The following is a 115,343-nucleotide window of genomic DNA, read 5'->3' as shown; positions in this document are numbered from 1 at the left end:
AAACGATTGAAAGCAACATCAAAGAAAATATTACTCGTATGCAAATAGAAGGAAAAACTGTTATGGTTTTAGGAACTGAGAAAGAAATACTTTCATTGATCGCCGTAGCAGATGAAATGAGAGAAACATCAAGAGATGTTATTAATAAATTGAATCATATTGGAATCGAAACAGTAATGCTTACAGGTGATAATGAGAGAACGGCACAAGCAATAGGAAAACAAGTCGGTGTTTCAGATATTAAAGCCGATTTACTTCCAGAAGATAAATTAAACTTTGTTAAAAAGCTTCGTGAAAAACATCAAAGTGTTGCAATGGTCGGGGATGGCGTAAACGATGCACCAGCACTTGCAGCGGCATCAGTTGGGGTTGCAATGGGTGGTGCTGGAACAGATACGGCACTTGAAACGGCTGATATTGCGTTAATGTCAGATGATTTAAGTAAGTTACCTTACACCATTAAATTAAGTCGCAAGGCTTTAGTCATCATTAAACAAAATATTACCTTCTCTTTAGCTATTAAATTAGTAGCATTACTATTAGTGATGCCTGGATGGTTAACACTATGGATCGCCATCTTCGCAGACATGGGAGCAACACTACTTGTAACGTTAAATAGTTTGAGGTTATTAAGAGTTAAAGAATAAAGATTTATAAAATATACAGAATAAATCCAATAAATGTTCCCAAATGTAAGTTTGGGAATACACCAAAATGCGGGAAACGTTGACTTAATAGCGTTTCTCGCTTTTCTTATGGAACATTGTTTATAAGTGATTTTATGCAAGTCAATGAAACGTTGCTAAAGCAGCTTTTATACTTGCTGGGCATGATCTTTAATTTGCATAAAAACTTGTATAGCCATTCTTTTATCGGTATAAATTTGCATCTTCTCTAAGACTTCCCCAAGAAAAAATGTTGCTATAGTGATAGGTAAGCTTTTGACGTTATCTCCAGCTTTTCCCCCACTTCACACCGTACGTGCGACTTTCATCGCATACGGCGTTCCAACTAATCCAATTCATTCAATGTTTTTTATGTGTATGCAAGATGAAATGTAGAATCAGATAGGTTCGTTCAGACATTGCTCACGCAATTCATTTACCTTTTTAAGTTGCTTTTTATCTAACTTGAGTGCGTTTAATAACACTTGTATTTTCTCATTATTTCTCATATGAATGAGACGGTGAACAGATTCGTGCAGTATCAACAGATTCCCGTATGAATCATCTTTTGAAAGATGATACGGTGTTTTATGATGACAGTGCCAATCGTCCAGTCCTAATTCGATTCCTGTAACAGCGCATTTTCCATATTGTGCGATAAACCGGCTAATCCGATTATCGTTGTATTCGATGGAACGGTTTGGAATAAAGTGTTTCATTACATGAGCAATTACTTGTTTATTAATAGTTCTCAAGTTTTGATGAATCTTATCCCTACCTACGGTAGTATAGTTACAGATTGTTTGAGAGAAATTTAGATTCACCTTACAACGTTGGGCATGAATGGGTACAAGTACCATTTCTTTTATTTTAAAGAGCTTGCATTCATAACCCTTATACCGTTTTTGTAAGGACTTTGTGAAGTTCTTAAACGTTGCTTCTTTTCTCATTTCTTTTAAACGATTATATAATGCTTTATGAAGACGAGTGTTCAGCTTATTTAAATCATCCGTGATGTGTGACGCAGCGGAATAATAATTTTGAATTCCCATAATAACTGTATTAAAGCGCCAAACGTTCTCGGCTGATGGATATTTCTGAATCGTTTTAATTGCTTGTTTTACCTTTAACTGTGCATTATCGAGTGCTTTCTTTGTCATATGTGAGCGAGCAACATAGAGAGTCCTTTTATTCGTTCTTTTCGGATGTGCTTTTAGACGAAAACCTAAAAACTCTGATGAGTTTTTCTTTAAGTTGACCACTTTCGATTTTTCTTCACTAATTTGAAGGTGTAGCCTTGTTTCAAGAAAATCTTTGACGGCATAAAACATTTTAATCGCCTGAGAACGAGTGCGGCACAAGATCTTAAAGTCGTCTGCGTACCTCACAATATAGCAGTGTTTTAAATTGGAATGTTTCATTGCGTTATATCTGCCACTATATGTTTTATATAGCTTTTGTGTTTTGAAGCTTTCCCATTGATGGCTGACCCACCAATCCAGTTCATTTAGTACGATGTTAGATAAAAGTGGCGATAATATACCACCTTGCGGTGTACCTTTCGTTGGGAAACCTTCGCCAATAATTTCAGCTTTTAGAAGACGTGAAATAATGGAAAGCAACGCTTTGTCTCGGATGCCAAATGACCACATTTGTTTTAATAGTTTCGCATGGTTTACATTGTCGAAGAACCCTTTTATATCAACATCTACACAATGATATAAGCACGCCCGATTGATGAGCGTTTCAAACCTGGCTTTCGTATGATGTGTATTGCGATTTGGTCTAAATCCATAACTATGTTTATAAAACTTCGCTTCGCAAATCGGTTCCAGCACTTGTAAGATGCACTGTTGGAACAGTCGCTCCCAAATCGTTGGGATTCCTAGAGGACGTGTTTTCCCATTTGCCTTCGGAATGAAGACTCGCCTAACAGCTTGGGGGGAATAGTTTACAAACATTCGTTGTATCTTTGATACAACTTCTGAAACAGATAGTTTCTTTAAATCTTCAATTGTTAATCCGTCATGTCCAGCCGTTTTACTGCCGGTATTGCGTTTAATATGGCGATAGGCTAATCGAACATTTTCATTGGATTGCATTAAATCGAGTAAACCATAAAAATTTTGACCATTGGCACTTTGAGCATATAAAGAATCAAATTGAGATTGCATATCATAATACTCGTTGTGCCTCAGCTTCTTTCGTTTTAACAAGTCGGTGGCTCCTTTTGGAGCTGAACCTCTATTAGTCTCACAAGAACCTTATTAATCGTTGAAGAGCTGTCTTGCATGGTGAATGAATCTTTTATTAGTCTAGTGGCTATCCCTCGACGTTCATTACACGCTTCAACGGTACTGTGCCACCACTTTCACTGATATAAAGGAAAGTTATATATCCGCTAATCTCACGAATATTTTCCTTTCCAACGCTTCATCGAGAGTAAGCTCTCCACGTTATCAGCTTACAACGTTGAGTTATATCTATTATGGAACAGACTTAGGTGCTTCCTATGAGCCTGTTAGCATTGCATGTGCCTATAACACAAGATGGACTTTTATATTGCGGATTCTTACTCATCCATAGCTAACCTCACATTTAGTGATATACACATTTCTATGTATTGCCAGTCAAGACCCGTACATTCAGAAGTTCGTCAGCAACTTAGTTTATTATTCTAATTCATTGCATTCTCACCATATCTGTTCAACCCAAGCACCATGACTTACGCCACCCCATCGGGTAGGATTTCGTCAGCCGGACTGTTACGGTAAATTCTTGCGCCTATTAGCCGAGCTTATAACACGCTTTTCCTTACTAAGCAGCGTGCTACTCGACGCAGAGGGAGCCTTTCAGAGCGTTACCTCGTCATTCGACTCCTCGATATAACCCTTCAGTTTTGGAACCTAAAATTGCCTGACCTTTACCGAAATTGTGTAACCACATTTCATTTGAGTCAGGAACATTTCGCACCCACAATATGGCCCTTTCGTATTATAAGGTCAGTCAGAGAAATCTGATTGACTATTTTTTATTCTATTTATAGATTGATAGTAGCCGGGGCAGAACGTAATGGCCCTTGGGACTTGATCCCGTTCGTTAAACTGTTCGCCCTCTACTTGTTAACACATGATTAGGCTGGTTGGGACATGGAGATCCCGTATAACAAGCGAAGATATGAATAACAAGGTAGATAGAGGTTACCGGTTCAATCCACTACAGAGGAGGAGATAATTTATGAATCCAGTTGTTGGTCTGGATGTGGCAAAAGGTGAAAGTCAGATTCAAATGTTCTTGGATAAAAAAATACCTTATAAAAACAGTGTGAAAGTTGAACATACGGCGGAAGGATTAAAAGAGTTACACTCTTATTTACTAGATTTAGAGCGTCAAACAGCGATGAAACCACCTATAGTTTTAGAAGCAACAGGTCACTATCATGCCCCAGTTGTACAGTTCTTAGAAGCAAGAGAGTACATTGTCATCATTGTAAATCCACTCGTATCTTATCGAGCAAAAAGCTCTAATTTACGAAAAACAAAAACAGATGCCATTGATGCTTATCACTTAGGTGAGATGTATTACAAAGAGGATTTAGAGCCTCAGAAAAAGCGAGGTATTCAATTATTAAACCTTCGGCATCTAACAAGACAACATGAAAATATGACAGGAGTTATGGTTCAAACTAAGCTCCAATTCCAAGCCGTACTTGATCAAGTATTCCCTGAATACAAAGGGGTTTTTGGGAGTTTATATGCCGAGATTTCATTAAAAACATTACAAAGCTTCCCTACCTCCGAGTCTGTCTTAGAAGGAGGTATGGAAGAAATTACTCAGTTTATTAACATGCATTGTAAAGCACGTTCATTAGAATGGGCGCATCAAAAAGCAGAAGAATTGATCGCAGCTGCAAAACGCAACCCATTTCAATCAACACTTTATCATAGTCTTCTTGTCAGTCTGAATATGTATATAGATTTACTTCAAGCGTACCACTACCAGCTTTCCACGTTGGAGCGTGAGATTGATGAGTTAGCGGTACAACTTGAAGAATATGAACTACTCCAAACAATTCCCGGTGTAGGTGAAAAAATCGCTGCAACGATTATTTCTGAAGTCGGAGAGATTGATCGGTTTAGTCATCCTAAAAAGTTAGTTGCCTTTGCAGGACTTGATCCAAGTGTGTTTGAATCAGGACGTTTTAAAGGTACAAAAAATCATATTACCAAACGTGGTTCAGCTAGGCTTCGCCGTATGCTTTTTACAGCCGTTCGCTGCTCTATTCGTGATAGCCGTAAAAAGAAAATAACTGATGAAACGATAGCTCGGAATAAGAGATTACGAGCCTTTTACGACTTAAAACGTGAAGAGGGCAAACCATACAGAGTAGCAATAATCGCTTGCGCTAATAAGCTTTTTACACTGGATTTATGCGATGTTAAAAACCAAAACATCATTCCAAGAAACCATTTAGTATCATTATTTTCAAACAAAGTAAAAACCTTCCAATTTATATTTGGAGGGCTATTTGAGTTATGCATTTTTAGTATAGCATGAAGTGATTTTTAATTTAAAAGATTGACAAACTATTAGCTGGTTTTATGGAATAACTTTATTATCACTTAACAGGTTCTTAAATCCACAAGAAAAACCGAAACCCCTTCTCTTTATAGAGATAGGAAATTCCGGTTCATCTTTTATATAAACGGTTAAACTTTTTTCAAAACGGTACAACTTTTTATAAACAGTTCAACTTTATTTCAAAGCCACACGAAGAAAGGGTTCAATTCGACCAACATAATTGTTATTAAATCCTTACCAATCTGTGCTTTTACCGCGCTAGGTTTCCCAAAGCTTAGTCTTAACAAAAAGCCGATAATTTCTCTTAAAGAGAAGCTACCGGCTTTTTTATGGAGAATATTAGGTTTGGTATACTAATTTAATTCTAACATTTCTTAGCATTACTACTAAACCATGCTTGAGCAATATCAGCTGTTACTGTTGTTTTACCTTCAAGACATTTAAGGAATTCTTTATCGCAGCAAGCGTCGCCGTTACCAAACATTTTCCAGCAAGCGTCATGACCTCTACAGCATGTATCTGTCGAATTTATTGGTGTGCCTCCACCATAAGTAAGACCGATACCACACCCAGGACCACAATGTTCATAGTGGGGAATACCTGGTGCACAGCCAGAGAAACTCCATTGTGCTTTGATTGGTTCTTCAAATGCAGCAAAATTGATATCTTCTTCTACATGTGTCTCTTCAAACAGTTGGTTGTAGTTTTCTGTATCGAAAAGAAGTTCTTTTTCAATAACTTCCTTATCTCTTAATACATTTTGAGCAACAACAATATTACCATTTTGTTTTTCCTCTTTTTTAAGGTTACTGATTAGGGTATATTCTTTTTGCCCCTTTATTGGTTCTGTAACAGAGAAAACAATTTGAGCCGTATTTTGATTGTTGTGTAATTGAACATACCGAGTATATTTGACTTCTTCTTGCTCAGGGAATGTATTGAACTGATACCCAAGTGCTACATTCAAATCTTCCGGGTTTACTCCATTTCGTTTAAAATCATTCTTTACCTTAGCAAAAGCAGGAAGATTATAGAGATCTTCTAATGTTTTAGTAATTAATGCACTTTTCATTTTAGCTCCGTTATAATTCATTAAATTGCCACTCCTTTTCTTTTTCAGTTTCGACTTAGACATTTTTCCTTACATACATATACTGCAAATACTTTTTCGATCAGCTGTAATAACCATCACATTACACTTAATGTTGTGATAACAACATTCTCTACTAATATCACAAATGTACATTGGCTTGATTTCCTCAGACTGGCGATTTTCAGTAGATTTTTCATCCATCATTTGGCTCACCCCTTTTTTTGTTACTATTACATAAAGAGAGGTAAGCTAATTAAAAGTAAAAAACGATAAAAATAATTTGATTACTTAAGTTTTATTTCCAACTTCCTTTTTAAAATATTGGCATATGTAAGGTAGGCAGAACAAAATGTCCTATTGCTAAAAAGCTGGACCATCAAGCTGCTTTCAGTCTTTCACGTCAAAAGGGAGCATTACTCTTTAGGTAATATGTAAATATCATTGAAAGTAATAATGGGTAAATAACAGCTAATTTCAGTTGATAAAAAATTTTTTTATAAAAAAAAAAATTAAAAGTAACTTTTACGATTTTCAAACCGTCTCACTTGTGACGGTAAATTGATTCAGGGAGATTAAAAAATGTCTAATATGAATCCATTAGTTCTAATTGAAGAAATATACAATGAGCATTATGTCTATTTACGAAACTTTTTAATTGGTTTAACTAAAAGTGACGTAATCGCTGATGATATTATTCAAGATTTTTTCACAAAAATCTTGGTTTCACCTTCAGTTGTTACAGAAGTTACATATATAAGGAGTTGGTTAATTACAGGAGTTAAAAATACGATGCTAGATTATTATAAAAAAAAGCGCCCTGAGTTGCTTCACGATGAGAATATTATTGAAACATTGTTGGTTGATAGTTATACACCGGAATTAAGTACAACGATCAGCCGGTCTACTGTGTGATGCAGCAATGTTATTTGTGCTGCTAGGATCCATTGGGGGCATTCTGACACGTATTGATATAGCTGGTCACTTATACCTTCCATCATTAATAATATTAGCGTTTTCATTTATAATAGGCACCATAGCAAGTGACTATTTAATTTGTAAAAAGCCTCGCCAATTTTGGTTTAAAAATGCAGTCATTACGACCGGTTTTTTAATTGGCTTAGTTGTAGTAGTGATCATTAACCTTTAATAAGAGCTGACAGCTGACAGGCTTTCAAACAATAGGAGCTTTTTTGTTGGATTTGTGATTTAGTTGTACGATTATCGTAAATCCTTATGAAAGAGGTCTAAATATAATGAATAAGCGAATCGATAAAAAGAAACAAAAACGATTAGCACTTAACAACAACAATAAAATTCTTTTAACGAAAAAGCTTTCAATGAGTAAGCTTGGCACAACTCCAGACCCTTCTAGAAATAGTGAATTAAATGAAAGTGTTAAACGGTTAATGGAGATTTTCTTGGAAAATGAACGTAAATTACGTGTGAAAAGGGCTGGTGACACTCTTGAAAAATCTCAATGAAATATTAAATAACCTTGTGTGCGCGGTGGTCGTAAATATAATGGTAGGGTGGCAATCATAAATGAAAATTTAAAAGATATGCCTCTGACTGATTATCTAGAATTCCGCAAACTTGTACAACTGACAAATAAGGCAGTTGAAATAAACCCTACTAACCAAACCATCCAAAAATTCAATCCATTAGAAATAGGAGATACAACCCCTATAGAAGAACATGCTGTAAACGTCTGTAACTTGCTTCTACAAGTCGCTAGTATAGATAATACTATTATTAGTCACGACGACCTTGAAACGGTTAAAATCTTGATAATCGATGGCAATTCTAAGAATAATCCGCATACAATCAAGTCCTTATTCGAGGCGTTAAGTATCGACCAAGAGAAGAATCTAAACGTATTGAATGTATTGAATCAACTTGTATGATCTATTAAGAATGCTTATAAGAAATAAAGTATGCATTAAATAAAATTGTAAGTTAGAAGGAGTGAAATATGTTGAGTATAGGAAGTTGGTTCACGCTATTAATAGGTGCAATAGCGGTTGTAATAGGATATCTAACAGATGGGCTATATTCGGCAAAAACGTTATTAGATATAAGTATTACTTCCTTTTTTCAAGGTTTTTTTGTCGCTTATATCTCTTTATATATGATTTACACATTTATATATAAATTCTTTTTTAAAGTCTATTAAAGGTTTCGAGTAGAGAATTATGAAATAAAGAGCATAAATAAAACAACAAGGTCATGGAACTTTTAGATGCTATACTAGAAGGGCTTGAAACAAAAATTAATGGAGTGGTTCTTTTGAAACGGTATGTATTAAAAGTAAATGAAACTACATTTGTTACTGCGATAAACTGGATCATCATTACAATTCCAGTAATAACAACAGGGCCGTTTGAAGATGTGCTCGTTCTGGAAGAATCCTATTTGAATGAGCCTATTGGACACAATCGGTATGATAAATCCACTACTCGTAAAGAATTAATAAAAACACATTATCCAACAATCCAATTTGAGAAAGTTAAGATTGTTTTAGATAAATAGACGCAATTTATTTTTTTTCTTCAGGAATTAAAGCTAAATGGCCAATAGCTGCATTGGCTATTTTCGTATGATTAGTCTATCCGTTAGCGGGTAGGCTTTTTTATTTTAACTGGGTTCCATACCATATAATTAAATATAACTTTTTAAGTAAAATTTTATCAGAAACAAAGAATCGTGCGAGCTTGTTTTAAAAACCTGTGATATGTTTTGATAATAACGTTATGGAGGTTAAATATATATGACAGCATTTAATGAAGCATTAGCTGAAAAAGAAAGAATCCTTAATTGGAACTTTGAAAAGGAAGATGAAAACAAATTCGCAGAGGTAAAAAAAGAGTACGATAGTCTTTATGCAGGTGACGCCACATTAGAGTACCTAAGCGGCTTAATTGAAAGAGTTAGGGAAACGGAAGATAACAATGAGAAAGTAGCGATATTCCATTACCTTTATACGAGTGATATTACAAGATATGATGTAGATGATTATGTAAAAAAAAATGGACCCCAATGAATTTCCTGCTTTTTGTTCATTGATCATTCTTATCGTAAAACATGATGAAATCGACAGCCAATACTATTTGGGGTCCTACCAACAAAACGCGGAAAACATACGCTAAGCAAATTTCGACATAAAGAAAGCCGATTTTTCCTACGCTAAGGAATCATCGGCTTTTAGTATTATTGAATAAGAGGGCGTAGTGAATGTAGACTTGCTACTTTACTTGCATCAAAGTTGTATTCACCAAGAAAATTAATGTGTTCCCATCCTAACGGAGAAACATGTTTAAGTAAATCTTCTCTCAAATTCCCCTTTTCCTTCAATAATTTTGTTGCTTCTGTAAGATAAACGGTATTCCATACGCTAATAGCATTTATTAGAATATTTAAAGCACTTGCACGTTGTAGTTGGTCTTGTATTCCTCGTTCTCGTAACTCACCTCGTTTTCCAAAGAATAAGGCTCTTGCTAACCCATTCATGGCTTCCCCTTTATTTAGTCCTCGCTGAATTCGACGGCGTAGTGTTTCGTTAGATATGTAATCCAAAATAAAAATGGTCTTTTCGATTCTCCCCATTTCTCGCAAAGTAGTTGCAAGTTTATTTTGTCTCGCATATGACCCTAATTTCCCCATAATAAGTGAACCAGACACTTTTCCTTCTCGAATAGAATGAGCTACACGTAATACGTCATCAAAATTCTCTTGAATAATTTTAGTATTAATACGACCACGGAGTATATTTTCTAGTTTTGGGAATTCATTCGGCGTTTGGATGGTGAATAGCTTAGAGTCAGCTAAATCACGTAGCCTTGGTGCAAAACGAAATCCTAGTAAATGACTCAATCCAAATACTGAGTCGGCGTAGCCAGCTGTATCTGTAAAATGCTCTTCAATATTTAAATCTGTCTCATGATGAAGTAATCCATCGATAACGTGTACAGCATCACGAGCATTGGTATTAATGACTTTCGTATAAAAACTTGAAAATTGATCACTGGTAAATCGATAAATGGTTGCCCCTTTTCCAGACCCATAGTGTGGATTGGCATCGGCATGTAACGATGAAACACCAACCTGTACGCGCATTCCATCAGAGGAAGAGGTACTTCCATCTCCCCAATAGGAAGCTAGTTTAAGCTTATGTTGAAAATTTACTAATGTCGCTTGTGCACGACTTATAGCATCATCGAATAAACGCCATTGCGCTGCATTAGCCATTTGATGATAGGTAACTCCTGGTGTCGCTTCTGCCATTTTAGTAAGACCTATGTTAGTTCCCATCGCCATGAGAGCAGCCATGAGAACTACTTTTTCCTCTCCCTTTGGTGGGCGATTGGTTGAGGCATGTATCAACATTTCATCAAATCCTGTCCAGTGTGCTACCTCCATTAAAAGATCAGTGAGCTTTATTCTTGGCAACATATTATATAAAGACAGGCTAAAAGCTCTCGCTTCTTCGGGTGTATTCTTCTCCAAACGGTCCACTCGGATCTTAGCCTTTTCGATATTTACTCCTTCTAGAGAATCAAGATTATTTGAAACCCATGTAAGGCGTTGAGCTAGTGACTTTCTTCTTTCCTCAATATATTCATCTGCCGATGAACGAACGGCTAGTTTAGTTTCCGTAAGACGAGTTGTTGTCCAATCTTTTTTAGGAACAAGATACTCTTCAAAATCTTTATGAAGTCTACTACCGACTACGGATATGTCGCCTGAACGAATATGATTTTTCAACTCTGTTAGTGCAGCCATCTCATAATAGTGCCGGTTAATTATTCCATCATCACCATAAACATGCTTCTTCCAACGTTTAGGAATAAAATCTACCGGGGCATCATTTGGAATTTTTCTTTTACCAGATTCATTTATTTCATTTAGCGTTTTTAGGGCTTGCAATAATGGCTCTGTACCTTGTGTAGAACGAAATTCAAGAGATTTAAGAAAAGTAGGAGTATATTTTCTTAGATAAGAAAACCGATTTTCTAACAAATCTAGATAATCGTAATCCATCGGTCGGGCTAATTTTTGGGCTTCTTCAACGGAAGAAACAATTTTATCCCACGGCATAATCATTTCAATAGCATTAAATGGATCAAGCCCTTCATTTCGTGCTTGAATAAGTGCAGCACCAATATCTGCAAAATGCACGACTTTTTCATTCACTGCTTTTCCATTTTCTTTTTGCATTTCCTCTTGTGTTTTACGACCCTTTGATTGTAAAATCATCATTTGTCTATCATGAATTTCAATTGCTTGGTCAATTAGATCTTGGCTTAGTGTTACTAGATAGGCAACAAGAATTGCATATTTCTTCATTTCTTTAAATCTTCGAAATGAGTGTGGTTCATACCGTGCTCCAATACGAGATAATTGAAGTAACCGATTGGGATGGATTTGTTCTGTATTTATTTCTAATTTTAATTCTCGAATATATTCTAAGCGCTTTATGACTTTTAAAAAGGCTTCAGGTGAAGATTGGCCGGGAAGCTCCCTCAGCCATGCTAAAGGGGTTTTTCTATTGTCTACAAATGGATCTATAAGTTTATCTAACTTTTGTTTTTGCCATTTGGAAAGAGTACAAGTTAATGATTTAAAAATCCTTTCCTCTGCTCGTTGACGAGTTTCCCAAACAAGCCTTTCTATAGTAGTCATGCCAGGGAGAATAATTTTCTGATTACGTAGTTCTTCTTGTGCTGTACGAAGAAGATACATTGAATTTCCATTTTGAAGGGCATGATTCAAAAGAAACTGAGCTGCCTTGCGATAGTTCCCTAAGGAAAAATTTTGATAACCATAAACTTGACGGATTTCTTCCATATGCTCATGTTTAGTTGGCTCTCGTTGGGCATATAAAGAAAATGAATTAGGATTAACATCTATTTGGCTAGCTATGTATTCGATTATGTAATCTGGAATAGGTCCAACATCTGAAAGGGACCATCCAGGATAGCGTAGAACACATAATTGAACAGCAAAGCCTAATCGATTATGATCTCTTCTGTGTCGTTTAATAATTTCAAGGTCATATTGTGAAAAAGTATAATAAGTTTCTAGTTCACTTTCGCTCATATCAGCTGGAATTCGTACAAATTCCGTTCTTTGATCTTCTGTTAGTAATTCTTTCCCTCTCATGCTACAACTCCTTGCTAGATATCTTTTTTCTTTTCTAGATAACGATATAAGGTTGTCGCTCCAATGCCTGTTGCCGTCTTAATTTGAGATAAAGAGTAATCTTTGCTTTCATACATTTTTATAGCAAGTTCTATTTTCTTTAAATCAACCTTCGGTCTGCCTCCGTTTCTTCCCCTAGCTCTAGCAGCCGTCAATCCATCCTTCGTTCGTTCACTAATAATATCTCGTTCTAATTCTGCTATGCTGGCTAACATTCTGAAAAAGAACCGTCCCATAGCAGTTGTGGTATCGATCTTGTCTTGTATGGAAACAAAATGAATTTCCTTTGATTCGAAATATTCCATAAGCTCAATTAAATGTTTGGTACTACGACTGATACGATCTAATTTATAAACAATGACCGTGTCATCTTTACGTAAAACTTTAAGTAGTTCATCTAATTGAGGTCGATTTTTCATTTTTCCTGATTCTTTTTCTTCAAAAATCTGATCCACTCCGTAGTGAGCTAATGCATCGAGTTGTAATGATAATGATTGATCTTGTGTACTTACGCGTGCATATCCAAATTTCAACACAAATCTCCCCTTTTCTAATATGTTAACTATACCAAAAAGGGGTTTTAAATAGATATATTGGTCTTTTGATTTTGGTTATATTTTTGGTTATGTATTTAAGTAGTTTTTAAGGTTTTTAGAGAAGTTCTCTATTCATAACCAAAAACGGTCGTTTATGGTGATTTGTCCATGAACTAATGAATTAAATGGCTTTTTTAATTTTGTTCAATAATCGGGCCAGATTGTGGGTGCGAAATGTTCTTGACTCAAATGAAATGTGGACACACAATTTCGGTAAAGGTCAGGCAGTTTTAGAGTTCTGAAACTGAAGGGTTATGTCGAGGAGTCGAATGAGGAGGTAACGCTCCGAAAGGCTCCCCCTGCGTCGAATAGCACACTGTTTAGTAAGAAAAAGTGTGTTATAAGCTCGGCTAATAGGCGTGAGAATTTACCGTAACAGTATAGCTGACGAAAGCCTACCCGATGGGGTGGTGTAAATCATGGTGCTTGGGTTGAACAGATATGGTGAGAATGCGACGAAATAAAATAAGAAAGTATATTGCTGACGAACTTCTGAATGTACGGGTCTAGACTGGCATTATACAGAAATGTATTTACTACTAAATGTAGGGTTAGCTGTGGGTGAGTAAGAATCCATAATATAAAAATCCATCTTGTGTTACAGGCACATGCGATTGCTAACAGGCTCATAGGAAGCACCTAAGTTTGTTCCATAATAGACATAATTCAACGTTGTAAGCTGATAACGTGGAGAGCTTACTCTCTATGAAGCGTTGAAAAGGAAACTAGTCGTGAGATTAGCGACCATATAACTTTTCTTTATATCAGTGAAAGTAGTGGCACAGTACCATTGAAACGTGTAATGAACGTTGAGGGATAGCCACCAGACTAATAAAAGATTCATTCAGCCATGCAAGGCAGTTCTTCAACGATTAATAAGGTTCTTGTAAGACTAATAGAGGTTCAGCTCCTAAAGGAGTCACCAACTTGTTAAAACGAAAGAAACTGAGACACAATGAGTATTATGATATGCAGTACAATTTTGATTCTTTATATGCTCAAAGTGCCAATGGACAGAATTTTTATGGATTACTAGACTTAATGCAATCCGATGATAATATACGGTTAGCTTATCGGAATATTAAACGAAACACTGGCAGTAAAACTGCTGGAGATGACGGATTAACGATTGAAGATATAAACCGATTATCTGTATCTGAGGTTGTATCGACGATACAAAGAATGTTTGAATACTATACACCCCAAGCCGTCCGGAGAGTATTCATTCCTAAGGCAAATGGGAAAACTCGGCCCTTAGGGATTCCGACTATCTGGGATAGATTGTTCCAACAGTGTATCTTGCAAGTACTTGAGCCGATTTGTGAAGCGAAATTCTATAAACATAGTTATGGTTTTAGGCCAAACCGCAATACACATCATGCGAAAGCTAGGTTTGAAACGCTCATTAATCGCGCATGCCTATATCACTGTGTTGACGTTGATATAAAAGGATTTTTTGACAATGTAAATCATGCCAAATTAATAAAACAAATGTGGTCTTTAGGCATTCGAGACAAGGCATTGCTTTCCATTATTTCACGTCTTTTAAAGGCTGAAATTATTGGGGAAGGTTTCCCAAAGAAAGGTACACCCCAAGGGGGGATCTTATCACCACTTTTATCTAATATCGTATTAAATGAACTAGACTGGTGGGTTAGTAATCAATGGGAAAGCTTTGAAACACATAAGTTATATAAATCAAATCTTGGCAGATATAATGCGTTGAAACAATCTAATTTAAAACATTGCTACATCGTGAGATATGCAGATGACTTTAAAATTCTTTGTCGCACTCGTTCACAAGCAATTAAAATGTATTATGCAGTGAATGATTTTCTTCATACAAGGCTTCGCCTTGAAATTAGCGAACAAAAATCAAAGGTGGTCAACCTAAAGAAAAACTCATCAGAGTTTTTAGGTTTTCGTTTCAAAGCCCATCTGAAAAAGACAAAGAAAAGGACTCTTTATGTCGCTCGCTCACACATGACAAAGAATGCGCTCAAAAATGCACAGATAAAAGTAAAACAAACAATCAAAGAGATTCAGAAACACCAATCGGTTGAGAATGTTTGGCACTTTAATACAGTTATAATGGGAATCCAAAATTATTATTCAGCAGCCTCACACATCACTGATGATTTAACTGAGCTGAACTATCGTCTTCATAAAGCGTTATTTAATCGTTTAAAAGAATTGAGAAAAGAAGCTACGTTTCAGGACTTTCCAAAATCCTTACAGAAACGGTACAAGGGATATGAGTGTAAGTACTTCAAAATAAAAGAAATGGTACTTATCCCAATTCATGCCCAACGTTGTAAGATAAATCTGAACTTCTCTCAAATTATTTGTAACTACACTACCGTAGGTAGGGACAAAATTCATCAAAACTTGCGAGCAATCAATAAACAAACGCTTACTCGTGTGATGAAACAGTTCATACCGAGCCGTTCCATCGAATACAACGATAACCGGATAAGTAGATTTATTGCACAATATGGGAAATGTGCTGTTACAGGGGTTGAATTAGGACTGGATGAATGGCATTGTCACCATAAGACACCGTACCATCTCACCAAAGATGATTCATACGGAAACTTAATGATATTGCATAAATCTGTCCATCTCCTTATACATTTGAGAGATTTAGAGAAAATACAAGTGCTTTTAAACTCACTCAAGTTAAATGAAAAGCAACTTACAGAAGTCAATAAATTGCGTAAGCAATGTCTGAACGAAGCTATCTGATTCTCCACAAAAACTTTGCATAATCATAAAAATCTTGAATGAATTGAATTAGTTGGAACGCCGTATGCTGGGAAACTCGCCTGTACGGTGTGAAGTGGGGGAAAAGCTGGAGATAACTTCAAAAGCTTACCTATCACTATAACAACACTTTTAAAGAAAATTGGATATCTATGTTAAATTTCAGAATAGATGGTAAGGTTATACTTAACTAATGGGATAGTTTAGTTTTAGAAGATAAAATAATAAATCATACTTGACCCTGTACTATGGTACAGGGTTTATTCTGTACTAGGAAGAAAAATTCCTGTAAATAATTGCAGATCAAATAGAGGAGGCAGCAACATGAATCAAAATCATTTGAATACTTCGTTAAAGGACAAGGTGTTACAATCACTTGGTTTGCCAGAAGAAGGATTTGAGGGAAAAATCCGTTTATTGTCTCCTTCAGAAAATAGTATCCGTTTAGACATTCTTCTTTTCATGGCTGAGGGAAAAATCGTCAACATCAATGATTTAACTGCAACAGAGGAACAAATTGATGTCCAATCTGCTCTTCAACGTTTAAGGGAATTGGATTTAATTCACTGGGACCAAAACTCTGGGGATGTGAACGTGGCGTATCCTTTTTCAGGAGTTCCGACTCCACACCGTGTTACATTGGCTGGAATGTTGCCAGCTTATTCCATGTGTGCGATTGATGCCCTTGGCATTCCATCGATGTTTACAGATGCCGTTATTGAATCGGAATGTGCATTTTGCGGTGAAAAGATTACCATCGATGTGAAAAACAACATGCCCGTTGCCAATCCTGATACCGTGGTTGTAGGCTTGGGAACAACGGATGCTGCCGATACCAACGCATGCTGCGATTCTTCTTGCGAATCGAATGAGCCAACGTCCATTTCTACCAGCTGTTGCCCAGCCATTCAATTTTATTGTTCTGAGGAACATTGGCAAAAAGCGAATGAAAAGAATTCAACAACGGCGAAGGACAAGCTGACTCTTGCGGAAGCCTTTGAGGTTGGGGCTGCTGTTTTTGGCGGCACGTTATCTGGCTCTAAGGGTAAGTAAAATCTCATGAATGAAGTAAACTATATATTTACCCTGTACTAAGGTACGTGGTTTATGCTGTAAGTGAGGTGAGACGTATGAAATTTCGTATCGGAGAACTGGCTGACAAGTGCGGTGTTAACAAGGAGACCATTCGATATTATGAGCGTTTAGGCTTAATTCCAGAGCCTGAACGTACGGAAAAAGGATACCGAATGTATTCCCAACAAACGGTCGATCGATTGCATTTCATAAAACGAATGCAGGAATTAGGATTTACCTTAAATGAAATTGATAAATTGCTAGGGGTTGTCGATCGCGATGAAGCGAAGTGTCGTGATATGTATGATTTCACTATTTTGAAGATAGAGGACATTCAACGTAAAATTGAAGATCTTAAAAGGATTGAACGAATGCTGATGGATCTTAAAGAAAGATGTCCCGAAAACAAAGATATTTACGAATGCCCCATTATTGAAACACTGATGAAGAAATAAGAGGTGAAACAGAAATGAAAAACATAATAAAAAGTTCAGGTTGGTTTCTTGTCGCACTCATCACATGCCCGTGTCATCTGTTTTTACTACTTCCGTTGATTGCAGGAACAGCACTGGGATCATACTTCACGGAATTTAAAAATGTTATTTTCATCATGATGGGTCTGTTATTCGTTTTCGCTCTTTTCAAGGGCTGGAGAAAACTTGATCCAGAAACAAAAGAGGAAACAAAGAAAGATACAACCACACATGATTGTTGCAGCATGGAGAAGTTCAAGTCATGAAAGAAAAAGTTTCACAAGTAGCCACTGTATTTTCAGCTTTTGTTATGGCGGGTTGTTGCCTGGGTCCACTAATCTTGATTCCCCTTGGACTCACTGGGTTTGCAGGCGCAATCGCATTCTACTCGTTGAAGTATCGGTTATTGTTCAGCATCGTTACCATTGTCCTTCTTGCGTACTCCTTTTATATGGTTTATGGAAGAAAGGGTAAAAGGAAAAGTTCTGTCATTGGCTTATGGATTACAACGTTCCTTGTTTTTACCATGTTTCTTTTCTTATTTTCAGTTGAAAGTTGACTATAAAAAATGGGGTGTATTATGTGAAAGTACAAATAATCAGGATTATGATGTTGCTATCCCTTATGCTAGTGGTTAGTGCATGCAGTAACGAACAAGAAGTCCAAAAAACTGAAGTATCTAAGAGTGAAGTGAAAACAACTGCTATGAATTCAGAGAAGGATGTAAAAGCTATTACTGAAGCTGAGAAGACGGGGACATTCATGGTTATAGCAGGGATGGATTGCTGCCCGCCATCAGTTGTGGAAGATGCCATTGCACAGGTTGAAGGTGCTGGCAAAACAGCCATTAAAGTTAATGGAAGCACCGCGGAAGTAACGGTTTCTTTTGATGATACGAAAACCAATTTAGATGCAATTAAGACGGAGGTTTCAGACTTGGGTCTCCCCGTCGAATAAAAGGAGGATATTTTTACCATGAAAAAATATCGAGTGAACGTGCAAGGAATGACATGTTCGGGTTGTGAACAGCATGTAGCTGTCGCTCTTGAAAACATGGGTGCAAAAGCGATTGAAGTAGATTTTCGCCGTGGAGAAGCTGTATTTGAGCTTCCTGATGACGTGAAAGTTGAAGACGCGAAAAATGCGATTGCTGACGCAAACTATCACCCGGGCGAAGCAGAAGAATTTCAATCGGAACAAAAGACGAATTTATTGAAAAAATATCGGCTAAACGTTGAAGGAATGACCTGCACTGGTTGTGAAGAACATATTGCGGTTGCTCTTGAAAATGCAGGTGCAAAAGGGATTGAAGTAGACTTTCGTCGCGGAGAAGCACTGTTTGAACTACCGTATGATGTAGACATTGATATCGCGAAAACAGCGATTACTGACGCACAATATCAACCGGGCGAAGCAGAAGAAATACAAGTGCAATCGGAAAAAAGGACAGATGTAAGTTTAAATGATGAAGGTAACTATGATTATGATTACATCATCATCGGTTCTGGTGGAGCTGCCTTTTCATCTGCCATTGAAGCCGTTGCTTTGAACGCAAAAGTGGCTATGATTGAGCGTGGAACGGTGGGTGGAACTTGCGTTAATGTCGGATGCGTTCCTTCTAAGACCTTATTAAGAGCAGGGGAAATCAATCATCTAGCAAAAAATAATCCATTTGTGGGATTACACACTTCGGCTTCAAATGTTGATTTAGCGCCATTAGTAAAACAAAAGAATGATTTAGTAACCGAGATGCGAAATGAAAAATATGTGAATTTAATTGATGATTATGGTTTTGAATTAATAAAAGGTGTAGCAAAATTCGTAAATGAAAATACAGTTGAAGTAAATGGCAATCAAATCACAGCCAAAAGATTTTTAATAGCTACAGGTGCTTCTTCAACTGCACCTAATATTCCCGGATTAGATGAAGTAGATTATTTAACAAGCACTAGCTTATTGGAATTAAAGAAGGTTCCAAATCGTCTTACCGTAATTGGTTCAGGATATATCGGCATGGAATTAGGACAACTATTTCATAACCTCGGGTCAGAAGTCACTTTGATTCAAAGAAGCGAGCGTCTATTAAAAGAATACGATCCTGAAATTTCAGAAGCCATTACTAAGGCCTTAACAGAACAGGGAATTAATTTAGTAACAGGTGCAACCTATGAACGAGTTGAGCAAGATGGAGACATTAAAAAAGTTCATGTTGAGATAAATGGTAAAAAGCGAATTATTGAAGCAGAACAATTGCTAATTGCCACTGGAAGAAAACCAAATACAGAATCATTAAACTTACATGCAGCAGGCGTTGAAGTTGGTTCCCGTGGTGAAATTGTCATTGATGATTATCTTAAAACGACCAATTCCCGAATTTATTCAGCTGGAGATGTCACTCTCGGTCCCCAATTTGTTTATGTAGCTGCTTATGAAGGTGGACTTGCTGCTCGTAATGCAATCGGAGGACTAAATCAAAAGGTCAATTTAGAAGTGGTTCCAGGCGTTACGTTTACTTCTCCATCGATTGCAACGGTTGGTTTAACGGAGCAACAGGCAAAAGAAAAAGGATATGAAGTGAAAACATCGGTATTGCCGTTGGATGCTGTTCCAAGAGCGCTCGTTAATCGGGAAACAACAGGTGTTTTCAAATTAGTGGCAGACGCGAAAACATTGAAAGTGTTAGGGGCGCATGTAGTGGCAGAAAACGCAGGAGACGTAATTTATGCAGCAACATTAGCTGTGAAATTCGGTTTAACTGTTGGAGATCTGAGAGAAACGATGGCTCCATATCTAACAATGGCAGAAGGATTGAAGCTGGCTGTCCTAACTTTTGATAAAGATGTTTCGAAATTATCTTGCTGTGCTGGATAAGTTAGAAAAAAGATTCCTGATTATTGCTCAGGAATCTTTTTTCTGTTTTATGAATAAGGTTTTCCGTACTTTGCCAAATTAACTTTAAACTGTTTAAGGAAATGAAATATTTATATAGCATATTTGTTTTACACGGTTTATTATGTCAACAATCTGTGCACTTTGGTTAAGTCTTCTTGCTATTGAAATCTATAAAACTTACTTAATAAAAAGGATTGAGTTTCTCTACAAATTATCGAGGAATGACTAATGGTGGCAGAGGAATAAATCCCTTTTTAACAGCCATTGAGTCAGTGGCTAGGTGCAACGATTTGCACGATGATAATTACGAATAAATGCATCACTTACGTCTGCTCGATGGCTCGAAATTGCCCCAGTATTCCAAAGTCCATAAATCCCTGTACGGCGAAATAATGTCCAATGAGTATCTTCTGGTCATCTATAAACAGGCGTTTGAATATCTCCTAGTTCCTTAACTGTTTTTGATTCCGAAATAGCATTATATGGAGCTGGAACAGTGTAACCAAGACGAATTAAAATTTGATATAACTCTGTTAGATTGGGTTCGCATACATCCCGACGATAGATTTCCATAAGTTGTTTTAATTGAAGATTCTTTAAAATCTGAATGTATAAATTACATTACCCCAAGCAAACCCATTCGCGAAGGTAGCCTTGGGTTACCATATAATACTCGCTAGTATCAAGGAAACGGTTTTCATGTCGAGTTTATTATAGAAATGTTGCAATAACACCATTTTAAAGATGATGTTACTTCTATCTCCTGATTAAACTTTGTATTTAAATTATAAAATTGCACTTGACCTTCCCCTAAGGTGAACGTTGTAAACTCTAGTTAATTCAGTGATGGTCTTCCAGTTAACGAAAAGGGGGGAGATAATGGAGGATTTAACGATTGGTCAACTAGCCCAACAAACAGGAGTCAGTCGAAAAGCCATTCGACTGTATGAAGAAAAGGAATTGATACTGCCTTCTATAAAGCGTAGCGAAGGTAATTACCGCGTTTATAACCAAGAGCATGTGTTTTGTATCAATGGTATTAAACAACTCCGATCATTAGGCGTATCACTGGAGGAAATGAAAGATTTAATAGTGATTTTCGAAAAAAATACGGTGGAGATAGAACCGCATCTACAACATTTGTTAAAAGATAAACTGACCAAGATAGACGAACAAATCAACGAACTACAAAAGTTGCGTAAACACATTGAATCGTACCTTGATTCCCCGAAAGAGGCATTCAATCAAATGGAGGGATTTAAACAATGAAGAATAAAACAGAACTCAAAAAATTTTATGAACTATTGTTAGCTAAGCTGCCTAAAGAATCAGTGCCTATTCTTCGGACAATTTTTTTCTCCATTCGTGATGGGCAGGCAGTTACAGAAAGTTCTTTAATAAATCAAACGGGAATTAATACAAAAACAGTTCAGTCAGTAGTGAAGATATTAGCCCAACGGCAGATGATCGTTCGGGAGGCGGATCAAAAAATAGTAGGGGCATTGGGCTTATCGATTATACCGACTACTAACCAGATTCATTTAGGAGGACGAACTTTATTTGCCTGGTGTGCAATATCGACATTGGAGCTGTCAACTGCTCTGGTTGCTGATGTCGATATACATTCCCGTTGTGCGTACACAGGTGAACCGATTGAGGTAACTGTCCGAAATGGAAAATTAGCAAAAACAACTCCTGATTCAACAGTAATCTGGACAGTGCCGTTTGATTCTGAGGCTCCATGGGCCGGAGGAACATGTAAACAAATTCACTATTTTAGCTCAGTTGAGCATGCAAACAAGTGGAAAGAAGAACATCCAAAATTGCAAGGGGAAATTATGACTTTGGAACAAGCTCTCTCTTTTGGAAACGAATTGAAAAAATTTTTATCATAGGGTAGAGCCCATGAAGTTTCAAAAATCAGACAAGCTATGAAAAGGATGCTTTTATCGGTCAATTAGTCCAACAAATGGAGTTTTTAGGTAATGAAAAGTAATATCGAAAATAATAATAGGAACAAAAAATAACAAAGGAGGAAAAAGACATGAAAACTGAAATTCAGGAAATCGTAACCCGACTTGACCAACAGTCGAACAAGGGAGAGGGAGGAGAATCCATGAAGTGGCTGTTTCGCCCGTTGTTACAAATGCTAGCAGGGGGGGAGTCTGTCACCATTGAAGATATGGCGACAACGACCGGAAAACCTGTTGAAGAGGTGAAGAAAGTTCTCCAGTCTCTGCCAAGCGTGGAAATCGACGAACAAGGCCGTGTCGTTGGTTTAGGTCTTACCCTTATCCCTACCCCTCACCACTTTACGGTTGATGGGAAGCAACTATATGCCTGGTGCGCCCTTGACACACTTATATTTCCAGCACTCATCGGTCGTTCGGTCAACATCGAGTCACCCTGTCACAGCACCGGAGAACCTATACGGTTGAATGTGGAACCGGACCACATTGTAAGCGTGGAACCTTCCACTGCCGTTGTCTCAATCGTGACGCCAGATGATATGTCCTCGATTCGTACGGCATTCTGCAACGAAGTCCATTTCTTCAGCTCACCGAATGCAGCCGAAGACTGGCTTGACCAACATCCAGGGGGAAAAGTGTTATCTGTAGAAGATGCCTTTGAACTGGGTCGCCTAATGGGGACGCGTTACGAGGAATCTAGACCTGCCAATGGGTCATGCTGTGACATTTAGTCGCAAGTAACCACGATACCAGAAGGAGCCACAGGTCTGAAAGATGAAACCCAGGGCCAGCTCAGGACAGGTTTCCCTCTTTTATACCTGATTTCTTATATCTCTGACCGCTAACTACGCGAAGTATGCAAAGGTGGTAAAACCTACAAAAATACCCGGTATTTCTGTACTAAGGAGCCGATCCGTATATGCCATGGTACCGGAGTATTTATTCGATGCTACGATTGAAGGCTTTAAAGACGGAAAAACAGTACAAAAATACAGTTAAAATCCATAAATCATGGAGGTATTGAATAAAAAAATTCATCATTCTAGGAGGGAAAAATATGCAAACATTAATCTGTCCTGCTTGCGGATGTTCCCTCGTACGACTAGGGATTGAAAAAGATAGGGCAGCTGTGTACAAATATAAGTTTACGAGAAGACCTGCTAAAACATATTTCTCCATTGGGATGGGAACATATTAATTTTCTTGGCGAATACACATTTGATATGAAGAAAGTAGCAAGTTTATATTCACTACGCCCTCTTATTCAATAATACTAAAGGCCGATGATTCCTTAGGTAGGGAAAATCGGCTTTTTTCCTCCCAAAATTCTCTTAGCGTATGTTTTCCGCGTTTTGTTGGTAAGACCCCTATTTAAGCAATTTAACTCTTGCAGAGAAATTAATATTTGAAGAATTACAGTTTAAAGGAAGTCATTGTCACCCAATTAAATATTTGTTAGGTGAAGAAGTATCAACTGTTTTTGAAGCAGAAAATATGTTTGAAATCCCGCCAGTCTACCTAAAGTATGCAAATGAAAAAGAATCCTATGTTGCAGCTAAAGTTAAACGAACATTAGAAGCGGAGAAGTACGATGAAAGCTTAGAAATTGTTGCTGGTGCTGGATTTGAAGAATATTATCGTTTATTTAATGTTTACGATAGAACATTTATTTTCCCAAGTGATCTTGCCGGTTACTTTAGAAAAATGACGACAATTATGAAAGAAGCAAGCGAGAGAAATTTAATTACGCCTGAAGAAATTATTGAACGCATATCAAGTTTCATTATCGACCGAGTAGACCCATGTTGGGGAGCAGATCACGAATTAACTGAAGAACTTATGGAGTCTATGAAAAATTCTGTACTACATATGCTAACAAATACTAAATAACCCTCTCTTACAAAATGGCTCTCAGACGATTCGAGTAAGACCTAGTATCGCAAAACTTAATTTCGATTCGTCTGAGCGTCCTTCTAAATAATTCCATAAAACGGAATTTCACATCACTTCACCAAAAATAAAACCATAAATACCCATGTTAAAAATAGGGATTACAAAAGCAAGAAAATGGAAAATTAAAGAGTTTAAAATTTTATCCAATTTCTTACTAATTTAATGAAGAAAAAATCAGTCGTTTTTAAACACCAACAAAACCAAAAAGTCAATACTAAAAAAGAGTTTTAGAATAAAAATTTTCAAGCGAAGAAATATATAACCATATTTTTCTAATCAAGAAAACGTTGCTTGTCTGGATTTGATAATTCAGGACTTTCATAGGTATAATAAAAGGGGGAGAATTGAATTGTGTCTAAAATGTGAACAGATGTAACGTTAGTGAAATATCGTATAAAATTCAAACAATTCAAAATCCTATTCGTGAAATTTTATGGGAGGAGGATGTTATATTATATGGAAGAAAAAGTGTTGTCTTTTGGTAATTACAAATTAAATGCCGAAAAGGACGAAACTATAAAAAGTATCAAAATAAAAAAAGCGGATGTGTACAAACCCGACTTTCAATTATTTGAGCGATTCTGTTCCAAACATTACTTAGGTGTAGATTTTGAAAGCTTGATCGTTTATTTACATGATTCAGTAACAAAAGCAAAAGTACGCTTATCGACATTCAACCGTAGAGCTGCAGGTGTGAAGTATTGGTTAAAAAATGTTCATGGCATTAGTCCGACTGGGGAACAAGAGCTTGAAATTACAATGCTTCGTAAATTGTATTCAACAGAGGATTATCTACGATTGAAGTCGATGCATGGGGTACAGGTGGAAAAGCAATCCGATGTACTGCGCCTTATAGATCGGTACGATACAGCAGAGGATAAAGATATACGGATTCGTGCTATTTGTTTAGTAAATCTTTATACGGCTAACCGTCCATCAGAAATGGTTCGATTAAAGGTCAGTGACTTCGAACTAGATAAAAGAACTGTGCATGTGCAATTGATCAAACAGGGGGAAATGGCAAGAAAACGATTAACACTAGAAGCGGTGCAAGCTGTGAAAAAGTACATAATTCGATTTAACTTGCAACCAGACGACTTTTTCGTAGGAAAGATTGATAAATGGGGCAATTATACAAGTGCTCAAATTAAAGAGGATAGCTACAACTCCATGATTAAAAAATGGCTAGACTTCCCGCCTTATACATTTAGAAAAACTCAGATCACAACCATGTACAAAAATGGTGCTGATATTCCAACGATAGCAAAACAGTCAGGCCATAAATCTGCTCAAACGATTATGCAGCATTATATTAAGTTACACGCAGAAGATGTTGACGAATTCCTATAAGGAGAACAAATGCTAGAATACTGTTTCTAAAATATTTTAAGCAAATTAAATCGCCTTTGAAATGTAACTATATTTTTCCCTATATAATAGAAGAAACTCATAATTTTTGTGTATATTTTAGTCCGAAAAGAGCCTACAGTTAAAGAAACAGTTCCTTACGTAATTACCAATATATCAAACAAATGTTAAAATTAAATCATGTTAATTTAACATTTGTTTGATATTTTTTATTTATAGTCATACAGCAAGGAGAATCGGCAACATGAACACAAAATTAGTAAAATCAGTCGCTTTCGGTTGGATCGTTACGATATTCGGCATAATATGGCCTATCTTAGCTTTCCTTTATCCAGACCAGATGGCGCCGCAATTCATGTGGCAACACATACCAAACCTATTTTTCATCAGTATTTTACTGCTAGTATTACGTTATTCAGTATATGGACCAATCTTAAATACCGCGAAAAACGCTGCAAAAATAACCATGCTTGCAATTATTTTTGATTTTTTTGCAACTGGACGAATGACCGAACGATTCAATCCATTCATAATCGGATTAGTATTAGGTTGCGTTATCATCATGGCGTTTCAAATTATGTACCTGGTCATTGTATGTTGGTACTACCTCATTCGAGAAACAATAGCGCTAATAAAAACATCAAAAAACAGCCAAGCAACGATTAGTTAGTCATTGCTTGGCTGTTTTTTAATATTACTTTTCTTATGTAATTAAAAGTCCTGAAATCCAGGCTAATGCAGCAATATTGAGGCAAAGTACAAAAATAATAAATTCATATGACCATGACTTATCCTTTTCATAATTCCTTTGCCATTGTATTAAAAGTCCCATGTTCACTATTAACAAGGCTTCACTCATTAATATTATAGGCAGCAGCCAGTCAGCTTGGATTTTTTCACTAGAATCAATATTCCAATAAAGAACCACTAGTAAAAAACAAATAATATATGTTATACCCTTCGTCCATTTTGATTTTTTTATTATTCTCACTCCAGTGTAAATTTTAATGTTTCCTATACTTTCAATTATTTTAACATAATAATCCATTTATATTCGAAATTTCCTTTATAAAACTACATAGAAGCTATTAGGTGTTTTCTTTAGAAATAAATATTATAAATATAACTCAAAAAATGGAATAACTTATACGGCAACGGTGTATAAGTTATTATGAAATACATTTGAAAGGGGGGCGATACATATTATTTTTATAGCATTAACTCCAATATTTATTCTTTTGGGAATTGGTTTATTGGTAGTATCAGCTTTAATTGGAAATAGGAAGATGATATCAGAAGCATTAGTTTTTGCTTGTTGCGGGTTCTACGTTCTATTCCTTACAGCATTTATAAATATTATTTTAACGGCATAGAAAACTAAGAGGCCGGACTTTTCAAGTGGTGAAATTACTTCAGGTGTTGCAATGGATAGATTGTTAAAAGGACAGGATTTGCTATTTATTATAGCGATTCCTGTCCTTTTTTAATTGCTTTGTGGGTTATAAGAATTTTCATTTTGAAAAATAGCTCGTTTTTTGTTCAAAAGTTAATATTGCGATAATCTGTTTTTAGGTTACCAAAAATAAATAAATATCCTTAAAGGAGAACAATATACCATGATACAAATTGAGAAGAAATCATTTTGGTTAGACGATACCCCTTCATTTGAAGGATACACATTTAAGGGCAACACTTGGAATGGTTGGCAATGTCCTTTGTTCACAAAAGATGTAGGAAAAGAGATTTTAAAAGCCCTTGCTGACAACGATACAAGTACATATTACGACGAGAACATCGACGCTTTTATTGTGATTTTCAATTCATTGACTGAAGACCGCGAAACAGAGGTTTATGCCTCAAAAATAATTGAATATGAGGGTGAAGAAATTACGGTTTATCCTATCGGCTATGGCTCTTGGTGTTGGAGCGTATCCCAATAACGCAAACGGCAAACAGATTATCCTGTTTGCCGTTTTTAATGCCTTTTTAAGCGCGGTTACTACGGTCGATTATGTGCTTCAACGTTTTTTCATTAGTTATAGCAATAGTGGAATTATCTTTAAATCATGCAGGAGAAAATACCATTACACTAAAAAGTAACGACATTTAATAGGATTTCAATTAAGATATACTATAGATTAAACGTTACACATTACGGATAATGGCAGTTGCAGTACCGCGCCCTGGGGGTATGCTCAAAGCGGTTTGAAGTATAAATAAAACGTTACGAGGTTCCAAGTACATTTTTAAGGGAGTGAAACATGTGGTACTTTATTGGATAACAATTGCAATCCTATTTATATCAATTGCAGTATTCATGATCGGCGTATATGGCATGTATGGATGGATAGAGGAATTTTGGGGAACTTTGAAGCTCGAAAAAGAAAAAGCAAAGAAACCTGTTATTATATCGGCGCTCGGACTAGCTGGTATATTACTAACTAATGGCATTAATCACTTTTTCCTTTAAAATAAATAAGTGAAATAGCAGCTCGTAAATGTAGTTTGAAACCATTGTTACTATGTAAAGGAGGGAATCAGTAATGAGAGACGATGTAAGTGTAGTTGAAAAACGCGTTCTTAAAATATGCAACACTTGTGAATTTAATTTTGGTGAAAGATGTGTAGCACATGGTAGTCTATTTGGTTACGGTGGACAAATTACAAATGATGATGCTACATGCGATGAGTGGGGAATATCGTTACATGCTTACTTAGATGAAGTTTCAGAAGATTAAACTACAGTTCATTTCATTTGGATAAAGGAAATATTCGATTTAGCAAGTGCCAACGCGCAAAAATACGCGGGGGCTTTGCTATGCTCTCGATTAATCGACAATACCTAGATCAACGTTAGCACTCGTTAAATCTAATTTTCCTGTACTTAATGGCACAACCTTATATTCTTCATATCCATTTTCTTTAGCAAAAGTGTTAGCTGCTTCAATGCTACTAAATTCTTGTTCTACAGCTTGTGGTTGTTTTCCTTCTATATATATAAGTCCAAACATCATAATGGCCTCCTTTAATTTATCTGATACATACATTACTACAATCAATTCGTTACTAGAAGGGCGTATAGAGGACATTTTAAGTTAAATTTCTCAAAATAATTATTTTTGTTCCGGATTTATTGAATGAGAACGCCGGATCGCCTGATTAATTAACCAGCCATTTAACCATACTTAATGAAGATGATAGAGGTGATAATGTATGTTTGTTGAACCCATGCTCTTAGAAAAAGTGGATAAGCCCTTCAATGACAGCCGTTTTTGCGCGGAGCTAAAGATGGATGGTTGGAGAATGTTAATTAGCAAGTGGGACGGTAAAATTCGGTTATATTCAAGACACAAGAATGAATTTACTTCTGTATTTAAAGAATTTCAAAGTGTAGAGATTCCTGATAATACGATACTAGATTGTGAATTAATCGCAGTAGATGAAGAAGGGAAAAGCAATTTTGAACTGTTGCAGAATCAGTACCGCGCGAAACACCGCACAGCCCCGCTTCAATTAGTCGCTTTTGACATCCTATTCTACAAAGGGGAAGATTTACGGAAGAAGCCTTTAATGGAGCGAAAACAAATACTCGCAGATGTAATTGAGCCGTCAGATAAGTTAGTCCTTATTCAATATGTAGATGGTACGGATGCTGTTCAATATTTTGAGTTAATTAAACAGCATGGACTTGAGGGATTGATTTTAAAGGGTAAAGATTCCATTTACGATTCTCGGGGGAGACGCTCTAGTGCATGGTTAAAGGTCATTGCGTACAATTTTGAGTCTGTAGCTGTTCATGGCATAAGGAAGAAGAAATTCGGTGTTTATCTATCTTATCTGAATGGCGAATACGCAGGTATGATTGAGTTCATGACAAAAGAGGACCGAAAGAAATTATACAGCTTTGTTAGCAAACATAAGGTGAGGGAAGATGAAAATAAAATTACGTTGGATAATAAATTGATCATCGAAGTAAAATTCCGAAATAAATTTAAAAGTGGGTTATTGCGGCTGCCTTTATTATCTTCTTGGGAAACGGACAACAGTGATTGAGACGTTCAAATGATTTGCTGTTACATGAAATTGCCGGCGTTTAGTATATGTACTGAATTAGAATTATATTGTAGAGGTAAAAAAAATTACCTCTATTTTTTATTGGCGCGAAACGAGTCCTTCATTGCAAATTTTGCGGGATTAAAAGAAATACACTAGAAGTAATAATGTAAATTTGAAATAAAGTTTGATAATTATCTACTTGCATTGCTCCACAAACGCGCCCAGATTATTGAATAGGGAATAGGAGGGATTTCCTCCTGCTTTTTTCATGTTATGGTATGATAATCATGTATTACTTAACATTACTGATATTTTTATCAAGGAAATAGTAATCTTACATATGAATTGGTTAAGACAGTAGTTTGCAAGATTTAAGTATGAGAGAGGGTTAGAGATGTTGAAAAAAATATTAAACCTGTTTAAAGGTTGGCATGAAAAAAAGATTGTTTTATTGTTACTTGGAACAGGTTCAACTCTGGTCTTAGGTGGTATTGCTAAGGAATGGTGGTTGCCTATACTTATCCCTTTAATAAATAATCAGTTCAATCAAGACATACCTCTTCCAGATGATTCTATTGATTATGTAGTGTTTGCGATTGGTTTAGTATTAATTGGTCTTGGTATTTGGTTTTATTTTAAAACAAAAGAAAAAAGAAAACTACAAACCATGTTGCAGATTCGCCATTCTTCTATTGAAGCAGGGGATTATTCGAAAGTTGATGTTGATTTATCGAATTATAACATTGAACCCTTTTCGATAATTCAAACAGAAGAATTAAAAAACATTAATGAACAAAATTTACAACATGCTTTAAGGGAACAGGATAAGATTGTACAAAAAATACTTCAACATCTGGATGGACATACAGATATAGAAGTATCTTATTGGGGATTAGCTCATATTCCACTTCTCGTTTTACTCGGTTATCAAATTGCTGATAAGTCTAATAGTTCTTACTTTGAATGGAATCAGAATTTTTTAAAATGGGAAAAAGTGAAGGAAAAAAGTGAAGTATGTCCTCCTTTGATGCTTGAAGAAGACATTTCGAAACAAACGGTAGATGAAACAAAGGAAGTAATAGTGAGAATAGGGGTTACTTATCCTATACATGAAACGGACTTAAACGGATTGGATTTAGATAAATTTAATTCCTTTTATCTTCATTTAAAGCCACCTCACAGAAATGCAATTAAATGTATGGAACAACTTAATGAATATCAGAAGCAGTTTCGTCAGCTATTGGATAAAATCAATCAAACATATCCTCATTTAGAAAAAATTCATTTGTTCTATTCAGGTCAACCTTCTTTAGCTTATCGTTTGGGAAGTACCATTTCTCCAAGAATGGATAAAGAAATTTGGGTGTATAACCATTTAGGAATAGCTTCTCCAAAATACAATTGGGCTATAAACCTTCAAAAAGCAGGAAATCCAGTAAAAATAAAAATCACAGGGGCGAATCAAATTGGGAATGAAGAATCTTAACGGTAAGTTTAACACGTTTTACGGTAAGCATGTCGTGTTGCCGAAAAAAGAAAAGGATTCACTTTTCGAGAAAAAGAATCTAAACATTAACAGATTGAAGGAAGGTTTAAAAGAATACAATCAGGAAAAAGGAACAAGTTACAAATTATCTGAAGAAGCGATTGTTCAAGGTAGTATGGCGATGGCTACTGTTACCCAAAACGAAAGTAATGATTACGATATAGATGTGGCTATTGTGTTTGAAAAAGACCAACTTCCTCCTGGGACAACTGCAACAAAGAATATGATTGTTAATGCTTTAAAAAGAAAATGTAAGAATTTCAAGAAAGAACCTACTGCGAAGACAAATTGTGTTCGTATCGAGTATCAGGAAGGGTATCACATTGATTTTGCAATCTACCGAAGATATAAAAAGAATGAATCGGATGATACTTACACATATGAACATTGTGGCAGCGAGTGGAGAGAAAGAAATCCAAGAGCAATAACAAAGTGGTTTTTGGATGCAAATACAGAAAAAAATTATCAATTAAGAGAAGTTGTTCGATTGTTAAAAATGTTTTCTAAGTCAAGAGATGGTTGGGTGAATATGCCTGGTGGACTCATTCAAAGTGTTTTAGCAGACGAAAAATTTCAATCCTATGAAAGAATGGATGAATGTTTCTATTATACAATAAAGGCGATAAGAGATAGATTGCTATGGAATAAAGAAGTAGTTAATCCAACCGATCCTACGAAAAGTCTCAAACTGGTCAGTAAAGATGATACGAAGATGGATAACTTATACAATCGACTGAACGAAAAATTGTCAAAATTAGAAATACTTTTTGATGATACTTGTACAGATTTGCAAGCTATTGAAGCGTGGGAAGCATTCTTTAATCATTCGTATTGGACAACTCAAAAAGAAGAAATTTCAAAGGCTCTGGAATCTTACAGTTCTTTTAATGAAGCAGAAGAAGAATTTGTACGTTTTAGAGAAACAGAAGAATTTATTCAGAATCTACTTCCAGTAAACTATCAATCTCAATATGAATTAAATTTAGATTGCAAAGTAGTAAAAAACGAAAAAACGCTTGGTTGGCTACAAATCATGAGGTTAAAAAGAGAGGTTTTATTACCAAAGTGTCAGTTGTACTTTCAAGCTAAAACAAACGTTCCAGCACCTTATAATGTGTATTGGAAAGTGAGAAATAGAGGCATAATCGCCAAACGAGAGGATAGTATTCGTGGAGAAATTCAACAAACGGATAAATTAACACATTACGAAGAAACACAATTTAAAGGGAATCATTATGTGGAATGTTATATTGTTAAGAATGGCGTATGTGTTGCTAAAAAAAGAATAGATGTAGAAATTAAATTATCTTAATTTCTATATAAAAAAGAATTAAGAAGATTGGAAAAAGAGGTGAGCTTATAAACTCTTCTCTTTATTTTTTTTAGTATTGAATATAGTCACCGAAATTCGCCTATTGCTCTAACTTGTTGAAAAAATTAACTTTACCAACGTCTTCATAATAACGATTCCATTTAAACATTTTAAAAAGATAGTAGCATTTCAGTTAATCTATTCGTTTAAATACCGCAATAATTGATTAATAAGAGAACAAAAAAGACTACCGAAAATGGTTCGGTAGTCATTATATTAATGAATCATAAAATACGCATAATCGTTTGGAATATCCATACTTTTAAGATTAATCGTAGCAATATGATACAGAATGTCAGGTGTAAATTTGTTTTCAGATAAAATTGTTCCTTCTAGGTATGTGCCTTCATTGTCTTTTTTAGGCGTTGTTTCAAAGTTACCGAAAAACTCCGCACTTTCCGGATCTTCTAATGAAACGAAGTATTCTTGTCCCTCTTTAAAATCACCGTACAGCTTAAATGCAATCATATCCGTTGCAATCTCTGTAATATCCAGCTCTTTTGTAAATACAGAAGCGTTTAAATCTGAATCATTTAAGAAAATACTCATTGTTTCCGTCAGATTAGAAAGACCAGACTTAGTTACTTCAAGGTTAGTAGGGGTGGGTTCTGCATAGGAATAACGTTGTTCCATATACGAATTTACAATGTTATCTCTTACATCCTCTTGGTTCCCTTCAAATTCAATTGAGATGAAACGAAGTTCTTGCTTGCCTTGCAGGATATACACGCAAATATGGTAATCTTCATCTGCCAACGTTTTTGAAATTATACTACCTTGCATTCCGTTAATTTCGATAGGAGAAACCTCAACGCCCTCGCCATTACCATTTAAATCATCAGCGATCTTTTTTGAAGCATTTTTTAAGGTGGCTGCCTTGCTATATAATTCAAAGGAAACAATCATTTTTTCATCGGGGGAAGCAAAAATAAATGTATCATCATTTCTGTTCGTAGCTGTTATAAAGTGCTTAAAGTCCTCCGGGATTTGCATATACCCGTAAGAATCGTTCCCAACAAATTGATAATCGATTAAAATGTCCGGCTCTGAAACGTCTTGTGCCGATGCAGACACTTGATCAAGCGCAGCCTCATGCTTCTTAGAGTCGCTACAAGCCGTCAGGAACATGAAACCTATGATTAGTGAAGCTAAAAAAGGGCTATATTTGAATTTCATCATCGTAACTCGCTCTCATAGTTGTTTTGTGCTAAAACTATTATAGCAAATAAACACGTAACAAAAGGGGCGGCTACTATGCAAATAAGTGTAGAAGAAACTTTATCCAATGGCGGTAACGTTCGTTATTCGATATCGTCGAAACAGTTTTATCATTTTTCTACTTGTGTTATTCCTTAAACGCGCCCAATTTTTTATTCAAGTCGAAGTGGTACGAATTTAGAAAAAAAAAAAGAAACTATTTAAATGCAGTTGGAGGAAAGTAATATGAAAAACAGCAACAAACTTTTATTATCTACATTTGCGTTAGCAATTGCTACACCGGCTTTCGTTATCCCTTATGACAGTTCATCAAATCAGGTAGAGGCAGCTACTACATACGCAAAAACATTTAGTGACGTATCGAAAAAGAACGTTTACTACGATATCACTCATGAAATGGCTCAAAGTGGAATTATTAGTGGATATGAGGATGGTACATTTAAACCTAACGAAACAATCTCTCGTAAACATGCTGCTGCATTAATCAGTCGTGCAATTGAAATATTACCAAGAACAACTACTTTTAAAGCACCGAAAGATTTATCGACAAATAATGCTTATTACAATGATATTAAAAAGCTGATGGAAGCGGGGTTATTAGCTGTCGATTCAAAAGGCAATATTAATCCCAACAAAGCTTTAACACGTGGCGAAATGGCGAAGATTTTGGCTATTGCGTATGACTTAGAGACAACTGGTACGAATCCATTAAAAGATGTAACGAAAGCAAATGCAAAGTATGTAAGTGCATTGTATAACACTGGTGTAACTACTGGATATGAGGATAAAACTTTCAGAGAAAATGAAACCTTAACTCGTGCTCACTATGCCGTATTCATTTATCGAGCAAAGGATATTAAAAGAGTATCTGCTGAAGATATTAAAAATATGAACGATGAAGAATTAAAAAAATTAACCAATGAACAGATTGCAAAGATTGTACTTCCATTCGAAATTGAATTATATAAGGACATTCCGCTCCCACAAGGTCAAACAGATGCTAACTATTTAAAAGAAAAGTTACAAAAAGAATATAATGCTTATTTTGTGAAGTATGGAATGAATTTAAATATTAAAGAAAAGTTTTTTAAAGAATCTAGTTATTCTGCCTATGCCTCGTTTACAGATTACTATAATGTCCTTATGAATATATCTTCTGTAGAAGCCGTTGAACTTGTAAATCGGGCATATACAACAGGAACACTTATTACAAATGAAAATTCAGGTGTTGTAACAGATGTTAAATTCGTTATGTTCTTCGACTATGTAGATGGTAAATTACACTTTGGATTATTAAACAAATAAAGCTTTTTAAATAATGTCGGTGCAATCCTTTTATTCCAGGAATGCGCCCTTTAATGGAACAAAAACAGACAACATAAATAATCGACCAGGAGTAGCAAGTCAGTGAAATTATTCGCTGATTTGTTTTTTATTTTGCTATTATTTAGAGGTGTTGCCGGAGTTCACCTAGCATTTTTGCCAACATGTCTAGCCATTTATATAATTCGTTACAAGTGAGTCATACACTACAGCAAACACAAAAACAGTTGTATGAACGGAATCGAGGAATATAAATGACACAAATAAAAAGAGAAGTATTTAACCAACTAATCAGCGTAACAGACAGCGTTGACGCCCCAGCCAAACTATTAGAAATCTTATATGACAGACCGCGCCGAGAACAGCTAATGAAGGATGTATTAGAAGCGACGAATTATCAAGTTGACGATGATACATTCCGCATGTATTTTGAAGATAATCACGCAGATCGTAAGTATTTGAAGCAGGATTTTACACCGCATTCAGTATCAAAGTTAGTTGCACAGCTTGTAGGTAATCAAGAACAGCAAGACAATCAGACATACTACGAGGCATGCGCAGGTACGGGAGGAATGATAATTTCAGCGTGGCACAACAATGTAATGAAGCATGAGTTATTTACTTATAGACCTTCTATGTACTTATACCATGTTGAAGAATTATCAAGTCGAGCAATCCCATTTTTACTTTTCAACTTAGCAATGCGTGGCATGAATGCCATCGTCGTACATTGCGATGTACTTTCACGACAGGCATATGGGGCGTTCTTCATTCAAAACGATACGGACGACCCGATGCAGTTTAGTTCGATTAACCGCTTACCATATAACGATGTAGTAGCAAACTCTTTTGGCTATCCAGTCGAGTTTGTAGCAGAGTATTATGAGCCTTTAATTGAGTCACCTGAGCACATTCCACACTTAGCCGAGGAAATGGACCGATTACAAGGAAAAACGTCAAATACGGGCATTTCTGAGCCGACAGTGGAACAAGTTGCTGAAGATTTAATGTTTGAGAGCGATTTATTGAGCAATCCATTTGAACAGCCGACGTACATTCAACAAAGTTTGTTCTAAATTTGCACGATTCTTTAGATCGATTTATCTTTTGTTTAGATTCAAGCAACACTAACATCTAACGGCTGGATAAGAGCCAACTATTATGACAATGACGGCTTCAGTGAAGGAGAAACGTTCTTAGGTAGATATTAATTGAAGTAATCGAGCTGCGCATTTGCGTGGCTTTTTTATATTCCGCTGCCTTTCTTGCAGTTAAACCGGCCATACTATATGTTGATAGTAGAAATAAACATTAATGTTATTAAAAGGGGAATATAGGATGACTGTATATAACAACACTGATACTTTAGAACACCATGAGGGATTAATTTGGGTTAGTAAATCGTTTCAAACAGAAAATCGAGGAAATATCTATGCTGATTGAAAGATAAATTTCAGGTACTAGCATATGTTTCACCAGTTCAACTCGAAAACAAAGACCTACATACATTGGTGCAAGAAGTGATTACAGCGAATGGAACGCCATACATGTTAGAGGAAACCACTATCATGTGTATGATTTGCAACAAGTCATTCCATGAAGCTGACGTAAATATCATTGATTATAAAGATGATGTTTGTATTCACTGTGAGCCAACATACAGCAAGCAATAGCAAGGCAAAATAAAAGACACACATTTACTCAGGTATTAAGAGTAAGCGTGTGTCTTTTAACTTGCCGCGTGGTGATAAGGAAATGTTTGCTGAATAGTAATCCTAATATTTGGGCGAGTATTTTAATATAGCATGCTGAATAATAAAAAAGGCTGTTTGGCTAAATAGATAAGCCAACAGCCTTTATTTATTTTTAGCTTTATTTTTCTTTTTAGGTTTAGTCGGTAATCCCATACGACGATTATGGTCAATAATCGCAATCGCTAATTTGTCTGCTTCTTCTCGTTTCATATAATCACCACCTTACTAGAATCATTGACGGAATACCCAATTTTTATACAACATTAAAATTTTTTTCTCTTTACAGAAACACTATGAAATAAGTTAAGGACAGTAGGACAGTTTCTATAAGATATCGCTTCAAGCTGTTTGAAGCGGGGGGCTTATGCCAGTAGTGCTAATTCACACAATTTGCCGTCATAGCATTAGAACACCGGGACACTTTCCAAGCAAAAAATCCGCGCCAAACTCGAAAAATACCGTAATAAATCCCTACTACTCGTACATACCTTAGTAGCAAATGAGCGAAAACCCTCTACCCCACCGAAAAAACCACAAATTTATCCTTGGGACACTAGGACTGTTTCTAAAAGAAAAATATGAATTTAGGAGGCATTATATTGAGTACAACAGTAGGGCACAGGAAGAAAAGAAGTGATGCTAAACGTGATGTAAAGCCAACTATTAAACTACCTTTAAGAGAAAGTGTTTGTCGGATGGCTGACATAACAGACAATCCCATTAAGGATGTTGGCGCAAACATGATTGAACACGCTGTCAAGAATAAGAAAATAATCGATAGCTTATCCATTCATTTCCGTCGAGATATTTTAATTGAAAATACGATTAAGCGCGGCAGCACCGACAATCCACGAATAGCGAAACGTGAGGACGGCATTCATGAACGGATCACTATTCGATTAAGGCAACATACTTATGAAATGGTATCAGCTCTTGCATTTGCATTAGACGTTTCCGTATCAAGAGCCTGTGCAATCCTCATTGAAAAGAGCATGCATGATTTTGATTTTGTAAATAATTACGTCAAAAAGCATTTAAAATCACACCTAACACCTAATGAAATGCGAAGTTTAGAAAGCTTGCTACACTATGTAAATCAAGGCATTGAATATGGGGAAAAGGTTACGCTTGCAGGGGTTGTATCGTACATAGTAGAAGAAACCAAAGCCCCAATAAGCAAAGCAAAAGAAGCTATCAGCAACTTTGTTATTAATCGCTGGAATGATAACTTCAAATGATGTGATATAGGGCCATTTCGAAAGCGTATGACGTTTTTTGCACTCCACTAACTTGTTACCTATACTTCAGCTAGAAATGAAAGTTATAGGAGGAACAAACATGTAATATGTAGTCCTCAATCAAAAGCGAGTTGGTATTGTACAAAATGAAACAGACTCACATTATATTATTCTAGTAAAAGATTCTAGCACTCCGTTAGAAGTTTCAAAGACTGATTGTGAGGAAGTAACGCTAACCAAATTTCAGCACTCGGCAATTAAAAAGAAGGGGGCATAAAGCATAAACACTGTAATTGAAGTCGAAACGGACGGGCGAGCAGTATTGCTGGCATTAGTAGTGCGTGGACACGGAGGTGCGTTAATTGAAAAAGATTTACGATCTATTAATGGAACAGTCGTATAAATCTATGCTAATAGAAATGGGCGCAACTGATAAGGTAATGTATCGCTTTATGCGAACCTTCAGACTCTAGCAACACTATTTATATTTTCGGCAACATATTTTATGGTTAAATCAATTTGGTTACTGGTAATAGCGGTAGGGTTGAGTGGTGTGATTTATTACAATGGTTTCAAACAAATGAAAAATAAATATATTCTATTCTCATTTGAACAGGAATTGCAATTTAGTAAATTTGCACGCCTTATTGGTCCATACTTAAAGAAAAATGGAGGCAATGCTCCGTTATATGCAATATTTAATAAAGTAATGCCTCGGTTAAAAGAGCCAATGCAGAAAGAATTATATCATTTAATGTCAGAAATGGTTGCCAATCCTACGGACATAGCACCGTTCATTGCTTTTGCTAAACGAATGGGCGATAGTGATTTTGCTATTTCTTTCATGACGTCGTTATACGATTATCAACACTCAACGAATGATATTTCAGTAATTGATGAGCTTGTACAGATTGCGAATGATGCATTAATGAAAAATATAGATGTAGTTATACAATACAAATTGCGTAAATTTAGGCATATCCCGACTCTATTTACTGCATCTATTCTTGTTGTCTTACTTGGGTTCTTTGTTGGTATGTTTATCGATATAGGTTCACAAATAGGAAATTTTTCTTCATTAGATAAATAAATAGATAAATAAAGAGGAGGGTTCTTAATGGAGTTACATCAGGCCATGTTAATGAAAATAAAAATTACAGTTCTAATGGTGATAATCATTGTAACTTTTTCAGTGGCATTAATCCAGATGGGTGAAAAAAACGACTTTCAACAGTATGCCAATTTGCAGATTGAACGCCATGGTGGACTTACCGCTGAAGCGATTACTCTTATCAATGAATACTCTTCTACTAATTACAATGGTAGATTTGTATTAACAACTGCGCCGACAGACAAAGTACAAATCTTTGAAAATGTCGTTTACACGTACACGATGAATATACAACCGTTATTTTTCGATTGGGATATTATTTCATTGAATTTTCAAGGGCAAGCTACCTCGCTTGTTCGGTAGAAAGGAGATAGATATCGTATGGCATCTGTAGAAAATGAGTCAATTGATTTAACCTATTTAATTATTGCTACTGTCATCTTAGCACTTATTATTGGTGTAATAATTAGTGAAAAAGATACGATACTCGGTCTTTTTGATAATAAAATAACAATGCGATTAATTCGCTATTAAAGAAAAGGTGGTGATTCATTATGCTACCTACGACTGAAGAAAGCGTATCTACTCTTGGAGATTGGTTAAAACTCAATCGAAAAATGAATAACGTATCACAAAAAGAGTTATCAAAAGCTAGCAAACTATCACAAAGTCTTATTTCACAAATTGAACAAGGTGTAGTTCATGATATATCTATAGTAACGTTATTTCGATTATTAAATTATTTTAGAGCAGATATAAACGATGTAGCTGCTTTTATTAATTCTTCAACAATTGAATATGAAGAATTAAATAATGTTTGATGTTTTTTGTCCTTTTATGTTAATTATTGTATAATTAGATGTAGGCCATTCTACATATTAATTGTAGAATGGCAATTTTTTTTAAGAAGGTGACAATCCATGCTAAATCGTTCTTTATTTAAAACATTATTGGAATATGATAGTACGAATGTACGTAATTGCCACGGCAAAAATGTAACTGACTATCCTGAAATTCAGTCGGAGTTGTATTATAGACAATTTATTCTTACTCAGCAATTTGCAAGTTGGAATGCCGAAAAGGGTATAAATTGGCTGATAGGATTCTCTAACTATATTAATCAAAATAGTGGTAAAAAAGCTAACCTTAGTTTGATTCATAGAACCTATCAGTTTGGAGAGATTATAAAAGTCGATTTTTTTGGGGGTTTTACAAATGAACTGACTTATGATCATCCAGCGGTGGTTTTAAAAGATACTAACACGGGGTTATTTATAGCTCCTATTACATCTAATCCGACTGTATACGCGAATGCTGGTACAGTAAAAACACACTATAAGTTACCTAAGAATGCCTTACCTTTAGGTTATATGGTTAAAAATTCAACTATTAAGTTAGAACAAACAAGGTATATTTCTAAAGCTCGTGTATTAAGTTTATACACTAGGAAAAAAACAAACCGTACTGGTGAGAGAATTGTAAACCAAAAAATAACGGACAACCATGCTCAAAAAGAAATGAAAGAATCACTCATTTATATCTTTGGTGCCTCAGTTATACAGGAAATGAAGAAAGATAAAGAAAAATTACAAATGGAATATGATACTTTACAAGTAGAATATGGTACTTTACTTTCAGAAAAAGAAGAATTAGAGGCTATTAACGTTAACTTACATTCTTTATATGAGGAAATACAAAATGAGAATGCTGCATTAAAAAAACAGCTTGAAGAAGTAAAATAAGTTAGTAATATTTTGAAACATATCTCCATGTAATTATTAAACCATTTTATTATGTAATTATTAAAACATTTTACTATGTAATAATTGAAATATGTAAATATGTGTGTTATTGTTTACTTGTAAACATTATTTAGGGGACTGGATCTCCATTACCATTAAGGTAAAAATTAGATTTATTTGCGATTTTAGTGTAAAAAACACACCTCTTTATCAATAAATACTTACTCTAATAATTTGTAATTGCATAGCTCAATAGAAGATAAAGAGTAGAAAGTAAAAGGAAAAACCTCATTTTTAATTAAATGAGGTTTTTCCTTTTATTATTTCTTTAGCTGTTCCTTTTCATCTTTCGATAAATATTTATTTATTGTTTGCGCAGATGGTAAATCAAAATCTTGTTGTTTACGGAAGTTTTCCCATTTACGTGGGGATAATGAAATCGGCATATACTTCTTTACAATACTGATTATATCTTCTTTAGAATACAAAGGTGGTCGATGATCCGGAGCTGTAGATAAACCAAGTTGTTCCTTTAAACGATTCCAAGTACCAAAGTATGTAATTAATGAAGCAGACGTTGGTAAGATTTCTTCACTCTCTCCTATATATGCATCCCACTGACTCCTAGTATGTGCTAAATAACTTGAATGAGGTTTCAAAATACCTAATAATTCAGTTTCATTATACTGTCGTATATCCGTATACGTAACTGGAGTAACTAACCCCATATTGCTTTTTACATTTTGCCAAGTTCCAAAATGTCGAATTAGCGTATGCGCAGAAGGAAGATCGTATTGTGGATTTTCTTTGCGGTACGTGTTCCAATGTGCGACTGTTGTTAAATGTTCTTTATGAGGTTCTAGTTTCTGAATCAAAAAACCCCTCCTTTACTGCTTACGACGGTATTAGAAGAATGGTTGTAGCACGATATACTATGCTTCCATTACAAACATCCTTAAAAACCACTATATCACCATCCACCTAATGATAAAAGCTATTCTTGTTTTGTAACTTCAAGTTGTACCTGGCGTATTACTTCTTGCATCTTCCATTGGCCAATATGATTAAGTGCTGCCTCGAATTGAGGTCCTTTAAACGTGTGATAATCAGTAAATTCATCTAGAGATGCAATACCTGTAACCTGCTGGCGGTTTGTATAGGAATGAGTCTTTAAATCAATCAGAATTTCATACGATTTGTTTTGTACCATCCATTCTGGCAAAAACAGCTGGTAAATTACTTCATTTTCACCTAAGCCATAATTTAGTTTCGTTAATATAGCCCATAAACGACGCTCTTTGTGAAATGCTACGACAAAATGTTCAGGAAGATGTGGTACAAAACTAGCATTACGGAAACGCTTTTCTACTTGTTCCAGCGTAAGTGCTTTAGATTGGTTACGCATAAATAAAATCATACCGTTTGGTTTATAAGTGTACTTGTCGTGTTTATTAAATTCAGTTTGTTCTGCTTTAGTTAATGTTTGATATTCATTATAGCGATGAGTGTCGATGTCTGCAGCTGACACTATTGGTAATGTAGGGTAAGTGTCTCCACTATAATTTAATGTACTTAGCATTTTACGCAATTGCATTTCAGATTCGCTATACTCTGGTACCGGTTTTTTCTTTAAGCCACTTACAGTTAATAAATAATTTATAATTAACCCAACAATGATCACTGGAGCAAAAATGATGATTTGAATAGGTTGAGGAAGCATTAAGAAAATTGTTTGTACTAATGGAACAAAGAATATAACAATGCAAAGTATATATAGGACAACAGCTAATAATAGATAACTGACAAAGAACGTCATAACAGCAGTCGGTTGAACTAAACCAATCGCGTGTGCAAAATCTGTTATGCCAGTGAAATCCATAATTGGTTTAAACCAATCTTCCCATACAACTAACAAGGCAAAAATTAAAACAAATGCTAAGATTCCCAACCCTTTAGATTTACGATGCGTTAAATATTGTTGTGCACCTGTTAAAAGAGAACCTAAATAATTCATCATATTTAATCACCACTTTCTCATAATAAGTTAATATATACCATTTATATAATGTTATCATAACATTAAAATATTATCAATTAATTTTAGCATATCCTAATGTAATATAAGAACATGAACTGTCTTAAATCTATTGTTCCCTTTATCATGGCGGAAACAAAAGTCTCAATATACAGTATGATTAGATAAAATTTAATCCTTTAAACAAGAGCTATCTCCCTTATAATTTTATTAAGATTTTGTAAATCAAATTATAATGGTTGCAAAAACGGTTAGTTAAACATAATATAAGTATATCGTTATGTAGCGATGTTTTATTTTCAAAAATATATAAGTATTCACTTATGTTTGGAGGTTATTTGTTTTGAGAAGGAAAGTAGTCATTTTAGGTACAGGACCAGCTGGAGCTACAGCTGCTATTTACTTAGCTCGTGCTAATATGGAGCCATTAATAATTGAAGGTATTCAACCTGGTGGGCAATTAACTCTCACTACAGAAATTGAAAACTTCCCTGGTTTCATTGAAGGAATTGATGGTGCAGAGTTAACAAATAATATGAAACAACAAGCACAGCGATTTGGTGCAGAATTTATGAACGGATGGGTCACTTCAGTTGATTTATCAAAAAAGCCATTTGTTTTACAAGTAGAGGGCTTTGGTGAAGTTGTCACGGATAGTTTAATCCTATCAACAGGCGCATCAGCGAAATTTTTAGGTATTCCTGGTGAAAAGGACAATGTAAGTCGTGGTGTTAGTACGTGTGCAACGTGTGATGGTTTCTTCTTTAGAGGGAAACGTGTCATCATCGTTGGTGGAGGCGATTCAGCGATGGAAGAAGCGATGTTTTTAAGCAAATTTGCAAGTGAAGTCATCGTTGTTAATCGTCGTAATGAATTACGTGCATCTAAAATTATGCAACAACGTGCAAAAGATAATGAAAAAATTTCATGGGCATTAAATAAAACGCCTCTAGAAGTTTTAGATAATGGCATGCATGTTACCGGTTTAAAAGTGCAAAATAATGAAACAGGTGAAGTTGAAATAGTTGAAACAGATGGGATTTTCCTAGCCATTGGTCATACACCGAATACAGGATTTTTAGAAGGTCAAATTGATACAGATGAACAAGGATATATTCAAGTGACACCTGGTTCAATGGCAACGAATGTTGAGGGTGTTTTTGCATGTGGTGATGTGCAGGATAACAAATACCGTCAAGCTATTACAGCAGCGGGTACAGGATGTATGGCAGCCTTAGATACAGAACGTTATTTAGAAGAATTAACTTTCAAAGAAAAGGAACGAGTATAATGGAAAAAAATTATCATGCATTAGTAGATGGACGTATTTATATTGGTGGTGCAGAGGATGTACCAAGTGTATTAGAAAATGAGAAAATTGATTTGGTGATTGATTTACGTGGTGAAGAAAACGTGTTACATGAAAAGGCAATTCATTTGCCAATTGTTGAAGGAATTGAAGGTCAACATGAATCTGTTTATCGTGCAATCGATCAAGTAGTGAGTGCGTATCATGAAGGACAAAATATTTATTTCCACTGTAAGAGTGGGAGCAATCGTACAGGTGCCGTTGCAACTGCTACATTACTTGAATTAGGAAAAGCAGCAAATTTAAAGGAAGCTGTGAAGATGACGAAAACAATTCGTGAAAAAATCAATGTACGTGATGAATTAATGAGTGTACTTGAAGAAAAGTATCAATAGGAACTTGAATCTGTTTTTGTTCCACTATAATATAAGTATATTGTTATATAGTGATAGGGGGAATAGAAATGGAGATTGAATTAATCGAAAAACAGTTGAAAGCTGTGGCGGATGCCAATCGTTTACGCATTTTAGCCTGTCTGAAAAAAGGGGAAGTTTGCGTATGTGATTTTACGGACGTGCTTAATATTTCTCAGCCGGCTGTGAGTCAGCATTTACGTAAATTAAAAGAAGCAGGCATCATTACAGAACGCAAAGTGGGTACATGGAAGCATTACCGAATTCAAGAAAATCAAACTTCGTTAATGCAGAGTGTACTTGCTTCAATTAATGAAGAGTGGACATGTGGTTGTAAAATTGACTGTGAATGTGTGGAGGGTTAAAAATTGAATATGTTTGTCATTGCGGCACTCATTTTTATCGTAACACTGATTTTTGTAATCTGGCAGCCAAAGGGACTGAATATTGGCTGGTCGGCAATGGCTGGAGCTGTCGTCGCATTACTTGTTGGTGTTGTTGATTTTAACGATGTCGGAGCAGTAATTGATATTACGTGGAATGCCACATTATCGTTTATTGCGATTATTTTAATTTCACTAGTATTAGATGAAATTGGTTTGTTCGAGTGGGCTGCACTACATATGGCACGTGCTGCAAAAGGCAACGGTGTTAAAATGTTTGTGTATGTCAGCTTACTTGGAGCTGTCGTTGCTGCATTATTTGCGAACGACGGAGCTGCACTGATTTTAACGCCGATCGTGTTAGCGATGGTGCGTAATTTACAGTTTAGCGAAAAAATGATTTTCCCGTTTATTATGGCAAGTGGCTTTATTGCGGACACGACGAGTTTACCGTTTGTCGTGAGTAACTTAGTAAACATCGTATCAGCAGATTTCTTTGACATTGGATTTGTGGAATATGCTTCGCGCATGGTTATTCCGAACTTGTTCTCACTTGTGGCAACGATTGTTGTACTACTAATTTACTTTAACAAGTCAATTCCACGTGAATACAATGAAGCAATGTTAAAGGAACCACGCCTTGCGATTAAAGATATGAAAATGTTCAAGTTATCCTGGTTTGTACTAGCAATTTTAGTTGTTGGCTATTTCTCAAGTGAATTTATTGGTGTACCGGTTTCTCTTATTGCTGGTATTGTCGCGATTTTCTTTTTATTCATGGCAAGACAAAGTGCAGTCGTTGATACAAAAGCCGTCGTGAAAGGCGCACCATGGAATATCGTATTCTTCTCAATTGGGATGTACGTTGTTGTTTACGGACTTGGAAATGCAGGTTTAACGCCAGCATTAGCGAGCGTGATTGAATGGACAGCCGAGCAAGGATTATTTGCTGCAACCGTAGGTATGGGTTTTATTGCGGCTTTCCTATCATCAATTATGAACAATATGCCAACGGTGATGGTCAATGCGTTAGCAATTGCTGAAACGACGACAGATGGTACGTTACGTGAAGCATTAATTTATGCAAACATCATCGGGTCAGACTTAGGACCAAAAATTACACCAATCGGATCTCTTGCAACATTGGTGTGGTTATATGTACTATCTCAAAAAGGTGTAAAGATTTCTTGGGGTACGTACTTTAAAACAGGGATTATATTAACAGTACCCATCTTAATCTTTACGTTAATCGGACTTTACATTTCATTACTAATTTTTTAATTAAAGGAGTTTATTCAAATGACAAAAAAAACACTATATTTCTTATGTACAGGAAACTCTTGCCGTTCACAAATGGCAGATGGGTGGGCACAAAAGCTATTACCGGAAGATTGGGAAGTGTATTCAGCCGGTATTGAAACACACGGTGTCAATCCAAATGCGATTAAGGCAATGAATGAAGTAGGTATCGATATTTCTCACCACACGTCAGATTTAATTAACCCAGATATTTTGAACAAAGCTACATTAGTCGTAACACTTTGTGGGGATGCAGCAGATAAATGTCCAATGACCCCTCCAGGCGTACGTCGTGAACATTGGGGATTTGAAGACCCAGCAAAAGCTACGGGTACAGAAGAAGAAAAATGGGCCGTGTTCCAACAAGTACGTGATGCAATCGGTGCACGTATCGAGCAGTTCGTAAACGAAGAATTAAAAAAATAAGTGTTCGGAGGGATCGACTTGAAGAAAATTGAAATTTTTGAACAGGCGATGTGTTGTCCAACAGGTGTATGTGGACCAGCAATCGATCCAGAGTTACTACGCATGTCTTTTATTATGAATAACTTAAAAAATACGAACGTGTCAGCTGAACGTTTCAATTTAACGAATCATCCGGATATGTTTATCGACAATAAAGCAGTTAATGATTTATTGATGAATAACGGAATGGATAGCTTGCCGGCGACATTCGTGGATGGTGAACTAGTATTAAAGGGTAATTACCCGACAACAGTTCAGTTTGCTGAGTGGTCTGGATTAAGTGAAGATGAGCTTTTGAAAAAGCCAAAAGTTCGTCTATCAATCGGAGTGAATAAATAATGGAACGTTTTACACGTGAGCATTTTCCGAAGACACCGTTTCTTTTCTTTACAGGAAAAGGTGGTGTTGGGAAAACATCGACTGCTAGCAGTCTTTCCATTGCGTTAGCGAAAGAGGGACGAAGAGTGCTGTTGATTAGCACAGACCCTGCTTCGAATTTACAAGATATATTTGGTCAGGACTTAAAAAATGAACCCACGAAAATAAATGGTACAGAAAATCTTTATGCCCTAAATCTTGATCCAGAGCAAGCAGCAGCAAGCTATAAGGAACAAATGGTTGGTCCATATCGCGGGAAATTGCCGGAAGTTGTGATTCAAAATATGGAGGAACAATTATCCGGTGCTTGCACTGTTGAAATTGCCGCTTTTAATGAATTTGCAATGCTGTTAACAAACGATGCGTATACAGAGCAGTACGATACGATTGTGTTTGATACGGCACCAACTGGCCATACCCTTCGTTTATTGCAGTTACCGTCAGCATGGTCAACATTTTTAGATGAAAATACGACAGGCACGTCTTGTCTAGGTCCATTAAAAGGGCTTGAGCCACAGCGAGAAGTATATAAGCAAGCTGTTGCACAGTTAACGAATGAGGCGCAAACAACACTGATGCTTGTCACACGACCTGAAACAAATCCATTAAAAGAAGCAGCACGTGCATCAGAGGAATTATTTGAGATTGGTTTGCGTAATCAGCAATTAATTATTAACGGCTTTCTACAATCGGCAAGTGATGACCCGATTGAAAAGGCATTTTATGAACGTCAAACAGTCGCGCTAAAAAAAATGCCAGAACCATTAAAGGCATTTGACCATTATTACTTACCGTTTGTACCATATTCTTTATCAAACATTGAGCGAATGGAAGCATGGATGATGGATACGAAGCTCCAGACAAATGCGAATGAGCCAACGTCACTAAATACTCCAGAACTTGAAGAAATGATTGCGGACTACGTGGCACGTAAACCAAAGATTATTTTTGCGATGGGGAAAGGTGGCGTAGGGAAAACGACCGTTGCCTCGTATATTGCTCTTAGACTGGCCGAAGAAGGGATGCGTGTACACTTAACAACAACAGACCCCGCAGCCCATATAAATTGGACATTTGTTCAAGAGGAACAAGATGGTGTAACTGTTAGTCGTATTGACCCAAAAGTAGAAATTGCGAATTACGAAGCAGAAGTGCTAGCAAAAGCAAGTGAGACAATGAATGAAGACGGACTCGCTTTTGTAAAAGAAGATTTAGCTTCACCTTGTACGGAAGAAATTGCGGTCTTTAGAGCATTTGCGAATTTGGTTGAAACGCATCAAGATGAAGTTATTATTATTGATACAGCGCCAACAGGGCACACGCTGTTACTGCTCGATGCAACGGAAAGCTATCATAGGGAAATTTCTCGTTCAGCTGGGGAAGTACCTGTTGCTGTTTCAAATTTATTACCACGGTTACGTGATCGACATTATACGAGTGTAGCCATCATTACGTTACCAGAAGCCACACCTGTTTATGAAGCATCACGACTGCAAGAGGATTTAGCACGTGCAGGCTTACATGTCGATTGGTGGGTAGTTAATCAATCATTTGCAGGTCTTACGCTAACAAGCTCAACACTGATGCAAAAACAGCAGTCTGAGGTTAAATGGATAGAAGAAGTAAAACAATTAAGCAAAAACCGTTTTGTGACGATTCCTTGGGTGAAGGAAGCGCCAGTTGGAAAAGACGGATTACATGCATTAAAAGGGGAGACGCTAAAATGAAGATGAGTCCAGAAGGTAAACAATTTGTAGAGCAAGTATTAGCACAAGCTGAAGGTGCAACATTGCGCTTTTACGGTGTAGCTGGATGTTGTGGTATGAATTTAAGTGCAGAAATTGCACAAGCTCAGGAAGCTGATACAGTAGAGAGAGTTGAAGGAATTGAAATCGCCGTAGATCCACAAATTGCCCAGCAGCTAACAGACGTAACGATTCACGCAGAAGAAGAAAATGGCCAGCTTGGCTTAGTATTACTAGGCTACGAACAATCAAGCTGCTAATGCGATTACATCATTCAAGTACATTAACTGCTGAATACTTTTTAAGTTATGCACAACTTGTGATGAATAGCCGAGAATTATTTGGAATATATAAAAGCCACTCTATATAATATGGAAATCCATCTCATCAACGTGAAGAGATGGATTTTTTCTAGTTATGATGTATTCATTTTGTTGTAATTATTATAGAGGTGAAAAATTGTTTGCATTATTTAAAGTTTATTTCTTATTGCAATATTTAACTGCATAATGAAATTAAAATAATTTACTTGATACAAATCAGTATTTCGTTCGAATCAATCTTAATGAATTCAAAACAACGATTAAGGTTGCGCCCATATCTGCAAAAATAGCCATCCATAATGTTAACCAACCGGGAATTATTAATAGCAAAGCTAACACTTTTAATCCTAAAGCAAATGCAACATTTTGGAAGATGATATTTAGCGTTTTTCTACTTAAAGCAATGGTATATGGTAGTTTCTCTAAATCATCGGCCATTAAAGCAATATCCGCTGTTTCAAGTGCTGTGTCGGTTCCGGCACCACCCATGGCGATTCCTACAGTCGCACTTGCTAATGCAGGTGCATCATTTACACCATCTCCAATCATAGCAACTTTACCATAATCTTCTCTGAGTGATTTAATAACACTCAATTTGTCTTCTGGCATAAGCTCCGCTCGCACATCTGTCAATTCCAATTGCCTGCCGATTGCACTTCCAGTTGACTGATTATCACCTGTTAACATAATGGTCTTTTGAATACCCAATTTGTGTAGTTTTTTGATAACACTGAAGCTACTATCTCTCACTTGATCCGCTACTGCGATAAATCCTTTAACTTCATGTTCTGTTCCCAGTAACATGACCGTTTTGCCGTCCAGTTGCTGCTCTTTTACTTGATCTTCAATGGAAGAAGATAAAGACATAGTCTCTCTAAATAAATTGGGACTTCCAATATAAATAAGTTGGTCACCAATCGTTGCCTTCGCTCCTTTACCTGTAATCGATTGGAAATCGTCAACTGGTAATAACTCAATTTTTTCTTTTTTAGCTTCTTTCAAAATAGCAGAAGCAAGTGGGTGTTGGGAAAACTTTTCGATAGAAGCTGAAACCTGTAAGATCTCCAAGTTGTTCATTTCTGATAGGGAAACAACTGAAGTTACTTCTGGAGTTCCTTTTGTTAAAGTTCCCGTTTTATCAAATGCTACAACTTTCAAACGACCTGTTTCTTCTAAGTGAATCCCACCTTTAATTAAAACACCATTTCTTGCAGCATTTCCGATAGCTGTTACAATAGCTACGGGAGTTGAAATCACTAATGCACATGGACATCCGACTACTAATACCGCAAGACCACGATAAATCCATTCATTCCATTCTCCACCTAAGAATAGGGGAGGGAACAATGCCACTAAGAAAGATATCAATAAAATTGATGGTGTGTAATACTTGGCGAATTTATCTACAAATTGTTGCGAGGGCGCTTTCTCTGCTTGTGCTTCTTCCACCAGATGAATAATTTTCGAAATCGTCGTATCTTCTACACGCTTTGTCACACGAACTTCGAGAGAGCCTTCTTCATTCAGTGTCCCAGCAAATACTTCGTCTCCAATCATTTTAAGAACAGGAACTGATTCACCAGTAATAGATGCTTGATTAATAGAAGATTGACCGTGAATGACCTCGCCATCCATCGCAACTTTTTGACCTGGTTTTAGAATCATGACATCGCCTATTTGAATATCTTCAACTGCTATTTCATATTCATTTTTCCCGCGTTTGATCATCGCAGTATTTGGTGCTATATCCATGAGCGTACGAATAGATTGTCGCGCTTTGTCCATTGAATAACTTTCTAATGCTTCACTTATCGCAAAGAGAAAAACGACGACAGCTCCTTCTCCCCACTCACCAATGATGGCCGCACCAACTACGGCAATTGTCATTAATGTTTTCATATCAAATTGAAGCTTTGTTAAATTTAATAATCCTACTTTGATCAGACTGTAACCACCAATTATGATGGATACACCGAAGGTAAGGATTGTTTGGATACTTTCTTCTCCATATACTGTTGAGAAGAAGTAGCCAAGTAGTAGAAATACCGCTGAAATAAATGTCGTTTGATTTTCTCTTTTTTTCCAGAAAGGATCCTTTTTCTCCTGTACTTTTTGTTTTTCTGGTACAACCTTAATACCATCAAAGGCACCTGCATCTTCTAGTTGCTCAATCGTTGCTTCCCCATGAACTGTAAGTTTAGATGCACCAAAGTTTAACTGTACATCTTCAACTGTTTGAATATTACGGATATTCTTTTCAAACTTTGCAGCACAATTTGTACAAGAAAGACCTTGTAATCGATAAACATTTTTTTCTTCGGTCATTCGCTCCAACCTTCTTTCGAATGATTATGAGCAATACTCACTAACTGTCTAACATGTTCATCCACAATTGAATAAAACACCAGTTTTCCTTCTTTCCGATATTTTGCTAATCCCATGTTGCGAAGATAGCGCAGATGGTGAGATGCAGTTGCAGTTGTAGTACCAAGTATGTTTGCAACGTCACACACACACAATTCTTTCTCAAGAGTTAAGGCATATGTGACTTTCAAACGTGTTGCATCGGATAAAGCTTTAAAAATAAGCTCTACTCCATTCATTTCTTCCATTTTTGGTTTAACACGTTCAACCATTTCTTCATCAAAACACGTTATTTCACACATATCCTTCGGTACTTTTTTGATCATTTCTGTCAATTTATTCACCTCATTCAAATATTCATTTGATTATTAATATTAGTGTATGCAAAAGACAATATTTTGTCAATAATATATTCAAGTGAGTGTTTGAATATGTAAATGCAACTGTTACAATCAGAATAAATCAACACTAGGAGGAGATATAATTTGAAAAAAATTTATATTTCAGTATTCTTATTACTATTCACATTCACACCAACTGTTTTAGCCCATTCCAATCTGGAGAGTTCTGTCCCTCATGACGGAGAGGTCATTACAGAAAATTTATCCACCTTGACACTAACATTTAATACGGTTATTGAAGTTACAAGTTCATTTAAGCTAACTAATGAAAGTGGACAAGATATTCCTATGGAAAGTATTCTAGTCAACAATAAAGATATGATTGGAAACTTAAGCTCTCCATTAGAAGAAGGAAAATACATAGTTAATTGGAAAATAATAGGGGGAGATGGACATCCTATTGAAAATTCGTATTCATTTTCGGTAGATACTTCTGGTGGTAATAATGCTAAAGCTTCATCAGAACCAATTTTAAAAGAAAACATGACCGAACATGGTGACCATATTGTTGAAAATATTGAGAAAGAAGCCCCTACTTCGAACAATTTCTTATTTGTAACCGCAATTCTGTTAGTAATGGTTGCGTTGGGAACTTCCTTTTGGTTACTGAAGAGAGGGAAAAAATGATGATTTGGATTTATTTTTCGGAAACCCTTCTTGATCTATGTTTTTCTTTATTAATGGGTTCGTTCATTCTATCATTAATTCCAATTAATCATAGACCCACCATTAAATTCAGTAAAAGATGGTTACAACTCTCGATTTTAGGAATCGTTCTCCTGTCACTTTTCCCTATTATTAGATTAATCCTGTTTTTATACGTGGATATCGGATTGAATTTAACGATAGAAAACGTTGTTGGTGGGTTTGAAGTAGGACAAGCATGGACAGTTACTCTTTTCCTTTCTACTATTTTTTATCTTTATGTATCAATATTTTCTGTCTTTACTAGCAAAAAACACCTTATAGTATCCATAGTATTTACACTTGCACTTGTATTATCGCTAGGTTGGGCTAGCCATTCTGCGTCACTAACTGAGTGGAGTGGTTTTCTTGCACATACCCTGCATTTCTTGGCCGTAACCATTTGGGTCGGAATCTTAATTGTGATTAGCTGGTTCTCCGTAAACCATCAAAACTGGTCCACTTTTTTAAAATGGTTTACCCCAGTTGCAATTAGTTGCTTATTAGTCATAACTGGTACTGGATTGTTCCTAATGACACTAGTTCTTGATTTTAATGAGTATGCAAATTCTTGGCTACTACCTTACGGCCAGGCACTACTCATCAAACACCTAATTGTTATTCCTATCGTTCTTTTTGCATTTATTAACGGAGTTTGGATGAGAAGGAGAATTAAATTGGATCCGCAGATCAACCCGCTACCTTGGGTCAAAGCTGAAAGTGGATTCCTTTTACTCATTTTCTCTGCAACTGCCATTCTGGGACAACAAGAGCCACCACATAGCATAGAGTCCACCGTGTCAGGTAATGGAGTATCGAACGTTTTTCAGGCATTGTATAACGGAGTAATCACCAATCCAATCCACGCTGTTTTGGATTTCAACATTTTGGGGTCCGTGTTTATAATACTATCCTTTAGTTTTTTAATTCTCACGGTAGTGGTGTTTCTGAAGAAGGTCTCTTCTGTTATAGCATTTATAATGAGTGCCTTCTGTGTAATATCTCTCTACTTAGGGTTAATGAGTAGTATTAGCTTTTAAAATAAAAAAATAAAAAGGAGCAATAATTTTGAAAAACTCAAATATGAAGTTTGCAGTAATCGTTACAATAGTTGCAATTGCACTACTTGCTATCATCGTGGTAATTAGTAGCAATCAAACCCCTGATGAAACAGAAATAGTAAGAGAAGAAGTTGATATAACAGGACAACCTGTACTTGGATCAGAAGACGCTCCAGTGACAGTTGTCGAATTCGGAGATTTTAAATGCCCTTCATGTAAAGCATGGGGAGAAACCGTTTACCCACAACTTGTAGAAGATTACATTTTGACTGAAGATGTTAAATTCGCTTATGTGAATGTCTTATTCCATGGTAAAGAATCTGTCGTTGGTTCGTTGGCAGCTGAATCTGTCTATAAACAAGATCCAGAAGTTTATTGGGATTTTCATAAGAACTTGTTCGATGCTCAACCAGAATCAAGTCAACATGATAGTTTGTGGATTACAACAGAGAAAATACTTGAACTTGCTAGTGGTATACCTTCAATCAACCAAGAACAATTAAAGGAAGATATTGAACAAGAATTGACGGCTGAACAAGTAAACAGCGATAAAGATTTGTATACCAAACATAATGTATCGCAAACGCCTACTATTAACATCAATGGAATTACAATGGAAAATCCGTTTGATTATGAAGCTATAAAGGAAGTAATAGAGCGAGAACTAGGGACAGAGAAAAATGAGTAAAAATTCTAATGCTAGTGGAAAAGGAAGAAAAGTTTGGATATTATATTTTGCTTGGCTCGTATCTGTTATTGCAACGCTGGGTAGTCTCTATTTTAGTGAAATTAAAGGCTTTATACCATGCGATCTTTGTTGGTTCCAAAGAATATTCATGTACCCATTAGTGGTGATTTTGGGTATTGGGACTTTACAAAGCGATACCTCTGTGAAAAAGTTTGTATTACCTTTGTCAACTATTGGCGGCTTGATTTCGTTTTTCCATTACCTAGAGCAAAAGGTTCCAGGCTTTGGTGGAATAAAGCCTTGCGTAAGCGGGGTTCCATGTAGTGCAGAATACATTAATTGGTTCGGTTTTATTACAATACCTTTTTTAGCTCTAACTGCTTTTACCTTAATAACTATTAGCATGATTTTCTTCTTTACCAAGAAATCTAAATAAAAATAGTTCTAAGTTACCTAGAAACAATTAACTTTTTCTATTGGAGGAATAATGTATGTATCACACACATGTTATCGGTGGTGGACAAGCAGGGTTATCAATGGGTTACTATTTGAAGCAAAATAACAAAGAATTTCTTATTTTAGAAAAAGGAATGTATGTTGGTGAAGTATGGAGAGATAGATATGACTCTTTAACCTTGTTTACTCCCAGAATGTACAGTTCACTACCAGGACTCCAACTTGATGGGGACGGTCATGGCTTACCTTCTAAAGATTCAAAGTGTCGTAAAGTAACCCCAATCTGGAAAATGAAGGTTATGCGGAACTTCATGTAGGCCGGGTATGCTATGAGGATACGCTTCTTATGGTATCTTGAGTTAGGGCAACTGCAGAAGATCTCAGCCTTACAATTTACGTACACCCAACTTTACCTGAACCGCTTATGGAAGCAGTTGAAGGAGTTATGGGACATGCTCCATTGCTGAAAAAAAGAATTCGTATCTTTAACTTAACTGGACCTGCATAATATAAGTGCAGGTCCAATTTATTTATTTTTATAGAGTAAAGATTATGGAAATTATTTTTTATGTAATAACATAAGCTTTAGCTAATGTTTTTGGCGGTTTGATTATTTTTCTTAAGAAAAATTGGTCTAAAAGAAGTTCCGGTTTTATAAAAAAGAAAGGGCTTCGTCATACATAGAATGGTTTTGGTTCTGGTGATTATTCGTGTTACTTTCCTTTGAATTTGTTTGTCCAGTATTTAAATCCTTTAATGTAAAGGACTTTTTAAGATTGATCACTCTCTAATTTTTTCTTTATAGGTGCTAATAAAGAATAAAATAACTCCACAAACTAAAAATACATCCGCAGTATTAAATATCGGATAATTAATAAATGTAATTTCGAACATATCTGTTACTTCTCCAAAAAATAAACGGTCTACAACGTTTCCCACTGCACCTCCTATAAAAAAACCAAAGGCTATACGCGTAAGCTTATCAGTTACTTTACGACAATATATAAGACCAATGACTATAACAATAATAGCAAAGCTAATTAAGAATATTTTTTGTCCAGCAAAAATTCCCCAAGCTGCGCCTGTATTGCGATGAGATGTTAATTGGAAAAAACCATTAATAATTGAAATAGATTGCCCATAGTCCATAAAATTTCTAACTAGATATTTAAAAAGCTGATCAACACCGAGTGTGAGTATAATAATCCAATACAAAGACGTCACCTCAAAAATTTATTTTCTAATATTTGTAAACAACTTTTTAAAGAAAGGGGATTTATAATATTTTGTAAATCATTGCGTTTAATTAAAGAAAAAAACTCCTTATAAATAGTCTTTTAGCAGATAAAGATATTTAGTTATTCGTTTGATGCACGTTCAATTATTTCCCCTTCATGCATTGCATTATTTTAAAATATATAAATAGTTTTTTAAGTAATATAGAAGTCATATTCTAATGTACATTTGAATATGATATGCTTTTAGCTTAAAGTTATTATTGTAAAATGTCAATATTAAAAAACTAACATCTGAATACGGAAATGTTGCCTGATTTGAGATGGAGTTAAAGATGCCCCTGCCTTAGCAGCTTCTACGGCAGATATTGCAATGGGTGGTGCTCGTACAGATACTGCGTTAGAAACAGCGGATGTTGCGTTAAAGGGAGACGATTTCGGGTGATTATGAATTACCAAAACCCCAGCACATGTCATTTTAATAGCATGCATAAAGCTTTTCGAAACCAATACGTGTATGATACAGTTCACCATCGATTCCATTTTCTTATACACGATCATCTCTTGGACCCAACATACTAAACTGACTCACATAAGGGTGTAAAGTTAGCGCGGTTTATAAGAACGGACTCTATGGACCCAATTTTTGGTCGACTTTTCTTCATTTCTACTAATGTTAGAATCTGTGAAGGTCATCGATTTTTGTTTAATGGTAAAATTAATGGGAATATTATAAGTGTGGAATTAAGATAATATTAATAGGAGGAATTGAATATGTCACATGAACAACATCAAGAATTACTGCAAATTTTACATGAATGCATGGTAGAATGTAATCATTGTTATAATGCATGTATGAAAGAGGAAGACATTAAGATGATGGCCGTATGCATACGTTTAGACAGAGAATGCGCAGATATGTGTAACTATTTAGAACAAGCGATTTCAAGAGGTACACCATTTATTTCTGAGTTAGCTTCCGTTTGTGCAAAGATTTGTGAAGCATGTGGAAACGAATGCAAAAAGCATGATCATGAACACTGTCAGAAATGTGCTAATGCCTGCTTTAAATGTGCAGAAGCATGTAAAATTGTTGCCTAAGAATATTCATTAGATAAAAAGTTGCTCAAAGCTGGTTAATTAACTCTTGAGCAACTTTTTAATCAAAATTCTTTGCGTTACAGCCCCTATAATTTTTGTCCAGTTTAGTGTTGACATTCACATTCCCTAGTTTCCTCAATAACATGGTTTCAAATATATTTATTTAGGCATTATCTGTTTCATATAACTCAGAATGCTTTCATCAGTCATTTCACCGGTAATAATTTTCTCAATTTTTCCTTCTGAATTAATTAAAATAGTTGTTGGTAACGGTTTAATATTGTAAGCCCCCATAACGCTCCTGTATCTGTCTATTAAAACCGGGAATGTTAAACCCTTTTGTTCTATGTATTTATTTACTGTATAATCTGGTTCCGCAATGTTTACAGCTAATACTTGAACTCCTTCATTTTTGTAACCTTGATAATATTTTTCCATAATCGGAAATTCTCTTTCGCAAGGTTTACACCATGTACCCCAAAAATTTAAAAAGACTCCCTGTCCCCTATACTCTGATAATTTATGGGTTCTCCCATTCATATCCACGAGTTCAAAGTCGGGTGCAATATCACCTACTTGTATTACTTCTCTCTTCTCCTTTGTAAGGCTACTGTACAGAGTAAATACTATTGCAGCAACCATTAAAATCAAAACAAATAGACGCATAAAAAATCTTCGTCTTTTTTTATCCATAGTAAAACCTCACCTCTCTTCTAAAATCCTGTAAACCCTCCGAAAAATGGTGTTAAGAATGCAATAATTTTTGTCATCATATCGAAGTATAATAAAATCCCCATTATGATCATTACTCCTCCTCCAAAATTCATAAACCAATTACCTTTCTTTTGAAGAAACTTCATTTTCCCAATAAATAGCGACATAATTAGGAATGGAATGGCAAACCCTAGGACATAAAATAACATATAAAGCATGCCTTTCCCTGGGTCAGACATACTTAAAGCAATAACACTAGCTAGTATTGGACCTGTACATGGTGTCCATCCTGCAGCAAAACCCATTCCAATAACAACAGATCCTATGACACCTTGAGGTCTTTTTTTAAACTGTACCTTCTTTTCAGATAGAAAAAAATCCATCTTAAATACGCCCAGTATAACTAAACCAAAAAAGACCATGATGATTGCCCCAATTTGTCTAAGTAAATCCTGATATTGTATAAAAAGTGTACCAATAAATGAAGTTGAGAATCCTAATGCCATAAAAATACTGGAGAACCCTAGTAAAAATAGCAAAGTATGTACTAACGCTTTACGATTAAATACTCCCTTATCCTCTTTCAAATCATTTAAAGATATTCCTGTTACATAAGAAAGAAACGCTGGGTACAACGGGAAAGAACAGGGTGAGATAAATGATAATAATCCAGCCCCAAACGCTAAAAATAAACTTAGTTCTAACAAATACTTTCACTCCTCCTTTTCACATAAAATTATTTAAAATTCAAATTAATTTACTTCTTCGATTTCTTAAATAAGATAACCATGCACATACTTATTAAAGTAAAGGCAATTAAAGCTAAAAAAGGTATTGTAATAAAACCAAACCAATTAATGTATTGAGCACTACATGGAATTCCACTTACACAAGGTTTTATTCCTCCAAAGCCTGGCACTTTCTGCTCGAGGTAATGAAAAAATGATATAACCCCACCAATTATTCATACAGGTAATACATATTTTCTTACAGATATATCTCACCTTGGAATGTTCCAATTCCCAAAATTAAAACTAATGGATACATAAAAATCCGTTGAATCCAACATAAATCACAAGGTATAAATCCTCTTAAATGGATTCTTAATAGTTATTCCATTAATATTAATAGTTGGTGTTTGAGATACGTTATTTTTCATAAATAAATCTTTATCAATATTAACTTTATCTACTGTTAATTCTTGTTCAATACTTTCTTTTAATTGTCTTGTTTAATAGAAGGGAATTCACTAGCCAATGTAATTACTTTTCAGTTGTTACCCATACATCATCATGCATTACCGCTTCTGGTTGCTTTGCAAATACTTTTTCATGGGAATCCCAATATACTTCTGGAATTTGCTTATAAACAGCTTCGGCTCCCAATGCAGCCAAGGTCGTTTCCTCCCCATGGAATAAAACGTTTATATAAGAGAACTTAACATCGCCCGATAAAACATAAACTTCAATAAGCTGAGGATAAATTGTCTCTCCCCAATGCTTTACATGATGGACATTTGAAATCTCCAAATTCCACTACTGTTACCGGAGCATTTTCTTCACCTATTATTGGTTGTCCTGTTAATACTACCTAAAGTCTCACATCTTCTGATTCATCTGATACCTGATTGTTAGTAACTATTACAATTGCTACAAGCAAAGCACAGCAACTAAAGTAAGAATAACTACAAATTTCATAATTGAATCAAAAACCTTTGTGTAATTAATCTTAGTTTTATGCAGTGTATAAGGGATAATTTAAACTCCAAGTATTTTACTCTACCTCCAATTTAATCCTTATTGTAACAAATTGAACATATCAATCAAATATTCACTTGGATATTTGGTTGACAATTTTGTGTCTTGTAAAGTGTTTAGTTAAAACAAAGTCAAGAACCAGTTGTTTTTAGTACGTGGCAAGAAAGTAAAGACGATACAGCAATATATGAATTAGAATCTTAGAAGTTACCTAAGCTTCTTTGAGCAGCAGTTTAGTTGAAGAAGAAGGTTTTTGCGATTGTGTTGAATAAGTTATTATATGGAAAGTAAAAAGGGGTGTTTTACTTCAAACTTGGGGGTTGCACTTTTTTTGTTATAAAGCAGTTAACGAGTTTATGCTCCCCATCTCAAATCTTCTGAGGACGCTTTTTTTATACCGTTTGCCCAATAGGCAGATGGGATATCATAAAAATCGGTTGTTGCAGTACTAACCTTTGTTTGATTAATTGGCCGTAGCAAATTCTTGATTATATCGTTTTTGACTCATAGAACAAATAGACACGTCCTCTCATTAGTTCAATAATAGTAGCTTAATCGAGATGTGTTCAAACATTTATACTACATTCAGTTAGTAATGTACATGAACAATTTCAGCTTGTACAGATAAATTGTTATAAGGTATGTAAGCATTGTTCTGATGCTTGTCTAAAAAATGGGGATTGTCACATGAAGTTTGCATTCGACAAGACCAGAATGGACTGATATGTATGCCTTTGAACATCTCCAATTATAAATTGGTTACAGGTGGGACAAAATAGGGGAAATAAGGTATAAATAATCAAAAATGCTTGCTCCCAAGGACTTGCCTTCATGAATTTACAATAGTTCCCATTATCTTTTAGAGAAATATCTCATAAATTAACAAAGATGGTTGACCTCTGATTGAGAGCAAATTAAAAATCCTTCTCGTTAAGAAGGCTTTAAAATGTATTAAAACGGATGGGAAAGAACAAATTTTTAGAATAAATAGGGAAAAGTTGCAAATAATAAAATTATCGTTAATAAAAATGGAGATGAATGATATGTCAGATATAAATCAAATGCCTCGTGAAGATGGAATTGATCATAGCTTAAGTCTTATGAGAGAAGGATATATGTATATTTTGAACAGACGTCTCAGTTTTAATTCTGATATTTTCGAGACGCGATTGCTTGGAAAAAAAGCTATCTGCATGGGAGGTAAGGCGGCTACTGAAGTTTTTTATGACACTGAGAAATTCAAAAGGAAAGATGCTGCACCCAACCGGGTGGTCCAAACATTGTTCGGAAAAAAAGGTGTTCAGGCTTTGGACGGACAAGATCACAGACATCGTAAGGAAATGTTTATGTCTATTATGTCTCCTAAGGGAATTCAAAGCCTAACAGACATTACAAAAGAACAGTGGAAGACAGCGCTAAATAAATGGGAACAGGTGGATGAAATTATTCTTTATGAAGAAGTAAAAGAAATCCTGTGTAGAACAGCCTGCCAGTGGGCAGGCGTCCCTTTGGAAGAAAACGATGTTAAAGAAATGACAACAAACTTGGCCGCGATGTTCGAGTCTCCAGCTGCAGTTGGCCCAAACCATTGGATAGGGAGAAATGCACGGAATAAAGTAGAAAATTGGATTGGCGATTTGGTTGAAAAGGTGCGTAATGGGGAAATAAATCCTCCAGAAAGTACAGCTTTAATTAGATTTGCCTGGCATCGCGATTTAGAAGGAAATCTTCTGGATACTAAGACTGCTGCTGTGGAAGTAATCAATATCTTGAGACCTATTGTGGCGATTGCTATATTCATCAATTTTTCTGCGCTGGCATTGCATCATTTTCCAGAAGAAAGGGAGAAACTTGAATCCCATGAGGAAAAATATGCCCAGATGTTTGTACAGGAAGTTCGTCGTTTTTACCCGTTTTTTCCGTTCGTCACAGCACTGGTAAAAAAAGATTTTACCTGGAATGGCTATAAATTTGAAGAAGGAACATTAACTTTACTGGATCTTTATGGCACAAATCAAGATTCCAAAATTTGGGAAAATCCTGATTTGTTCAGTCCTGATCGATTTTCTAAATGGGAAGGAAGCCCATTTGATTTCATTCCGCAGGGTGGTGGTGATTACTTTATGGGTCATCGCTGTGCTGGAGAGTGGGTCACCATTCAAATCATGAAAGTAAGTCTCGAATATCTAGTCAACCAAATGGAATATGAAGTTCCTAACCAGGATTTAAGTTATAGCATAGTGAGCATGCCAAGTATTCCCCACAGCAAAGTAGTGCTAAAGAATGTTAAACAAAAACTATAATAAAGTTCGCCTTTAGCAGAACAAGGTGGAATTCCACAATCACTGAAGTCGGTTTGATAAGTAGATCTCTAAATATAAAAGGAGAGTCACAAAGCCCATTTTCTCTAATAAAGAGAGAAATTGGGCTTTTTATAGCACAGCTCTTATTGTTTTTACGGCATGCATTCCCTTAATCCACTTGTTATAAGGATAATTAATTACCGCAGACTAAAGAAAACACTTTATATATATATTCAAACATATATTTGACTTTTTGTTTTAACTTTCTTATAATAATATTCAAATAAACATTTGAATGAAAAGAGGTGGGAAATTTTGCGAAATGAAGCATGTGAAGTTACGTGTATAGATGAAGAGAAAGTCAAGAGAGGTAAAAATGAACTGCACCAACAAAATCCTTTGGAGGTAGCCAAAATTTTCAAAGCATTATCGGATGACACGAGGATTAAGATTGCATATGCTCTCTCTTTAGAAGATGAATTGTGTGTTTGTGATGTAGCGAATATTGTTGGTGCTACAACAGCTACCACATCTCATCATCTAAGGTTACTTAAAAATCTGGGATTAGCTAAATATCGAAAAGAAGGTAAGTTGGTCTACTATTCATTAGATGATGATCATGTAAAGCAACTTATAAAGGTTGCATTTGCACACCAGAAGGAGGTTGTTAAAATTGTCTGAAGCAAAACCATTAGAAAAAGATAAAAATGTATACCGTGTCGAAGGATTTTCATGTGCAAACTGTGCAGGAAAGTTTGAGAAAAATGTTAAAAAACTTCCAGGAGTACAGGAAGCAAAAGTGAATTTTGGAGCATCTAAGATATCTGTTTATGGTGATGCAACGATAGAAGAATTAGAAAAAGCGGGTGCATTTGAAAATCTTAAAGTGTCCCCTGAAAAACCAAGAAGAGAAGCTAAACAAGAGGTTACAGAGGACAAAAACGTATACCGTGTTGAAGGATTTACCTGTGCAAGTTGTGCAGGGAAGTTTGAAAATAATGTAAAACAACTCCCTGGAGTTGGGGATGCAAAAGTAAATTTTGGTGCATCTAAAATTGCTGTTTACGGTAATGCAACGATTGAAGAACTTGAAAAGGCAGGAGCTTTTGAAAATCTTAAAGTTGCTCCTGAAAAGCCTGTACGACAAGCTAATCAAGAGGTGAAAGAGGTTAAAAAAGAAGAAAAAGTACCGTTCTATAAAAAACACAGTACTTTACTCTATTCAGTCTTATTTCTTGTCTTTGGTTACCTTTCCTCATCTGTTAATGGGGATGAGAACATTGTTACTATATTATTATTTGTAGCATCTATGGTAATCGGAGGATTATCACTCTTTAAAGTCGGTTTACAAAACTTGATTCATTTTGACTTTGACATGAAAACCCTTATGACAGTAGCTGTTATAGGTGGTGCCATTATAGGAGAATGGGCTGAAGTTTCCCTTGTTGTCATACTCTTTGCGATTAGTGAAGCTCTGGAACGATTTTCTATGGATAAAGCTAGACAATCGATTCGTTCATTAATGGACATCGCTCCTAAAGAGGCACTCGTTAGACGTAATGGACAAGAAATAATGATTCATGTCGATGATATTGCTGTTGGCGATATCATGATTGTAAAACCTGGTCAAAAGATTGCGATGGATGGTGTTGTCGTAAGTGGCTACTCTGCCGTTAACCAAGCAGCTATTACAGGCGAATCAGTCCCTGTTGAAAAAATTGTTGATGATGAAGTATTTGCAGGTACCTTAAATGAAGAAGGTTTACTTGAAGTAAAAATAACGAAACTCGTAGAAGATACAACGATTTCTAAAATTATTCATCTTGTAGAGGAAGCACAAGGAGAACGTGCTCCTTCGCAAGCATTTGTCGATAAATTCGCGAAGTATTATACACCAATCATTATGATCATTGCAGCATTAGTTGCTATAGTCCCGCCTTTATTTTTTGATGGCAGTTGGGAAACATGGGTTTACCAAGGATTAGCTGTTCTTGTTGTTGGTTGTCCTTGTGCGTTGGTTATATCGACTCCTATTTCTATTGTTTCAGCGATTGGAAATGCTGCAAAAAAAGGTGTCCTTGTGAAGGGCGGAGTGTATTTAGAAGAAATTGGTGCTTTAAAGGCTATTGCCTTTGATAAAACAGGTACCTTAACAAAAGGGGTCCCAGCTGTAACTGATTATAATGTGTTGAACAAACAGATAAATGAAAAAGAATTACTATCCATCATTACTGCATTGGAGTATCGTTCTCAGCATCCTCTTGCTTCAGCTATCATGAAAAAAGCAGAAGAAGAAAATATTTCTTATTCTGACGTACTAGTAGAGGATTTCTCTTCTATTACAGGTAAAGGTATAAAAGGGATTGTAAACGGGACGACTTATTATATCGGTAGCCCGAAACTATTTAAGGAATTATTGACTACCGATTTCAATAAAGACTTAGAAAAAAATGTTACTACGCTTCAAAATCAAGGTAAAACAGCCATGATTATTGGAACCGAAAAAGAAATACTTGGATTTATTGCAGTCGCTGATGAGGTTCGAGAATCAAGTAAAGAAATTATTGAAAAGTTACATCAACTTGGAATCAAAAAAACAATTATGCTTACTGGTGATAACAAAGGTACTGCGAATGCAATTGGTCACCATGTCGGAGTATCAGAAATTCAAGCTGAATTGATGCCTCAAGATAAATTAGACTATATTAAACAATTAAGGTCGGAGTACGGAAATGTAGCCATGGTTGGAGATGGTGTCAATGATGCGCCTGCGTTAGCAGCTTCCACAGTTGGAATTGCAATGGGTGGAGCTGGTACAGATACAGCTCTAGAAACAGCAGACGTCGCTCTAATGGGAGACGATTTAAGAAAACTTCCATTCACTGTAAAACTTAGCCGAAAAGCTCTGAATATAATTAAAGCTAACATTACTTTTGCAATTGCTATTAAACTGATTGCCTTATTATTGGTAATCCCAGGTTGGTTAACGCTCTGGATTGCAATCCTATCAGATATGGGGGCAACGCTTTTGGTAGCGCTAAATAGTTTAAGACTAATGAGAGTGAAAGAATAACGGGAAAATGGCTAAAAAGGGCTTTCCAGACAGATTGGAAAGCCCTTTTCCAAAAGATGAATTTCATTAATAGGCTACCTTCTATATTTCCAGCCTAATTAAAGATAGAAATATTGGGTATAAGTAAAACATCAATTATTGGTAATTTTTTTATTAAAATAATTATTTTCTTTTTTATAAGATTGAAGGAGGAAACTAAAATGACTGTTGAAGGAAAAAAGGATGTAGATTTGTTAGTTATAGGTGCAGGATCAGGAGGTTATGTAGCTGCTATACGTGCTGCTCAGTTAGGGAAAAAAGTGGTTTTGGTGGATAAGGCAGAATTAGGAGGGGTTTGCCTTAACCGTGGATGTATACCTTCAAAAGCTCTTATTAGTGCTTCTGAACGAGTGAAACACATAAAACATGCCAACTCAATGGGAATAAAGGTTTCTGGTGAAGTTGAAGTAGAGATGCCAGAAGTAGTGAAGTGGAAGGACGGTATTGTGAATAAACTAACGAATGGAGTTCAGACTTTACTGAAAGGCAATGGAGTAGAAGTCATTAGTGGGGAAGCTTATCTTACTGAACCCTATGTTGCCAAAATTAAAATTGGTAACGAAGAACAATTCTTTTCATACAAAGACTTAATTCTAGCGATAGGATCTTTACCTACGGAATTAAAAAGTATGCCCTTTGATAGAAAAAGAATCATCTCTTCAACTGAGGCATTGATGCTTCAAGAAGTGCCAAAACATTTAGTTGTAGTAGGTGGCGGTTATATCGGTTTGGAGTTGGGAACTGCTTATGCTAAATTCGGGTCTAAAGTAACGATTCTTGAGGGGTCAGATACAATTCTTCCAGGTACTGATTCTATGCTTACAAATGTAGTAAAACGTCATTTAAAGGAACTTGGAATTACAGTTATAACGAATGCTTTAGTCCAAGGCGGAGAAAATACAGGCGATGAAGTAAACGTTCAGTTTCAGGTTAATGGAAAGGAAGAGAGAATCCAAGGGGATTATTGCTTAGTTTCCATTGGAAGAAAACCGAATACAGGGAAAATTGGATTGGAAAATATCGGGGTTGAATTAGACCAACGAGGTTTTATTAAAATAAATGATAAGTGCCAAACAAATATTGAACATGTTTATGCCATCGGAGACTGTGCGGGCGGTTACCTCCTTGCTCATAAAGCTAGTTATGAAGGAAAGATAGCTGCAGAGGTAATAAGTGGGCAAAATAGCGTGATTGATTTTCAGGCAATGCCTTTTGTTATTTTCAGTGATCCGGAAGTAGCTTATACAGGTTTAACCGAGAAGGAAGCGAAGGAAAGGGGATATGAAACAGTTTCTAGTCGTTTTCCATTCCAAGCTAACGGCAGAGCTTTATCTGTTTCTGATGCCGATGGTTTTGTACAAGTTGTGGCGGATAAAAAATCTAATCGGGTGTTAGGTGTACAAATGGTAGGGCCAGAAGTATCATCTCTTATTGCTGAAGCAGTTTTTGCAATTGAGCTAGGGGCAACTGCAGAAGATCTTAGCCTTACAATTCATGCACACCCAACCTTACCTGAACCACTCATGGAAGCAGCTGAAGGCGTGATGGGACATGCTATTCACATGCTCAATAAAAACCAGTAATGTAAATACCAGTCAAACCTGCACTTTTTATAAGTGCAGGTTGAACTTTTTATTAATGGCGTGAGGGCTAATGGATATTTTGTTCTATGTTTTAACCGCAGCTTTTGCAATTGTCTTGGGTGGCTTTGTGATCTTTCTTAAAAAAACTGGTCTAGAAGAGGCTTGAATGGATTAATGTCTTTGAGTGCGGGAAAATACTTTTCAATATTGCAATTATGGATTTTACCAGAAGCAGAAGCATTAGAAATGCTGAATCAAGTGCTATATAAATTGTTATTGGATTTGGGTTAATTTTTCTCTTTCAACATTTTCTTGCTCCATATTTTTATTTCGGAAAAGAAACCCATAAACATTCTCACTCTAAAAGTGCAACCCTTGGTGCCTTATTAGGAATGTTGATTCACACGTTTTTTGATGGAATATCAATTGTGGCCAGTTTTATAATAGATGAAAGAATCGGATTTGTTGTATTGATTGGTGTTTTACTACATAAAATCCCAAATGGTTTAACGATTTCTTCTATCGTATTTACAAGCTTGGGAAGCAAGAAGAAGCCAATCGGGCAGCTTTCTTATTGGCAATATCAACGCTATGGGGTGCGATTATAGCCTTGTCTTTAACTCAATTTTTTACGGTAAATAACAGTCTCCTTTCCATTGCTCTATCCATTATAGTAGGTATTTTTATCTATATAGATACAGCTGACTTATTACATGTTGTAAGTGCGACTGAAGATCGACCAATTATTCTTTTCTTCTTTGTGGGAACATTTTCTACTTCATTGGATATTTGAGAAAATTGCTCCAGTCGTACATTAGAGTTTTAAAGATCTAATTGAAATATTTAGATGAAAAATAATCTGAAAACAGGTTAATATCTATGAAAATATATTCAATCGTTTGTTTGATTATTTATAAATATATGAAGGAGTTAACACAAATGAATTTAATTTTAACCATTCTCTCTGCTTTAGGATCTTTTATAGTAACCAATCTTGATGATATTTTTGTCTTGATGTTGCTGTTCTCTCAGGCAAGGACGCAAGCTAAAGTAAGTAACGGCCGAACGGTTAACATGCAGCCGAAAGGCAACCGTATTTACCCTAGAGATATAGTCATTGGGCAATACCTTGGTTTTGCACTTTTAGTTTTAATCAGTCTTTTAGCAACATTTGGTGTAACACTCATTCCTGAACAGTGGGTAGGTTTACTAGGACTAATTCCAATCTATTTAGGAGTTAAACTTTTTATAAAAGGTGAAGATGAAGACGAAGGGGATATTCTTTCTAGTTTAAACAAATTTAATAAGTTCTATTTAAGTGTAGCCTTTATCACATTTGCTAATGGTGGAGACAATATTGGCATTTATGTTCCGTTCTTTTCTACTTTAAATTCCAACCAACTAGTCATTACAGTTGTTACTTTCTTTATAATGGTTGGTGTCTGGTGTTTTATCGGCTATCGTCTAGCAAGATTCAGATATGTTTCTGAAACACTTGAGAAATACGGCCGATGGATAATTCCAATTGTTTTTATAGGATTAGGAATATATATTATGTTAGAAAATGAAACTTTTAGCGCGCTGTCAAATCTTTTTAAATAAAATGTCTTCTTCTGGTACTAGTGTAATCTTTTAGCTGAGTTTATTATTAAGTCTTTTAAGACTTGGTTGGACTGGTTTACTTTATGGTGTGGTGCAACTCTGCTTGTGGTGCCGAATCGTCTGGATCGCAATATTTGCTGATATAGGGGCAACACTACTTGTAACGCTTAACAGTTTAAGGTTATTGAGAGTTAAAGAATAAAAAATACGTACAATAAGATCTATAAAGTATAAAAATTAATTTTAAATAAAGTTTCCGAATGAAAGTTTGGGAAAAAACCCAAGAAATGCTGTGAAAACAATCATTTCTTGGGTTTTCCTTTGAATATAGTTTTTACAGTTTTTATGTAAAGCTATATAGGACTTTTCGAGATTTATCAAAGTGTACGAGTAAATGGTCAGGCTTCTGAGTTGCTTTTGCAATTTTTACAGAAGGGTTTAGGCTAATATTATTATTAAGAATCAAGTGTTGGTGTAATGAAATTTATTTGTTTTCCCGAAATTAGACAAAATAAACCGAATGTAATGTTTTTGTAACTAGACTGTAACAGAAATTTGATGTTTCTCCCCCGATAATCTCTATAAAATTTCCAATAACTTTTATACAATAATAAAGGAACAGCTAAAGAAAGGAATATAGAACAATGAATCAAAAATTGATTACATTGGTTGTTGCAATTTTCCTCGCTTGTACTCTTGCTGTTACACCGACATCAGCAAAAGTTGTATTTGAAGATGTTGCGACAACCGATGACACTTACGACGAGATCCAGTATTTAATTAGCCTTGGAGCGATTAAAGGATATCAGGAAAAGGGCAAAACGTACTACAAACCCAACATGAGTGTAACGCGTGCACAAGCTGCAAAAATGGTTGTTATTTCTGCAGGGGGACAACCATTAACTGTAAGCCAATCTTCTTACACAGATTTAAAAGTAGGAACTGAATTTTCTACATATGTAGAGCGTGCGAAAACGCTTGGCTATTTTCAAACAACTTCAGGGAAATTTTATCCAAATGATGTACTAACACGTGAAGAAATGAGTTATGTTTTAACGAAAGCATTTAATATCAATCCTGATGATTTTAAAGATTATGGAATGCCTTTCAATGATATTAGTTCTTCTAATACTTATGCTTCATACATTAAGGCCGTTTATTATAGTGGCATTGCAAAAGGTAGTAATGGTAACTATATGCCAAAAAGTTCTGTAACACGCGCTCAATTTGCTTCATTCATTGCACGTGCGAATATTGATAAATACCGTTTACCACTTCCACAAAAATTTGAAAAAGTAGATACAACAAAAGTAATTGGCCTAATTTCGGTAACAACAGATGCATTAAACGTGCGTACAGAACCAGATGCTACCAGTAATATCTTAGGCAAAGTAAATACGGGTGGTAAATTATCTGTCTATGCAATTAAGGGAAGTTGGTTAAAGGTTTCTTATCAAGGACAATACGCTTACATTAGTAAATCGTATGCGAAATTCCTTGAACAAGATGGCAATACAATTGGAACAGCGACTAAATCGGTCACAGCCAATCAAACATTAAATTTATACTACAAGCCAAATTCATCATCAAAAACAATTGGCTCGATTAATAATGGCACAAAGCTTTCTGTTTATAAAGAAATCGATGGCTACTATTTAACGATGTACAATGGTTTACCTGGCTATATCGTTAAATCAAGTACAACGGTTGTACAAACATCGACACCATCGACGCCATCTGATACGCATGGTAATTCTGGAACTGTAACATCTACGATTGCGAAAGTTACAGTTGGTGGATTAAATATGCGTGAAACTGCATCAGCAGACGGTAAAGTATTAAGATCATTAGCCAAAGGGACAACGCTTACTGTCCAGTCTATTTCAGGCTATTGGGCGAAAGTTTCAGTAGGTGGCGTAACTGGGTATGTCAACAAATCGTATGTAAAACTTATCAATCAATCTGGAAGTTCCATTAAAAATCGAATTATCATCCTTGACCCAGGTCATGGTGGTAAAGACCCAGGTACTGTTAAAGAAGGCAATAATGAAAAAGCGATTGTAATAAAAGTAGGAAATCTAGTGAGAAAAAAACTAGAAGCTGCAGGTGCCAAAGTTTATATGACACGTACAGGTGATACGTATCCAACATTAGAGGAACGCGTAGCATATACGAAAAATAACTTTGGTGAAATTTATGTCAGTATTCACGTAAACTCAGCTATTTCTACGAGTGCTAAAGGTACAGAGACATACTACAATATTTCAACTGGCGACCAATATGAAGAAGATCAAAAATTAGCGAATTATATTAATAATGAAATAGTGACAAACGCTAACATGAAAGATCGCGGTGTGAAAAATATGGGTTATTATGTCATTAAAAATATGATAATTCCATCTGTATTAGTAGAGCTTGGCTTTATTACAAATACGGAGGACCGTCAAAAATTAATCAGTGACAAATACGTAGAAATCTATGCACAATCGATTTATAAAGGGATTGTTGATTACTACGGCAATTAAATAGTAATGATGACTCAGCGAGGTAAAACTTGCTGAGTCATTTTTTTATTGAGCGGTATTTAAAGTTGAAATTGAGAAAATTATCGCTGGGGAAATGAGCAGAAAATTATAATGAATTATATGAATCTAATAATGTTAAATTAGTCGGTAACCCCTAGAGCTGCTTGTAATATCCTAGGTTCGCTTGTTAACGGAATCCTAGTCCTAACCAGCTTAAAACATGTTTATACAAGTAGGGGTGAACAGTTTTGCAACGGAATCGAGTCCGACGGGCGCTAGGTTCTACCCCAATTACTTTTATAATAAGACCTAAAAGAAAAAGGTCAATCAGAAAATCTGGCTAACCTTATATTATGTTCGGGCGCGTTTCTGGAACACATAGGTAGAAAATGACCAAACTTAGAAGAACCCGTTTGATCATTCTTTTTTCAAAATGGATTCTTCTTATTTATCGTAAATAAGGTTGACGAGATGTTTCTGCTCAAACTTAATTTTCAAAGTTATACTTCAAGGGGATTCTTTTTAACAGCAATTTGAAGTGCTATTACTATTTAAATCTAAACTACAGACACCGGTCTCAGGAAGGTCTAGCTCTACTTTACGAGCTCCTTCGAGATCACCTGTTAAGTAAGCGACAACTGAACGAACTTGCTCATAGCCAGTCGCCATTAAGAAGGTTGGCGCACGTCCGTAGCTTTTCATACCGACAATATAAAAGCCAGTTTCAGGATGACGTAATTCAAGTTCACCATGTGGACGAACCGTACCGCAGCTATGCTCGTTCGGGTCAATCAGTGGTGCTAGTGCTTCGATACTTTCAACAGCCGCATCAATCGATAATCGGATTTCTTTTAAGAACGAGAAGTCTGGACGGCTTCCTGTATTCGCAATGATTTCATCAACTGCAGGAAGTTGTTGTTCGCCAATATTGCCTTCGCCTTTAATAATAATACCAGCTGACGTTTGTTCAAGTCCTTCAATATAAAATGGGGTAAAGACTTTTACTTTTCCTTCATCAACTAATGTATGAATGCGACTCCCTAATTCACCACGAGCAGCAAGGGCATCCTTTTTTTCACCGCCATAAGCATCTTCAACACGTTTTTTACGTAAAACCCATGTAATTTCAACATCTTCAAGCTTTTCCAGTTCTAAAATTGTATTAATAGCTGAGTGTCCACTTCCGATAACAGCGATACGTTTGCCTGTATAGCGTTCTTTTAGTGTTTCAATATTTGGGATACCGTAAAAAATCTTATCAGCAAGCTTTTGTTCAGCTGATGTCCAAACATTATCTGCATTAACAGGATTCGGTGTTGCCCACGTCCCCGTCGCATCAATAACTGCACTGGCAAAAATGCGCTTTGTTTCACCGTTTTGTTCTGCATAAAGTACAAACGGCGCAGAGTTGCGACTGGCAGACTTCATTTTATCGTGATTTTTTTTACTGCTAATCGAACTTCAGCCATCCCCCTAAGAATGCCGCGCGAATCGACAAGCTCTGATATGCTTGTTAGTTCATTTTGCATATTAAAATTATTCGGGCTCGTTACCACATCCCGAATTAATTGAAAGTCGGCATTCATATTAGTAAAAATATAATCCTTCTCATATAGAAGTTCCCACACTGAATTCATTAATGATGCTTCATTATTACCTGACATTTCAACGATAGGAGAAAGTAAGTTAATTATTTCTAATTGATGCTCATGAATAACTCTCTCCAGGGCAGGACGAGTTATGATATCACTATCTGCTTTAGTGCTTATAAAATCAGCTAACTTTTGAAGTGACGCATTAGTTTCTTTTTGATCTCCCAATTTAGCACCTCCAGTAAATAGATTATTTATTCACTCATATAATCAACGTTTCACTTGTTCTTATTATCATACCGAAAATTTACAATGGAAACATAGTCAATTCAACAAAATTCTACATATTTCATTAAAATGAAACAACTTAACCAAACCCGTACACCTTTTTTATCTAAAAATGAAACAAGGCACCGAATTCACTTTATTCATCGTTACTATATACATTTTTTTAATAAAAAATAATAAGAAATGAAATAGCTCTTATATCCTTGTTTCATTTTTCAAGCCAAGCCCGTACACCTTTTTATATATAAAAATGAAACAAGACGCCAAACTAAATAATTTAACATTAGTACGTACTAATAATCTTATTGTCTTGTTTCATTTTATTAGCCAAACCCGTACACCTTTTTTGTATAAAAATGAAACAAGACGCCAAACTAAATAATTTAACATTAGTACGTACTAATAATCTTATTGTCTTGTTTCATTTTATTAGCCAAACCCGTACACCTTTTTATGAAACAAGACACCGAATTAATTTATTTTATCATTGCTAACTATGATTTTTAATAAAAAATAATAAAAAAACGAGAATTCGTACTTTCTTGTTTCATTTTCTTAGCCGAACCCGTACATCTTTGTTTCATTTTGAAATAAAAATCCCTATACCACGCAGTTTATAAGACCATAAAAAAATTTATAATTTTGTTTCAAAAATTTTTTACTGCCAAAGCTGTACACTTTAAAAATAAAAAAAATCATTAATAAACTATATATATCAATGTATCAACGGTTTTTTAAATAAAAAAGATGTTTTTGAAACCTGTTTCATTTTTTTTACCCATAGCAACCTTATAAACCATATTTTATAGTGTAAAGTTCGATTTCTGCCAATCCTGTACATGACTTAAGTCCTTACTTTGTTTCATTTTAGAATTCAAAATTTATCTATATAAGAGAAAAACCGTATTATATCAAGGTTTATACGCTTTTTTCATTTCTTGCAATCTGGAACAAAAACCGAAAAATTCTGCCAGACCCGTTCACCTTTCTAAAAAAATGATACAGCTCTAAAACCCGTTATATCAATGTTTCTAGTGCTTTTATATTTGTTTCATTTTCTTCTAGAGGAAGCAAATTTCACAAAATCCACTTTATTATAATTATCTTAATTATCTCTAAAGTGGAAGGTGAAAATATGATGCTAACATCAGATAAAGTAGATTTACTCTATTCAACTCTATTAAAAGACAATCTCAATGACGCTATCATATTTGGTGTTGAAAATAAATCCGATTTCTTTGATATTTCAAGTAAAGGAAAGATTTTTAACTCAAAAGAAATGTTGTTTAAAGCCATTTCTAAGCTCTCTCATTTCACACCTAACACTTATAAGTTAAAATATGGAGAAACTTCTAAGAAGGGCTTATACGGCTTCACAGAACAAAATCTAAAGCATATTAATACATTTGTACTTGATATAGATAACTTGAATTATTCATTACAGGATATTTTATTAGCATGTATCGATAACAGCATTGGTGCTCCAACAATGGTAGTTCGCACACCTAATGGCCACCAGGTTCATTTTGTGTTGAATAAACCATTTAAAATTTCAAGCACTCGTAATTTTCATAGTCTTAATGTAGCTAAGCGTATTTCCCTAAATTTAAAAGACAGTCTTAAATCTGTAGAAGCTGATCGTTATTGCAACGATTTCGGCTTTTTTAGAGTGCCTAAAGAAAATAATATAGTATGGCTACAGTTAAATGAAACCTATTCACCTGAAGCTATGATTAATTGGTCTGAAAAAATGGATGATAATTTAGAACGTTGCCTGTATACAAATCATCAAAAACAACGTTACACAAACTATTTAGAGTCAAGTATATTTCAAAAAATTCTATCGTTAACATCCATTAAAGGGCACTCAGGAAAACTAGGGCGCAACAACACTATCTTTACAATTGGACTTGCATGTTATGCCGATGGACTATCGATTGTAGAAGCAACTCAACTTATCTATAAATTTAATAATAGATTAAAATTCCCGCTTAAATTAACTGAAATACAAGCATCTATTCGTTCAGCATATTCAGGTAGATACAATGGTCCAAATAAACTGTATATAGATCAAATCTTAGAAGAACATCAGATTGATCAGTCTTACTCAAAATGGTACAAATTTAAAAAAAATCGTTCTGAAAGAAAATATAGCCATATACATGAATGGGAAAACGATTTAGTCACATACTTAGAATCAATTCAAATGAGTGATTCTCCGTATATTAAGCTAACTCAAAAACAAATATGTGAACATATTGGGTGCCAGCAAAGCACTTTAAATTCACTATTAATTTTTTAGCTCTTAAACACCAAGAAATTAATGAAACAAAAAAAAGATATACAAACTATTTAAATAACATCATCCATAATAACTATCCAGAATATATTACAACAGTTCCAACAATAGATTTAGAACCTACTAATATAGCTATAAATACAAGTTAATACTCTATGAAATTAATACTCCAAACTGCCATTACATATATATTAAGTGATCGCCGAGTAGAGTGAATAGATGATAGGGTATTAAGTATCTTGGGTTCACCTATTCTTCTGAGAAAATACTGACTGTATATTGGATAGAGCACGTGTTCTTATGGCGGGTATACAGTTTATTCTACGGAGCTTTTTCATGGGAGAATATCACGTTTTAAATAAGCTGCATGGTTTTTATTTTGATGGCTTGCAGACGTGGACTACTGGAACAATTATTATTACGTTATCAATATGATAAGCATGGAAACTTCTTAAATTCAACTGGTAAATTGTATACATTCAATGGGGTTAATGAAATCACAGTTATTTTGCAGGTAATATAACGAAGGATACATTATACATCGTATGGCCTGGTTCAATTAAAATCGACTTAAGATATTACAGATAGCATAGAAAAAGGTAACGTATACGTATTATTCAGAGTAATTTGGGTTATCACATGGGATAATGGCTAGTAATAAGCTTAACAAATGTAAAAAGTGCCATAGTTGCAAAGTATGATTATGATTCGTGTGGTAATCAGCTGTGAACAGTGCGAACCAATAACTGTATTTAGGGATAGCCGATTTGCTATGCAAGCTATGTGTATGACAATGAAACAAAGCTGTATTATTAACAGGCGAGTTACTATCGATGCTTCATCTCGTATAATCCAGAACCGAGTGATGATGACTGATTCGGATGACTTTTTGCACAATTTACTCCAGTAGTTGGGTAGATTTACATATAAGTATGGCTAGCTTCAGGCTCAGTATGAGGTGAGGATTTTTAGCATTAGCGATGAAGAAACTAAAAGAATGGTGTGAAATGGATGTTAGGCTGCATTTAAATTACTGCTAGAAACTTAGGGGATATAAAGTGTCCAATTAATACTCTTTTCGTAGTTTTGAAATTAATCAAAAAGTCTCATCGGGCTCGCTAAGAAACAATTTGAATATAAATTAAGACGAATGATGAAATAGAGCAATCCATTTAAATCTGGTACAGTTGTTACCCTTACGAAATCATATGAAAGGTATGGACAAAAATTATATGTATATTGATAATCTAAGATTTTGCATATTTTTTGCATAATTAATGTTTATAATCTCCTTTGATAGGAACAAACTAATTAAAGCTAGAACAAGGAGGAATTAGTATGGCGAATAAAATTATGATAGGTATTATCTCCATAACTGCAGCTTTAACACTTTCTGCATGTGCTGGGGATAATAATGAGGAAACAACTCAGAATAATGATGCACAGACAAGTGAAATGCAAGAACATAACATGGAAGGTATGGACCATTCTAGTACCGGTGAAATCCCAGAAGGCTTGGAAGAATCAACAAATCCAACATACCCGGTAGGAAGTACTGCAATAATGAATGCGGACCATATGGGGGGTATGAATGGTGCTGAAGCAACAATTGTAGGTGCCTTTGATACTACTGTATATACAGTATCTTACACTCCTGCTAATGGGGGGGAGCCTGTAACAGATCACAAATGGGTGATTCATGAAGAGTTTGAAGGGATTGGAGAACAACCCTTAGAACAAGGTGAAGAGGCAACGATTAATGCTGATCACATGGAAGGTATGAAAGGTGCTATTGCAACAATTGACTCTGCAGTAGAAACAACTGTTTATATGGTCGATTATACCTCAACAACAGGCGAGGAAGTAACAAATCATAAGTGGGTTACAGAAAGTGAATTGTCACCAGCTGAATAAACTATGCGAAGTGCAATTTGGGGAATTTCCAACTTGCACTTCATTACATTTCTTCTGACCTGTAAAGTTATTTTTTGAAAGAACAGATATGGTTCGGTTGATTTCCTCTTCGGTGTTCTCAATTTTTCCTAGTTCAATTAAAACCATGTTTTCAGCAAGGTCTGGATTATAGATACCCATCAACTAGACAAAGGCAACTGTCATGACAACACTTGTATAGAGTTATTCTTCCTCATTAATTCTTATATCCTAAGTAGTAATTTGTAAATTCTATTATTACGGAATTATTCAAATAATGTTACAGCATAAAACCGCACAATTTCTCCATAATTTTATAGAATAATCAATATCATCAAGTAAGAAAGATACGGGGAATTTATTTATGAGCAAAATTATTATTATTGTCATTACAGTATTAGCATTTAATTCTTTTCATTTTACTAAGGCGTTTGGTGCAAGTCTACCACCTACTATAGTTAGTGAAGCAGCAATAGTTCTAGAAGCTAATTCAGGACAAATATTATATGAAAAGAATTCTAAGAATCAAATGTATCCAGCAAGTTTAACTAAAATTGCTACAGCCATTTATGCTATTGAAACAGGTCAATTAGATGATTTGGTTACAGTTAGTAGTAATGCACGAAATGCTGAAGGTTCAAAAGTATATCTAGAAGAAGGAGAAAAAGTTACATTAAATAAGTTAGTACAGGGCTTATTAATAAACTCTGGGAATGATGCAGGCATAGCAATTGCAGAACATCTAAGTGGAAGTGTAGAAGAATTTTCAAATAACATAAACACTTATTTAAATAACGTTGTTAAAGTCGATAATACAATTTTTGAAAATCCACATGGGCTTTTTGATTCAGAGCATGTTACAACTGCTGTAGATTTAGCAAAGATAACACAATATGCAATGCAAAATAAAGTGTTTCAGGATATATTCGGTACAAAGGAATTAGACTGGGATGGAGAGACATGGGATACCACCCTTATAACCCATCACAAACTGTTAAAAGGCGAAATTCCCTATAAAGAAGTAACTGGGGGAAAGACGGGATATATAAACGCATCAGGCTTTACGTTAGCAACTACTGCAGAGACTAATAAGTTAAGCTTAATTGTAATAACATTGAATAGCAGTACTGACGATGAAGCATACCATGATACAGAAAAGTTATTAGACTATGCTTTTAATAATTATGAAACAACAACTATTCAAAAAGGCACAATTTTCAAATTAGAAAATGAACAGTATAGAACTGTAAAAAATATTTTTTATACATCATCAATAAATTGGAAAGTTAATAAAAGTGTAAATAGTGATGGAACTTTGGATATAATCGAAGAGAACGGTGATTTAATTGCTAACTACCAATTAGAGAAAAAGAATTTAGCAACTCCAAACATTGTTGAGAAAGGTGAGAAGGGGTTCTCGTTTAATTTAGTTTCAACTTTTTTAGTTCTAATATTATCTTTAATAGCATTAAATCTGTACTTTAGATTTTCAAAATCATCGAACCCAAATTATAGGGAGTAATTAACAACAAAGTCTCTGGAATCTACAAAAACTAATACTTTAATCCATTAATTAAGACTAGACGTTGTACTATTGCACAGTTTACTTTCTTCTCAGATGTTACTTTAGGTAGTAAGTTGCAACTACTATTTCTCATATCTATTAATTTAATAGGGAGGGTCAATCTTGAGGTTTATACGAATATTACTACCTTTATTCATAATTCTTGGAATTATTCTGTTTATAGACGGAAAAGGCATTCAAGATTCAAAAATTCATACGATTTATCAAAATATAACCACCAATTTTGGAGTTTGGAAAGAAGGCTTTAAAATTCAGCCTGCGCTAGATTTTTTAGGCAAAGAAGTAAATCAAATATTTGGTGAGTTCAAACAAGTAATTACCAACAGTCAAAGACATCCTTCCAATCTCGTTTCACCAGATATCGAAAAGCCCAAATTATCAGAACCTACTTCTTACTCTCTTTCCATTTATAATATTGAGCTTGGTGATTCAAGAGAGGAGGTTGAAGACCTATTTGGTAAAGCCAAGAGATTTTCCATGAATGAATATGGAGTAAATTGGAATACTTATCATGAAGAGTATCGTAACTATTTTATGATTGCATATGATAATGAAAATAAAGTTGCAGGATTATATACTAATCAAGAATTACTTTCTTCTAAACAAAAAGTTAAAATTGGCAGTCCAAAAGATAAGGTGTTGGCACAATTTGGGAATCCGTTAACATCCTTGAAAAAAGGAAGGATATCACATCAAATTCAAAGTAGTGAATATTATTTATACAAGTTTGATGATAGTTATGTAACTATCTTTTTTGATAAGCATAAAGAAAATATTGTAACAGCTATTCAAATTATAAATGAAGAATTAGAAAATCATAAAAAAGATTTTTATGCAAATGGAAACCAATTATTAGTAGAAGGGTTTGAATACCAATTATTTGATTTAACTAATTCTTCTAGAGTAGTAAACAAGCTACAACCTTTAACATGGGATGATCATGTAAAAATAACAGCACGGGAACATAGTATGGATATGGCTGTTAATCAATATTTTAATCATATAAATTTGGAAGGACAATCACCTTTTGATCGTATGAAAGAGGATAATATCTCTTTTCATACAGCAGGTGAAAATATTGCAGCTGGTCAACTAAGCAGTATTTTTGCCCATGAAGGCTTAATGAACTCTTTGGGGCATAGAGAAAATATCCTTCAATCCAACTTTGAATCATTAGGAATTGGTGTTGCGTTTGACACAAACGAAAAACCATATTATACACAAAATTTTCTAACTAAGTGATTTAAATGAATTTTATTACTATTTAGCGCCTATATTGGCATCACCAGAAAGCTTACTTGTATCAATTCATAGAACCTTAAGCGAGCAGACGCCACAAGGGGAGAGAAGCCCTATTATGTCAGTGTTACATTTTTAAATAGTCGGTTCGTAGAACTTTATAGATTAAACGCTGTAGGTTTTAACTATTTAGATTTAGTCTCGTTATGTGAAAACATCCTACAATCTAATTATGAGTTTGGAACAGATGCATATGAATGAATAGGCTTAGTAATTTGTGGGAAGAAGAAAAATCTTTTGATTACATTTAGGGTATAATGATTTAGGTTTCTTTGCTTATTAGTATTTATGCTGTAAGCAAATACGGCAAATAGCCGTATTATATAAAATTGTTTTCTATCGCGGAGCATGTAGTAGACCTATTCTATAGGTTTACTGCGTGTTTTTTTGATTTAAGAGAATTCATAACGATTGCAGCTGTTTATGAAAGAATATTCGAATATAGCCGGGGTGAGCAGTGTATCGATAATAATTGTCCTTTCAAAAATGTACGTAGATTGGAAAAGAATCTTTTAAATCCAAAGTGCGGGGATGAGGTGTGGGTAGCGGAGAAATTCCAATCGAACCTCAATTACTCATGACAAGAGGGAGTTTAACAACGTTCTCCATAGCCAATGATTTAGCAAAAATTTGCTATTATCCTGCGCTTTTTCTCGGCTTATACCCGGAGTTAGATCGGTTAAATATTATGCAGTTGTACAGTCTGGAAAGTGCCATACTTACTGCAATTATCTATAATACAGTCATTATTATTGCATTAATACCGCTACCGTAACTGGGCGTATAACAGCTGCAATTTTAAACGATGAACCCAATCACAAGGGAAAGTCGGGCAGATTGCAAGGACACTTATTATTTCTTAACTAATAATGCATAAGCGTTTGCCATTTTGGCAGGCGCTTTTTTAACTGCGTGCGGAATCTATAAAATTAATGATGATTTGTTCGGATTGATTAACAAAGTGTTGTAGAAGGACAAGACTTTCTTGTCTTTTTAATCATAGTGAATTTTAGGCAATGATAAATTAGGCTTTCCAATTTCAAAAATTCAACGACAAGAGATTTTTGTCCAAAACGGTACTAACTTTGTGTCCATGTACAAGTATAGATTTTATAATCAAAAATTTAAATTCTAACAGGGGGCTCACAACATCATAACTTTTTCGCAAAATACCAATTTCACGAAAAAGTAATAGATAGTATAGGTATATTATGGTAAAATAAAAAAAGATACCACAGGCTGCAAGAGCAGCCAATAGTATCTCATAAATGTTATTCGGAAAACTGCAAGAGCAGTTCATAAAATAACATATGTAATTTAATATGATTCAATATAAATGAATTATACCAATCATGCTTGAATTTTTCAAGTAGTGGAGGAATTTTATGAATAACGAAAAAAACCATACTGTTAATATTTACTTTGATGAAAGTGGTAAGGCAAATGAAACCCTTCATTTGATGGGCGCAATTTTATTTCCTCAAGATTACTATTTGCATCATCAAGAAAAGTTGGACAAAATCATCAAAAATGCTGGCATTCATTGGACTAGTTATGGGGGACATACGGCAATACGGGATAGCATTAAAATATTATTATCAGATGTACTCTCGCATCATCATTTAATGAAGATGAATGTTATTTCATACGATATTAATAAGGTTGAATTTAATTCAAAACCAATTAAACCAATTATTTCCGATATAGTAGATCGTACTATTTATACAAAGTTTCCAGAGCGTGTAGTCTACGGATTAATCAGGAAATATGGAAAAAACACTTTCGTAAATGCAGATGTTTTTATTGAGCACGACCGTACATACGAAGCTAAAAATTATGATTTGAAGGTTGATATGCTAAGGCAGTTAAACATTCAATCAATTTATCGTGGGGAAAATTTTAAAGTTAATAGTGTTTCATATTTGCCTAAAAAAGCAACCTACGGTATTGAAGTAACCGACCTTTTATTAGGTATTGTTAGGACAATTATTTTAAATGAAAGTTCTGATTCAAACCGTAAGAAAGCTAAAAATCAATTAGTAATGGAGCTATTAAATAACGAAAGTAATCTTTACCCCTTTTTAGAATCAATTAAGTTATTTGAATGGTATGGTGATTCTAGTGAGCTGCGTTCTGTCCCCTTTAATAGCTATATAGATGTATTTTTTAGCTCGAATCTTAAATTACTGAATTAGGGGGATATTGGTAGTGAATAAAACCGAACACTTTTTCGTTAAAAATGTATTTTGCGAATAAGTGTTCGCATTTATAGTCATTTAGTTAACTATCACTGCCCTACCCTGTTGCGTACGGAAATGATACAAGGAACTAATTATTTTGCGCAATATCCCTACTATACGGAGGTTTTATTATGAAAAAAATGAAAGTTGATTATCGTGGTCAAAGTTTATATGATTCCCTTTATTATTTACAGCATGGTGTTGGGATACGTGGCCATGTATATTCTTATTTTTATGATAGTAAAGGTCGCCTGAAAGAACGCAACTATTTAGGCGATTTTTTAATTACTACGGAGTGTGCGGTACACTTTAATTTTGCTTACCAATTTAATGCCCGAATCCCCTATACATTGGCATTTGATTTATTAAAACAATCACTAATAAAAGCTGCGGCAAAAGAAAGTGTATTAGACCTTGATTCAACGCTACATGAAGAATTAATTATGTATTTAGGATTAACATATCCAGAAAACTTCACAACTGAAGAATTACAATTATCAAATATGGATAATTTAAGTTATTTATTCGAACATATGATGCGTTATAACTGCTCCCCTGCTGTCACAAACGATTTTTTAAGCAAGTTAATACTAATAGACCCTGTAGAGTCAGAAAATGAATTTGAGAAGTCTGCGCTTTTAATTTGCAATGAAATTGAGGGTATTATTACCGATGATAAATACACTGAAACCGTAAAGCGAGATGCACTTGAATTAGCTGTGGCTAAAAATATGGACATTTTCCATGATTACGAAAATTCCCTGAAGGAGTGATTATATGGCTACACTATCTCCCGATGATCTAAAGATCTTAGAATATACGGATAAGCTTACTAAAGAACTTCCCTTTTATATACGTGATTTCCGTATAGAGAAAAATAAAGAACAGATTTCTTTCAGAACGATTCACCAATACTTATATAGATACAAAATATTCTTTGAATGGCTACTTAAAGAAGGAATTGCTGATGCACCAGATATTAAAGAAATAACTTTAGAGCACCTATCCCAAATAAGAAAAAAGGATATTGAATATTTTATAGAACATGTATCAAATGAGGATATTTCGAAAAAGCATGAAACTAGCAGTCGAGTACGTGAAATGCGTTCGGTATCACTTATGGTATCTGCTCTTAAGTCCCTATTTCACTTCTTGGCTGTTACCAGTGATGATGACCAGGGTAAAACGTACCTAAGCGAAAATATTATGGCTAAGGTAAAAATTCCGGTTTATAAAGAAACATCAGCAAACCGCGCTGCGGAAATTGCTACGCAAATACTAGATAGTAAACGCCTGTTCGACTTTGTTGATTACTTAGGGGATGATGGACCGGATGGATATTTAGCAAAATTAGAAGTGCCCCAACAGATTTCTTTATTCAAACGTGATTGTGAGCGTGATATTGCAATTATAGCTATTTTATTGGCCACAGGAATGCGTGTAGGAGAACTTGCTCGTATCACTATGGCGGATATTAATTATAGCGCTCAAACTGTTAAAGTCACCCGAAAAGGCAATAAAAAAGATACAATTTACATTATTGATTCTGCCTTTAACCGTTTGCTGGAATACATAGCAATTCGAAATACACGTTATCCCCAAGCCGAAATGTGCCCTTTCCTTTTTGTAACGTATCGAAAACCAGCAAAGGCAATCAGCATACGAACAATTCAAATGTTTGTAGAAAAATACACTAGTTCTTATTTTCCGAATGGTGTATATCCACATAAGCTGCGCCATTCGTTTTCGGTAGCGTTTATAAAAAATGGAGGCGAGGCAACAATTCTGAGGGATTTATTAGGTCATACCGATATTAAAACTACCTCTCTATATATTAATATGGCCAATTCTGATAGAGTTCATGCTTTAAATGCGCTAGAATCCTATTTAAGAACCCGTCCATAGGAAATGGCACTATTGTTGAATTGATGAAATAAAGATTGATCATTTGTAAGAAAGTTCGAGAAAAATGCGCAACCTTTATAAAGAAACCTTGTAATAACAACGTATTGAAGTAACCGACATATTTTTTATTTAGATATTAAAAAAGACCACTTCAAACAACTATTTAGTCGTTTGAAGTGGTCTTTTCTAAAAAGCTTTATATTAATTAATCAACAAATATATGAAATTTATCATCTTTAGTTGGAAGCTCCCCTCCAGGTACATTTAACATATAACGAATAATCTTTACAGCTAACTCATTTGAAGGTAAATTCATATTTGATGCTCCCCATGCCTTATAGATTAATATTGGGGTAGCTTCCTCAGTAAGACGATAAAGAGCCATCCGGTGAGAATAGGATTTACTATTTGGATCGGAATCTTTCTTTTTTAATGTTACCCTAATTATCCGCTCAGGCTCAAAAATTCCGTTCTTATGTTCCAAAATATCAAACCAACTCTTCGAAACACCAAACACCAATCATTTCTTTTACAAAACTGCGTTTTTCATGATTCTTTGATTGAACTAACTTTTATCGATGAATTTAAAACAAGAAAACAAAACACAGTAGACCTGAAAGGAAGTGCTGAAATAGTAGAAGCTGTAGGATCTTCCGTTCAGCAATATCAATCCTGTATTGATGCATGTGATGCTTGCGTCGTAGCTTGTGAACAATACTAGACACTTACTTAAATATATGCAGTTTTTATGGAGTTTTAATTATTTCAGTTTATATTAATAATTAATGGGGAAATTATATTATGTAACCAAAAATAATCACTAAAATGGAGGTTTTATTAATGGCGCATGAACAGTATCAACAACTATTACAAACTTTACATGAATGTATGACAGAGTGTAATCATTGTTATGATGCATGTTTAAAAGAAGACGATATTAAAATGATGGCAGAGTGTATTCGGTTGGATAGAGAATGTGCTGATATTTGTGCTTACCTTGAACAAGCAATCTCAAGAGGTACACCCTTTGTTTCTGAATTAGCTTCTGTGTGTGCTACTATTTGCGAGGCTTGTGGGAATGAATGTAAAAAACATAATCATGATCACTGTCAAAAATGTGCTGATGCCTGCTTTAAATGCGCAGAAGCATGTAGAAGTGTTGCTTAAAAACATCTATTCTGTAAAAAATTGCTCAAAGCAGGTTTACCTTCCTATTTGAGCAATTTTTTATCCAAATACAACATATTCATTCACATTTACCCTGCACAACAAGATAATTTGGATACATCTTTATCAAAAGTTAGGGCAGCTAATTTTAAGCCTTCTGCCATTGTTAAATATGGTGCAAGGCTTTCTTTTAAATCTTCTACAGTTAACCCAAACTTAACGGCTAAAGTCGCTGCATAAATCACATCACCTGCATTTTCAGATACAATATGAACCCCTAGCACTTTTAATGTTTTTGCATCTGCCACAAGCTTGAAAACACCTGTTGTTTCACGATTTACTATCGCTCTTGGAACCGCATCTAAGGGCAATACAGAGGTTTTTACTTTATAGCCTTTTTCTTTTGCTTTTTCTTACGTTAAACCAACGGTTGCAATAGATGGATTTGTAAATGTAACTCCAGGAACAACCGATAAATCTGATTTTTTATTTAATCCACCAATTGCATTTTCGGCAACAATTCCACCTTCATAGGCTGCTACATACACAAATTGAGGTCCTAATGTTACATCGCCTGCTGCATAAACCTTTTCATTACTTGTTCTGGCATAATCATTTATCAATATTTCTTTTCGTTTTCCGACTTCTACACCTGCTGCACTTAAATTTAAAGAGTCCGTATTTGGTTTTCTTCCTGTTGCAACAAGTAACTGCTCTGATTCCACAACTTTTTTCCTGCCATCTACTGTTACATAAACCTTTTTTAGTTCTCCATCTTGAAATGAATCACTTGCCACTCGACTTTAATAGTTTATCAATTTACTTACATCAATCAGTTAAAGTTGATAAGGTACGATTATCTACTGTTCCACACGCTCAAAAGTTGCCCCTTTTACAAGATTTATACCCTGTTCAGTTAACGCTTTTTCTACGGCTTCTGAAATTTCTGGGTCATATTCTTTTACCTATTTTATAATAGGGGAATGAATATTTTTACCAATCATTATAAATGGAGAAGCCTAGATATTATCACGATAACGGAGTAAATGTAAACAAGCTGCAAGGCCAAAATTTGATAACTTTATAAAATGAATTATACCTCTCCATAAATACTCATTAGTGAGCTACTAAATGCCCTTTTCTACTTGTAATAAGACTTGTGGTTACACCAATAAAAAGTATAGTTATAATGGAGAGATAAAATGTTTCTGAAGATAATAATAATCCACCAACAATTATAACAATGGAATCAATAAACAAGATATAAATGCCCACATTTATACCTGTCCTATCACATAAAAACTGAGCAATAAAATCCGTGCCCCCAGTACTTGTCTGAAAATGTAACATTAATCCAATTCCAATTCCTACAAAGATGCCACCTAATATAGAACTGTAGAACGCTTCGATTTTAATTAGATTATTAACTGGTGCTAGAAAATTAATAAAAAATGCAGACAGAATCATTCCATGCAAACTATTATAAAAAAAGTTTCTATAATGAAACCATGCGTAGATAAAGATTGGAATGCTTAATATAATTACTGTTAAACCTATATTAAAACCCCATAAGTAGTTTGCTATTAATCCGATACCAACTGTTCCTCCATCTAATATTTTATGTGGTACTAAAAACAAATTTATACCTAAAGATGGAAAAATACTACCTATAATTAGTGCTAAACCTTTTTTAATAAATACAGGGGACCACCTCTTATTGTAAATTTTTACGGTAATTATAAATAAATATATGTTCATTTTTAAGTTTACAGTAGAGAATCTGAAAATAATAAAGCTATAACTCGTTGGATACTTACATAATATTCTGTTCGGAATCGATTATAAAATTTCCTTCGTAACTTAACTTCATGCACAATAATGGATAGACTAGCATGTGGAAATAAGCCATTTGTATCTGCAAAACATTTTTATGTAAAGAATTGCCCCAATAATAAAAACAGTAAGAACACCATTTAATTGGCACCCTTACTGTCTCTATTCATACTAAATATCCGCAAGAAATTAAAATTAATTAAAATGATTCTGTAAAAATATTTGTGCACGTCTAGTTTGTGGATTTTGAAAAAATTCCAATGGTGTTGCCGTTTCGACGATTTCGCCGTTATCCATAAACACAATTCTATCTGCAACCTCTCGTGCAAAGCCCATTTCATGTGTCACAACTAGCATTGTCATATTTTCATGCGCTAATTCTTTCATAACCTTTAATACTTCACCTGTTAATTCAGGATCAAGGGCCGAAGTCGGCTCATCAAACAACAAAATTTCGGGTTTTAACATTAGTGCCCTTGCAATCGCTACACGCTGTTTTTGCCCACCAGATAGCTTGGCTGGATATTCATTCGCCTTTTCTAATAATCCAACCTTTTGTAAAAGCTCTTCACTTTGTTTTTGAATAGCCTCTTTTGTGTATAATTTTAATTGCTTCGGAGTTATTTCTAGATTTTCACGCACTGTTAAATGCGGAAACAAGTTGAAATTTTGAAATACCATACCCATTTTAGCTGTGATTTGTTTCCTTGTTTGTGGTGTTGTATATACCCCATTCTTCACTAAAGTCTGCCCATCAATAATTATGTCACCGAAATCAATACGTTCTAAGTTGACTAAGCTTCTAAGTAATGTACTTTTTCCTGAACCCGAGGGACCAAGAATAGCAATCACTTCATTTTTTTTTGCAAAAAAAGAAATATCCTGAAGTACTTTTGATACACCAAATGCTTTTGCTAAATTTTTAACCTCAATCAATGTACACACCTCTATTCATATTTGAATCTTTTTTCTAAGCCTTTAAAGAACCATGTTAGTAGTAACGTCATCAGTAAATAAATCACACCGGCCACAAAATAAGGTATAATCGTAAAGTCACGATTGACGGCTGTTTGCGCAAAGTGTAACAGCTCCGGTATTGCTACTGCATATAGAAGTGCTGTATCTTTCACTAATGTGACAGATTCATTCGATATAGCTGGTAATGCGACACGAATCATTTGTGGGATAATAATTTTTGTCATCGTTTGAAATTTATTTAATCCTAGTACTTGTGCAGCCTCGTACTGCCCTTTATCAATCGATAGTAAACCACCTCTAAAAATTTCCGCAAAATATGCTGCGTAATTTAAAATGAAACCAATACATGCTGCGACAAATCGGTCTAGTACAAGGTATTCACCAATACCTGGAATCATCGGCAGACCAAAACAAATGATAAGTAATTGTAAAAGCAGCGGTGTACCACGCATGACATATATATACGTACTTGCTAACGCTACAACTGCTTTCCATTTACTTTGAACTGCTAATGTGAGTAAGAAACCGAGTGGAACAGCAAGTATAATGGCGATTATAAATAGTAAAACGGTCATTTTTGCGCCTTCTAACATTGGAAGGACAACGGTTTGAAAATCCATTACTTACACTCCCTCTCTATCATGAACAGAAAAAGATAAGAGCTTTTTAAATGAAGCTCTTACCTTTTGTCATTATTTTAAAATGCGGTCTTCGCCAAACCATTTCTCTGAAATTTTAGCTGCAATACCGTTTTCATTCATCATGTCTAACGCTGCTTGTAACTCTTCTAAAAGTTTCTCATTCCCTTTTTTCACACCAACTCCGTACTGCTCTGGCGCTAAGGCATCATCTAAAATTTTGAATGTGTCTGGCTCCTGAGTCATGTAATATTCGCCAACGACTGAATCAATAATAACCGCCTGTGTACGGCCTGCCTTTAAATCTGTTAATGCTAATACGTTATCACCGTATTCAGATAAAGAAGCAATTTCGTCTTTAACAGAATGCGCGTTAATTGCATCTACAGCCGAAGATAAGGCTTGAATCCCTACATCTTTTCCTGCTAAGTCTTCAATTGATGCAAGTTCAGAATCTTTCAGCGTCATTACAACTTGAGCATTTTCTAAATAAGGTTCCGTGAATAACACTTTCTCCCTACGTTCATCTGTAATCGTATAACCATTCCAAATTAAATCGATACGACTACTTGCAAGTTCTACTTCTTTAGTTTTCCAATCAATTGGTTGAAATTCTACCTCAACTCCCATTTGATCTGCAGCAGCACGTGCATAATCAATATCAAAGCCCACAATCTCATTGGTTTCATCTCTGAATCCCATTGGGGCAAATTTATCATCAATCCCAATAATTAATACTTCCTTCTCTTCTGTTTTACTCGAAGAAGTCGATTCCTCTGTATCGCTACAAGCCGCTAAGATTGTTGCTGTTGCAGCTAGACCTACTAATAATGTTTTAATTTTTTTCATATCAAAACTCCTAATCTCATAATATAATTTCACTCACTAATACACTAGCACACTAAAGTACATGTACAAAAAAATAATTGTTAAAGACTGACCATCTCTTTAGCAATACTACTAATCTATCCACTTTATTAAGTTGGGTATTTCAGCGAATAATTATGATTATAAAAACAAAATGTGGAGAAAGTATGGAGGAAAATTAAAATCAATAAATTTAATTTAATTTGTGACCAAATAATTAATCTAAATTTTTTTGCTTGTCAGCATTTCTTCTTTACTGTATATTTACATACATTAAACGTAATCATTACGATTTGAAAGGAATTAGAACGGCATGAAAAAATGGTTAGCTCCCCTTCTAGTAACAAGTGGCTTATTACTAGCAGCCTGCGGGAATAATGAAGAAGACAAACAAACAACTGAGAATACTACGGAAAAAGTAAAAGTATATACAACAGTTTATCCGCTTACTTACTTCACTGAGGTTATCGGTGGTGAATATGTAGATGTTGAATCGGCTTACCCACCTGGTGCAAATGAGCATTCATTTGAGCCAACTCAAAAAGACATGATTGATTTTGCCAATGCAGATGTTCTCTTTTATATTGGTCTCGGTTTAGAGGGCTTTGTAGAGAATGCGAAGGAAACATTAGCAAATGAAGACGTACAATTTATTGCAACGACGGACAATGTTTCAGACGAGAAATTAGCTATTAGTACAGGCGAAGTTGATTCACATGAAGGCGAAACAGCTGAGGAACACGCAGAGCATTCAGAAGAGTCAAACACCGATTCACATGAGGATGAATCGGTTAAAGAAGAAACGGGCCAGGAAGGTCATGGTCACGGTGAATTAGACCCACATGTTTGGCTATCTACAGACATTTCAAAAGACTTAGCCTTAGCGATTAAAGATACTTTAGTTGATGAAATGCCTGAACAAGCTGCTGTTTTTGAAGATAACTACACACAGTTAGTCACTGAATTGGAAAGCTTAGATACTGCTTTTGAAGAAATGACTACAAGTGTATCAAATAACACCTTCTTTGTTTCACATGCAGCATTTGGCTATATTGCAGGTACCTATAATTTAGAGCAAGTAGCCATCGCTGGTCTAAACTCTCAAGATGAACCTTCTCAAGCTGAGCTTGTCGAGCTTGTCAAAATGGCAAAAGAGCGCAATATCCAGTATGTATTATTTGAACAAAATATATCATCAAAACTAACAGAAATAATCCAAGAAGAGCTTGGGGCTAAATCACTGACGCTGCATAACTTAAGTGTATTAACCGATGAAGATCTTCAAAATAACGAAAATTATTTCACCCTAATGGAAAAAAATATTGAGACATTGCGTCAAGCATTAACAAAGTAATTGTTGTTTTACGGAGAACTCTATAAAAGTTCTCCCTCTTTTTACATAAAACCATCCTCCCCAGGGGGTTAAGGAGGAATAGAGTATTATGTGTCAAAATCATCCACATCATGAACATAAACAACGTAAGAAAGTCGTGAATCGGCTAGCACGTATTGAAGGGCATGTGCGCGCCATTAAAGAAATGACCAGTGACTGTGCGGAAATTTTATTACAACTAGCTGCAGTAAGAAAAGCCATCGATAATACAGCAAAAGTTGTTTTTGCTAATCAATGACAACTTATAAATTAACAGCACCAAAATTTTATAGCTGGTTATCTATAAGCAATCGGATACAAAACCATCGTTATATAGCACTGCGATTGATATGTGGGGTGTTCGTATTCTAGGGGTATATATATTAGACATTCATAATTTGGTATTTTAGGTGTGTGATTGTCTACCGCAATTGACTTAGTTATGAGAGCAGTTTTCCTTACATGGAAATATCATTCACATTTAAAAAAGCTATTACAAGATAAATATTGACTACACACTTTTCACAAACTTTTTCACTATACTTATTGCATTGAATTGACATCAATAATAGGAGGATTTCTCATGCAATTATTTCAAAAATCAGGTCCTGGTATCGGTATTGATTTGGGGACTGCAAATACATTAGTCTATGTAAAAAATAAAGGGATTGTTTACAACGAACCTTCAATACTCGCTAAAAACACATATACACAAAAAGTAATTGCGGTTGGACATAAGGCAAAAGTTATGCAAGGTCGTACACATGGTAGTGTAGAGACAGTTCGCCCTATTCGCGACGGCGTTGTTGCGGATTTTCAAGCTACAACTGAAATGATTCAACATTATGTAAAAGAATTGACACAAAAAAGGTTTGTTGGAAGAAAACCATTTTTAGTTGTTTCGGCCCCTACACATTTAACGAGTGTAGAGAGAAGAGCAGTTATTGATGCGGCGTTACAAGCTGGAGCAAAAGAAGCGATTATCATTGAAGAAACGTTTGCCGCTGCCATAGGTGCAGGACTTCCAGTTTGGGAACCATCTGGCTCAATGATTGTCGATATTGGAGGTGGCACTACTGACGTAGCCATCCTTTCACTTGGCGGAGTTGTTGTTTCAAACTCAATAAAAGTCGCTGGCGATGAAATGGACCGCCTCATAATTAAACACACTAAAAATACACACCAGTTAATTATTGGTGAAGCGACTGCTGAAAAAATTAAAATCAATGTCTTTAAAGAAGAAGTAAACGGTAAACTGGAAGTACGAGGTCGGGATATGGTAACAGGTCTTCCAAAGACAGTTAATATTACTGCTAGCGAAATTTCGAGTGTTTTAGAAGAAGCAATCGACCAGATTAATTTAGTTATTAAACAAACTTTAGAGCAAACCCCGCCTGAACTTGCCTCTGATATAATTGAACGAGGTTTATTATTAAGTGGTGGTATAGCTCTTCTACCACAACTTGAAAAAATCATTAGTGATGCCTCGCAGTTACCGGTTATTTTAGCAGAAACGCCCCTAGAAAGTGTTGCTAAAGGGACTGCCAGAATTGTTGATGAGCCTAACATTGTTAAGTAATAAGGAGCGATTTGTATGAAAAAGATTTTAATCGTTGAAGACGAACAGTATATGCAGGAACTCATGCGAATCCAACTTCAAAGTCAATACGATTTAATACTATGCGAGAACGGTGCTGACGCCCTCCAAATATTTAAAACAAAGGAATTTGACCTCATTATACTTGACGTCATGCTACCTTTTATCAATGGCTTTGAGTTATGTAAAGAAATTAGAATGTCTTCAAATGTGCCAATTTTAATGGTAACAGCTCGTACCGATTTATCTGATACTGTAAGAGGGCTTGAAACAGGAGCTGATGATTATGTTACTAAGCCTTTTGAATTTGAAGAGCTTATTGCTCGTATGAAGTCTCTCCTACGAAGGTCTGCCTTTAAAGAAGACGAAAAAAGTAATACCCAAATTTTATCGTTAAACAATGGGACATTAATCATTAATATTGATAATCGTAGCGTGAGATTTGATCAACAATTCATAGAATTGACAAGTAAAGAATTTCAGCTCCTTGTACTGCTTGCTGAATCGCCAGAACGTGTATTTACTCGGGAAAAATTACTTGAACTGTTATGGAATTATGCTGATGAACGTGAACTACGAGCTATTGATTCGCATGTAAAGAATATTCGAACAAAATTCAAGAAAGTGCGACCTGGTGCGAAAATTATACAAACCGTATGGGGCATAGGCTATCAACTAATTATACCAGAGGCACAGAAATGAAAAAAAATAGTGTTGTAACGAAGCTTGGTATTGTAATTATGCTATTATTCCTGACAATTCTAATCCCATTCGCAATTATTATGGACCGTATTTTCTTAAATGTCTATTCGCTTTATATAGATGAAAATGTACGTGCTTTAGGTGATCGAATAGAAATTGCAGTAACTGAAACAATGAAAGACGAACCGAATCTATATTTAAATATTCAATCTCTTACTGACAATGATTTGGTCTTTTTCAATAAACAAGGGATTGTACAATCTGAAGGTTACTTAGAATATCATCAAGGAAGTAAAATATCAGAGAACTGGCTTAATCGCTTACAAGCTGATGAATATTTAGCTGGAGAGCGAGTTATTCAAGATACAAAGGAAAATATTTATTATGTGGTGAAACCTTTTATAAAAAACAATGAATTTAGTGGTGGGGTTATAATTTTTTCCTCTATTAGCGAAATCCATGCAAAAATGCATGAAGTACGTGACTGGATTATTCGTACCATTATTGGGGCCATCATTTTAGCACTTGGTTATACAATATTTCTTTCATGGCGTCTTAGTCGCCCATTAGTGGAGATGGAAAAAGCAACACGTGAAATTTCAAAAGGTAATTTAAAAACCAAGGTCCATGTGCCTTCAAGTGACGAAGTCGGTTCCTTAGCGAAAGCCATAAATGATATGAGTATTGAGTTAAATGATTATCGTATAAATCGTAGTGAATTTTTAGCTAATATCTCACATGAATTGCGAACGCCTACTTCATATTTAAAGGGTTATGGGAACATCATTAAAAATAAACGCTACAAATCACAAGAAGAGCTAGAAAAATATGCTGGAATAATTGAAAGTGAAGCGAATCGATTAGCAAAGTTAATTCAAGAGCTATTTGAACTGTCCAAAATGGAAGAAGGTAATATCCAGCTTTACCTACAATCTGTTGATATTGATGATCTTATAGAGTCTGTCGTAGAAAAGGTAAAGCTTAAAGTGTTGAACCAAAACAATCGAATTCGCATGACTGTACAGAATGATTTACCAGAAATCTATACAGATGGCTTGCGCCTAGAACAAATTCTTATAAACCTTCTTGAAAATGCTGTTCATTATTCAGACGGTGGAGATATTGAAATCATTGCACGATTGAATCACAAACAAATCCAATTTATTGTTCGAGATGAAGGCCCAGGCATTCCAGAAGCAGAACTTCCGTTTATTTTCCACCGTTTTCACCGTGTTGAAAAATCTCGTGCACGGAATCTTGGTGGCTCAGGTCTTGGTTTAGCCATAGTTGCAGAATTAACAAAGCACCTCAAAGGTGAAATTTACGTTGAAAGTATACTTGAAGAAGGTACTTGTTTTACAGTTTCCATCCCAATAACATTATTATCTGATGAATAATATTTCACTTAAATAACGTATGGTAGATAATTGCATCCTCTTTAGGATAAAAAAATTTTTTTCGATCATGCATATTTCTCCATAGATTCTACAAATCCTCTCTTTAAACTTCTAAGTATTAAAACTTTAAAGAGGTGTAACACAATGTGTGGATTTGTCGGTTTTATTCATGGTACACAACCTTTTCAATATAAAAATTTTATGAAGCAAATGCTTGAAACAATTGTCCATCGTGGACCTGATAGTGATGGGATTTATTCAGATGAAAAAGTAACATTAGGTTTTCGACGATTAAGTATACTCGATCTAAGTACAGCTGCGAGTCAGCCCTTTTCAACAGAAAACGAAGATATTGTACTTGTATTTAATGGTGAGATTTATAATTATCGTGAACTTCGAGAAGAATTAATAAGTTATGGTCATACATTCCAAACAACTTCAGATACAGAGGTGCTTTTAAAAGGATATATTGAATACGGAACGAAAGTTCTCCAAAAGATACGCGGAATGTTTGCTTTTTGTATTTGGGATAAAAAACAAAATCTCCAGTTTATTGCCCGTGATCATTTTGGAATTAAACCTTTATATTATACGCAGCATACGACAGATAACACGATTTTATTTGGTTCAGAGATTAAATCCTTTCTTCCGCATCCTAAGTTTAAAAAGGAGTTAAATGAAAAGGCGTTACGCCCTTTTTTAACGTTCCAATATCCAGCAACAGACGAAACATTTTTTAAGGGCGTTTATAAACTCACTCCTGGATCGTTCATGCTTATTCAAAACGGTCATATACAGATTAAATCTTACTGGACACATGAATTTTCTCCAACAACTAATTCTTTAGATACACATGTTCAACACATCAAAAAAGTATTAGAAGATTCTGTTGAAGCGCACTCTGTGAGTGATGTAAAGGTTGGTTCATTTTTATCTGGTGGTGTCGACTCCAGCTATATTGCAAAGCTATTAAAGCCTGATACAACATACAGCGTCGGCTTTCAAGGATATGAATCAATGTTTGATGAAACCTCTCTTGCAAAAGCCTTGTCAGAGGAATTACAATTTGAGAATAAGCAAAAGCATATTACAGCAGATGAAGCATTTGAAGCCATTCCAAAAATCCAGTGGCATATGGATGAGCCAGATTCAAATCTTTCGTCACTCCCTCTTTACTTCTTAGCAGAACTAGCTAGTAAGGATGTAACAGTTGTACTTTCTGGAGAAGGTGCAGACGAATTGTTTGGAGGCTATGAATGGTATAAGCCTTCTGAAAAAATGGAGCAATATAAAAAGATACCTTTGCCTTTGCGACATATACTTTCAGCAATTGCAAAATCTTTACCCAAAAACCGTTACACAAACTTTTTAGACAATGGGGCAAAATCAATTGAAGAACGCTTTATTGGACATGCCTTTGTTTGGCAGGAGGACGACGCACTCGCACTTCTAAACGAAAAATATCATAAAGGACCATCTGTTTGGGATATTGTAAAGACGTATTATGACAAAGTACAAGCTGAAGACGATACAACAAAAATGCAGTACCTCGACTTACATGTTTGGCTACCAAGTCAGATTTTACTGAAAGCCGACAAGATGAGCATGGCACACTCACTAGAATTACGTGTGCCTTTTTTAGATAAAGAAGTATTCAAAGTAGCAAGTCACATCCCGACACAATATAAAGTATCAACAGCAGATACAAAAATAGCGCTTCGTCAAGCGGCCTTAGATGAATTACCTGAAGCCTGGGCAAAGCGTAAAAAATTAGGGTTCCCTGTACCAATGCGCCACTGGTTACGTGAAGAAAAATACTATCAAATGGTGCGAAACACATTTGAAAAAGCATATATCCATGAATTTTTCGATCAGCAACTATTACTAAACTATTTAGATGCTCACTATGAAAAGAAAGCTGACCATGGTCGTTACGTTTGGACTGTCTATGTATTCTGCGTCTGGTATGAACAATATTTTCCTGAAAAATGCGGGTGGTCTCACGATTGGTAATAATAAATTAGTTATACAATAGCTAAAATAATTTTAAGGAAAGATTATGGATCAATTATTTTTAGACATTATACAAAATGAAAGACCTAATGGTTGGCTTTATCAATTTTTAATAATGGTACTTGTTTCAATGATTCCCTTTGCACCAATTCCCGTACTGGCGGCATTTATTGCAAGTAATCATTCGTTTTTCCCTGGTCTTGCGATTAACTTGCTTGGGACAACGCTAGGCTCCGTCCTTTTATTTCTCTTAAGTAAAAACTTACTACGGCATGTCGCTCTAAAATATTTATTAAAGAGACAGTATTTAACGAAATACATTGAACTAGTTGAGAAAAACGGTTTTTTAGCTGTACTACTTGGTCGTATCATTCCAGTTTTACCTTCAGCCGGCATTAATTTAATTGCAGGTATATCGAATGTAAATCTCGGTGCCTTTATAGCTGCAACATTTTTAGGCAAGTTACCAACAATACTAGCCTTTTCACTTGCAGGTCATCAAATAGCAGCCGGCAATTGGAATACTGTATTTATTATTGCGCTTTATGTGCTCATACTATTTTTAATCGGGAGAAAGCTGAAGCAAAAGTGGCGCCAATAAACATAGTCACCATAAAATAATGGACTATCCCCTCTTTAAACAACTCGATTAAGGAGGGGTTTTCCTATCACCTACTAAGGAGAACACCTGTGATTACAACACAGCTTATCATCATTGCTTTATTTATCTGTATGATTCATTCCATTGAAACACTTGCATATGCTGTACGATTATCTGGCGCAAGGGTAAGATTCCTCGCTTCAGCTTTTGCTTTATTTAATGTACTTGTAATGGTGTCAAGGCTAGCAAATATGATGCAACAACCCTTTACAGGAAGTCTCATTGATTTGGCACCAAAAGAAGATTCACTTACGTATGTGGAAGATCAATTTCGCTTTATTATAGGCGCTGCTTCTATTGGAACAATTATAGGTGCCTTATTGTTTCCAACCTTTATAGCACTATTTTCTAGAGCCATTGTTCATTTGGCTAACAAGCGAGGCTCAATGCCAGCATTGCTTAAAGCCGTTTGTACACGCAACAATATTATTCGAAGTATAAAACATATTCAAATGCCGAGTTTACAGTATTTAAAAGGGATTTCACTTAAAACCGTACCTATAAAACTGATGCTATTTAATATACTGATAACGGCTATCTATACGATTGGTGTTCTATCAGCACTGTATGCTGCATTGCTCGTACCTGAGCGAGCTGCAACAGCTGTTATGGCATCTGGTTTAATTAATGGCATGGCAACTATTTTATTAATTCTTTTCATTGATCCAAAAATTTCTATTCTAGCAGATGATGTGCTGAATGGTCGTGGCAGTTATATGCAATTAAAACAAACGACTATGTTTATGGTCATATCCCGTCTGCTTGGTACGCTTTTTGCACAAGTGCTATTTATTCCGGGTGCGCATTATATCGCATGGTTTACTAAATTTATCGCTTCCCTTTAATCATACTAACGAAAGGATTAAATATGATGAAAAGAATTTCATTTTTACTTTTAATAACACTACTATTAACTAGTTGTACAAGTGAAGAGAATACAGTGATAGAAAATTCCCCTACCGTAGAGGAAATTGTTGAAACTACGTCAATTTTTATAAAACTTATTGAGTTTACAAGCCAAGCTCCTGTCGTTAATAAGCAGGTTATTTTAAATGGTTTAAATGATGATACATATGTAGAAACTTTTTCGGATAAAAATGGACATATACTGTTTGAAGATATCGCAGTTGGTAAAGAGGTAGAAGTAAATATTGGAACAGGATTAACAAAAGAATCGCTTTCTTTTACTGTTGAAAAAGAAAAGGGAGAAATTCTGATAGAAACACATTCGCAGCAAAGAACAATTGCTGTTCCTGTAGTATTACAAAAACCCGTTCTCCCTACCGGCTGTGAAATCACATCACTAACAGCTATTTTTAACTACTATGGCGAAACAATTACTAAAGAGGAAATGGCTGAAAAACATTTAAATAAAGTACCATTACGTTATGAAAATGGCAAACGAATCGGCCCAAATCCACAAGAAGCGTTCCCAGGAGAACCAACGGATCCTAAGGGCATTTACATTTTTCCAGAAGGTATTATTGATTCAATTCATAGCTATTCAGAGGCTAATGGAAAAGATTACACTGCTGTCAATCTCACAGGTGCATCAATAGAAGAAATAGAAGATATGGTAAAAGAAGGTCTCCCCATTCTTACCTGGATTACACGGGATTTAGGTACACCTATAATACGAGGTAGCTATTGGATGGATGGGACAAACGAATATCATCATATTATTCAAAATGAACATGCAGTAGTATTAACTCGGGTTACTGAGGATACTGTTACTATAATGGATCCTCTACAAGGAAACGTTACACATGATAAAATTAAATTTTTTAAGAGCTTTGAGAGTTTAGGGAATATGGCTGTTACTCTTTATTGACTATTTAAATACTCTCTTTCAATTCAAGAAAGATAAGACGGAGCGATAGTTGACTTTGTAAAACAAAAGACCACTTTTTCAAATGAAAAGTGATCTTTTGTTTTATATGTGATTAAAATACAGAACGAAATATAAGACGAATTGCATAAAACGCGAAAAGTTTAATATTAAGAATATTATTACAAACTCGAATAGTGTAATCTTTTTGTTACTCAAATGTAAAATTAAAAAGGTTTATATGGTGATAAACTAGGTTTAGTTGAAGTTTAGAAAAAATAGCAGCCTAGAGCTAACAATCGGAGGATTTTACTTTATATGAAATTACAGTCACAGTTGCTTAAGGGCATTTCAATAGTTACACTTTCGTCATTCATCTTTTTAGCTCCACTTGCAAATCAAGCAGAAGCTGCTTCAAGTATAAATTCAACACAAATCGTATCGACTGCAAACAAAGTTTTGGGTACCAAGTATCTTTGGGGTGGTACTACAACAAAAGGCTTTGACTGCTCAGGATTTATCGGGTATGTATATAAAAAAGCTGGTGTTGCCTTACCAAGAACAACTGCTGGGATGATAAATGTTGGTACATCTGTTTCAAAGAAAAATCTAAAAGCTGGAGATTTGGTATTCTTCAATACTTCAGGTAAAGGTGTATCACATGCTGGAATTTACATTGGAAACGGCAAATTTGCACATTCTTCATCCAGTAAAGGTGTTTCAGTATCGAAACTGAACGATCCTTACTACTGGGGGGACAAATATATAGGTGCTAAGCGTGTAGCAAAAGTATCTCAAGTAGCTTCAGCAAAAAAATAAACTTACATTTCCAAACGTCTTACCGCAAACTATAATGCGGTAAAACGTTTTTTATTTTATGCACAGGACTCTCTTTCTTTCACCAATATATTTTGGAATTAAATTAATAATTAATTTGAGTAAATCAAGAGGGATTTAAATACGTTCTGAAAAAATTTTTCGCCCCTTGATTGTTCAGTCGGCTCCTGAATTAGTTGGCAACAGGAGGAGGGCGGACGCCTAGGAATCAGCCCCCTGTTTGCCGCCTTAGTCATGATGAGAATGTGTACAATCCGTAGGACAAAAGCAAAAAATACCACAATAAAAAGCAGCCTCCGTTTTGGTTGAGGAAAATCACCGGGCATTCTAGCTCGACCTTCCAAAATTAGCAGATAATTTATAAACTAACACCCTTCATGAGATACACATTTTTTAATTTTATATAAAAAATGTAGACAAGCTGTTTAATCAACGAGTCTACACATCGAATTTAATTACAAAAAGTGATTTTGCATTTCTAAAAGTATTCCATTCCTAAGCATTAACCCATTGGGTATCTCTAAAAGAAGTTTAAGGACTCGTTATTTCACCGAGATTCCGAATTTTCCTCCCAATAATAATCACTTAATACTTCAGCAAGGGCTTCCGTTGATCGATGAAGTTCTTCTACCGTATTATCTACTCCCCCAATTTCTATAATTAATGAGTTAGGGGCGAGATCTTGATTATAAATTCCATTTCCCTGACTACTACTTTTTTTTAATATACCTTTTGACAAAGTAGGGTATTTTTTTTCTAATAGTGTATGTAGCTTATTTGCAAACTGAAGATTCTTTTCAAATTCTGCATGGCCAGTTCCAACTACAAAAAGTAGATTAGCATATTTTGTTCTATTTATTTCTGTCGTTGTATTTTCTTTTCGTAATGAATCACGGTGAATATCTAAAAAGTACTCAAGGTCTTTATTTTCATTTTGTGATAATTGGATTAGTTCCCTTGAAACATTGTAAGAGCTGCTGTAATCTAAGTTCCTAGAATTCAAAAGTTGTACAATATCTACTGTTTCAACTTTTGTTCCTACTCCCCTTTGGTCCATTGCTCGCCCAAGCATTTTTCCAACCAATGTTATGTTTGCTACTGAATGATAAGCTTCTTCTGGTCTGATTGTATCTATAAGATAGGGCAAAAAGGATTCCCTACTATGGGAATGATAAATATAAACTACTTCTTTACCAAAGGTAGAGTGGATAGCTGAAATTTCTTTAGGTGATTTCATATTTCCGAAAATCCCCTCAATATTTTTTAATCGAAGAGTTCTGTCTTTTAATACTGTTTTCATAGGTGGTTTTAAGTCATCTCTATCCGTGTTTTCAAAAGTCTTATCCTCTTCTGAATTTTCTGTAGAGAAATTAATAGTGGGATCTTTTTTATTTAAAGGACTATTTATAACTTCGTTTTCCTCATTATTTATATTATTAAATTTGTAGGTCATTCCCAACCAAGTAGTAGCTATTCCCCAGATAATAAAAAGGAATATCGCAATATAAAGAAATAATTTTGCTTTATTCTTACCAACCCGTTTGTTCTTGTCTTCTGTTAATTTAGGAGACATATAGATCCCTCCCTTGCAATAATTATTATTAAAAGTATTTAAAAAACACCCTCAAGTAAATCCCAACTATTACTTGAAGGTGTTTTTTATATAAATTATCTCTTATCAAGTCGAGAAAGTAAATGTTAGATTATTTCCACTTGTCCCATCATTCCGTTTTCCTCATGTTCAAGAACATGGCAGTGGAACATATATATACCTTTATTATTGAATTTCACAGCTAATTTAACTGTTTGACCAGCTTCAATGGAAATTGTGTCCTTCCATCCCTGCAAGTTTACAGGTGGCTCATTCCCATCTATTGAAACAACTTTAAATTGAGTACCATGAATATGAAACGGATGAATCATGCCACCCATTGCATCTGGTTTATTGTAGATTTCCCAAATTTCTGTTTCACCTTGCTTCTGCGTGAAATCAATTCTGTTCATATCAAATTGCTTATCATTAATATATACCATTTTCCCCATACCAAAAAGTTCAAGTTTTTTCGTAACGGATAAACTTCGCTCTTCATCCGTCACTGCAAAGTCATTTAAACTAGTTGAAATTTCTATCGGATTTGTTTTTTGCTCATCAATAAAAAATGGTAATAAAATTGTATCGTCTTCATTCAAAAGTGCTATATCACTTTCAGAATCAAGTTTTGAAAAGTCCACAATAATTTCTGCACGTTCACCAGGTGCTAATGTAATTTCACTCAATTCAATTGGGCTATTTAAGAAGCCACCATCACTTGCTATTTGTTGGAATTTATCACCCGTATTTAATTTGAATGTATAGTTTCGTGCATTTGCTCCGTTTAATAAACGAAGTCTCACTTTTTCTTTTCCTATTGTCAGCTTTGGGTTTATCGTACCATTCACTAATAAAGTATCTCCGATAGTGCCATCATCATTGCGTACTGCTTGGTAATCAAACTGTTTTTCATCAGTGAACTCTCTATCTTGAAATACTAATGGAAAATCGTTTACCCCATATTCTTTTGGTAAGGTTAGATTTTCAGAATTATCATCTTCAATATAAATTAATCCTGCTAGACCTTTATATACTTGTTCAGCAGTAGAACCTTCCGGATGTGGGTGGAACCAAAGTGTTGAAGCCCCCTGACTAACCGTAAACTTCACGTCTTCCACTGCGCCTGGTTCCAAGAGCTGATGTGGACCACCATCACCTTCACCTGGTATATCTACCCCATGCCAATGAAATGTGGTAGGTTCGGCTAATTCATTTTTTGTTCTAAGAATAACTGTTTCTCCTTCATTTACTCGAATAACCGGACCTAAAAATGAACCATTATATCCAAATGTTTTCGTTTGAATTCCTTTAAAAATTTCTGTTGTTCCTTGTTTAGCATTAATATTAACAATTCCATCTTTTGGTTCAATTAATTGTGGAAGAACTAACTCATTTTCCCCCGTTGAGTTATTAAGTGCAACAATGTTTGTATGACTTGCATGACCGTTTTCCATATCCATTTCTTCCATTTCCTCATCGGTCATGTCTGAATGGTCCATTCCCTCCATGCTCGTCATGTTTGAGTGATCCATTGTCCCAGGCTCATCAGATTCAGAACTTCCTGCACTACATCCCGCAATAATAACACTACTAACTAGCAATGTAGTAATTAATAAATTAAACTTCATGAGAATTCCCTCCTTATGTATCATTACAATTACTGTAACAAATAAATATGAAGAAATTATGGAGTTTAACGGAATCATTATTACAAGATGCTAATGAGTACTGAAAAAAAACGCATACTTTTTGAACATGTATATGATTGTAATTCCCAAAAGTAAACTTCTCTATTAAAGGCCGCGTTTTTTGGAGCAACACACGTAATTGGGTTCCATATCCTTGTTAATGTATAAAATAAACAATCTAACACATTATAACACCTGAATTACAAAATTTATGGGAAGGAAAAATAAAATGAGAACATTAACATGGTGGTTAGTTACTGCAGCTGCTTTAAGGTTGGGAATAATAGGTTTTTTTGGGGTTTGACTTAATTGGTTCTATATTTGGTTCTCCGTCTGTTGAAATGTCCGCATTAGATAGAGTAGTTTGCGCTATAATTGGTATAGTAGGGATATATGCAATTTACCTATTGATATTTAAGGCAACAAATAAGGACTTAGTCTAAAGTAAAAAATTAAAGGTTTTTATGACCCCCTACCCCCCGGTTAGATACTAATTTTTACGGGGGTTTTTATAGCAAAATTATTAGTTTAAAAATAAAATCGAAAAGGTGGAAAAATTTAGTCTCTTTTGTGTAATGTTTAATAATAATCGCACTTGCAGGTGTACTTAATTTATTATAAATTACCTTAAATTTAATAGTAACGTTTGCAATCGAAAAAATTTGTTAATAATAGGTTTGTGAAGCATGTGCTGCTGAATGTGAAAAGTTTCAGGCTACACATTGCCAAGAATGTGCAACAATTTGTCGTGAATGTGCTGAAATGTGTAGACAAATGGCTAGAGGGGTTTTTCATTAGAAGGAATTTATGGTTGTTGTCTACTCTCATCCTTCTTAGAATCATAAATCAATGTACTAAAAGAAACGAGAATTTTTAGTTTGATATAGCACTAAAAAAGAGGAAGTACACTTAACGGTGTCTTTTCCTCTTTTTTGCAAAGCTTATTCAGATTACTGTGTACTCAGAGTACAGTGAAGATATATACGAAATAATTAATCATGTAGGGCACATAAAGAAAGGAGGGAAAATAATGAACATCAAAATAAAAGCAATTTTTTTAAAACTAATGATGATCGTTTCTATGATTACGGTTATGCTTATTGCTATTTTAATCAGTGTGTTCTTAAAGGACAAAAATAAGCTAGGGGATTACGATAAATATTTTGTGTCGCAATATGATAAAATTCTATCAGATGAAGCTGTTAAAGTTACATCGTTCGGAACCACTACGCTCTTACTTGACGATGGAGAAACACAAATCTTACTAGATGCTTTCCTTACACGCCAATCTTTACCTAGAGTTTTAATATCTAAAATCGAAACAGATGAAACATTGGTTGATGATATTCTAGAAAAGGAAAAGATAAATCGTTTGAAGGCTATATTTGTTTCACATTCACATTATGACCATGCTCTTGATGTTGCACACATTGCTAATCGAACGAATGCCAACATCTATGGTTCTGAGTCTACTCTCAATATTGGTAGAGGTGGTAACGTACCAGAAGAAAACCTAATATTGTTTGATATAAATGAACCGACCGAAATTGGAAAATTCATAGTTACTGTATTACCTTCGATCCACTCTGAACCAACAGTATTTAATAATGATACGGGAGTGGTCATAGAAAAGCCACTTAAACAACCAGCCAGAATGCGTGATTTTAAAGAAGGGGGCTCTTTCGACTTTTTAGTTCAACATGGCGATAATAAAATGTTAGTAAGACCAAGTTTTAACTATATTGAAGGTGCACTTGATAACATAAGTGCAGATGTCTTGGTTTTAGGAATTAATAGATTAGGAATGGCAGATTTACTAAAACAGGATAAATTCTATGAGGAAACTGTAAAAAATGTTAATCCTAACCTAATAATCCCTGTACACTGGGATGACTTCTTTTCGCCTCTCGAAAAGCCCTTAAAAGCTCCAATTATATTCATAGATAATCTACCTGCCGGTTTAGATTATATGATTAAGAGGACAACAGAAGACCAAATAACCTTTAAGATGTTAGATGCTGGTCAATCAACAATACTTTTTCAAGAACATTAAGAAAATAAATGTATCGGTTTATCCAGGAATATTATAATGGTTGTGAAATAATTCAATTAACGGAGTTGATACTTATGTTCCAGATTAGCTGCATTGCATAAAGGGGGATTGATCACTAAGGTAGGAAAGGCGAAATACAACAGACCAGACCTCTTGTAATAAAATCAAAAAGATACCCATAGCGAAAGTGACTATTGGGTACCTTAATATTTCAAATATATTATTTTACAACTAATTCGCTTTCAGTTAACCATTTATGATTGGTTACTTTTTCACCTGTGGTCGAGATGTAATCTACCATATAAACCGTTGTTTCCTTCACAGAATCAATTGTTGCAGTTGAACCTTTCATTCCTTCCATGTGATCTGCATTAATCTTGACTTCTGTCCCGATTTCTAACGGCTCCTCACCAATACCTTCCAATTCCTCTTGGATAATCCACTTATGATTTATTACAGGCTCTCCACCATTTGTAGGAATATATGACACTGTATATACAGTTGTATCGTATGCAGCTATAATTGTAGCTTCAGCACCTTTCATTCCTCCCATATGATCAGCCTGTATAATGGCTGTGTTTCCAACAGGATATTTGGGATTTTCAGCTTTTTTTAAACCTTCAGGAACTTCCCCAGTTCCAGAATGATTCATATTATGCCCTGTCATTTCGTTACTTTGAACTTCATCTTGAGACGATTTGTCGTTATCATTCCCTGTACATGCTGTAAGAGTTAGAATTGCTGTAATTGAAAATATTCCGATCATTAGCTTATTTGCCACATGAATTCCTCCTATCATATAGCACTAGTTTTGTAGGCTACCTTTAAATATACATAAAATTTTACAAAGAAAGCCACTTCGTACATAGAACAAGAACAACTATTCATCCTTCCAGAAAAAAACTCAATTTCAATTCCGGTTTACATACTCCATAATTCTAAACAAATTTATAGTAAGAATATTGATGAAAGATACATCATAGTTATTGTTAAACCTATTAACAATGCTAAAATACCAAATCCCTTTAGGTCTTCATTTCTTTCCTTTTTTTTATATTCTTTATAAGTTAACTCCCCCTTAACAAACCTTAAACCATTCTGGTTTGTACTTACAGAATAGAATTTACCGTCAATATCTTCTAAAACTGCTTTTGTAATCAATTTACTTCCATCACTAAAGCTTTCAAGGTTTTGAGGTTCAATAATACAATCATCAGAAAGCTCTAATCTTACCATCCTGTACCTTGATTGGGTTTTCATTACTTCACATATTCTATATGCCTGTAGTTCAATAAAATTACTAGAAATACACATTTAACTCAACTCACTTCTAATTTAGATTTAATTGCAGTTAATTTATTATATTCATTTTCCTTTAAATTTCTCCATTAATACAGGGTTTAAAATTTTTCAAAAAAAGCCTAAGAATTCTTAGGCTTTTTTATAATATCTATATTTAGTTACTATTAATCTGTAAAAGCTGAGCATTGATTGCACAAATAATCGTACTTAACGACATAACCGCTGCACCTATTGCCGGTGTTATAACAATACCAAAGCTATAGAGAACACCAGCAGCGAGAGGAATTGCAATAATGTTGTAACCAGCTGCCCAACCAAGGTTTTGAACCATTTTTCGGTGACTAGCTTTTGAAAGTTTTAATGTGCTTAGGATGTCTACTGGATTACTATTTACTAAGACAACATCCGCCGTTTCAATGGCAACGTCTGTTCCAGCTCCTATTGCTATCCCTAAATCTGCTTCAGCTAACGCTGGTGCATCATTCACTCCATCACCAACCATCGCTACCTTTTTACCACCTTCTTTTAACGCTTTTACATTGTTAGATTTTTCATGTGGTAGTACCTCAGCGATAACTTGTGTCATTCCAAGCTTTTCACCTACATAGTTTGCCACCCGCTCGTTATCGCCTGTCATCATAACTGTTTCAATTCCTAAATCCTTTAATTCTTTTATCACCTTAAAAGATGATTCGCGAATAATATCAGCTAATGCAATCATGCCTTGAACCATATTATCTTTTAATACAAAAACAACTGTTTTTCCTTCTTGAGCTAGCTTATTATACGTATCTTCATCGAATGAAATCATACCTTCTCTTAATACGCCCGGACTAACTATTGCAATTTCAAAATTATTAACCTTTGCTACAAGACCTTTACCAGTTAAATTTTGATAGTTTGATACTTTATAAACTTCTAAGTTACGTTTCTTTCCTTCTTTAACAATTCCCTTTGCTATTGGATGTTCAGACTGCAATTCAACAGAATATGCGAGTTTTAATAGTTCTTCTTCACTAACCTCTTCTGTTGGATGAACATCTGTCACTCCAAAATTCCCCTCTGTTAAGGTACCTGTTTTATCGAATACAATACGATTTATTCGAAAAGCACCTTCAAATGAGGTACGATTTCGTATTAACAAGCCATTTTTTGCTGCAATAGAAGTTGATCTAGATGTAACAAGTGGCGTAGCTAAGCCAAGGGCATGTGGACAGGCAATAATTAATACCGTAACCATTCTTTCTAATGCAAAATCAAAATCTCCTGTAACCGCCCAATAGGCCAGCGTAATAAGACCCGCAATGATTGCAACATAAAATAGCCACTTTGCAGCAGTATCGGCAAAACCTTGAGCTTTTGATTTCGTTTTTTCTGCATCACTAACTAATTGGATAACCTGAGCAAGGTAAGTATCACTACCTGTTTTTGTTACATTTACTTTTAATACTCCATCGTTATTAATTGCTCCACCAATAGCATTCATTCCTGCAATTTTTTCAACAGGGACAGACTCTCCCGTTAACATTGATTCATCTACTGTTGAATGTCCTTCAAAAATTACTCCATCTAAAGGGATTTTTTCTCCTGGTTTAACTAATATATGATCACCTGGTTTTAAATCTTCTACAGAAACATCTATAATATTTCCAGAGGCGTCAATTTTATGAGCTTCTTTTGGCATTAATTTAATCAGCTCTTCTAATGCCTTCGATGCCCCTATAATTGATTTCATTTCAATCCAGTGACCTAAAAGCATAATTACTATTAAGGTTGCTAATTCGAAGTAGAAGTCACTTCCTTCAATAAAGAAAGCAGTTAAGGTGCTATAAACATAGGCAGTAACGATCGCCAATGTAATTAATAACATCATACCCGGAACTCTTCCTTTTATTTCACCCCATGCGCCAAGTAGGAATGGTTTTCCTCCGTAAAAGAAAACTACTGTAGATAATAAGAATAATAAGAAAGTATCGCCAGTGAAATCAACATGATAGCCAAATAACATTTGAATCATCATAGATAAATACGAAATTGGTATTGTTAAAACTAATGATACCCAGAAACGCTTTTTGAAATCTCCAATTGAGTGACCATGGTGTTTATCATGACCTCCTTCATGATTTCCATGATGATTCTGGTTATGATGTTCATGCTCACTATGTGAACGGTGATTCTGTTCATTTTGATTATTTTCGCTATGCTCTCCTATATGATAATCGGACTTCTCATTAACATTTTGACTACGAGGTTCATGTACTTCAGGTTTATGTTTAGATTGGTGATAATCATGATGATGTTCCTTTTGGTTATAATCATCTTTGCTTTTTGATTCCATGTTCTTACCCCTTTTCATTAATAAATCGAAAAATTATTAAGAATGGTATTACACTACTTATCATTTATAAAACTACATAACTAAATATAATATACATGTTAAATATGCAAAATTTATCAAAAATTAAATCTATTCCGCACATTTGCTGATGCAAGGGGCATTCTAACTTTTACTTAACAATTATCTTTCCGACCATCCCCAATTCTTTATGTCCTGGAACTGTACAAACAAATTCATATGAACCAGCAGTGGTTGGTATAAATCTTACACTTTGTGTTTCTTTAGAGTTTGCGTGTAAATGAATCATATTAGCTTTCGAGCTATGGTCATGATCTGATTGAACCTCATTAATATTAGGTAATATTACTTCAATATCATGTTCTATATTATCCTGATTATTTAGTATTAAATTTACTGGTTGATCCTTTTCTAAAACAATTTCTGTCTGTTTGTATTCCATATTAAAAGTTTGAATAGTAATATTTTTCGTATCTACACTTGGATTATTCTCTGTTTTAGTCTGTGTATGGTTGTTATGTATTAATGGCTCTTTAGCTTTGACCTGTTTCTCTGCAAATGTTACCCCTCCCATAAAATAAACAGAAATAAATAACCCAATTAATAAGGGTTTCAAAATTGCCACTTTGCTTTGTAAATATTCCGTACCATTTTTTCTAGGAAGAATTACAAATAAAAAGATTGTTGAAATTGATAAGAAAAGGAAAATTCTCACTAAATACATTGACTGATTTCCATTTATCATTTCACCTAACATTGCACCCATCATACCACTCATTAATCCAGTCATTGTGCCCTCTAATACAGACAGCAAACTATAGTTCATACCAATTAGTAACCCCACAACAGAACCTATTAGACAAGCTAACACTGTCGAAAAAAATAATTCACCTTGAAATGTAGTACCTAGGAGTATCCCTACTGTTAAACCAGTGTTCATACTAAAAAACATTGTTATCATCATACATTGCATCAAATTAACTTTGTTCTTCTCATATCTAGATATCATCAAAACACATATTGTTAGCACTGCCAGTGAGACTAAAATAAATATTTGATAAAACCCCATCAATCCACCCTTTCTAACCACCCTTAATGTATACCCTTATATGGTATGCATAAATCTGTTATTTAATTAAATTTTCTTGATTTATTCTAATATGGGATTTTATTCTCCTGGACCTACAAGATTTACAATTTAAACTGTATATTTGATTTAATCTGCATAATTTTGTTACATAAATGAAAAATTTAGTGTGCAGTTTCTATGTTAATCTTACATTATTCATATTAATTAGTGTTTGTTGAGAGGAGTAAGGTAATAGGTGAAGAAGAAATGGTTACTACCAATATTTGCATCCTTTATGATTTTTACAGGTGTAGGTGCAAATAATACAGAAGCAGCAGCAGTATCTGATTTAACAACTACTGCAAAGAATTATCTTGGAGCCCCATATAAACTGGGTGGGACAAATATTAAAACAGGTGTTGATTGTTCGGCATATACACAATTAGTATTTTCAAACTTGAGTATTTCCTTAAATCGAACTTCAAAAGCACAATATCAACAAGGAACTTCAGTTTCAAAAAGCGAATTGGTAGCTGGCGATCTTGTATTTTTTAATACTTCTGGTTCAGGTGTTTCTCATGTTGGAATATACATAGGAAGTGGCAATTTTATATCAGCAACACCGAGTTCGGGTGTTAAGATTGATAAAATAAATGACCCTTATTATTGGGGATCTCGTTACATAGGAGCCAAACGTGTTGCAGATTTCACAACCGAAGAAAAAAGTGAAGTTAAAGGTTCTGAAATTGATTTTAGTGTTTATGCATCTCGTGGTGAAGTAGCTCTACAACTTGCACAAGCATTAGGATTAAATATTTCTGATAAAAGTTCATCATTCACAGATGTAAAATCATCTTCTGAATATGCAGGTGCTGTAACTGCGTTAAACAAACTAGATATATTTAGTGGAGATACAAACGGTAAATTTAATCCAAATTCACCTATTACACGTGGTCAGCTTTCAAAAGTATTAGTTAAAGCTTTCGATTTAAAACAACAAGGGAATGCAGAAGTATTCTCAGATGTTCCCGCATCTCACTGGGCTAAAGATTATATTTCTGTCTTATCATCTAATAAAATTACGAATGGTAAGGGTGACGGTACTTTTGGCTTAAACGATAAAGTTACCTTAAAACATTTAGATGCCTTTTTGAATCGGTTAACTAAATAAGTTAGCGAATAGAATAAAATAAATAAAAAAACATTAATATTTCTATAAAAAAGGCTTGGTATATGGATACCAAGCCTTTTTCTAATTACATAATAATCTATTTTATATTCCCCAATAAGTGATGGTGTCAAGGATGCCAATGAAAATTAGCACAATTCCAGTAATCCTTTGTATGACTCTTCCTGCCCTCATACTTTTTTTCATGATTAATCCCTTTACATCAAAATACCATATTAGCCCTAAAATCATGATAAGAGGAATCGATGTTGCGACTCCAAATATTGTAGGGAGCACTAATCCATAAGATGTAGATGCTACTGTAGGCATTAGCCAAACGAAAAAGAGCACAAACATTGTAGGACAAAATGAAATTGCAAAACTTGCTCCCAAAAGAAATGAGCCTATCTTTCCTTCTTTTAGACTTCCTGGTATACGAAGATTAAAATGTTCTAAAAGACGAAAATTTAAAAATTCAAACAGTACAAGGCCAGTAATAATTAATAAAGGACCAATTATTTTTCTGAACAATGGGAAGTATTCTGTCATTTTTGTTTCAAATGACTGACCGAAAAACCAAGCGAGTAATCCGATCGCGCTATAAATTATTACTTTTCCCATAATGAAAGATATAATTACACCCCAATTGTTGCTCTTTTGAATAGTTCTATTTCCATAAAGGGTTATTGCACTAATGTTTCCTGTCAACTGACATGGTGCTACAGCGCCAATTAGCCCTAGTAGAAGAGCTATAAAAATTGGTGAATGATCATATGAATGTAAAAAAGTAGCGACTGGATTACTTATTATTTGACTTATTTGAGACAAAAAATTGTACATTTTATTGTCACCTTTTCCAGTTATTTATTGGAAGTTAATTTACCATTGAAGGCTAATTCCCCCCAGTTTAGTCCCTTATCTTTAGATTTATAAATGTTTAATTTATCTGTAATTATAACAATCTCATTTTCATTACTTGGATTCGAAGCAATAAAGATGATAGGGTCAGTCATAATTTCTTCAGGTAATTCTATATTCTTTTCTAAACCCTTTTCTAAAGAAAAAGACTTTAGATATACTTTGCTAACATCAAAATAAGTATAATATCCACCAGTCTCGGTTAATGCTATGTACGTAACCATCTGAGTTGAATTTAATATTGAAAAGTTTTGTCCAAAATCCTTTGAAATATATATCCCCTCTTTACTACCTACTAAAAGTAATTCTTCTTTTGATGGATGTGCGGCTATATTTGATATATTAGTTATATTAAGCCCACTCATTGTTGCTTCAATCCAAGTTTTCCCCTCATCTAGAGAATAATTTAATCCACCCTTTAATTTTTTATTGGGTGTCTCATTGAAAACATAGACCACATTCGAATCATATCCAGCTGTTAAGTAATGAAAATCAATTTCTCCATAAAAGGCTAATTGGTCCAAAGTTGCACCCCTGTCTGTGCTTTTAATAAGTCCTAAAGGATTTTCAAGTTTTGACCCTTGCTCGGGATGTCCACTTGCATAAAATCCCTCTCGTACAGCAGAAAAACCCATATAATCATGTTTTTCACTATTAGCTTCTTTCCAACCATCCTTTCCGTACTGGTATAAACCGTAATGAGTGGCAACGACAAACTCATCTCCTCCATTTGTATATCCTACACCATGGACATGATCAATTTGACTATTTTCCATCTTCACAAAAGAGTATTCATTTTTTGAACTACAAGCTGTTAAAATTACAAGTGCTAATGGTATACCAAATATTATTTTTAAAATCCCCACAAGTATCCCCCTTATTATATACACTTTCGTATCTAACCTGCTGTATTTAATAGAATAATTTGATCCCTAACTCAATTTCATTGTTGTAATACAAGTACCATCATTTTCAAATGTAGAAAACTCAGATTCCACCGTTTTTCCTTGATGCTCAATTTTTATTAGGTACGATTGTTCACTTGGCAACCATAAATCAATAAATCCATTCGCTTCTGTTTTTAAGGTGTCATCTACTAGGACATTACCTTCGGTATCCTTAATATATACCTTGAACTGTTCACTTACCATTTCACCTTGGCATCCCGTTAAACTGTGGTTTTCGCAAGGATGTGTTTCATTTATGTAAGGGGCAATTGAAACAAAAAACTCATTTTTTGGAAGTTCATAAACTCGCTCAATTCCATCATTGTCTGTTACTAATAGTTGTTTAGATGTTATAGAAGCGGACTCAGCTGTAACATTTCGGGCACTATAGTCTTGAACTAATTCCTTAATTTCACTACTTTCAGTTTTTATAGAACTGTTTTCCTCACTCTTACTTTCTTCACTACATGCTGTCATTAGAACAACTGCAAAAATAGTACTAATAAGCATTTTTAATTTCATTTTTACTTTACACCTCTTGGTTTTTATTTAAATTTAGTTCCATTTATAACCGATTCCCCAGACAGTCTTTAGAAATTCACTAGTAGGAAAACCTGCTTTCTTCAACTTTTCTCTCAAATTGCGAATATGGGAATCAACTGTTCGAATATCCGTTTCTGTTTCATAATCCCAAGCCGCATTGAGCAATTCTTCCCGAACATAAACTTTAGAAGGTCTAGACATCAGCGCCTTCACAATGAAAAATTCTTTCGATGTAAGTTGAGCTTTCGAATTTTGATAATACAAGGAATACTTTTCCGTGTCTAAATAGAATTCGTTATATACAACTTTTTCAACATTACTCTCATCTATTTCCGAAACTCTTCTTAAAATCGCATTAACTCTAGCAATTAATTCTCTTTCATCAAATGGCTTTGTAAGATAATCGTCTGCGCCGATATCTAATCCCTTTACTAAGTTCATTTTATCGGATCTAGCGGTAAGCATAATTATAGGCACTTGTGAAAATTCACGTATCTTTTTACAAACTTCCCAGCCATCCATTTCAGGCATCATTACATCTAATATAACCAAATTTACTTTTTCATTTCTAAGTGTTGCTAAAGCACTTTTTCCAGTTTTTTCTTTTAGACATTTAAACCCTTGTGGAACTAGAAACAATTCAACTAAATCTAACATTCTTTGTTCATCGTCAACTAAAAGAACGGTTTGCATCTATTTTTTCTCCTTTTATATCGTTATTTTAAACGTACTACCCTTCTCTATTTTGCTTTTGACCTCAATGGTTCCTCCATGTGCATCTACTAATTCTTTCACAACAGCAAGGCCGATTCCTGAGCCTCCGTATGCACGTGATCTTGATTTTTCAACTCGATATAATTTTTCAAATATAAATTCTATCTCGTTTGATGGAATACCAATACCAGTATCAATGACAGAGATAACGGTTTTCCCATCCTTTGCATGTGCTTCTAAACAGACCTCTGAATTTTCGTTTGAGTAATTTAAAGCATTATCTAATAAATTTAGTATTATTTGTTCTAATCTGAGAGCGTCAGCATAAATTTGTAAATTGCTTTCACAAATAAGATTTAGTTTAATTTTTTTTATTTCAAATGAAGGGGATACGAACTTATAAATATTCTCTAAAAACGGTTTAGCCAAGAAATGTTCTTTAGAAATGGTGAAAGAGTTTTCATCCATTCGTGCCAAATCCAATAAGTTTTTCATTAATTCTTTCATTCGGTTTGATTCTTCACCAATAATTTCTAAGTAATATTTACGGTCCTTATCACTCAATTCTTCTCTTTTTGCAACTTTTGAATATCCAATTAAATATGTTAGCGGTGTATTTAATTCATGCGCAATAGAAGCAAGAAACTCATTTCTCTCATTCTTTAATCTTTTTAAGTCTTTTGCTAATTTGTGAATGGAATTTGATAAATCCCCTAGTTCATCACTCCCCAAATTCGGTAAATTTACTTCAAAATCACCTTTACTTAATTTCTCAGTTGCTTCTTTCATTCTGATTAACGGTCGAGTTAGAATTTTAGATAATAACGCATATATAATAAATAAAACGATTAAACCTATAATTCCAGATATAACAAAATGCAAGTTCATATCATCAACCATTTGATTAATTGATTTTGTACTTTGAAACATTAAGACTACGCCTGATTGATTTTGATCTATTACGTACGGGTGTACGCTAACAATGTACGGAAGATTTCTCCAATCCGAAACTACTATGTAATCTTTTTCACTATTAAAATCG

108 protein-coding genes and 10 pseudogenes (2 of these 118 running past the window's edge) are annotated in these 115,343 nt (G+C 35.0%); 82 read left to right on the top strand and 36 right to left on the bottom strand.

The window, feature by feature from the left end; translation table 11 throughout:
• Nucleotides 1–647, top strand: part of the annotated coding region (locus B5473_RS06645) for a heavy metal translocating P-type ATPase (protein WP_079524142.1) (this coding region is incomplete at its 5' end). The annotated region extends 1,314 nt beyond the left edge of the window; 647 of its 1,961 annotated nt are in view.
• Nucleotides 648–1,063: 416 nt separating this feature from the next.
• Here B5473_RS06645 and ltrA (B5473_RS06640) read toward each other — a convergent pair.
• Nucleotides 1,064–2,839, bottom strand: coding sequence for a group II intron reverse transcriptase/maturase (gene ltrA, locus B5473_RS06640; protein ID WP_176142045.1), 1,776 nt, complete (start codon nucleotides 2,837–2,839; stop codon nucleotides 1,064–1,066).
• A gap of 1,063 nt (nucleotides 2,840–3,902) precedes the next feature.
• Between ltrA (B5473_RS06640) and B5473_RS06635 the strand changes: the two are divergent.
• A pseudogene (locus tag B5473_RS06635) lies at nucleotides 3,903–5,139 on the top strand (IS110 family transposase).
• Nucleotides 5,140–5,610: 471 nt separating this feature from the next.
• On the opposite strand, the gene B5473_RS06630 reads toward B5473_RS06635, so the two are convergent.
• Nucleotides 5,611–6,339, bottom strand: coding sequence for a hypothetical protein (locus B5473_RS06630; protein WP_065217341.1), 729 nt, complete (start codon nucleotides 6,337–6,339; stop codon nucleotides 5,611–5,613).
• Between the two features lie 579 nt (nucleotides 6,340–6,918).
• On the opposite strand from B5473_RS06630, the gene B5473_RS06625 reads away from it, so the two are divergent.
• The 5 genes from B5473_RS06625 to B5473_RS06600 all read left to right on the top strand — a co-directional run bounded on the left by B5473_RS06625 (nucleotide 6,919) and on the right by B5473_RS06600 (nucleotide 9,379).
• The gene (locus B5473_RS06625; protein WP_079524140.1) at nucleotides 6,919–7,251 is read left to right on the top strand and encodes an RNA polymerase sigma factor; all 333 of its coding nucleotides are present in this window, start codon (nucleotides 6,919–6,921) and stop codon (nucleotides 7,249–7,251) included.
• Between the two features lie 341 nt (nucleotides 7,252–7,592).
• Complete coding sequence (locus tag B5473_RS06620) at nucleotides 7,593–7,820, top strand: hypothetical protein (RefSeq protein WP_079524139.1); 228 nt, start codon at nucleotides 7,593–7,595, stop codon at nucleotides 7,818–7,820.
• A gap of 48 nt (nucleotides 7,821–7,868) precedes the next feature.
• Nucleotides 7,869–8,243 carry a hypothetical protein gene (locus tag B5473_RS06615; protein WP_079524138.1) on the top strand — a complete coding sequence of 125 codons (375 nt, stop codon included), beginning with the start codon at nucleotides 7,869–7,871 and terminating at the stop codon, nucleotides 8,241–8,243.
• 382 nt (nucleotides 8,244–8,625) lie between these two features.
• Nucleotides 8,626–8,868: a hypothetical protein gene (locus tag B5473_RS06605; protein WP_139377703.1), complete on the top strand. Its 243-nt coding sequence runs from the start codon at nucleotides 8,626–8,628 to the stop codon at nucleotides 8,866–8,868.
• A 238-nt stretch (nucleotides 8,869–9,106) separates the two neighbouring features.
• Nucleotides 9,107–9,379, top strand: coding sequence for a hypothetical protein (locus tag B5473_RS06600; protein ID WP_079524137.1), 273 nt, complete (start codon nucleotides 9,107–9,109; stop codon nucleotides 9,377–9,379).
• Nucleotides 9,380–9,546: 167 nt separating this feature from the next.
• On the opposite strand, the gene B5473_RS06595 is transcribed toward B5473_RS06600, so the two are convergent.
• A complete protein-coding gene (locus B5473_RS06595; RefSeq protein ID WP_063477658.1) occupies nucleotides 9,547–12,498 on the bottom strand; it encodes a Tn3 family transposase in 2,952 nt (983 codons plus the stop codon).
• Nucleotides 12,499–12,512: 14 nt separating this feature from the next.
• Nucleotides 12,513–13,070, bottom strand: a complete 558-nt coding sequence (locus B5473_RS06590; protein ID WP_029343401.1) for a recombinase family protein — start codon at nucleotides 13,068–13,070, stop codon at nucleotides 12,513–12,515.
• A 1,032-nt stretch (nucleotides 13,071–14,102) separates the two neighbouring features.
• On the opposite strand from B5473_RS06590, the gene ltrA (B5473_RS06585) reads away from it, so the two are divergent.
• The 16 genes and pseudogenes from ltrA (B5473_RS06585) (at nucleotide 14,103) to B5473_RS06525 (ending at nucleotide 26,296) form a co-directional block, all read left to right on the top strand.
• Complete coding sequence (gene ltrA, locus B5473_RS06585) at nucleotides 14,103–15,878, top strand: group II intron reverse transcriptase/maturase (RefSeq protein ID WP_176142044.1); 1,776 nt, start codon at nucleotides 14,103–14,105, stop codon at nucleotides 15,876–15,878.
• A gap of 342 nt (nucleotides 15,879–16,220) precedes the next feature.
• Nucleotides 16,221–16,949 carry an organomercurial lyase MerB3 gene (locus tag B5473_RS06580; RefSeq protein WP_001073002.1) on the top strand — a complete coding sequence of 243 codons (729 nt, stop codon included), beginning with the start codon at nucleotides 16,221–16,223 and terminating at the stop codon, nucleotides 16,947–16,949.
• Between the two features lie 77 nt (nucleotides 16,950–17,026).
• The gene (gene merR1, locus B5473_RS06575) at nucleotides 17,027–17,425 is read left to right on the top strand and encodes a mercury resistance transcriptional regulator MerR1 (RefSeq protein ID WP_000672080.1); all 399 of its coding nucleotides are present in this window, start codon (nucleotides 17,027–17,029) and stop codon (nucleotides 17,423–17,425) included.
• On the top strand, nucleotides 17,422–17,709 hold the full coding sequence (gene merE, locus B5473_RS06570; protein WP_254912385.1) for a mercury resistance MerE: 288 nt from the start codon (nucleotides 17,422–17,424) through the stop codon (nucleotides 17,707–17,709). The genes merR1 and merE overlap by 4 nt, the downstream gene beginning before the upstream one ends.
• Entirely contained in the window at nucleotides 17,706–18,002 is a 297-nt protein-coding gene (gene merT, locus B5473_RS21150) for a mercuric transport protein MerT (protein ID WP_000660891.1), read from the top strand. The genes merE and merT overlap by 4 nt, the downstream gene beginning before the upstream one ends.
• Before the next feature lie 14 nt (nucleotides 18,003–18,016).
• Entirely contained in the window at nucleotides 18,017–18,400 is a 384-nt protein-coding gene (gene merP, locus B5473_RS06560) for a mercury resistance system substrate-binding protein MerP (RefSeq protein WP_306462721.1), read from the top strand.
• Between the two features lie 18 nt (nucleotides 18,401–18,418).
• A pseudogene (locus B5473_RS21145) lies at nucleotides 18,419–18,598 on the top strand (heavy-metal-associated domain-containing protein); the annotation flags it as partial.
• A 57-nt stretch (nucleotides 18,599–18,655) separates the two neighbouring features.
• Nucleotides 18,656–20,314, top strand: a complete 1,659-nt coding sequence (merA, locus tag B5473_RS06555; RefSeq protein WP_368483371.1) for a mercury(II) reductase — start codon at nucleotides 18,656–18,658, stop codon at nucleotides 20,312–20,314.
• 900 nt (nucleotides 20,315–21,214) lie between these two features.
• On the top strand, nucleotides 21,215–21,604 hold the full coding sequence (gene merR2 / locus B5473_RS06550) for a mercury resistance transcriptional regulator MerR2 (protein WP_000389892.1): 390 nt from the start codon (nucleotides 21,215–21,217) through the stop codon (nucleotides 21,602–21,604).
• Nucleotides 21,601–22,230, top strand: coding sequence for an organomercurial lyase MerB2 (gene merB2 / locus B5473_RS06545; RefSeq protein ID WP_000792368.1), 630 nt, complete (start codon nucleotides 21,601–21,603; stop codon nucleotides 22,228–22,230). Before merR2 ends, merB2 begins: the two co-directional genes overlap by 4 nt.
• Before the next feature lie 149 nt (nucleotides 22,231–22,379).
• Nucleotides 22,380–23,036 carry an organomercurial lyase MerB1 gene (locus tag B5473_RS06540; RefSeq protein ID WP_000845541.1) on the top strand — a complete coding sequence of 219 codons (657 nt, stop codon included), beginning with the start codon at nucleotides 22,380–22,382 and terminating at the stop codon, nucleotides 23,034–23,036.
• Nucleotides 23,037–23,362: 326 nt separating this feature from the next.
• Complete coding sequence (locus B5473_RS20630; protein ID WP_162493026.1) at nucleotides 23,363–23,503, top strand: hypothetical protein; 141 nt, start codon at nucleotides 23,363–23,365, stop codon at nucleotides 23,501–23,503.
• Nucleotides 23,451–23,576: pseudogene (locus B5473_RS20425) on the top strand (Tn3 family transposase); the annotation flags it as partial. The gene B5473_RS20630 and the pseudogene B5473_RS20425, both read left to right, overlap by 53 nt.
• A 181-nt stretch (nucleotides 23,577–23,757) precedes the next feature.
• Nucleotides 23,758–24,195 (top strand): hypothetical protein, encoded by a 438-nt coding sequence (locus B5473_RS06535; RefSeq protein ID WP_079524134.1) that lies wholly within the window; start codon nucleotides 23,758–23,760, stop codon nucleotides 24,193–24,195.
• A gap of 519 nt (nucleotides 24,196–24,714) precedes the next feature.
• Nucleotides 24,715–25,608 (top strand): tyrosine-type recombinase/integrase, encoded by an 894-nt coding sequence (locus B5473_RS06530; RefSeq protein ID WP_176142040.1) that lies wholly within the window; start codon nucleotides 24,715–24,717, stop codon nucleotides 25,606–25,608.
• 262 nt (nucleotides 25,609–25,870) lie between these two features.
• Nucleotides 25,871–26,296 carry a hypothetical protein gene (locus B5473_RS06525; protein WP_079524132.1) on the top strand — a complete coding sequence of 142 codons (426 nt, stop codon included), beginning with the start codon at nucleotides 25,871–25,873 and terminating at the stop codon, nucleotides 26,294–26,296.
• A gap of 33 nt (nucleotides 26,297–26,329) precedes the next feature.
• On the opposite strand, the gene B5473_RS06520 is transcribed toward B5473_RS06525, so the two are convergent.
• A complete protein-coding gene (locus B5473_RS06520) occupies nucleotides 26,330–26,674 on the bottom strand; it encodes a hypothetical protein (protein ID WP_254865259.1) in 345 nt (114 codons plus the stop codon).
• 568 nt (nucleotides 26,675–27,242) lie between these two features.
• On the opposite strand from B5473_RS06520, the gene B5473_RS06515 reads away from it, so the two are divergent.
• The 3 genes from B5473_RS06515 (at nucleotide 27,243) to B5473_RS06505 (ending at nucleotide 28,364) form a co-directional block, all read left to right on the top strand.
• Nucleotides 27,243–27,566 (top strand): hypothetical protein, encoded by a 324-nt coding sequence (locus B5473_RS06515; protein WP_079524131.1) that lies wholly within the window; start codon nucleotides 27,243–27,245, stop codon nucleotides 27,564–27,566.
• 323 nt (nucleotides 27,567–27,889) lie between these two features.
• Nucleotides 27,890–28,096: a hypothetical protein gene (locus B5473_RS06510; protein WP_079524130.1), complete on the top strand. Its 207-nt coding sequence runs from the start codon at nucleotides 27,890–27,892 to the stop codon at nucleotides 28,094–28,096.
• A 73-nt stretch (nucleotides 28,097–28,169) separates the two neighbouring features.
• On the top strand, nucleotides 28,170–28,364 hold the full coding sequence (locus tag B5473_RS06505; RefSeq protein ID WP_079524129.1) for a hypothetical protein: 195 nt from the start codon (nucleotides 28,170–28,172) through the stop codon (nucleotides 28,362–28,364).
• Between the two features lie 90 nt (nucleotides 28,365–28,454).
• On the opposite strand, the gene B5473_RS06500 is transcribed toward B5473_RS06505, so the two are convergent.
• On the bottom strand, nucleotides 28,455–28,637 hold the full coding sequence (locus tag B5473_RS06500) for a hypothetical protein (protein WP_079524128.1): 183 nt from the start codon (nucleotides 28,635–28,637) through the stop codon (nucleotides 28,455–28,457).
• 202 nt (nucleotides 28,638–28,839) lie between these two features.
• Between B5473_RS06500 and B5473_RS06495 the strand changes: the two genes are divergently transcribed.
• The 3 genes from B5473_RS06495 to B5473_RS06485 all read left to right on the top strand — a co-directional run bounded on the left by B5473_RS06495 (nucleotide 28,840) and on the right by B5473_RS06485 (nucleotide 32,540).
• On the top strand, nucleotides 28,840–29,679 hold the full coding sequence (locus B5473_RS06495) for an ATP-dependent DNA ligase (protein WP_079524127.1): 840 nt from the start codon (nucleotides 28,840–28,842) through the stop codon (nucleotides 29,677–29,679).
• A gap of 400 nt (nucleotides 29,680–30,079) precedes the next feature.
• Nucleotides 30,080–31,168: an SAVED domain-containing protein gene (locus tag B5473_RS06490; protein ID WP_176142038.1), complete on the top strand. Its 1,089-nt coding sequence runs from the start codon at nucleotides 30,080–30,082 to the stop codon at nucleotides 31,166–31,168.
• Complete coding sequence (locus B5473_RS06485) at nucleotides 31,155–32,540, top strand: nucleotide-binding domain-containing protein (protein WP_079524151.1); 1,386 nt, start codon at nucleotides 31,155–31,157, stop codon at nucleotides 32,538–32,540. Before B5473_RS06490 ends, B5473_RS06485 begins: the two co-directional genes overlap by 14 nt.
• 276 nt (nucleotides 32,541–32,816) lie before the next feature.
• Here the strand turns inward: B5473_RS06485 and B5473_RS06480 are convergent, their stop codons facing one another.
• Nucleotides 32,817–33,779: a hypothetical protein gene (locus tag B5473_RS06480; protein WP_079524125.1), complete on the bottom strand. Its 963-nt coding sequence runs from the start codon at nucleotides 33,777–33,779 to the stop codon at nucleotides 32,817–32,819.
• Nucleotides 33,780–34,043: 264 nt separating this feature from the next.
• Here B5473_RS06480 and B5473_RS06475 point away from each other — a divergent pair, with 264 nt between their 5' ends.
• The 8 genes from B5473_RS06475 (at nucleotide 34,044) to B5473_RS06440 (ending at nucleotide 40,986) form a co-directional block, all read left to right on the top strand.
• Entirely contained in the window at nucleotides 34,044–35,123 is a 1,080-nt protein-coding gene (locus tag B5473_RS06475; protein ID WP_176142037.1) for an S-layer homology domain-containing protein, read from the top strand.
• Between the two features lie 272 nt (nucleotides 35,124–35,395).
• A complete protein-coding gene (locus tag B5473_RS06470; protein WP_139377702.1) occupies nucleotides 35,396–36,217 on the top strand; it encodes an N-6 DNA methylase in 822 nt (273 codons plus the stop codon).
• A 1,277-nt stretch (nucleotides 36,218–37,494) separates the two neighbouring features.
• Nucleotides 37,495–38,133 carry a hypothetical protein gene (locus B5473_RS06460; RefSeq protein ID WP_079524122.1) on the top strand — a complete coding sequence of 213 codons (639 nt, stop codon included), beginning with the start codon at nucleotides 37,495–37,497 and terminating at the stop codon, nucleotides 38,131–38,133.
• Between the two features lie 505 nt (nucleotides 38,134–38,638).
• Nucleotides 38,639–39,223: a hypothetical protein gene (locus B5473_RS06455; protein ID WP_139377701.1), complete on the top strand. Its 585-nt coding sequence runs from the start codon at nucleotides 38,639–38,641 to the stop codon at nucleotides 39,221–39,223.
• A 27-nt stretch (nucleotides 39,224–39,250) separates the two neighbouring features.
• On the top strand, nucleotides 39,251–39,607 hold the full coding sequence (locus B5473_RS06450; protein WP_065217322.1) for a hypothetical protein: 357 nt from the start codon (nucleotides 39,251–39,253) through the stop codon (nucleotides 39,605–39,607).
• A gap of 18 nt (nucleotides 39,608–39,625) precedes the next feature.
• Nucleotides 39,626–39,778 carry a hypothetical protein gene (locus B5473_RS20625; RefSeq protein WP_156732656.1) on the top strand — a complete coding sequence of 51 codons (153 nt, stop codon included), beginning with the start codon at nucleotides 39,626–39,628 and terminating at the stop codon, nucleotides 39,776–39,778.
• A gap of 20 nt (nucleotides 39,779–39,798) precedes the next feature.
• A complete protein-coding gene (locus tag B5473_RS06445) occupies nucleotides 39,799–40,065 on the top strand; it encodes a helix-turn-helix domain-containing protein (protein WP_065217321.1) in 267 nt (88 codons plus the stop codon).
• A gap of 99 nt (nucleotides 40,066–40,164) precedes the next feature.
• Nucleotides 40,165–40,986, top strand: coding sequence for a type II toxin-antitoxin system PemK/MazF family toxin (locus B5473_RS06440; RefSeq protein ID WP_079524120.1), 822 nt, complete (start codon nucleotides 40,165–40,167; stop codon nucleotides 40,984–40,986).
• Nucleotides 40,987–41,306: 320 nt separating this feature from the next.
• Here B5473_RS06440 and B5473_RS06435 read toward each other — a convergent pair whose 3' ends face one another.
• The gene (locus B5473_RS06435) at nucleotides 41,307–41,861 is read right to left on the bottom strand and encodes a hypothetical protein (protein WP_079524119.1); all 555 of its coding nucleotides are present in this window, start codon (nucleotides 41,859–41,861) and stop codon (nucleotides 41,307–41,309) included.
• A gap of 119 nt (nucleotides 41,862–41,980) precedes the next feature.
• The gene (locus tag B5473_RS06430; RefSeq protein WP_079524118.1) at nucleotides 41,981–43,003 is read right to left on the bottom strand and encodes a hypothetical protein; all 1,023 of its coding nucleotides are present in this window, start codon (nucleotides 43,001–43,003) and stop codon (nucleotides 41,981–41,983) included.
• Between the two features lie 361 nt (nucleotides 43,004–43,364).
• On the opposite strand from B5473_RS06430, the gene trxB reads away from it, so the two are divergent.
• The 8 genes from trxB (at nucleotide 43,365) to B5473_RS06390 (ending at nucleotide 49,273) form a co-directional block, all read left to right on the top strand.
• Nucleotides 43,365–44,312, top strand: a complete 948-nt coding sequence (gene trxB / locus B5473_RS06425) for a thioredoxin-disulfide reductase (protein WP_079524117.1) — start codon at nucleotides 43,365–43,367, stop codon at nucleotides 44,310–44,312.
• Nucleotides 44,312–44,725 carry a protein-tyrosine phosphatase family protein gene (locus B5473_RS06420; RefSeq protein ID WP_079524116.1) on the top strand — a complete coding sequence of 138 codons (414 nt, stop codon included), beginning with the start codon at nucleotides 44,312–44,314 and terminating at the stop codon, nucleotides 44,723–44,725. Before trxB ends, B5473_RS06420 begins: the two co-directional genes overlap by 1 nt.
• A 68-nt stretch (nucleotides 44,726–44,793) precedes the next feature.
• Entirely contained in the window at nucleotides 44,794–45,108 is a 315-nt protein-coding gene (locus B5473_RS06415) for an ArsR/SmtB family transcription factor (RefSeq protein WP_079524115.1), read from the top strand.
• Between the two features lie 9 nt (nucleotides 45,109–45,117).
• Nucleotides 45,118–46,407 (top strand): arsenic transporter, encoded by a 1,290-nt coding sequence (locus B5473_RS06410; protein WP_176142043.1) that lies wholly within the window; start codon nucleotides 45,118–45,120, stop codon nucleotides 46,405–46,407.
• Nucleotides 46,408–46,425: 18 nt separating this feature from the next.
• Nucleotides 46,426–46,851 (top strand): arsenate reductase (thioredoxin), encoded by a 426-nt coding sequence (gene arsC, locus B5473_RS06405; protein WP_079524113.1) that lies wholly within the window; start codon nucleotides 46,426–46,428, stop codon nucleotides 46,849–46,851.
• Between the two features lie 18 nt (nucleotides 46,852–46,869).
• Nucleotides 46,870–47,229, top strand: a complete 360-nt coding sequence (arsD, locus tag B5473_RS06400) for an arsenite efflux transporter metallochaperone ArsD (RefSeq protein ID WP_079524112.1) — start codon at nucleotides 46,870–46,872, stop codon at nucleotides 47,227–47,229.
• Entirely contained in the window at nucleotides 47,229–48,995 is a 1,767-nt protein-coding gene (arsA, locus tag B5473_RS06395; protein ID WP_079524111.1) for an arsenical pump-driving ATPase, read from the top strand. Before arsD ends, arsA begins: the two co-directional genes overlap by 1 nt.
• Nucleotides 48,992–49,273, top strand: a complete 282-nt coding sequence (locus B5473_RS06390; RefSeq protein ID WP_079524110.1) for a Fe-S cluster assembly protein HesB — start codon at nucleotides 48,992–48,994, stop codon at nucleotides 49,271–49,273. The genes arsA and B5473_RS06390 overlap by 4 nt, the downstream gene beginning before the upstream one ends.
• 279 nt (nucleotides 49,274–49,552) lie before the next feature.
• On the opposite strand, the gene B5473_RS06385 is transcribed toward B5473_RS06390, so the two are convergent.
• Together B5473_RS06385 and B5473_RS06380 are read right to left on the bottom strand one after the other, a co-directional pair.
• The gene (locus B5473_RS06385) at nucleotides 49,553–51,661 is read right to left on the bottom strand and encodes a heavy metal translocating P-type ATPase (RefSeq protein ID WP_079524109.1); all 2,109 of its coding nucleotides are present in this window, start codon (nucleotides 51,659–51,661) and stop codon (nucleotides 49,553–49,555) included.
• Nucleotides 51,658–52,026 carry an ArsR/SmtB family transcription factor gene (locus B5473_RS06380; protein WP_079524150.1) on the bottom strand — a complete coding sequence of 123 codons (369 nt, stop codon included), beginning with the start codon at nucleotides 52,024–52,026 and terminating at the stop codon, nucleotides 51,658–51,660. The genes B5473_RS06385 and B5473_RS06380 overlap by 4 nt, the downstream gene beginning before the upstream one ends.
• A gap of 159 nt (nucleotides 52,027–52,185) precedes the next feature.
• Between B5473_RS06380 and B5473_RS06375 the strand changes: the two genes are divergently transcribed.
• From B5473_RS06375 to B5473_RS06355, 5 genes and pseudogenes are all read left to right on the top strand, one after another.
• Nucleotides 52,186–52,728 carry a copper resistance CopC family protein gene (locus B5473_RS06375; protein WP_176142036.1) on the top strand — a complete coding sequence of 181 codons (543 nt, stop codon included), beginning with the start codon at nucleotides 52,186–52,188 and terminating at the stop codon, nucleotides 52,726–52,728.
• The gene (locus B5473_RS06370) at nucleotides 52,725–53,825 is read left to right on the top strand and encodes a copper resistance D family protein (RefSeq protein ID WP_254865258.1); all 1,101 of its coding nucleotides are present in this window, start codon (nucleotides 52,725–52,727) and stop codon (nucleotides 53,823–53,825) included. Before B5473_RS06375 ends, B5473_RS06370 begins: the two co-directional genes overlap by 4 nt.
• Nucleotides 53,826–53,868: 43 nt before the next feature.
• Nucleotides 53,869–54,534, top strand: a complete 666-nt coding sequence (locus B5473_RS06365) for a DsbA family protein (RefSeq protein WP_079524148.1) — start codon at nucleotides 53,869–53,871, stop codon at nucleotides 54,532–54,534.
• Nucleotides 54,527–54,970 carry a disulfide oxidoreductase gene (locus B5473_RS06360; protein ID WP_079524107.1) on the top strand — a complete coding sequence of 148 codons (444 nt, stop codon included), beginning with the start codon at nucleotides 54,527–54,529 and terminating at the stop codon, nucleotides 54,968–54,970. Before B5473_RS06365 ends, B5473_RS06360 begins: the two co-directional genes overlap by 8 nt.
• 55 nt (nucleotides 54,971–55,025) lie before the next feature.
• Nucleotides 55,026–55,247: pseudogene (locus B5473_RS06355) on the top strand (NAD(P)-binding domain-containing protein); the annotation flags it as partial.
• Between the two features lie 523 nt (nucleotides 55,248–55,770).
• On the opposite strand, the gene lspA reads toward B5473_RS06355, so the two are convergent.
• Nucleotides 55,771–56,205, bottom strand: a complete 435-nt coding sequence (gene lspA / locus B5473_RS06350; protein ID WP_079524105.1) for a signal peptidase II — start codon at nucleotides 56,203–56,205, stop codon at nucleotides 55,771–55,773.
• Nucleotides 56,206–56,547: 342 nt separating this feature from the next.
• On the opposite strand from lspA, the pseudogene B5473_RS20860 reads away from it, so the two are divergent.
• Nucleotides 56,548–56,661, top strand: a pseudogene (locus B5473_RS20860) (hypothetical protein); the annotation flags it as partial.
• A gap of 338 nt (nucleotides 56,662–56,999) precedes the next feature.
• Complete coding sequence (locus B5473_RS06345; protein WP_079524104.1) at nucleotides 57,000–57,326, top strand: four-helix bundle copper-binding protein; 327 nt, start codon at nucleotides 57,000–57,002, stop codon at nucleotides 57,324–57,326.
• A gap of 159 nt (nucleotides 57,327–57,485) precedes the next feature.
• Here B5473_RS06345 and resA read toward each other — a convergent pair whose 3' ends face one another.
• The 4 genes and pseudogenes from resA to B5473_RS20855 all read right to left on the bottom strand — a co-directional run bounded on the left by resA (nucleotide 57,486) and on the right by B5473_RS20855 (nucleotide 59,569).
• Complete coding sequence (gene resA / locus B5473_RS06340; protein ID WP_079524103.1) at nucleotides 57,486–58,019, bottom strand: thiol-disulfide oxidoreductase ResA; 534 nt, start codon at nucleotides 58,017–58,019, stop codon at nucleotides 57,486–57,488.
• Between the two features lie 20 nt (nucleotides 58,020–58,039).
• Complete coding sequence (locus tag B5473_RS06335; RefSeq protein WP_079524102.1) at nucleotides 58,040–58,747, bottom strand: cytochrome c biogenesis CcdA family protein; 708 nt, start codon at nucleotides 58,745–58,747, stop codon at nucleotides 58,040–58,042.
• A gap of 50 nt (nucleotides 58,748–58,797) precedes the next feature.
• Nucleotides 58,798–59,135: pseudogene (locus B5473_RS06330) on the bottom strand (disulfide oxidoreductase); the annotation flags it as partial.
• 167 nt (nucleotides 59,136–59,302) lie between these two features.
• Nucleotides 59,303–59,569 (bottom strand): DsbA family protein, encoded by a 267-nt coding sequence (locus B5473_RS20855; RefSeq protein ID WP_254865257.1) that lies wholly within the window; start codon nucleotides 59,567–59,569, stop codon nucleotides 59,303–59,305.
• A gap of 1,271 nt (nucleotides 59,570–60,840) precedes the next feature.
• Between B5473_RS20855 and B5473_RS06320 the strand changes: the two genes are divergently transcribed.
• The 7 genes from B5473_RS06320 (at nucleotide 60,841) to B5473_RS06290 (ending at nucleotide 70,922) form a co-directional block, all read left to right on the top strand.
• Entirely contained in the window at nucleotides 60,841–62,100 is a 1,260-nt protein-coding gene (locus B5473_RS06320) for a cytochrome P450 (protein WP_079524101.1), read from the top strand.
• Nucleotides 62,101–62,415: 315 nt separating this feature from the next.
• Nucleotides 62,416–62,781: an ArsR/SmtB family transcription factor gene (locus B5473_RS06315; RefSeq protein ID WP_079524100.1), complete on the top strand. Its 366-nt coding sequence runs from the start codon at nucleotides 62,416–62,418 to the stop codon at nucleotides 62,779–62,781.
• Nucleotides 62,774–65,173 carry a heavy metal translocating P-type ATPase gene (locus B5473_RS06310; RefSeq protein WP_079524099.1) on the top strand — a complete coding sequence of 800 codons (2,400 nt, stop codon included), beginning with the start codon at nucleotides 62,774–62,776 and terminating at the stop codon, nucleotides 65,171–65,173. The genes B5473_RS06315 and B5473_RS06310 overlap by 8 nt, the downstream gene beginning before the upstream one ends.
• 200 nt (nucleotides 65,174–65,373) lie before the next feature.
• Entirely contained in the window at nucleotides 65,374–66,795 is a 1,422-nt protein-coding gene (gene lpdA / locus B5473_RS06305; protein ID WP_079524098.1) for a dihydrolipoyl dehydrogenase, read from the top strand.
• 392 nt (nucleotides 66,796–67,187) lie between these two features.
• Nucleotides 67,188–67,403, top strand: a complete 216-nt coding sequence (locus B5473_RS20850; protein ID WP_254865256.1) for a hypothetical protein — start codon at nucleotides 67,188–67,190, stop codon at nucleotides 67,401–67,403.
• 331 nt (nucleotides 67,404–67,734) lie between these two features.
• A complete protein-coding gene (locus B5473_RS06295) occupies nucleotides 67,735–68,397 on the top strand; it encodes a CadD family cadmium resistance transporter (RefSeq protein WP_079524097.1) in 663 nt (220 codons plus the stop codon).
• 644 nt (nucleotides 68,398–69,041) lie between these two features.
• Nucleotides 69,042–70,922, top strand: coding sequence for an N-acetylmuramoyl-L-alanine amidase (locus B5473_RS06290; protein ID WP_079524096.1), 1,881 nt, complete (start codon nucleotides 69,042–69,044; stop codon nucleotides 70,920–70,922).
• Between the two features lie 522 nt (nucleotides 70,923–71,444).
• Here the strand turns inward: B5473_RS06290 and B5473_RS06285 are convergent.
• Nucleotides 71,445–72,371, bottom strand: a pseudogene (locus B5473_RS06285) (NAD(P)-binding domain-containing protein); the annotation flags it as partial.
• A complete protein-coding gene (locus B5473_RS06280; RefSeq protein ID WP_079524095.1) occupies nucleotides 72,347–72,742 on the bottom strand; it encodes a hypothetical protein in 396 nt (131 codons plus the stop codon). The pseudogene B5473_RS06285 and the gene B5473_RS06280, both read right to left, overlap by 25 nt.
• Nucleotides 72,743–73,940: 1,198 nt before the next feature.
• Here B5473_RS06280 and B5473_RS06275 point away from each other — a divergent pair.
• Both B5473_RS06275 and B5473_RS06270 read left to right on the top strand, forming a co-directional pair.
• Nucleotides 73,941–75,104: a primase C-terminal domain-containing protein gene (locus tag B5473_RS06275; protein WP_176142035.1), complete on the top strand. Its 1,164-nt coding sequence runs from the start codon at nucleotides 73,941–73,943 to the stop codon at nucleotides 75,102–75,104.
• Between the two features lie 1,335 nt (nucleotides 75,105–76,439).
• On the top strand, nucleotides 76,440–77,015 hold the full coding sequence (locus B5473_RS06270; protein ID WP_079524093.1) for a YdhK family protein: 576 nt from the start codon (nucleotides 76,440–76,442) through the stop codon (nucleotides 77,013–77,015).
• Here the strand turns inward: B5473_RS06270 and B5473_RS06265 are convergent.
• Nucleotides 77,001–77,195 carry a stage II sporulation protein P gene (locus B5473_RS06265; protein WP_079524092.1) on the bottom strand — a complete coding sequence of 65 codons (195 nt, stop codon included), beginning with the start codon at nucleotides 77,193–77,195 and terminating at the stop codon, nucleotides 77,001–77,003. The two genes, B5473_RS06270 and B5473_RS06265, sit on opposite strands and share 15 nt — an antisense overlap.
• A 202-nt stretch (nucleotides 77,196–77,397) precedes the next feature.
• Between B5473_RS06265 and B5473_RS06260 the strand changes: the two genes are divergently transcribed.
• The 6 genes and pseudogenes from B5473_RS06260 to xerS all read left to right on the top strand — a co-directional run bounded on the left by B5473_RS06260 (nucleotide 77,398) and on the right by xerS (nucleotide 84,062).
• Nucleotides 77,398–78,555: a D-alanyl-D-alanine carboxypeptidase family protein gene (locus B5473_RS06260; protein ID WP_079524091.1), complete on the top strand. Its 1,158-nt coding sequence runs from the start codon at nucleotides 77,398–77,400 to the stop codon at nucleotides 78,553–78,555.
• A gap of 165 nt (nucleotides 78,556–78,720) precedes the next feature.
• Nucleotides 78,721–79,860: a CAP domain-containing protein gene (locus B5473_RS06255; RefSeq protein ID WP_254865255.1), complete on the top strand. Its 1,140-nt coding sequence runs from the start codon at nucleotides 78,721–78,723 to the stop codon at nucleotides 79,858–79,860.
• A 610-nt stretch (nucleotides 79,861–80,470) separates the two neighbouring features.
• A pseudogene (locus B5473_RS06250) lies at nucleotides 80,471–80,686 on the top strand (potassium-transporting ATPase subunit B); the annotation flags it as partial.
• Nucleotides 80,687–81,302: 616 nt separating this feature from the next.
• Nucleotides 81,303–82,112 (top strand): DUF3800 domain-containing protein, encoded by an 810-nt coding sequence (locus B5473_RS06245; RefSeq protein WP_065217310.1) that lies wholly within the window; start codon nucleotides 81,303–81,305, stop codon nucleotides 82,110–82,112.
• Between the two features lie 176 nt (nucleotides 82,113–82,288).
• A complete protein-coding gene (locus B5473_RS06240) occupies nucleotides 82,289–82,930 on the top strand; it encodes a hypothetical protein (protein WP_065217309.1) in 642 nt (213 codons plus the stop codon).
• A 4-nt stretch (nucleotides 82,931–82,934) separates the two neighbouring features.
• The gene (xerS, locus tag B5473_RS06235) at nucleotides 82,935–84,062 is read left to right on the top strand and encodes a tyrosine recombinase XerS (RefSeq protein WP_065217308.1); all 1,128 of its coding nucleotides are present in this window, start codon (nucleotides 82,935–82,937) and stop codon (nucleotides 84,060–84,062) included.
• A gap of 205 nt (nucleotides 84,063–84,267) precedes the next feature.
• On the opposite strand, the gene B5473_RS06230 is transcribed toward xerS, so the two are convergent.
• Nucleotides 84,268–84,582 (bottom strand): hypothetical protein, encoded by a 315-nt coding sequence (locus B5473_RS06230; protein ID WP_176142034.1) that lies wholly within the window; start codon nucleotides 84,580–84,582, stop codon nucleotides 84,268–84,270.
• A 320-nt stretch (nucleotides 84,583–84,902) separates the two neighbouring features.
• Between B5473_RS06230 and B5473_RS06225 the strand changes: the two genes are divergently transcribed.
• Entirely contained in the window at nucleotides 84,903–85,229 is a 327-nt protein-coding gene (locus B5473_RS06225) for a four-helix bundle copper-binding protein (RefSeq protein ID WP_065217306.1), read from the top strand.
• 89 nt (nucleotides 85,230–85,318) lie between these two features.
• On the opposite strand, the pseudogene B5473_RS06220 reads toward B5473_RS06225, so the two are convergent.
• The 5 genes and pseudogenes from B5473_RS06220 to B5473_RS06200 form a co-directional block, all read right to left on the bottom strand.
• Nucleotides 85,319–86,194: pseudogene (locus B5473_RS06220) on the bottom strand (FAD-dependent oxidoreductase); the annotation flags it as partial.
• A gap of 151 nt (nucleotides 86,195–86,345) precedes the next feature.
• On the bottom strand, nucleotides 86,346–86,987 hold the full coding sequence (locus B5473_RS06215; protein ID WP_079524090.1) for a YitT family protein: 642 nt from the start codon (nucleotides 86,985–86,987) through the stop codon (nucleotides 86,346–86,348).
• Nucleotides 86,988–87,257: 270 nt separating this feature from the next.
• Entirely contained in the window at nucleotides 87,258–88,007 is a 750-nt protein-coding gene (locus B5473_RS06210) for an amino acid ABC transporter ATP-binding protein (protein WP_269454598.1), read from the bottom strand.
• 2 nt (nucleotides 88,008–88,009) lie between these two features.
• Nucleotides 88,010–88,660 (bottom strand): amino acid ABC transporter permease, encoded by a 651-nt coding sequence (locus B5473_RS06205; RefSeq protein ID WP_065217304.1) that lies wholly within the window; start codon nucleotides 88,658–88,660, stop codon nucleotides 88,010–88,012.
• A 72-nt stretch (nucleotides 88,661–88,732) separates the two neighbouring features.
• The gene (locus tag B5473_RS06200; RefSeq protein ID WP_065217303.1) at nucleotides 88,733–89,527 is read right to left on the bottom strand and encodes an amino acid ABC transporter substrate-binding protein; all 795 of its coding nucleotides are present in this window, start codon (nucleotides 89,525–89,527) and stop codon (nucleotides 88,733–88,735) included.
• A 331-nt stretch (nucleotides 89,528–89,858) separates the two neighbouring features.
• Here B5473_RS06200 and B5473_RS06195 point away from each other — a divergent pair, with 331 nt between their 5' ends.
• The 10 genes from B5473_RS06195 to B5473_RS06150 all read left to right on the top strand — a co-directional run bounded on the left by B5473_RS06195 (nucleotide 89,859) and on the right by B5473_RS06150 (nucleotide 99,934).
• Complete coding sequence (locus tag B5473_RS06195; RefSeq protein ID WP_065217302.1) at nucleotides 89,859–90,899, top strand: metal ABC transporter solute-binding protein, Zn/Mn family; 1,041 nt, start codon at nucleotides 89,859–89,861, stop codon at nucleotides 90,897–90,899.
• Nucleotides 90,900–90,987: 88 nt separating this feature from the next.
• Complete coding sequence (locus tag B5473_RS06190; RefSeq protein WP_065217301.1) at nucleotides 90,988–91,176, top strand: metal-sensing transcriptional repressor; 189 nt, start codon at nucleotides 90,988–90,990, stop codon at nucleotides 91,174–91,176.
• A 324-nt stretch (nucleotides 91,177–91,500) separates the two neighbouring features.
• Nucleotides 91,501–92,496: a rod shape-determining protein gene (locus tag B5473_RS06185; protein WP_065217300.1), complete on the top strand. Its 996-nt coding sequence runs from the start codon at nucleotides 91,501–91,503 to the stop codon at nucleotides 92,494–92,496.
• Between the two features lie 15 nt (nucleotides 92,497–92,511).
• The gene (locus B5473_RS06180) at nucleotides 92,512–93,216 is read left to right on the top strand and encodes a response regulator transcription factor (RefSeq protein WP_065217299.1); all 705 of its coding nucleotides are present in this window, start codon (nucleotides 92,512–92,514) and stop codon (nucleotides 93,214–93,216) included.
• Nucleotides 93,213–94,613, top strand: a complete 1,401-nt coding sequence (locus B5473_RS06175) for a sensor histidine kinase (RefSeq protein ID WP_065217298.1) — start codon at nucleotides 93,213–93,215, stop codon at nucleotides 94,611–94,613. Before B5473_RS06180 ends, B5473_RS06175 begins: the two co-directional genes overlap by 4 nt.
• A gap of 144 nt (nucleotides 94,614–94,757) precedes the next feature.
• Nucleotides 94,758–96,626 (top strand): asparagine synthase (glutamine-hydrolyzing), encoded by a 1,869-nt coding sequence (gene asnB / locus B5473_RS06170; protein WP_065217297.1) that lies wholly within the window; start codon nucleotides 94,758–94,760, stop codon nucleotides 96,624–96,626.
• A 46-nt stretch (nucleotides 96,627–96,672) separates the two neighbouring features.
• Entirely contained in the window at nucleotides 96,673–97,227 is a 555-nt protein-coding gene (locus B5473_RS06165) for a TVP38/TMEM64 family protein (RefSeq protein WP_065217296.1), read from the top strand.
• Nucleotides 97,228–97,337: 110 nt separating this feature from the next.
• A complete protein-coding gene (locus B5473_RS06160) occupies nucleotides 97,338–98,132 on the top strand; it encodes a lipid II flippase Amj family protein (RefSeq protein WP_065217433.1) in 795 nt (264 codons plus the stop codon).
• Between the two features lie 26 nt (nucleotides 98,133–98,158).
• Entirely contained in the window at nucleotides 98,159–99,118 is a 960-nt protein-coding gene (locus tag B5473_RS06155; RefSeq protein ID WP_065217295.1) for a C39 family peptidase, read from the top strand.
• A gap of 315 nt (nucleotides 99,119–99,433) precedes the next feature.
• On the top strand, nucleotides 99,434–99,934 hold the full coding sequence (locus B5473_RS06150; protein ID WP_065217294.1) for a C40 family peptidase: 501 nt from the start codon (nucleotides 99,434–99,436) through the stop codon (nucleotides 99,932–99,934).
• Between the two features lie 565 nt (nucleotides 99,935–100,499).
• On the opposite strand, the gene B5473_RS06145 is transcribed toward B5473_RS06150, so the two are convergent.
• Entirely contained in the window at nucleotides 100,500–101,525 is a 1,026-nt protein-coding gene (locus B5473_RS06145; RefSeq protein ID WP_065217293.1) for a stage II sporulation protein P, read from the bottom strand.
• 125 nt (nucleotides 101,526–101,650) lie between these two features.
• The gene (locus B5473_RS06140; RefSeq protein ID WP_065217292.1) at nucleotides 101,651–103,171 is read right to left on the bottom strand and encodes a multicopper oxidase family protein; all 1,521 of its coding nucleotides are present in this window, start codon (nucleotides 103,169–103,171) and stop codon (nucleotides 101,651–101,653) included.
• Nucleotides 103,172–103,524: 353 nt separating this feature from the next.
• Here B5473_RS06140 and B5473_RS20845 point away from each other — a divergent pair, with 353 nt between their 5' ends.
• The 3 genes and pseudogenes from B5473_RS20845 (at nucleotide 103,525) to B5473_RS06125 (ending at nucleotide 105,284) form a co-directional block, all read left to right on the top strand.
• Entirely contained in the window at nucleotides 103,525–103,674 is a 150-nt protein-coding gene (locus tag B5473_RS20845; RefSeq protein ID WP_413079119.1) for a DUF378 domain-containing protein, read from the top strand.
• 277 nt (nucleotides 103,675–103,951) lie between these two features.
• A pseudogene (locus B5473_RS21195) lies at nucleotides 103,952–104,029 on the top strand (four-helix bundle copper-binding protein); the annotation flags it as partial.
• 232 nt (nucleotides 104,030–104,261) lie between these two features.
• Nucleotides 104,262–105,284, top strand: a complete 1,023-nt coding sequence (locus B5473_RS06125; RefSeq protein WP_065217291.1) for an MBL fold metallo-hydrolase — start codon at nucleotides 104,262–104,264, stop codon at nucleotides 105,282–105,284.
• Nucleotides 105,285–105,504: 220 nt separating this feature from the next.
• Here B5473_RS06125 and B5473_RS06120 read toward each other — a convergent pair whose 3' ends face one another.
• The 4 genes from B5473_RS06120 to B5473_RS06105 form a co-directional block, all read right to left on the bottom strand.
• Nucleotides 105,505–106,050: a YdhK family protein gene (locus B5473_RS06120; protein ID WP_439848468.1), complete on the bottom strand. Its 546-nt coding sequence runs from the start codon at nucleotides 106,048–106,050 to the stop codon at nucleotides 105,505–105,507.
• Nucleotides 106,051–106,232: 182 nt separating this feature from the next.
• Nucleotides 106,233–106,544, bottom strand: a complete 312-nt coding sequence (locus B5473_RS06115) for a hypothetical protein (RefSeq protein ID WP_139377699.1) — start codon at nucleotides 106,542–106,544, stop codon at nucleotides 106,233–106,235.
• Between the two features lie 196 nt (nucleotides 106,545–106,740).
• Entirely contained in the window at nucleotides 106,741–108,924 is a 2,184-nt protein-coding gene (locus tag B5473_RS06110; protein ID WP_139377698.1) for a copper-translocating P-type ATPase, read from the bottom strand.
• Between the two features lie 169 nt (nucleotides 108,925–109,093).
• Nucleotides 109,094–110,011: a plastocyanin/azurin family copper-binding protein gene (locus B5473_RS06105; protein ID WP_079524085.1), complete on the bottom strand. Its 918-nt coding sequence runs from the start codon at nucleotides 110,009–110,011 to the stop codon at nucleotides 109,094–109,096.
• A 256-nt stretch (nucleotides 110,012–110,267) separates the two neighbouring features.
• Between B5473_RS06105 and B5473_RS06100 the strand changes: the two genes are divergently transcribed.
• Nucleotides 110,268–111,182, top strand: coding sequence for a C40 family peptidase (locus tag B5473_RS06100; RefSeq protein WP_065217288.1), 915 nt, complete (start codon nucleotides 110,268–110,270; stop codon nucleotides 111,180–111,182).
• A gap of 102 nt (nucleotides 111,183–111,284) precedes the next feature.
• On the opposite strand, the gene B5473_RS06095 is transcribed toward B5473_RS06100, so the two are convergent.
• The 5 genes from B5473_RS06095 to B5473_RS06075 form a co-directional block, all read right to left on the bottom strand.
• A complete protein-coding gene (locus B5473_RS06095) occupies nucleotides 111,285–112,019 on the bottom strand; it encodes an urease accessory protein UreH domain-containing protein (protein ID WP_065217287.1) in 735 nt (244 codons plus the stop codon).
• Nucleotides 112,020–112,039: 20 nt separating this feature from the next.
• A complete protein-coding gene (locus B5473_RS06090) occupies nucleotides 112,040–112,963 on the bottom strand; it encodes a F510_1955 family glycosylhydrolase (protein ID WP_079524084.1) in 924 nt (307 codons plus the stop codon).
• A 66-nt stretch (nucleotides 112,964–113,029) separates the two neighbouring features.
• Entirely contained in the window at nucleotides 113,030–113,566 is a 537-nt protein-coding gene (locus B5473_RS06085; protein WP_065217285.1) for a CueP family metal-binding protein, read from the bottom strand.
• 33 nt (nucleotides 113,567–113,599) lie between these two features.
• Entirely contained in the window at nucleotides 113,600–114,280 is a 681-nt protein-coding gene (locus B5473_RS06080) for a response regulator transcription factor (protein ID WP_065217284.1), read from the bottom strand.
• A gap of 15 nt (nucleotides 114,281–114,295) precedes the next feature.
• Nucleotides 114,296–115,343 carry the 3' portion of a sensor histidine kinase gene (locus B5473_RS06075; protein ID WP_254865254.1) on the bottom strand. It continues 260 nt past the right edge of the window, so the window shows 1,048 of its 1,308 coding nt (coding positions 261–1,308); the start codon falls outside the window, past its right edge — the gene reads right to left on this strand; the stop codon is at nucleotides 114,296–114,298.

Origin of the sequence: Solibacillus isronensis (assembly GCF_900168685.1) — a bacterium.
In the GTDB taxonomy this organism is placed as follows: Bacteria; Bacillota; Bacilli; order Bacillales_A; family Planococcaceae; genus Solibacillus; species Solibacillus isronensis_A.
The sequence above is the reverse complement of the archived record's forward strand: the minus strand, read 5'-3'. Positions and strand labels throughout refer to the sequence as shown.

Bases quoted from the DNA above. Each gene is read 5' to 3' on its own strand.
- ltrA (WP_176142045.1), bottom strand. From the start codon at position 2,839: ATGCAATCTCAATTTGATTCTTTATATGCTCAAAGTGCCAATGGTCAA.
- B5473_RS06630 (WP_065217341.1), bottom strand. From the start codon at position 6,339: ATGAATTATAACGGAGCTAAAATGAAAAGTGCATTAATTACTAAAACA.
- B5473_RS06625 (WP_079524140.1), top strand. From the start codon at position 6,919: ATGTCTAATATGAATCCATTAGTTCTAATTGAAGAAATATACAATGAG.
- B5473_RS06620 (WP_079524139.1), top strand. From the start codon at position 7,593: ATGAATAAGCGAATCGATAAAAAGAAACAAAAACGATTAGCACTTAAC.
- B5473_RS06600 (WP_079524137.1), top strand. From the start codon at position 9,107: ATGACAGCATTTAATGAAGCATTAGCTGAAAAAGAAAGAATCCTTAAT.
- B5473_RS06595 (WP_063477658.1), bottom strand. From the start codon at position 12,498: ATGAGAGGGAAAGAATTACTAACAGAAGATCAAAGAACGGAATTTGTA.
- ltrA (WP_176142044.1), top strand. From the start codon at position 14,103: ATGCAGTACAATTTTGATTCTTTATATGCTCAAAGTGCCAATGGACAG.
- B5473_RS06580 (WP_001073002.1), top strand. From the start codon at position 16,221: ATGAATCAAAATCATTTGAATACTTCGTTAAAGGACAAGGTGTTACAA.
- merR1 (WP_000672080.1), top strand. From the start codon at position 17,027: ATGAAATTTCGTATCGGAGAACTGGCTGACAAGTGCGGTGTTAACAAG.
- merT (WP_000660891.1), top strand. From the start codon at position 17,706: ATGAAAGAAAAAGTTTCACAAGTAGCCACTGTATTTTCAGCTTTTGTT.
- merR2 (WP_000389892.1), top strand. From the start codon at position 21,215: ATGGAGGATTTAACGATTGGTCAACTAGCCCAACAAACAGGAGTCAGT.
- merB2 (WP_000792368.1), top strand. From the start codon at position 21,601: ATGAAGAATAAAACAGAACTCAAAAAATTTTATGAACTATTGTTAGCT.
- B5473_RS06540 (WP_000845541.1), top strand. From the start codon at position 22,380: ATGAAAACTGAAATTCAGGAAATCGTAACCCGACTTGACCAACAGTCG.
- B5473_RS20630 (WP_162493026.1), top strand. From the start codon at position 23,363: ATGCAAACATTAATCTGTCCTGCTTGCGGATGTTCCCTCGTACGACTA.
- B5473_RS06530 (WP_176142040.1), top strand. From the start codon at position 24,715: ATGGAAGAAAAAGTGTTGTCTTTTGGTAATTACAAATTAAATGCCGAA.
- B5473_RS06525 (WP_079524132.1), top strand. From the start codon at position 25,871: ATGAACACAAAATTAGTAAAATCAGTCGCTTTCGGTTGGATCGTTACG.
- B5473_RS06520 (WP_254865259.1), bottom strand. From the start codon at position 26,674: ATGGATTATTATGTTAAAATAATTGAAAGTATAGGAAACATTAAAATT.
- B5473_RS06515 (WP_079524131.1), top strand. From the start codon at position 27,243: ATGATACAAATTGAGAAGAAATCATTTTGGTTAGACGATACCCCTTCA.
- B5473_RS06505 (WP_079524129.1), top strand. From the start codon at position 28,170: ATGAGAGACGATGTAAGTGTAGTTGAAAAACGCGTTCTTAAAATATGC.
- B5473_RS06500 (WP_079524128.1), bottom strand. From the start codon at position 28,637: ATGTTTGGACTTATATATATAGAAGGAAAACAACCACAAGCTGTAGAA.
- B5473_RS06495 (WP_079524127.1), top strand. From the start codon at position 28,840: ATGTTTGTTGAACCCATGCTCTTAGAAAAAGTGGATAAGCCCTTCAAT.
- B5473_RS06485 (WP_079524151.1), top strand. From the start codon at position 31,155: ATGAAGAATCTTAACGGTAAGTTTAACACGTTTTACGGTAAGCATGTC.
- B5473_RS06480 (WP_079524125.1), bottom strand. From the start codon at position 33,779: ATGATGAAATTCAAATATAGCCCTTTTTTAGCTTCACTAATCATAGGT.
- B5473_RS06475 (WP_176142037.1), top strand. From the start codon at position 34,044: ATGAAAAACAGCAACAAACTTTTATTATCTACATTTGCGTTAGCAATT.
- B5473_RS06470 (WP_139377702.1), top strand. From the start codon at position 35,396: ATGACACAAATAAAAAGAGAAGTATTTAACCAACTAATCAGCGTAACA.
- B5473_RS06455 (WP_139377701.1), top strand. From the start codon at position 38,639: ATGGTTAAATCAATTTGGTTACTGGTAATAGCGGTAGGGTTGAGTGGT.
- B5473_RS06450 (WP_065217322.1), top strand. From the start codon at position 39,251: ATGGAGTTACATCAGGCCATGTTAATGAAAATAAAAATTACAGTTCTA.
- B5473_RS20625 (WP_156732656.1), top strand. From the start codon at position 39,626: ATGGCATCTGTAGAAAATGAGTCAATTGATTTAACCTATTTAATTATT.
- B5473_RS06445 (WP_065217321.1), top strand. From the start codon at position 39,799: ATGCTACCTACGACTGAAGAAAGCGTATCTACTCTTGGAGATTGGTTA.
- B5473_RS06440 (WP_079524120.1), top strand. From the start codon at position 40,165: ATGCTAAATCGTTCTTTATTTAAAACATTATTGGAATATGATAGTACG.
- B5473_RS06430 (WP_079524118.1), bottom strand. From the start codon at position 43,003: ATGATGAATTATTTAGGTTCTCTTTTAACAGGTGCACAACAATATTTA.
- B5473_RS06420 (WP_079524116.1), top strand. From the start codon at position 44,312: ATGGAAAAAAATTATCATGCATTAGTAGATGGACGTATTTATATTGGT.
- B5473_RS06415 (WP_079524115.1), top strand. From the start codon at position 44,794: ATGGAGATTGAATTAATCGAAAAACAGTTGAAAGCTGTGGCGGATGCC.
- B5473_RS06410 (WP_176142043.1), top strand. From the start codon at position 45,118: ATGTTTGTCATTGCGGCACTCATTTTTATCGTAACACTGATTTTTGTA.
- arsC (WP_079524113.1), top strand. From the start codon at position 46,426: ATGACAAAAAAAACACTATATTTCTTATGTACAGGAAACTCTTGCCGT.
- arsA (WP_079524111.1), top strand. From the start codon at position 47,229: ATGGAACGTTTTACACGTGAGCATTTTCCGAAGACACCGTTTCTTTTC.
- B5473_RS06390 (WP_079524110.1), top strand. From the start codon at position 48,992: ATGAAGATGAGTCCAGAAGGTAAACAATTTGTAGAGCAAGTATTAGCA.
- B5473_RS06385 (WP_079524109.1), bottom strand. From the start codon at position 51,661: ATGACCGAAGAAAAAAATGTTTATCGATTACAAGGTCTTTCTTGTACA.
- B5473_RS06380 (WP_079524150.1), bottom strand. From the start codon at position 52,026: ATGATCAAAAAAGTACCGAAGGATATGTGTGAAATAACGTGTTTTGAT.
- B5473_RS06370 (WP_254865258.1), top strand. From the start codon at position 52,725: ATGATGATTTGGATTTATTTTTCGGAAACCCTTCTTGATCTATGTTTT.
- B5473_RS06365 (WP_079524148.1), top strand. From the start codon at position 53,869: ATGAAGTTTGCAGTAATCGTTACAATAGTTGCAATTGCACTACTTGCT.
- B5473_RS06360 (WP_079524107.1), top strand. From the start codon at position 54,527: ATGAGTAAAAATTCTAATGCTAGTGGAAAAGGAAGAAAAGTTTGGATA.
- B5473_RS06345 (WP_079524104.1), top strand. From the start codon at position 57,000: ATGTCACATGAACAACATCAAGAATTACTGCAAATTTTACATGAATGC.
- resA (WP_079524103.1), bottom strand. From the start codon at position 58,019: ATGGATAAAAAAAGACGAAGATTTTTTATGCGTCTATTTGTTTTGATT.
- B5473_RS06320 (WP_079524101.1), top strand. From the start codon at position 60,841: ATGTCAGATATAAATCAAATGCCTCGTGAAGATGGAATTGATCATAGC.
- lpdA (WP_079524098.1), top strand. From the start codon at position 65,374: ATGACTGTTGAAGGAAAAAAGGATGTAGATTTGTTAGTTATAGGTGCA.
- B5473_RS20850 (WP_254865256.1), top strand. From the start codon at position 67,188: ATGTTGATTCACACGTTTTTTGATGGAATATCAATTGTGGCCAGTTTT.
- B5473_RS06295 (WP_079524097.1), top strand. From the start codon at position 67,735: ATGAATTTAATTTTAACCATTCTCTCTGCTTTAGGATCTTTTATAGTA.
- B5473_RS06290 (WP_079524096.1), top strand. From the start codon at position 69,042: ATGAATCAAAAATTGATTACATTGGTTGTTGCAATTTTCCTCGCTTGT.
- B5473_RS06275 (WP_176142035.1), top strand. From the start codon at position 73,941: ATGCTAACATCAGATAAAGTAGATTTACTCTATTCAACTCTATTAAAA.
- B5473_RS06270 (WP_079524093.1), top strand. From the start codon at position 76,440: ATGGCGAATAAAATTATGATAGGTATTATCTCCATAACTGCAGCTTTA.
- B5473_RS06265 (WP_079524092.1), bottom strand. From the start codon at position 77,195: ATGGGTATCTATAATCCAGACCTTGCTGAAAACATGGTTTTAATTGAA.
- B5473_RS06260 (WP_079524091.1), top strand. From the start codon at position 77,398: ATGAGCAAAATTATTATTATTGTCATTACAGTATTAGCATTTAATTCT.
- B5473_RS06245 (WP_065217310.1), top strand. From the start codon at position 81,303: ATGAATAACGAAAAAAACCATACTGTTAATATTTACTTTGATGAAAGT.
- B5473_RS06240 (WP_065217309.1), top strand. From the start codon at position 82,289: ATGAAAAAAATGAAAGTTGATTATCGTGGTCAAAGTTTATATGATTCC.
- xerS (WP_065217308.1), top strand. From the start codon at position 82,935: ATGGCTACACTATCTCCCGATGATCTAAAGATCTTAGAATATACGGAT.
- B5473_RS06225 (WP_065217306.1), top strand. From the start codon at position 84,903: ATGGCGCATGAACAGTATCAACAACTATTACAAACTTTACATGAATGT.
- B5473_RS06215 (WP_079524090.1), bottom strand. From the start codon at position 86,987: ATGAACATATATTTATTTATAATTACCGTAAAAATTTACAATAAGAGG.
- B5473_RS06205 (WP_065217304.1), bottom strand. From the start codon at position 88,660: ATGGATTTTCAAACCGTTGTCCTTCCAATGTTAGAAGGCGCAAAAATG.
- B5473_RS06200 (WP_065217303.1), bottom strand. From the start codon at position 89,527: ATGAAAAAAATTAAAACATTATTAGTAGGTCTAGCTGCAACAGCAACA.
- B5473_RS06195 (WP_065217302.1), top strand. From the start codon at position 89,859: ATGAAAAAATGGTTAGCTCCCCTTCTAGTAACAAGTGGCTTATTACTA.
- B5473_RS06190 (WP_065217301.1), top strand. From the start codon at position 90,988: ATGTGTCAAAATCATCCACATCATGAACATAAACAACGTAAGAAAGTC.
- B5473_RS06185 (WP_065217300.1), top strand. From the start codon at position 91,501: ATGCAATTATTTCAAAAATCAGGTCCTGGTATCGGTATTGATTTGGGG.
- B5473_RS06180 (WP_065217299.1), top strand. From the start codon at position 92,512: ATGAAAAAGATTTTAATCGTTGAAGACGAACAGTATATGCAGGAACTC.
- B5473_RS06175 (WP_065217298.1), top strand. From the start codon at position 93,213: ATGAAAAAAAATAGTGTTGTAACGAAGCTTGGTATTGTAATTATGCTA.
- asnB (WP_065217297.1), top strand. From the start codon at position 94,758: ATGTGTGGATTTGTCGGTTTTATTCATGGTACACAACCTTTTCAATAT.
- B5473_RS06165 (WP_065217296.1), top strand. From the start codon at position 96,673: ATGGATCAATTATTTTTAGACATTATACAAAATGAAAGACCTAATGGT.
- B5473_RS06155 (WP_065217295.1), top strand. From the start codon at position 98,159: ATGAAAAGAATTTCATTTTTACTTTTAATAACACTACTATTAACTAGT.
- B5473_RS06150 (WP_065217294.1), top strand. From the start codon at position 99,434: ATGAAATTACAGTCACAGTTGCTTAAGGGCATTTCAATAGTTACACTT.
- B5473_RS06145 (WP_065217293.1), bottom strand. From the start codon at position 101,525: ATGTCTCCTAAATTAACAGAAGACAAGAACAAACGGGTTGGTAAGAAT.
- B5473_RS06140 (WP_065217292.1), bottom strand. From the start codon at position 103,171: ATGAAGTTTAATTTATTAATTACTACATTGCTAGTTAGTAGTGTTATT.
- B5473_RS06125 (WP_065217291.1), top strand. From the start codon at position 104,262: ATGAACATCAAAATAAAAGCAATTTTTTTAAAACTAATGATGATCGTT.
- B5473_RS06120 (WP_439848468.1), bottom strand. From the start codon at position 106,050: ATGATCGGAATATTTTCAATTACAGCAATTCTAACTCTTACAGCATGT.
- B5473_RS06115 (WP_139377699.1), bottom strand. From the start codon at position 106,544: ATGAAAACCCAATCAAGGTACAGGATGGTAAGATTAGAGCTTTCTGAT.
- B5473_RS06110 (WP_139377698.1), bottom strand. From the start codon at position 108,924: ATGGAATCAAAAAGCAAAGATGATTATAACCAAAAGGAACATCATCAT.
- B5473_RS06105 (WP_079524085.1), bottom strand. From the start codon at position 110,011: ATGGGGTTTTATCAAATATTTATTTTAGTCTCACTGGCAGTGCTAACA.
- B5473_RS06095 (WP_065217287.1), bottom strand. From the start codon at position 112,019: ATGTACAATTTTTTGTCTCAAATAAGTCAAATAATAAGTAATCCAGTC.
- B5473_RS06085 (WP_065217285.1), bottom strand. From the start codon at position 113,566: ATGAAATTAAAAATGCTTATTAGTACTATTTTTGCAGTTGTTCTAATG.
- B5473_RS06080 (WP_065217284.1), bottom strand. From the start codon at position 114,280: ATGCAAACCGTTCTTTTAGTTGACGATGAACAAAGAATGTTAGATTTA.